Annotated in this window: 65 protein-coding genes, 1 tRNA gene and 1 CRISPR repeat array (1 of these 67 running past the window's edge); of the genes, 41 read left to right on the forward strand and 25 right to left on the reverse strand. The window is 47.6% G+C overall.

The features are described 5' to 3' along the window. Positions 1-3,583: the 5' portion of an Ig-like domain-containing protein gene (locus ABD843_RS03500; RefSeq protein ID WP_345078578.1), read on the reverse strand. The gene continues 1,901 nt to the left of window position 1, outside the view; the window shows 3,583 of its 5,484 coding nt (coding positions 1-3,583); its start codon is at positions 3,581-3,583; its stop codon lies off the left edge, out of view. Positions 3,584-3,848: 265 nt separating this feature from the next. Here ABD843_RS03500 and ABD843_RS03505 point away from each other — a divergent pair, with 265 nt between their 5' ends. Then, positions 3,849-5,804 carry a tetratricopeptide repeat-containing sensor histidine kinase gene (locus ABD843_RS03505; RefSeq protein WP_345078581.1) on the forward strand — a complete coding sequence of 652 codons (1,956 nt, stop codon included), beginning with the start codon at positions 3,849-3,851 and terminating at the stop codon, positions 5,802-5,804. A gap of 30 nt (positions 5,805-5,834) precedes the next feature. Beyond that, positions 5,835-6,470: a response regulator gene (locus tag ABD843_RS03510; protein WP_345078584.1), complete on the forward strand. Its 636-nt coding sequence runs from the start codon at positions 5,835-5,837 to the stop codon at positions 6,468-6,470. Positions 6,471-6,641: 171 nt separating this feature from the next. Here the strand turns inward: ABD843_RS03510 and ABD843_RS03515 are convergent, their stop codons facing one another. The 4 genes from ABD843_RS03515 to ABD843_RS03530 are packed head-to-tail and all read right to left on the reverse strand — an operon-like array spanning position 6,642 to position 8,608. Further along, a complete protein-coding gene (locus ABD843_RS03515) occupies positions 6,642-7,295 on the reverse strand; it encodes an MIP/aquaporin family protein (protein ID WP_345078586.1) in 654 nt (217 codons plus the stop codon). A 3-nt stretch (positions 7,296-7,298) separates the two neighbouring features. Further along, positions 7,299-7,769 (reverse strand): DUF6428 family protein, encoded by a 471-nt coding sequence (locus tag ABD843_RS03520; protein WP_345078588.1) that lies wholly within the window; start codon positions 7,767-7,769, stop codon positions 7,299-7,301. Between the two features lie 16 nt (positions 7,770-7,785). After that, entirely contained in the window at positions 7,786-8,226 is a 441-nt protein-coding gene (locus ABD843_RS03525) for an arsenate reductase ArsC (RefSeq protein WP_345078590.1), read from the reverse strand. Positions 8,227-8,278: 52 nt separating this feature from the next. Beyond that, positions 8,279-8,608 carry an ArsR/SmtB family transcription factor gene (locus ABD843_RS03530; RefSeq protein ID WP_345078592.1) on the reverse strand — a complete coding sequence of 110 codons (330 nt, stop codon included), beginning with the start codon at positions 8,606-8,608 and terminating at the stop codon, positions 8,279-8,281. A gap of 266 nt (positions 8,609-8,874) precedes the next feature. Between ABD843_RS03530 and ABD843_RS03535 the strand changes: the two genes are divergently transcribed. From ABD843_RS03535 to ABD843_RS03595, 13 genes are all read left to right on the forward strand, one after another. Continuing rightward, a complete protein-coding gene (locus tag ABD843_RS03535) occupies positions 8,875-11,079 on the forward strand; it encodes a M43 family zinc metalloprotease (RefSeq protein WP_345078594.1) in 2,205 nt (734 codons plus the stop codon). A 91-nt stretch (positions 11,080-11,170) separates the two neighbouring features. After that, a complete protein-coding gene (locus ABD843_RS03540) occupies positions 11,171-11,998 on the forward strand; it encodes an SDR family oxidoreductase (protein ID WP_345078596.1) in 828 nt (275 codons plus the stop codon). 153 nt (positions 11,999-12,151) lie between these two features. Beyond that, entirely contained in the window at positions 12,152-14,428 is a 2,277-nt protein-coding gene (locus ABD843_RS03545) for a T9SS type A sorting domain-containing protein (RefSeq protein WP_345078598.1), read from the forward strand. 91 nt (positions 14,429-14,519) lie between these two features. After that, entirely contained in the window at positions 14,520-15,047 is a 528-nt protein-coding gene (locus ABD843_RS03550; RefSeq protein ID WP_345078601.1) for a DUF1573 domain-containing protein, read from the forward strand. Between the two features lie 4 nt (positions 15,048-15,051). Beyond that, complete coding sequence (locus ABD843_RS03555; RefSeq protein ID WP_345078604.1) at positions 15,052-15,948, forward strand: UbiA-like polyprenyltransferase; 897 nt, start codon at positions 15,052-15,054, stop codon at positions 15,946-15,948. Positions 15,949-16,025: 77 nt separating this feature from the next. Further along, positions 16,026-18,320 (forward strand): type IX secretion system anionic LPS delivery protein PorZ, encoded by a 2,295-nt coding sequence (porZ, locus tag ABD843_RS03560; RefSeq protein ID WP_345078607.1) that lies wholly within the window; start codon positions 16,026-16,028, stop codon positions 18,318-18,320. Between the two features lie 5 nt (positions 18,321-18,325). Beyond that, complete coding sequence (gene recO / locus ABD843_RS03565) at positions 18,326-19,060, forward strand: DNA repair protein RecO (RefSeq protein WP_345078610.1); 735 nt, start codon at positions 18,326-18,328, stop codon at positions 19,058-19,060. Between the two features lie 63 nt (positions 19,061-19,123). Next, on the forward strand, positions 19,124-19,651 hold the full coding sequence (locus ABD843_RS03570; protein ID WP_345078613.1) for a shikimate kinase: 528 nt from the start codon (positions 19,124-19,126) through the stop codon (positions 19,649-19,651). Then, complete coding sequence (locus ABD843_RS03575; protein ID WP_345078616.1) at positions 19,644-20,030, forward strand: DUF423 domain-containing protein; 387 nt, start codon at positions 19,644-19,646, stop codon at positions 20,028-20,030. Before ABD843_RS03570 ends, ABD843_RS03575 begins: the two co-directional genes overlap by 8 nt. A 59-nt stretch (positions 20,031-20,089) precedes the next feature. Next, entirely contained in the window at positions 20,090-20,971 is an 882-nt protein-coding gene (locus ABD843_RS03580) for a lysophospholipid acyltransferase family protein (RefSeq protein WP_345078619.1), read from the forward strand. A 23-nt stretch (positions 20,972-20,994) separates the two neighbouring features. Next, the gene (locus tag ABD843_RS03585) at positions 20,995-21,684 is read left to right on the forward strand and encodes a Dph6-related ATP pyrophosphatase (RefSeq protein ID WP_345078622.1); all 690 of its coding nucleotides are present in this window, start codon (positions 20,995-20,997) and stop codon (positions 21,682-21,684) included. A gap of 22 nt (positions 21,685-21,706) precedes the next feature. Beyond that, on the forward strand, positions 21,707-22,729 hold the full coding sequence (locus tag ABD843_RS03590; protein WP_345078625.1) for a WD40/YVTN/BNR-like repeat-containing protein: 1,023 nt from the start codon (positions 21,707-21,709) through the stop codon (positions 22,727-22,729). Between the two features lie 210 nt (positions 22,730-22,939). Then, the gene (locus ABD843_RS03595; protein ID WP_345078628.1) at positions 22,940-23,464 is read left to right on the forward strand and encodes a DUF4402 domain-containing protein; all 525 of its coding nucleotides are present in this window, start codon (positions 22,940-22,942) and stop codon (positions 23,462-23,464) included. Positions 23,465-23,610: 146 nt separating this feature from the next. Here ABD843_RS03595 and lipA read toward each other — a convergent pair whose 3' ends face one another. Then, positions 23,611-24,546 carry a lipoyl synthase gene (gene lipA / locus ABD843_RS03600; protein ID WP_345078631.1) on the reverse strand — a complete coding sequence of 312 codons (936 nt, stop codon included), beginning with the start codon at positions 24,544-24,546 and terminating at the stop codon, positions 23,611-23,613. A 21-nt stretch (positions 24,547-24,567) separates the two neighbouring features. Next, positions 24,568-25,371 carry a hypothetical protein gene (locus tag ABD843_RS03605; protein ID WP_345078634.1) on the reverse strand — a complete coding sequence of 268 codons (804 nt, stop codon included), beginning with the start codon at positions 25,369-25,371 and terminating at the stop codon, positions 24,568-24,570. 93 nt (positions 25,372-25,464) lie between these two features. Here ABD843_RS03605 and ABD843_RS03610 point away from each other — a divergent pair, with 93 nt between their 5' ends. Next, the gene (locus ABD843_RS03610) at positions 25,465-25,875 is read left to right on the forward strand and encodes an OsmC family protein (protein WP_345078637.1); all 411 of its coding nucleotides are present in this window, start codon (positions 25,465-25,467) and stop codon (positions 25,873-25,875) included. Between the two features lie 88 nt (positions 25,876-25,963). On the opposite strand, the gene ABD843_RS03615 is transcribed toward ABD843_RS03610, so the two are convergent. From ABD843_RS03615 to coaBC, 3 genes are read right to left on the reverse strand one after another with little or no spacing between them, the layout of a single operon-like run. After that, entirely contained in the window at positions 25,964-26,329 is a 366-nt protein-coding gene (locus ABD843_RS03615) for a DUF4296 domain-containing protein (RefSeq protein WP_345078640.1), read from the reverse strand. Between the two features lie 26 nt (positions 26,330-26,355). Next, positions 26,356-27,297, reverse strand: coding sequence for a type IX secretion system protein PorD (porD, locus tag ABD843_RS03620; protein ID WP_345078643.1), 942 nt, complete (start codon positions 27,295-27,297; stop codon positions 26,356-26,358). After that, a complete protein-coding gene (gene coaBC / locus ABD843_RS03625) occupies positions 27,278-28,489 on the reverse strand; it encodes a bifunctional phosphopantothenoylcysteine decarboxylase/phosphopantothenate--cysteine ligase CoaBC (protein WP_345078646.1) in 1,212 nt (403 codons plus the stop codon). Before coaBC ends, porD begins: the two co-directional genes overlap by 20 nt. A gap of 164 nt (positions 28,490-28,653) precedes the next feature. On the opposite strand from coaBC, the gene ABD843_RS03630 reads away from it, so the two are divergent. The 7 genes from ABD843_RS03630 (at position 28,654) to ABD843_RS03660 (ending at position 40,298) form a co-directional block, all read left to right on the forward strand. Further along, complete coding sequence (locus ABD843_RS03630; RefSeq protein ID WP_345078649.1) at positions 28,654-30,534, forward strand: M1 family metallopeptidase; 1,881 nt, start codon at positions 28,654-28,656, stop codon at positions 30,532-30,534. 169 nt (positions 30,535-30,703) lie between these two features. Continuing rightward, a tRNA-Ser gene (locus ABD843_RS03635) sits at positions 30,704-30,788 on the forward strand. 250 nt (positions 30,789-31,038) lie between these two features. Beyond that, a complete protein-coding gene (locus tag ABD843_RS03640) occupies positions 31,039-32,277 on the forward strand; it encodes a site-specific integrase (RefSeq protein ID WP_345078651.1) in 1,239 nt (412 codons plus the stop codon). A 182-nt stretch (positions 32,278-32,459) separates the two neighbouring features. After that, the gene (locus ABD843_RS03645; protein WP_345078654.1) at positions 32,460-33,782 is read left to right on the forward strand and encodes an NACHT domain-containing protein; all 1,323 of its coding nucleotides are present in this window, start codon (positions 32,460-32,462) and stop codon (positions 33,780-33,782) included. Beyond that, positions 33,761-36,658 carry a hypothetical protein gene (locus ABD843_RS03650; RefSeq protein WP_345078657.1) on the forward strand — a complete coding sequence of 966 codons (2,898 nt, stop codon included), beginning with the start codon at positions 33,761-33,763 and terminating at the stop codon, positions 36,656-36,658. Before ABD843_RS03645 ends, ABD843_RS03650 begins: the two co-directional genes overlap by 22 nt. Before the next feature lie 402 nt (positions 36,659-37,060). Then, a complete protein-coding gene (locus ABD843_RS03655; RefSeq protein WP_345078659.1) occupies positions 37,061-38,911 on the forward strand; it encodes an SIR2 family NAD-dependent protein deacylase in 1,851 nt (616 codons plus the stop codon). 502 nt (positions 38,912-39,413) lie between these two features. Continuing rightward, entirely contained in the window at positions 39,414-40,298 is an 885-nt protein-coding gene (locus tag ABD843_RS03660; protein ID WP_345078662.1) for a ParB N-terminal domain-containing protein, read from the forward strand. 42 nt (positions 40,299-40,340) lie between these two features. Here the strand turns inward: ABD843_RS03660 and ABD843_RS03665 are convergent, their stop codons facing one another. The 11 genes from ABD843_RS03665 to ABD843_RS03715 form a co-directional block, all read right to left on the reverse strand. Continuing rightward, a complete protein-coding gene (locus tag ABD843_RS03665; RefSeq protein WP_345078665.1) occupies positions 40,341-41,516 on the reverse strand; it encodes a type IV secretory system conjugative DNA transfer family protein in 1,176 nt (391 codons plus the stop codon). Between the two features lie 301 nt (positions 41,517-41,817). After that, positions 41,818-43,245, reverse strand: a complete 1,428-nt coding sequence (locus ABD843_RS03670; RefSeq protein WP_345078668.1) for a UvrD-helicase domain-containing protein — start codon at positions 43,243-43,245, stop codon at positions 41,818-41,820. After that, positions 43,235-44,959: an ATP-dependent nuclease gene (locus ABD843_RS03675; RefSeq protein WP_345078671.1), complete on the reverse strand. Its 1,725-nt coding sequence runs from the start codon at positions 44,957-44,959 to the stop codon at positions 43,235-43,237. The genes ABD843_RS03670 and ABD843_RS03675 overlap by 11 nt, the downstream gene beginning before the upstream one ends. Positions 44,960-45,014: 55 nt before the next feature. Then, a complete protein-coding gene (locus ABD843_RS03680; RefSeq protein ID WP_345078674.1) occupies positions 45,015-45,233 on the reverse strand; it encodes a hypothetical protein in 219 nt (72 codons plus the stop codon). Between the two features lie 27 nt (positions 45,234-45,260). Then, positions 45,261-45,482, reverse strand: coding sequence for a helix-turn-helix transcriptional regulator (locus tag ABD843_RS03685; RefSeq protein ID WP_345078678.1), 222 nt, complete (start codon positions 45,480-45,482; stop codon positions 45,261-45,263). 324 nt (positions 45,483-45,806) lie between these two features. Next, positions 45,807-46,397 carry a hypothetical protein gene (locus tag ABD843_RS03690; protein WP_345078681.1) on the reverse strand — a complete coding sequence of 197 codons (591 nt, stop codon included), beginning with the start codon at positions 46,395-46,397 and terminating at the stop codon, positions 45,807-45,809. A gap of 55 nt (positions 46,398-46,452) precedes the next feature. Beyond that, positions 46,453-46,692: a hypothetical protein gene (locus tag ABD843_RS03695; RefSeq protein ID WP_345078684.1), complete on the reverse strand. Its 240-nt coding sequence runs from the start codon at positions 46,690-46,692 to the stop codon at positions 46,453-46,455. 363 nt (positions 46,693-47,055) lie between these two features. Further along, entirely contained in the window at positions 47,056-47,259 is a 204-nt protein-coding gene (locus tag ABD843_RS03700; protein WP_345078688.1) for a hypothetical protein, read from the reverse strand. Positions 47,260-47,302: 43 nt separating this feature from the next. Next, positions 47,303-47,527: a helix-turn-helix transcriptional regulator gene (locus ABD843_RS03705; protein WP_345078690.1), complete on the reverse strand. Its 225-nt coding sequence runs from the start codon at positions 47,525-47,527 to the stop codon at positions 47,303-47,305. Between the two features lie 76 nt (positions 47,528-47,603). Then, positions 47,604-49,334 carry a recombinase family protein gene (locus tag ABD843_RS03710; RefSeq protein WP_345078693.1) on the reverse strand — a complete coding sequence of 577 codons (1,731 nt, stop codon included), beginning with the start codon at positions 49,332-49,334 and terminating at the stop codon, positions 47,604-47,606. Positions 49,335-49,722: 388 nt separating this feature from the next. Further along, positions 49,723-49,950 carry a hypothetical protein gene (locus ABD843_RS03715; protein WP_345078696.1) on the reverse strand — a complete coding sequence of 76 codons (228 nt, stop codon included), beginning with the start codon at positions 49,948-49,950 and terminating at the stop codon, positions 49,723-49,725. Between the two features lie 206 nt (positions 49,951-50,156). Here ABD843_RS03715 and ABD843_RS03720 point away from each other — a divergent pair, with 206 nt between their 5' ends. From ABD843_RS03720 to ABD843_RS03740, 5 genes are all read left to right on the forward strand, one after another. Further along, positions 50,157-50,444, forward strand: a complete 288-nt coding sequence (locus ABD843_RS03720) for a helix-turn-helix transcriptional regulator (RefSeq protein WP_345078699.1) — start codon at positions 50,157-50,159, stop codon at positions 50,442-50,444. 205 nt (positions 50,445-50,649) lie between these two features. Continuing rightward, entirely contained in the window at positions 50,650-50,880 is a 231-nt protein-coding gene (locus ABD843_RS03725) for a hypothetical protein (protein ID WP_345078703.1), read from the forward strand. Further along, positions 50,852-51,328, forward strand: a complete 477-nt coding sequence (locus ABD843_RS03730) for a hypothetical protein (RefSeq protein WP_345078706.1) — start codon at positions 50,852-50,854, stop codon at positions 51,326-51,328. The genes ABD843_RS03725 and ABD843_RS03730 overlap by 29 nt, the downstream gene beginning before the upstream one ends. Then, the gene (locus ABD843_RS03735; protein WP_345078709.1) at positions 51,325-52,227 is read left to right on the forward strand and encodes a DNA cytosine methyltransferase; all 903 of its coding nucleotides are present in this window, start codon (positions 51,325-51,327) and stop codon (positions 52,225-52,227) included. The genes ABD843_RS03730 and ABD843_RS03735 overlap by 4 nt, the downstream gene beginning before the upstream one ends. Positions 52,228-52,370: 143 nt before the next feature. Continuing rightward, positions 52,371-53,267 carry an ArdC family protein gene (locus ABD843_RS03740; protein WP_345078712.1) on the forward strand — a complete coding sequence of 299 codons (897 nt, stop codon included), beginning with the start codon at positions 52,371-52,373 and terminating at the stop codon, positions 53,265-53,267. A 70-nt stretch (positions 53,268-53,337) separates the two neighbouring features. Here the strand turns inward: ABD843_RS03740 and ABD843_RS03745 are convergent, their stop codons facing one another. Further along, positions 53,338-53,733, reverse strand: a complete 396-nt coding sequence (locus tag ABD843_RS03745; protein ID WP_345078715.1) for a helix-turn-helix domain-containing protein — start codon at positions 53,731-53,733, stop codon at positions 53,338-53,340. A 112-nt stretch (positions 53,734-53,845) separates the two neighbouring features. Between ABD843_RS03745 and ABD843_RS03750 the strand changes: the two genes are divergently transcribed. From ABD843_RS03750 to ABD843_RS03760, 3 genes are all read left to right on the forward strand, one after another. Next, positions 53,846-54,265, forward strand: a complete 420-nt coding sequence (locus ABD843_RS03750; RefSeq protein WP_345078717.1) for a hypothetical protein — start codon at positions 53,846-53,848, stop codon at positions 54,263-54,265. 12 nt (positions 54,266-54,277) lie between these two features. Continuing rightward, positions 54,278-54,829 (forward strand): hypothetical protein, encoded by a 552-nt coding sequence (locus tag ABD843_RS03755; RefSeq protein ID WP_345078720.1) that lies wholly within the window; start codon positions 54,278-54,280, stop codon positions 54,827-54,829. A gap of 126 nt (positions 54,830-54,955) precedes the next feature. Then, positions 54,956-55,597 (forward strand): response regulator, encoded by a 642-nt coding sequence (locus ABD843_RS03760; protein WP_345078723.1) that lies wholly within the window; start codon positions 54,956-54,958, stop codon positions 55,595-55,597. Between the two features lie 3,075 nt (positions 55,598-58,672). On the opposite strand, the gene ABD843_RS03765 is transcribed toward ABD843_RS03760, so the two are convergent. Together ABD843_RS03765 and ABD843_RS03770 are read right to left on the reverse strand one after the other, a co-directional pair. Further along, on the reverse strand, positions 58,673-59,206 hold the full coding sequence (locus ABD843_RS03765; RefSeq protein ID WP_345078726.1) for a hypothetical protein: 534 nt from the start codon (positions 59,204-59,206) through the stop codon (positions 58,673-58,675). A 1,014-nt stretch (positions 59,207-60,220) separates the two neighbouring features. Next, complete coding sequence (locus ABD843_RS03770; protein ID WP_345078729.1) at positions 60,221-60,628, reverse strand: hypothetical protein; 408 nt, start codon at positions 60,626-60,628, stop codon at positions 60,221-60,223. A 169-nt stretch (positions 60,629-60,797) separates the two neighbouring features. On the opposite strand from ABD843_RS03770, the gene ABD843_RS03775 reads away from it, so the two are divergent. The 10 genes from ABD843_RS03775 to ABD843_RS03820 all read left to right on the forward strand — a co-directional run bounded on the left by ABD843_RS03775 (position 60,798) and on the right by ABD843_RS03820 (position 87,871). Beyond that, complete coding sequence (locus ABD843_RS03775; protein WP_345078732.1) at positions 60,798-67,481, forward strand: PKD domain-containing protein; 6,684 nt, start codon at positions 60,798-60,800, stop codon at positions 67,479-67,481. Positions 67,482-68,679: 1,198 nt separating this feature from the next. Then, positions 68,680-69,723: a PKD domain-containing protein gene (locus ABD843_RS03780; RefSeq protein ID WP_345078735.1), complete on the forward strand. Its 1,044-nt coding sequence runs from the start codon at positions 68,680-68,682 to the stop codon at positions 69,721-69,723. Then, entirely contained in the window at positions 69,723-70,250 is a 528-nt protein-coding gene (locus ABD843_RS03785; RefSeq protein WP_345078738.1) for a T9SS type A sorting domain-containing protein, read from the forward strand. The genes ABD843_RS03780 and ABD843_RS03785 overlap by 1 nt, the downstream gene beginning before the upstream one ends. 1,224 nt (positions 70,251-71,474) lie before the next feature. Continuing rightward, positions 71,475-72,500 carry a PKD domain-containing protein gene (locus ABD843_RS03790; RefSeq protein WP_345078741.1) on the forward strand — a complete coding sequence of 342 codons (1,026 nt, stop codon included), beginning with the start codon at positions 71,475-71,477 and terminating at the stop codon, positions 72,498-72,500. Between the two features lie 57 nt (positions 72,501-72,557). Then, complete coding sequence (locus tag ABD843_RS03795) at positions 72,558-73,043, forward strand: hypothetical protein (protein ID WP_345078744.1); 486 nt, start codon at positions 72,558-72,560, stop codon at positions 73,041-73,043. Between the two features lies 1 nt (position 73,044). After that, entirely contained in the window at positions 73,045-75,960 is a 2,916-nt protein-coding gene (locus tag ABD843_RS03800; protein WP_345078746.1) for a DEAD/DEAH box helicase family protein, read from the forward strand. 395 nt (positions 75,961-76,355) lie between these two features. Then, complete coding sequence (cas9, locus tag ABD843_RS03805; protein WP_345078749.1) at positions 76,356-80,603, forward strand: type II CRISPR RNA-guided endonuclease Cas9; 4,248 nt, start codon at positions 76,356-76,358, stop codon at positions 80,601-80,603. 7 nt (positions 80,604-80,610) lie between these two features. Then, entirely contained in the window at positions 80,611-81,597 is a 987-nt protein-coding gene (cas1, locus tag ABD843_RS03810) for a type II CRISPR-associated endonuclease Cas1 (protein WP_345078751.1), read from the forward strand. Between the two features lie 54 nt (positions 81,598-81,651). Continuing rightward, the gene (gene cas2 / locus ABD843_RS03815) at positions 81,652-81,987 is read left to right on the forward strand and encodes a CRISPR-associated endonuclease Cas2 (protein ID WP_345078754.1); all 336 of its coding nucleotides are present in this window, start codon (positions 81,652-81,654) and stop codon (positions 81,985-81,987) included. An 89-nt stretch (positions 81,988-82,076) separates the two neighbouring features. Beyond that, positions 82,077-87,117: a CRISPR direct-repeat array (repeat unit 47 nt; unit sequence GGTATCTATGACCCCCAAGCTACGAAATAATGAAAGCAAATCACAAC). A gap of 166 nt (positions 87,118-87,283) precedes the next feature. Beyond that, positions 87,284-87,871 (forward strand): Crp/Fnr family transcriptional regulator, encoded by a 588-nt coding sequence (locus ABD843_RS03820; RefSeq protein WP_345078757.1) that lies wholly within the window; start codon positions 87,284-87,286, stop codon positions 87,869-87,871. On the opposite strand, the gene ABD843_RS03825 is transcribed toward ABD843_RS03820, so the two are convergent. Beyond that, positions 87,872-88,828, reverse strand: a complete 957-nt coding sequence (locus tag ABD843_RS03825) for a quinone oxidoreductase family protein (protein ID WP_345078760.1) — start codon at positions 88,826-88,828, stop codon at positions 87,872-87,874. Positions 88,829-89,300 lie beyond the last annotated feature (472 nt).

Genomic DNA, 89,300 nt, shown 5'->3' on the forward strand with positions numbered 1-89,300 from the left:
TATACGAGTACATACCCCTTATGGCGTAGAGGTCCTGTGCTTTTACACCGATCACACAATCCCAGAATTCATTGCGATAGCCCGATGCATTGCCATATACGTCAAGGCCTATCTTTAGGTTGGCCAATGCCCCGGCATTGTCTCTATAGGAATAGATACCCGATCCGGTACCTGTGCCCGATACCGATGCCAGCGTGCCCTTCATATGCATATATGCACTGTTGCGCGATGCCAGGTTACTGTTCTTGGCTAAGATACCGATCCTCATATTGTCGAAGATGTTTCGCATAGCCACCCCGGGTGTGCCGGAAGGACTGCCTATCACTACGCCTGAATAGGTGCCTATGCCGGCCCCTGTAGTGGTGCCCACATCATGCAATTCGATACCCGTGGTGGGTATGCCTCCCATATTGCAGGATACCTGTGTATAGGCCTCAAGGTAATAAGGTGGCCTGTACAGGTTTGTTGGAGGTGCAGGATATGGCGCCTTGAGCGCACCTACAAGTATACTGCCATCATTTCTGGGCCATGCATACGGCCATCCGGTGAAAACAGACAGGTCCCTGCTGGTGAATACCGCATTCTGCACTACGAACGGATAGCTGGGGTGCAGCGTGGTGGGAGGCCCGGATATGGGAAGCCCAGGCATGGCCGCATCTGTTATCCTGATACCGCGATTGTTCCTGTTGAAGGTGACACCGCTGGCATACAGCGTCAGGTCATTGGTAGCCGCACCTGCCGTGGTATAGCCGGGCATGGGTTGAGGGGAAGGTATATCCACGGCTACTCGGGCATCCTCTACCAGTGTGCTGCCTGTTTTGTCGTTGGTAAGAATAAGCTGCCCTGTAGACCCTGAGCCTCCGCCGGACAGATCTGTGCTTAGTACTATGCCCTGCCACATATTGGGCCTGCAGCAGAACAGGTGGCTGTGTACTACTTCCATTATTGCCCTGCTGTTCACGGTTATCTTAACACCGGGAGACATAACCACTACACAGCCGGTAAGGTTGACGGCCGTACCTGTATGAATGGTAATATCGTGGTTCAGGTAATAGTTGCCTGATGGGATGATACCCGATATGGTGCCGGTATGCAGTGGGTCCAGTTCATTGAAGATAGCTCCCGCAGGTACATAGTCCGAACACACACATGCCGGTGCACCTATCAATACACTTACTACCGCTGTCTTGAAGCATCGCCATGGTGGTACTTCGTAAGTGATAGTGGCAGTACCGCTCGAATGGCCTGTTACCACACCGGTCACAGGGTCTATAGATGCCACACTGGGGTCGCTGCTGGTCCAGGTGCCACCGGGTTCGCCATTGGTGAGTGTTGTTGTAGCGCCGGAATCGCAAATGACCAGGCTACCTGATATAGGAGTAGGTGCGGGATGTACATTTACTACCGTATAGCCCACAGCCGTACAGCCGGCCGTTCCAAGCGGTAGTGTGTATGTGAAAACGGTAGAGCCTACACCCACACCGGTCACTACGCCGCCGGGGGTAACAGTTGCTACCAGCGGGTCTCCGCCGGTCCATGTGCCGCCTGCCGGGCCTGCTGAAAGAGTGGTCACATCGTCCTTACACATATCTATCGATCGCGCTGTCTTTATCCTTGGCTTGGGCATTATCTCGAACTTGAGTGTTGTAGTTCTGGAACCACAGGCATTGGTCAGTTTATAACGTACCACTATCACACCCGGTGCGCCTGCTGTGAATGATACGGTAGAGGATAGTGCGGTATTTACCGGCACACCCAGGGCGCTACCCGTGGTAGTTGTCGGTAATGTCCAGCTTACGGTCGTTCCGGGGCTTACCAGGCCGGGTATCCCTGTCAATGTATAAGTACATCCTTCGTATATCGATGTCACAGGCAGTATAACGACGGCCGGTGGCAGTATATCTACTATAACAGTGGCAGATGTCGAACATGCGCCACCTGGTGCAGTATATATTATTGTAGCTGTGCCGGGCAGCAGTCCTGTTACAGCGCCGGTAGAGGCGTTCACAAATACCCTTGGAGGTATTGCGGGAGGAGTGCTCCATGTACCGCCTGTAACGGCATTGCTCAGCACAGTAGTGCTTCCTACACATACGCTCATGATGCCGGTGATAACGCCCGGCAATGCATATACGGTAACTACTTTGGTCGTATAGCATCCGCCGGCCAGCATGTATGTTATAACGCTTGTTCCCGGCATTATGCCGGTCACTACACCTGTTGGGCTTACCACGGCTACCGGTGCATTGCTGCTGCTCCATGTTCCGCCTGTTGGGCTACTGCTCAGTGTTGTAGACTGGGTGACGCATACTTTTGCTGTTCCTGTTATAGGTGTAGGAGAAGGATTTACGGTAACTGTGGTAACAGCATAGCAGGGTGTCATGTGGTATGTTATCGTTGCAGTACCACCTGCCACGCCGGTCACTATACCGGTAGGGCCAACACTTGCTATACCGGGAGCGCTGCTGCTCCATGTTCCACCACCGGTGGCATAGCTCAGGGTTATTGTAGAACCCTGGCAGAAAGGCACAGATCCCGTGATGCCGATAGCGGGTGCATTTACCGTTACCTCTGTTAGGATAGGGCATCCCCGGCCGGCAGGCAGGGTATATTCGATAATGGCGATCCCCGGAGAAACACCACCCACCTGGCCTGTCACGGGATTTACCGATGCTACACCGGGCGCGTGACTGGTCCATCCACCCCCGGCTGCCGCCGGTGGCGGCGCAGGCAGTATACTTGTTTCACCTGTACATAATATAGGTCCTGGCAAAGGACAGTTCTCACCAACACAAATCCCCATATTCTCAGGCACAATGGATGGCGATGGCGTTGTAATGAAACCCTGTATGGCAACACCGATATTGTTAGGGACCGCCTGGTCGTTCATCATTTCGAAGACTATATCATGAGTGCCGGCAGGCAGGTCTTCGGTGAATACCATCATGGGGTCGAATGTCCCGGGGTCACCGCCGAACATATTGATACCGGTACTGCCACAGCAAAGTCCGCCGCAGCAATAAGCTGTCAATGGTATAGGCATTGGCACGCCATTCAATGTGCCGCCTATGATCCAGTTATCAGCCGATGCATTCACGAAATTGAATGTTACGCGCGCAGCACAGCTCAACGTAAATCTTCTGCGAATACGCCAGCGATAGTTGGCATCGGTAGTGGACTGGTCGTAAGTAGGGCCATTTAGGCAACCTATCCAGTTACCGGGGCCTCCCGCTCCGCCGGGATAGACCGCCCAGCCTACAGACGGCCCATCTATCACGCTGGCAGCACCTACAGGTACAACTGCGATAGCCCCGGGGGTTGCTGCTATATCGGCGCTAAGCCCCGGGCTCATAGCTATCACTTCCCAATGGGGGTCAGGATTTGGCGCATTAGGTACCACTGTTCCGGCTATAGCGGCTCCGGCTCCCCCTGCCGCCATGGGGTCAAAGCCGGTATTGATGATCAGCCTGTTCACAAGGCAACATTGTGCTGCTGAATCGATGTGCATGCTCATGCACATCAGGATAACGACCAGCGATCTTATTGCGGCCATTATCGGGTATTTCGAGTTCTGTTTTCTCATAAAAGTTATTTTTTAAAGAAAAAATATAATATATGATTAATGAGATGATGTTCGCGCCGGGAGCGCGGATGGATATGCATTCAAGAGAATGGTCATGTAATTTGTGTGTCATAGTGAGATATTGGGGAAGATGATAAAAGTAGACCTCATCACATCCGGAACGATCGGTACCTGCACCGATCCTGCGCCTTGGTAGCAGTACCTATAAAGTTTAGTACAAGTACTAAGGTGTACTACCGGTTTTTAACTAAATTACATATGCATAATGAACATGTTGTCCATTCCTTATCGTGTACTGGAGCGCCTCATATGGCCGGGCGTAGTGCTGCTTTTGCTGTTGCATACGCACGGCTATGCCCAAGGTGATGCTCTGCAGAAAGAAGCCCATAGCACAGCCGCTATGGACAGCCTATATGTAAAAGCATGCAGCCAATTGGACCCCGACAGCTCTATACGATGTTTCGAACAATTGCTATCGCTTTCCATTGCCGGGAAAAATGATTCGCTCACGAATGGCACACTTCTGAAACTGGGAGAACTATATGTTGTTAAAGGCGACCTGGCCAAAGGTCTTACCTATACAAAGCAGGCGCTGTCATATACATCATCATTGTCTCTGCTGGACCAGGCCAATGTATACGGGCATTTAGGTTCTATATACTTCAGTATAGGAGATTATGTAAGCGCTACCGAGAATTTTTACCTGGGGCTCAGCTACATAAAAAGGAGCGATAACATGACCAGCGGTCTGGATGCCTGCATATATCGCTACCTGGGTATGATCAACATAAGGCTGCACCAGAATGAAAAGGCGCTGCATTATTTAGATCTCGGCGAAGCCTCTGCCCGAAGGAATGGCAGCAAGAACCTGGTGGCGATATTGCTGCTTTGCAAGGGCGAGTATTATACCGGCATACATAGGATAGACAGCGCGCGCAAATGCTTCGATGCAGCAGTTGTTATCGCAGATAAGATAGCGCGTACCGACCTGAAGGTAGAGGCCTACGAAGGCATAGGGAAGGCATTGATAGAAGCTGCCAATTACAAAGAGGCCGTTCATTTTCTGCAACTGGCCATAGATGTAGGCGATAGTATAGAGAAATCTACTGCCATAGATGCCTCCTACTATTTAGGCGAGGCCCTGTACCGGCTAAGGCGATACAACGATGCCGAGAGGGTTCTTGTGAATGCCTTGGAACAAGCCTCTGCAGCCCAGCTAAAGGACAATAAGATAAAAGGATATACCATACTTACAGAAGTGTATAAGGCTACAGGCCAGTACCCGAAGGCCATGGAGTGCATGGATAGTTTCATAGTGCTGAAGGAGTCGCTGGAGAATGCCGAAAAGACCCGGGCCATCAACCTGATGGATATAAAGTACCAGACAGCGCAGAAGGATAAGCGAATTGCGAAGAGTGAATTACTGATAGCAAGGCAGAACAGTAAGATAGCAAGAAAGAACATGTGGATGCTCATTATAGGTGGTAGTGTATTGTTATTGCTGGTGGTGTCGGGGGGCATCTATTCGCATTCGCTGAACAGGCAAAGGTCGCTGGAGAAGGAGAATAAGATAGGTATACTGCAGGCGGCCGTACGCGGAGGCGACAATGAACGGAGACGCATAGCGCGCGAGCTGCACGACGGTATAGGGGGTATGCTCAGCGCAGCTATCATGCGCTTTAGTTCCATGCATCATGAATATCCCGCTATTACCGGTACCCGGGGATATTCTGAAGCTATGGACATACTGCGCGAGATGGGCGATGAAATAAGAAAAACAGCCCATAACCTAATGCCCGAAGTATTGCTGAAGCAAAGCCTGCCCGATGCGATACGCGCCTATTGCAACAATGTGCACAAAAGCGATGCATTGCATATAGACCTTCAGCGCTACGGCTCCTTCGACGATGTAACACAGGATCAGAAACTGAACCTGTACCGCATCGTGCAGGAACTGATAAAGAACATCATAGAGCATGCAGGCGCTAGTCATGCCATGGTGCAGCTGTTCCGTAATGAGCAGGCGTTGATCGTTATTGTAGAAGATGATGGTTGCGGGTTCGACAAGACCTTTGTGAAAATGGGACAGGGACTTCATAACATACAAACAAGAGTACATAGCCTGGATGGAAAACTAACTCTGGAATCGACACCCGGAAGAGGAACTTCTATTTTTATCGAGATAGAGACCGAAAGGTCAAATAGCGATAAGGCCGCCTGATATGGACCATTCATTTAAAACCCGACCTATATGAAAATCAAAATTGCCATAGCCGACGATCACCCGCTGATCATAAAAGGCCTGCAGTACATTTTGGCCAATAAGAGCAATATGCAGCTCACAGGTTGTTACACCAATGGCAGTGAGCTGTTCAGGGGGCTTGCCTCAGCGCCTGTTGATGTATTGATACTGGATATACATATGCCGGGCCAGAGCGGCGATGAGCTGGCCGAAATATTAAGTGGTATGTACCCGGATATGAAAATGCTGGCGCTTACCAATGAGGATAGTGTGTACCACATCAAGAACATGTTCAGGAAAGGTGTACATGGGTATATACTAAAGACCACCAAAGAGGAGATATTGCTGGATGCGATAAGCACTGTATACAGTGGCGAACAGTACCTGGAAACGGCACTGAAAGAAAGGGTGATACAGGATACACTATCGGCCCAGAAGCAGACCTCTGCAGATTCTTTGCTTTCCAGCAGGGAGAAAGAAGTGCTGCGCCTCATAGGTATGGACCTCACCAGCCAGCAGATAGCAGACAAGATATTTGTAAGCAAGCGAACGGTAGATTATTACCGCCTATGCCTGCTTACAAAACTAGGTGTGAAAAATGTAGGTGCGCTTGTAAAGAAAGGCATTCAATTGGGCTATATCTGATGACATAGAACGAGGGGAGGCAATATCGCTTCCCCTCGTTCTTAGATATATACCGGCCTCTACTTTTTCTTCAGGCAGCCGCAGTTCACACTTCGCTGGCCGCCTACACCATCCAGATATACCTCCTTTTGGAAATTTGTGCCATCATGGGTTCAAACACCAGTAAAGATATCAGGTGCTTTCTTTTCCTCCTTTCAGGTATTTCCAGGTAGGTACTGCAAGGGTGGCACCTGCCACCGGCGCTAGTATATACAGCCAAAGGTGCTCTGTATGCTGCGACACCAGGGCCGGTGCCAGCGAACGTGCCGGGTTCATAGATGCTCCGCAAATGGGTCCGGCGAACATAGCCTCAAGCGTCACTACGGCGCCTATGGCCAGCCCTGCGAACATGCCTTGTTCCTTGCTGTCGGAGGCTACATTCAGAATGACCAGCATAAGGAAAAAGGTGAGAATGACCTCCAGTACGAACGACCGCATCGCCGGGCCAACAGGTATTGTAGTGCCCAGCAGCTCGTTGCCGGGGAAGAGACATCTCAATGTCGTACTTGCCAGCAGGGCGCCTGCCACCTGTGCTATTATATAGCCGGGTAGCTTCTTCGGAGAAAAAAGCCCTGCTATACTGAACGCTATGCTTACGGCGGGGTTCAGGTGCGCGCCCGATATATTGCCCAGTGCATATATCATGCTCATCACTATCAGGCCGAAAGTGATGGCGATACCCGCATGTGTAACGGTGCCACCCGTTTGCTGATCGATGACGATCGCCCCCGTTCCGCAAAGAACGAGGGCGAATGTCCCTATCATTTCTGTTATATAGTTTCTCATAGTTTAGCAGCAGCCACCTCCCGGTGTACAGCAAGTATTGTCCACCATTGTCAGCTCGGCCAGTGATACTTTTTTCTTCTCCGGCACACCACATTTGTCCGATGCCAGGCAAGCAGTATGTTTCGCCAGCAGCTGGAAGTTCGTTCCATTATATCCCAGCGCATATTTGCCTATCGTGCCGGTCTGGTATTCTACCTCTATCTCCAGGTCTTCCATACCCAGTACCTTTTCCGACAGGGCTATTATCTTCAGCAGCTTATCTGCTTTCAGCCTGTGGTCGTGGTCGCTGGCGCTCCATAGCTGAAAGTTGGCTACCTTTTCATTGCGCACTGTGCCGCCGCAGTCTATGAAGTGTTTGCTTATCACACCCACCTCGGTCACATGAAAATGTTCGGGTACCAATGTCCCGTTCTCCAATTGAAAATTTACGCTTTGCCGGCCATTCAGCAGGGCTTTTATCTCTGATAGTTTCATGTTGTTCGTTTTTTGTTTATTTCCAGTAATTGTTCTCCTTTGCTTCTTTTATCAGGTCTTCCACGCTTTCCCTTATCTCATCTCTCACTATCCTTACCTGGGCCAGCATTTCCTCTTCCGAGCCCATGAACTGCGATGGGTCGGCAAAATACCATGCGAACTTTTTTACATTGCCGGGGAACGTGGGGCAGCGTTCTGCGCTTACGGCATCGCATACCGTTATCACGGCATCATAGGTTCTGCCTTCCCCCAGGTATTGCGCTACTTCATTTGTTTCATTGTCGCTTATATCTATACCTACCTCCCACATGGCTCTTACCACGGTGGGGTTCAGTCTGCCTTTTTCTATCCCTGCACTCTCGGCATAGAATATCCCTTCACTCATGGCTTTCAGGAAGGCCTCGGCCATCTGGCTCCTTGCCGAATTGTGGATGCAAACGAATAATACTCTGTACATTTTGTTTTTTCTTTTTATCGCAATATTGCGATGGTCTATGATAAAATTTTTTTTAGCAGCAGGTGGTCTTTATCTGAATGTCGGCGAAGAAGGCCGACAGCAACTGCCTGTATTCTGCCCATACTTTTGGGTTTATGCAATAGCACACACTCGTTCCTTCTACTGTCCCTTGTATCAGCCCGGCATTCTTTAGTTCTTTCAGGTGTTGCGATATCGTTGGCTGGGCCAATCCCAGTTCTTCCACCAGGCTGCCGCATACGCAGGCATTGGTCTTTAGCAGGTATTGTAGTATAGCTATCCTTGCAGGATGGGCTATCGCCTTGGCCATATTTGCCAGGTCGTTCTGCTTTTTCGTAAAAAGGTCTGTCTTGGTAGCGCCCATTCTTTTATCTTGATATTGCAATATTACGATTGATTGATCATATCGCGCTAACCTGGCACGATATATTTTCGTTATAGGGTCATTGTATTATTCTCCGGTCACTTCGGTGTACCTACATTCAATGTCATTATGTTGTAATATTTTGTGGGTCAGATGTTTATTAGAGGTTTATAGCACAGGTTTTGCTACACATATTATCTGCGTATATGGTTAAACATCCTTATCTTCACGTTTTGCTAAGATCATTTTTTAATCAATTTACTGTAATGTTCAAGAGAATATCACTTATGGTGCTTGCTGCTGCATGTACGGCAGGCACAGTATTTGCTCAAAAACCCTGTGGTACTGACGAGCACTACCACCAGCTGCTGAAGGAACATCCCGAGCTGGTAGAATTGGAACAACAGTTCAATGAGCAGGTGGGCAGAGGGCTCGCTGCGAAGGGAACTGCCGGCGGACCCGATACCGCCTATTACGATCTGCCACTGGTCATACATGTCGTACACGACTATGGCTTCAGCACAGAGTTCCTCAGCGATAACGCCATATACGAGGCCGTGCAGAACTGGGCGCTGGCCTTTGTAAAGAAGAATGCCGATACCTCATTGGTGATACCTCCGTTCATACCATATATAGGTAATGCGCGCATACGCCTGCACCTGGCCACAAAAGACCCCAATGGCAATCCTACAAAGGGTGTTATACGTCACTATTCCTACCTTACCAATAACGGTAGCGATCAGTCGAAATTCACTCCCTGGCCCAATAATAAATACATGAACATATGGTTCACCAAAACACTGGGTACATCGGGCGCGGCAGCATATGCGTATTATCCTTCCTCTGCAGCAGGTATGCCACACTATGATGGCGTGATAGGCCTTGCCGAATACCTGAACTACTCCAAGACCATACCGCACGAGATAGGCCACTGCCTGAACCTGCAGCACGTTTGGGGCAATACCAACAACCCTGCCGTGGCCTGTGGCAACGACCAGGTAGATGATACCCCGCCTACCAAGGGGCACAATCCCGGCTGTGTGGCATCTGCCATATATGACACAGCCTGCGCCACCGGCTATGCCAAGACCTATGTGTCTATGAGCGGTATGATGGACTCTGTAGTGAACTACCCCGATACGGTGAATGCGCAGAACATCATGGACTACACCTATTGCGCCAACATGTTCTCAATGGGCCAGTGTGTGCGTATGCGCAATGCCCTTACCAGCACTGTTGCAGGCCGCAATAACCTCATCACCCCTTCTAACCTCGTAGCTACGGGCGCGCTGGAGCCAATGCCCGATCTTCCCCCTGTTGCAGAGTTCTGCGTGAACAAGGGTACAGGCGGTACTACTTCCGATCCCCGTTCTTACTTCCTCACTACAGATAACGTTATCGATTTCTCGTTCCGCAACATGTCCTGGAACGATACTATCTCTTCTGTGAAGTGGGATTTCTCTAACGGTGCTGCTACACCTACCTCTACAGCTACCGGCAATGTTACCAATAGCTTCACTGTACCGGGCTGGGTCACTGTTACCCTTACCGCTACATCTAATGCAGGTAGCAATACCCTGGTAAAGGAAAAAGCAGTATACGCTGCCGATCCTAACCCTGTAGGCGGCCTCGGTTATTCGCAGTCTTTCGGCAGCGAAAGCGCGATATCTAACTGGCCTATGATAAACGTGTATGAGAACAACTTCAAATGGGAGTTCTACAATGGTGCAGGCAAGGACGATAACTCATGCGTTAGGTTCCGCTCGTACGATGGCTCTGACAGGCGCACAGGTACCGCTACCGGCGACTATGACGACTTCGTTACTCCTGCGTTCGACCTCGCAGGCCTCTCCGGCGACCTGTATTTCAACTTCTTCACTACAGGCGCATCTACCAGTCCCGGCGGCTGGGTAACAAAGGTGTATGACTCTCTGCAGATAGATGTCAGCACATCGGGCGGCGCACGCTGGCAGAAGATAGGCGCCTACCGCACTACCGATCTCGCCAACAACGGTTCAATAGGTGGCGAATTCATACCCGGCTCTTCTTCTACATGGGTGCCAAGGTCTGTGACCATACCGGCTACATACCGTACCAGCCAGACCTTCTTCCGTTTCCGTCTTCGTGCAGGCAATGGCGGCAACAACGTATACCTCGATAACGTAGGTATAGGTCTCTTCCCTGCCGAGGTGCAGGAAGCTGCTGCTACCAGCAACAATTCACTGTATATCTATCCCAATCCTTCGTCCAATGGCTGCAACCTCGTGTTCAAGGCCGGTGATGACAACCGCATGAAATACTGCGTAAGGGATGTAACAGGCAAAGTGATACTGGAAGCCGAAAGGGCAGTTACCCCCAATAGCCTGAACACCGAGTTCATATCGCGCAGTGCAGTAGGTACTCCCGGTATGTACATCGTTACAGTTACATCGGGTAGCAGCATCAGCACACAGAAGATGGTGGTGTATTAATAGTACAGCATCGTAAAATAATATGCACAGGGCCGGCCATACAGCCGGCCCTGTTCTTTTATCCCTGCCATTACGCTGCTAAAAGGTATATTTGCGCCACATTGCTATGGGGTATTACAACAATAAGATAGTCATCATCACAGGTGCCTCGTCGGGCATAGGCAAGGCGCTGGCAGAAGCTGCGCTGGCAGGAGGCGCAAAGGTGGCCGTATGTGCGCGCAATAGCGCAAAGCTGCGGGAAATGCTCCCTGCGTCCGATAGCCTGCTTTGTTTCCAGGCCGATGTGAGCCGCGAGGCCGACTGTACCGCATTCATAACGGCAGTGACCGAGAAGTGGGGTGGGGCAGATGTGCTCATCAATAATGCAGGTATCAGCATGAGGGCCCTCTTCGATGAGGCCGACCCATCGGTGATACGCGAGCTGATGGATGTGAACTTCTGGGGAACGGTATACTGTACCAAGGCCGCCCTGCCGCACATCATGCGCAGCAAGGGAGTGGTAGTAGGTGTGTCGTCCATAGCCGGTTATAGGGGACTGCCCGCGCGTACCGGTTATTCGGCTTCCAAGTTCGCCATGCAAGGTTTCCTGGAAGCCCTGCGTACCGAGCTGCTGCATACAGGTACTCACATCATGTGGGTGTCGCCGGGTTTCACGGCTTCCAATATCCGCAATGTGGCCCGTACCGCCGATGGCTCTGCACAGGCCGAAACACCGCTGGATGAGAAAAAACTGATGAGCGCCGAAGAATGTGCGCGTATCATACTCGATGCCATAGAAAAAAGGAAACGCAGCGTGATAATGACATCGCAGGGAAAACTGACGGTATGGCTCAATAAGTTACTGCCTTCCCTGGCCGATAAACTGGTGTACAAACACTTCCTTAACGAGCCCGATTCGCCCCTGAAGAAATACAACTGAGTACAAAATATCTCCCATAGTTAATAATGTGGTCTCGGCTATCATATTATTCCTTGTTTTTGTATGCATAGCTAGAAGCATTTGATATTTTACCTAACTTTATTAGTTAAGTGCCTCTTTTATATGCGATCGATACTGAAAGCTTGTCTTCCCTTGTCGTTCCTGTTAATGTCCGGTGCAGCCTATGCACAGGAATATTACCAGTACGATACTACTGTGAAAGTGTATGCATACGATAAAAAGCTGAATATACCCTGGTGTGGTGGGTTCAACGCCCCCGAGTTCGCCAATGCCGACCTGAACCACGATGGCGTGCAGGATATGGTGGTGTACGAACGCGGCCAGGGTATATATACATTCATCAATACAGGCTATGTGAGTGGCCTTCCTGTATACCGTTTCGATCCGAAGTATGCGCTTACGTTCCCTGCTGTACGCGGCTATCTGTATATGCTCGACTATAATTGCGACGGTATAGCCGACCTTTTTCACCGCGGCGATGATGGTATAGCTGTGTACAAGGGCTTCTACAATGCCAGCGACCAGCTGTGCTTCACCTTCTACCAGTCGCTTTTTTATACCAACGATGCTACCGCCGGGGGACCATCCAATGCATATGTGAACCCCGGCGATATACCGGGTATAGCCGATGTGGATGGCGACGGCGATATAGATTTCGTATCGTACTACATAACCGGCGGCTATATGTACTACCACCGCAATATGCGGGTAGAGGATGGCCTGCCATGCGACAGCATACGCATAAAACTGGTAGACCGCTGCTGGGGAAAGGTGGCTCAGAACTTCGACCGGGCGCACCAGTTGCAGTACTCATGCAGCAATGCCGGGCTGCTGCGCGCAGCCGGCAGCGGCACATCGCGCAAGAAGACGCATCCGGGCAATACGACCTGCCTGCTGGACTGGGATATGGATGGCGATATAGATTACCTGGATGGTAATGCCTCGTTCAATGAGCTTACCTTCCTGCAGAACGGGAAGTTAGATCATAGCTACGCCATAGACAGCTTTGTAAAGCAGGATACCCTGTGGCCTACAGGTGGCAAGAGGGTAGACATAAGGACCTGGCCCGCACCGTTCAACGTATTGGTAGATGATGATAACAAAAAAGACCTGCTGGTATCTCCCAACTCGGGTACCGGCAGCGAGAATTATAAATGTATCTGGTACTACAAGAACAATACCGTATTCGGCGCACCCGATTGGCAATTCAAGTCCGACACCTTCCTTGTAGACCAAACGATAGACCTCGGCTCGGGCACATACCCCATGCTGTTCGACTATGATATGGATGGCAAGCTGGACCTCCTGGTCGGTTCCGATGGCTACCGCCAGCCCTCGGGCCTGCTGCGTTCATCCCTTTCTTACTACAAGAACACCAGCACACCGGGCAATGCATCCTTCACCCTGCAGACAAAGGACCTGGCAGGTATGTATGCGCACAATTTTCAGGGTATAGCGCCCACGGCCGGCGATATGGACAATGATGGCAAGGCCGACCTGATAGTGGGCCACACCAATGGCAAGCTGTCGTTCTTCAGGAATATGGCCTCAAATGCTAGTGTAGCGCCCGACTGGCAGTTGCAGCAACTGGAAATGACCGATGAGGATGGCAATATCATAAACCTGGATGGCAATGCGGCACCCTTTATTTACGATGTGGACAAGGATGGCAAAAAAGACCTGGTGATAGGCAGTATATATGGCTACCTGCAGTACTACCAGAACAAGACCCTCATACCCGGCACCCTGAAACTGAAACTGGTGAACAAACGCCTGGGCGGTGCCAAGGCCGACCCTACGCAGACCTTTGGTATATACTCTACCCCTTTCATAGGCAAGATAGACCCCACTGGGGAGGAATACCTGCTCATGGGCAGCAACTCGGGCAGTATCTATCGTTTTTCGGGTATAGCCAGTGGCGATACCACACTGGCCTACACCCAGCTAGATGCTGAATATGCCTTTATAGATAGTACATACAATCTGTACCAGCGCCCCATGTATAGCATGTATACCGACAGGCGTACATCCCTCACCGTGGGCGATATAGACGGCAGCGGCAGCTATGTGCTTATAAAAGGCAACATCAGGGGCGGACTGGAGATATACAAACGCAAGGTATACACTGCCGAGCCACCCGTATATACCGACAAGGTGAAGGTAAATGTATACCCCAACCCCGCCGATAATGCCCTGAACATAACCTGGGACGGTATAAACGATACAGAGGTGCGTACCCTGCACGCCAGTATCATAGACATCACCGGCAGGCTGTGTATGGAAAGAACAGCACCTACCGCATACGGGCTCACCCAGTTCTCCATTACCCACCTGCCGCAGGGCGTTTATGTATGTATAGTGAGGGCGGGCAATAGCCGCTACTACAGCAAGTTCACTATTGTAAGATAATGAATGTTCTTTTTGCTAATGCTTTGTGAACGGTCTCTGCGCAGGATATTTTAATACTTATCTTTGCCTGTAGTAATAGCTATTTAGAAAGATGGAAAAGAATTACCGGGCGATATTGCTTACCGTGCTTACACTTTCTGTGTTCACCTTGGTCATCATAGAACTTACGGGTGTCAGCCGCAATGCGCTCTTCAGAAGGTTCAGGGGTGGGGGAGAAGGTATCTTCTACAGCAAGGATGGTGAGGTGTACCGTGGCGAGATATATCCCGAGCAGACCATGACGCGCAGCCAGCGTGTGGCCGAAATGCCAAAGACCACGCTTCAGTTCTACGAAACAAAGTACAACTTTGGCAAGCAGCCTGAAGGCAAGGTGCTGAAGCACAATTTCAAGTTCAAGAACACGGGCTTCCACCCGCTTATGATAGCCAAGACCGACGTTACCTGCGGATGCACCGTGCCCAACTTCCCCGAAGAGCCCATAGCTCCCGGCGGAGACGGGGAGATAACCGTTGTGTTCAATACCTCGGGCAAATCGGGTTTTCAGCAGAAGAACATCATTGTACACGCCAATTCGCTGCCGGAGGCCGTATCCATAGGCATAGAGGCAGATATAAACTAACAAGATGCAGACCGCAGTATCGCATCCGGGCAAGGTACGCAGGTACCTTTCGCTTATCAAGTTCAGCCACACCATTTTCGCGCTGCCGTTCGCGTTCATAGGGTTCACTATCGGCACGCTAGAGCTCGTTCGCCAGGGTACAGGCCAGGTGTTCCAGTGGCCATTGCTGGTAAAGATGCTGCTGTGTATGGTATTTGCCCGCAGCGCTGCCATGGCCTTCAATCGCTACCTCGATCGCCGCTTCGATGCCCTCAACCCCCGTACCGCCATGCGCGAGATACCCGCCGGGGCCATATCGCCGCGCAGCGCGCTTGTTTTCACTATCATCAATTGTTTGCTGTTCATTGCCACTACCTATACCATCAATACGGCCTGTTTCAGCCTTTCGTTCGTGGCCCTGTTCGTGGTGCTGTTCTATAGCTATACCAAGCGCTTCACGGCATTGTGCCACCTGGTGCTGGGTGTGGGGCTTTCTCTTTCGCCCATTGGCGCCTACCTGGCAGTTACGGGGCATTTTGCATTGTTCCCCCTGCTTTTCTCTTTCGCGGTACTTACCTGGGTGGCCGGGTTCGATATCATTTATGCCCTGCAGGATGAAGAGTTCGATCGCAGCCAGAAGCTGCATTCCATACCGGCCGCACTGGGTGTGCGCAACGCGCTCTATGTGTCCTCTCTGTTGCACGTTCTTTCGGCCGCTTTTGTCATATGGGCTGGTATAGAGGGAAGTATGCATCTTATTTATTGGACAGGTGCTGCCTTCTATGCGGCGCTGCTGGTATACCAGCACATGCTTGTGAAGCCTAATGACCTGAGCAAAGTGGGCATGGCCTTTGCCAATACAAATGGCATAGCCAGTGTGGTGTTCGCTGTATTTACCATTGCGGCCCTGCTGCTGGCCTGACCCTTACCTACACCTGAGAACAATATCCGCATCGCTTATTGCGTTATTTTTACACTCTTGTCAATACTTTCGTCCGAATGAATCTATCCAGGTCTATAGTTGCGTTTGCGGTCCTTTGTTTCTTCTCAGTTACTGATGCTTTTGCCCAGAACCAGCCCATCGGCTCGTGGCGTTCCTTCATGTCCTACAGTTCGGCCTTTGGTGTGGCCACCAGTGGCAATGTGCTCTATACCATAACCGACAAGGCTTTTTATACCGTAGATGCACACAATGGCCAGGTAGATGCCTACAGCAAGGTAGAGGGTATGTCTGACATAGGTATGCAGTGTATAGGTTACGATCATGCCACCTCTACCGCCGTGCTGGTATACTCTAATGGCAACGTAGACCTTTTCAAGGATAATACCTTCTATAATGTGCCCGATCTGAAGATAAAGACCATAGCAGGCTCCAAGGAAGTATATGCCATATATATTCTCAATGGCAATGCCTACCTCAGCACATCTATAGGTGTAGTGGTGATAGACCTTGCCAAACAAAGCATAAAAGAGACCTATGAGTTCAACGTGAACAACCAGGTGATGGCCGTGAAGGGTATCTGGTCGCAGGGCGACTCGTTATACGCCATTACCGTCAATGGTATGTACAGCGCCAATAAGAACAGCAACGAGCTACAGAACTTCCTGGCATGGAAACGGGTGGACACAGGCAAAAATTACATCTGCATAGCCGGGTACGACAATGAGCTCTACCTGTCTACCGATAAAAAGCTGTACAAGGCCACCAATGGCATAGTATCAGAAATATACAGTTCGCGCATGGGCATCATGCATATAGATGCCGGTATGGGCAGGCTGCTGGTAAGTGAATACGATACGGGCTCCTTTAGCGGATACATAAAGCTATATAACAGCGCACAGGGCATGTACGACTCGGTGCGCCTTCCAGGCAATAAGGCCGCGCAGGCGATCCAGACACTCGATGGTACCCTTTTCATTGCCGATGAGTTCGGTGGGCTGCTGAAAAGGCACAGCAATGGCGACCTGGGCTACATTACCCCCGAGGGGCCTATCAATGTCAATTCGTTCGACCTGTATGCATACGGCCGCGATCTGTGGATAGCGCATGGCGGTTTCAACGAAAAGTTCCTGCCGGCAAAGAATTACGCCAGCATCAGCAATTTCAGGGACGAGAAATGGAAATATTATGCCCGTGGCTTATACAGGGCGTTCGATACCATAACAGATATCAGCGTACTGCTTAAAGACGAAAAGACCGGCACCCTATACGCAGGCTCTTTCCTGAATGGCCTTTTTGTAAAGAACAGCGATGAGAGTACCCAGGCCTATACGGCGCCCTCTGTATTCGATAACAGCATATCGCAGGGCGAGGGCCGTGCGCAGGTAGCGGGCCTGGGGCTCGATAGCTATGGCAACCTCTGGGTATCTACCATGTTCTCGCCAAGCCACCAGCTATATGTAAAGACACCGGAGAACGAGTGGACGAAATTCAGTGTGCCGGGTGCGCAATTCGGCGGCCCCCTTGTAGTGGATGATAATGACCAGGTATGGTTCGCAGGCTACAATGGTAGCGGTGTATCGGTATACAACTTCAATGGTACCCCTGCCGACAGGACGGACGATGCCAGCTACCACCTGGTGTCGGGCAAGGGATATGGCAACCTGCCATCTAATACTGTTAACTGCCTGGCCAAGGACAACAACAACAATATCTGGATAGGTACCGCCAATGGTATAGGCATAGTCAGCAATTGTTCCTTCCCCCTCTCACAGACGCCTCCCTGCGATGCGGAGATACCCATAGTACAGTACGACCAGTATGCAGGTTACCTCTTTGCAGGTAACAATGTGCGCACCATAGCCGTAGATGGCGCCAACCGCAAGTGGGTAGGTACCGACGATGGTGTATGGCTGCTATCGCCCGATGCCGGCAAGATAGTATACCGTTTCACTACCGATAACAGCCCCCTGCCGTCGGACCATATACAGAAGATAGCGGTAGATAAGCTTACCGGTGATGTGTACATAGGTACAGAGCAGGGCCTGGTAAGCTACCGCAGTACAGCTACCGAAGGTGGTACCAAGAACGAGAACATTATCTCCTTCCCCAATCCTGTGCCATCGGGTTATACGGGTACAGTGGCTATAAAAGGTCTTGTGGCCAATGCCGATGTGCGCATCACCGACATCAACGGCCAACTGGTGTACCGTACCAAGGCCCTTGGCGGCCAGGCCATCTGGAACGGCCTGGACCATACAGGCCGCAGGCCGCAGAGCGGTGTATATCTTATCTTCGCATCAGACAGCAATGGCGAGGAGACCTATACCGGCAAGCTGGTATTGCTGAAGTAACACCTATGCTACACAAAACACAAGGTATAGTACTGCGCCCGGTAAAATATGGCGACACCAGCCTTGTGGTCACTATATTCACAGAGCAGTTCGGTATACAGGCATATATGGTAAAGGGTGTGCGCGTGACCGGTGCAACCCGCAACAGGGCCAGTTATTTTCAGCCCGGCACCCTGCTGGATATGGTAGTATACATGCAGCATGGCAAGAACATGCAACTGATACGCGAGTACCATGCGGCCTATATCTACACATCGGTACACGAGAGCGTTACCAAGAACAGCATTCTTATGTTCTCTGCAGAGCTCATGCTGCGCCTCCTTCCAGAGCATGCCCCTTTGCCCGACCTCTTCACCGCTGCCAGTAAATACCTCATATCGCTCGATACCGCCGATCCCCGCCATGTGGCCAATTATCCCTTATGGTTCCTTGCGCTGTGCAGCAGGTTGCTGGGGTACGATCCCCGCGGCAGCTATGGTCCCGCTACTCCCTACCTGGACCGCGAGTATGGTGGTTTCTCGGCGCATCCGCCAGCATACCCGCCCTATACCACCACCGAAGATGCCTTTGCACTGCACCAGGTGTTGCTTGCCAACGACCATGATGCCATACAGGGCATTGCCATAAACAGCGAAATGCGCAGCAGGCTTATAGACTGGTACATAGCCTTTCTGCAGCAGTATACACAGCATCTGGGCAACATCAGGTCGCTACCTGTGCTGCGGTCTGTGCTGCATTAGGGGCATGTGTTGCCATAGGTTATCTTTTTCTCTGTCTTTTGTCTATTTTGCAGTGGATATATCATGAGTCAGAACACCTCTGCTTCGTATCGCATTTTTCTGGCAGGTATGCCGGGCGCAGGAAAGACCTACTGGGGCCGGCGCATAGCTGCACACTACGGTCTGCCCTTCATCGATCTGGATGAGTATATCAGCAGCAACGAGGGCAAAAGCGTTGCGCAGCTCATACAAGAGGTTAGTGAAGAGACCTTCCGCGACCTGGAGAACAAATACCTCATCAGGCTCATAGGCAGCACCGACAATAGGGTGGTGATAGCATGCGGTGGCGGTACACCCTGCTTCTCGGGCAATATGCGCACCATGAAGATGGCAGGCATAGTGGTATACCTGGAGGCAGACCTTGAGTATCTCTACAGCAATGTGCAGCGCGATGGCGATATTCGTCCCCTGCTGGGCAAGACCACATCGGTACGCTACCAGATGGAACGCCTGCTGCAACTGCGAAGACCATACTACGAGCAGGCCCACTATATTTTACAGGCCAAAGACATTTCCCTCACTACCTTTGACGAAATTCTTGGCAATGTATAAGCAGGCTATAACCATAGGGGCCATACTGGCCGCACTGGCAGTGATACTTGGCGCTTTCGGCGCACATGGTCTCAAGTCGCTGGTAACGCCCGAAAGGCTGCAGGTGTTCGAGACCGGGGTACGCTACCACTTCTATCACAGTATAGCCCTCATCATCGCAGGTATACTATATGCCCAGTACCCTGTACGGCAAATGAAGCTGGCCACACTGCTCTTCATCATAGGTATAGCGCTGTTCAGCGGTTCTTTATATGCCATAGTATTTTCGGGTATCTATGGTGGCAGCATCGGGCCATTGGGTGTGCTTACGCCTATAGGTGGTGTGTTCTTCATTATAGCGTGGGTGCTCATGGCCATAGGCGTGATGCGTAAGGCATGACCGGTGCCCACTCATGTATTCCCCGGAAAGACTAATTTTGCACAAAATGTCTTGAGACCTTGCAGGCGCTAACCTATTACATCGCTCTACCGTTCATTTACCTGCTGTCGCTGCTGCCCTTTCCGCTGCTTTATCTCTTTTCCGACCTTGTGTTCTTCCTGCTGTACCGTGTGGCAGGCTATCGCAAAGATGTGGTGCGGCAGAACCTGCGCAATGCCTTTCCCCATAAAAGCGAACAGGAGATAAATACCCTCTGCAAGGCATATTACCACCACCTGTGCGATATGTTCCTGGAGACCTTCAAGACCCTTACCATAAGCCCGCAGACAATGTTGCAGCGCTGCTCGCTCTCCCCCGGATCGAAAGCCTTATTTGATAGGTTGAATAACGAAAATAAAAGTGTGATACTGGTAATGGGTCACCTGGGCAACTGGGAGTGGGGGGGCAATACCTTCAGCCTGTCGTGTACACAGCAGTTGTATGTCATATACCACCCGCTACGCAATAAATACTTCGATGGGCTTATGTACCACATGCGCACCCGTTTCGGTACAAAGCTCATAGCCATGAAGAACACCTTCAGGGAAATGCTGGGCAACCGCAAGGGGGCGAATGCCACCGCCTTCATAGCCGACCAGACCCCCCAGCCCGACAATGCCTACTGGACCACCTTCCTGAACCAGGATACACCCGTTTTCAAGGGCACCGAGATAATAGCATCGAAGCTGGGCAGCCCCATAGTGTATGTGCATATAAAGAAGATAAAGAGAGGCTACTACGAGATGCATGCCGAAATGCTGCTGGAAGATCCTGCCAGCAAGCCGGATGGCTATATATCGGAACTGCATACACGCCGCCTGGAAAAAGACATCATTGCCCATCCTGTAACATGGCTGTGGTCGCACCGCAGGTGGAAGCATAAGCGACCTGCAGGTATGTGATACGCTAGCTACAAAGACACACCATGCCACTAAAGACCTATTTCAACTGGAGCACCGGCAAAGACTCGGCCATGGCGCTGAATGCCCTGCTGCGCGATGACCGCTATAGTGTGGCGCACCTGCTCACATCTGTGAATGCACATCACGACAGGGTAAGTATGCATGGCGTACGCACGGCATTGTTGCAGCGGCAGGTAGATGCCATAGGCATTTCTGCCCTCCGTATCGAATTGCCGGAACAACCTACTAACGAGGAGTATGAACGGCTGGCAGGTGGTAAAGTAGCACAGCTAAAGGCCATGGGGTGCGAAGTGGCCGCATTCGGTGATATCTTTCTCGAAGACCTGCGCCGGTACCGCGAAGACCAGTTGGCGACAGTGGGTATGAAGACCGTCTTTCCACTATGGAAGAGAGATACACGCGAGCTGATGGCGGAGTTCATAACATCGGGCTTCAGGGCCATTACGGTATGCGTGAATGCCTCCCTGCTCGATAGGTCTTTCGTAGGGCGCGAGCTGGATAGGAGTTTCCTGGATGACCTGCCCGTCAACGTAGACCCTTGTGGTGAGAACGGCGAGTTCCACACATTCTGCTACTATGCGCCATTTTTCAAAGAGCCTGTGCCATTTTCCATAGGCGAGACCGTATACCGCGAGTACGACAATGCGGGAAGCAAGAGCGGCTTCTGGTTCTGCGATCTTCTGCCAGCATAGTCTATCTTTATCATCGCATCATATGTATCGTTGTCTTCTGTTCTTACTGGTGTTATCCTATACCTCGCATGCCCAGCATGTGGGTTGGCGGTCAGTTGATACAAAGGTACAGGCATCGTTCCGCGGGCTGTCTGTGGTAGACGATAGTGTGGCATGGATAAGTGGCAGCAAAGGCTGGGTAGGCAAAAGTACCGATGGTGGCAATACCTGGAAGTTCGCCCGGCCCGTGGGCTACGAGCAGTGCGACTTCCGCAGTATATATGCCATAGATGCCAATACTGCTATAATAGCCAATGCCGGTGCACCAGCCTATATACTGCGCACTACCGATGGTGGCAGTACATGGCAAAAGCTGTACGAGAACCACGATACCTCCGCCTTTATAGATGGGATAGATATGCAAGGCAAAAAAGGTATTGTCTATGGCGACCCCATAGCTGGCCATATGCTAATGCTCCATACCACCGATGGTGGTGTTACATGGAAAGAATACCCCTATGCCGACCGACCGCTATTGTGCAGCGGCGAGGCTTCCTTTGCGGCCAGTGGCACATGCATCAGGTATTTCGGCCGCAGGCGTGTGCTTATAGCCACAGGCGGCAAAGTATCGCGCCTGTTCCTGTCGCGTAATGGCGGTAAGAGCTGGCGCAGCATCGGTACACCCATACTACAGGGCATGAGTGGCACAGGCATCTTTTCGGTACTGCCGCTTGGCCGCAAACACTGGGTGATAGCAGGCGGCAATTACATGCAGGATACCCTTCGCACTGCCAACCTCTTTTATACATACGATGCCGGAGGGCACTGGCGTACGCCCCGCATCACCACCCGCGGCTACAGGGAATGCCTTGCGGCCATATCGTCTCGTTCCATATTGGCCGTAGGCCCTGCCGGTATAGATATATCTCACGATGATGGCGATACCTGGACGCCGTTCTCCGACGAAAAACAGCTACATGTGGCCCGCCGCGCGCGTAAAGGAGCGCTTACCATACTGGCCGGCGGCAATGGCAAGATATATATCCTGCCTGTACTGGATAATTGACCTTTTATTCCTTCCATTTTTGTTTTATTGTCCGTTTTTTGGAATTTCTATCCTATGTGTAGACAATTGGCACACTGTGCCAAAATTCAATCATTTGATTTTCAACATTTTATATTTCTGGCACAGCGTTGGTTATATACCTGTCAAACCTACCTGCGGCAGGCAGGCAAACAAACAAAAACACTAACAAACAAACAAAAACGAACTACAATGAAAAACATCTTCAAGTCTCTCGCTCTCGCTACTGTTGCACTGGTTTCTTTCTCTAGCAGCTCTTTCGCACAGGCAACCGCAACTGCTTCTGCATCTGCCAACATCATCACTCCGATATCTATCGTTAAGACAGTAGACATGAACTTCGGTAATGTGGCCGTGTCTGCAACTATAGCCGGTACTGCCGTTCTGGCCCCTGCAGGTACCCGTACCACAGGCGGTGCAGGTGGTGTTACCCTTCCTGCTACTACAGGTACCGTTTCTGCTGCCAGCTTCACGGTTTCTGGTCAGGGTGGTTATACTTACGCAATAACTCTTCCTACTTCTTGCACAATAACTGACGGTGCTACACACAACATGACCGTTGATAACTTCACAAGCTCACCTTCTGCCACAGGTACCCTGAGCGCAGGTGGTACTGAGACCCTGAACGTAGGTGCTACCCTGAACGTAGCTGCCGGTCAGGCATCTGGTCTGTACACCAACGCTACCGGTGTACCCGTAACGGTGAACTACAACTAATAGTAAAGAATATAGTGAGATAGGTTTGGTGCAGCGCCTTCGGAAACGGAGGCGTTTTTTTGTTGTCAGAGGCCGGTTCTTAGGCACAATAAAATAGGCCATACTTTATATGAGTATGGCCTACTGAATGAATATCGATAAAGCAATTATTGCTCCATCTCTTTAGAACGCAACCAGGCGGCACGACCCTCACCTGCGAACACATGGCGCTCGCTATGGTAGGACGAGCGTACCAGTGGCCCGCTTTCCACATAGTCTATACCCATCTTATAACCCTCTTCGCGGTAGAAAGCAAATTCGTCAGGATGCACGAAGCGCACCACGGGCAGGTGCTTTTGCGTAGGCTGCAGGTATTGGCCCATGGTCACTACATCACAGCCATTATCGGCCAGATCGCGCAGGGTCTGCAGTACTTCTTCCTTTTCCTCGCCCAGGCCCAGCATTATACCGCTTTTGGTACGCATACCGCCATCCTTCAGGGTGCGTATCACTTCCATGCTGCGGTGGTATTTGGCCTGTATGCGCACTTTTCGGGTCAGGCGCTCTACGGTCTCTATATTGTGCGACACCACTTCCGGCGCCACATCTATCAGGCGTTGTATATTGTCTTTCTCCCCTTTGAAGTCGGGTATCAGGGTCTCCAGTGTGGTCTCGGGGTTCAGGGCGCGTACAGCCTTTATGGTATTGGCCCATATTATCGATCCGCCATCTTTCAGCTCGTCCCTGTCTACCGATGTGATAACGGCATGCTTCACCTTCATCAGGTATATGGCCTCTGCCACACGCTGGGGTTCGTCCCAATCCACAGGATCGGGACGGCCGGTGGCCACAGCGCAAAATCCGCAAGAACGGGTGCAGATATTGCCCAGTATCATAAAGGTGGCTGTACCCTCGCCCCAGCACTCGCCCATATTGGGGCAGTTGCCGCTCTCGCAAATGGTATGAAGCTTGTGCGTATCTACAAGGTTGCGTACATGGCGGTAATTCTCGCCAATAGGTAGTTTCACACGCAGCCAGTTAGGCTTTTTCACGCGCGTTTCCTCTGTCGCTAGTACTGAACTGATCACCGGCAATTCCTGCATAATGGGTGCAAGTTACGACCATCACCAGCGTTTGCCAAATTGGAACGCTACGAACAGGTTCACAAAATATGGGCTGGAAGGTTGGTTGAACATCAATGGTATCGCTTCGGCATAATATTCTACCGATGCACCTGTTTCTATGGCCGTAACGGTCTTGCGGTTGGCCGCAAAATCGAAGTGCAGCAGCGTCTTCAGGTGCCCGCCGGGAATGGCCTTTACTTCGCTCAGCCCCATACTGAAGCCTCCGCTGCCGGTAATATTGCGCGTATCCAGGAAGGCATCTTGCGTTTGCTCAGAGAATTTTATGCCCCCTGCATTGGCATCGGTCACTATATAGTATGGTTTCAGCAATCCCAGCGCAGGGCCTATTATAGTGGTCCAGTGAATGGAAACGCAGCCCGGGTCCGGTTTGCCTGCCAGCATTCTGCGCATACCTATACCAGCCTTTACACCATAGAAGTTATTGATCTTGCCATAAACGTAGTTGGACGAGTTGCCCGATCCGTTATCCGGTGCCGCTATCTTTTGCTGTTTGGGATGCTTCTTTTCAGAGAATTCCAATTGCAGCAGCCGCACATCATGGAACATATCAGACATTTTCGCCTGCCGCGATCGTATCTTGCCATAATCCATGTACAGGCTCCAGCCATCACTACCCAGCCGGTAGCCAAAACTGATCTCTGCCTTGATAGGTTTTATTGTGGGTGGCACCACTTTTACGAGGGTCTTACCTACATCGGGTGGGGTAGAGCTACCCTGCCCATAGGTATGCACTGCTGAACTGCACAGCAGCACCAATGAGGCCACTTTTAGTATTCGGGGCATAGTTGTTTTAAAATTACGAATGAACACCCATATGAAAAAATAAACTTTTCGTAGGCGGATAGTAGTATGTAAATTTAACAAAAAAACACGCTGATGACAGCTCACATAGTATACAACGGCGACCTGCGCACTACTGCTACCCATGTACGTTCGGGCACGTCTATAGAGACCGATGCGCCGGTAGATAACAAGGGAAAGGGCGAACGTTTCTCACCTACCGACCTTGTGGCCGTAGCGCTTGCCACCTGCATGGTCACCACTATGGGTATAGCTGCTCCCATACACGACCTGGACCTGGATGGCTCCGAATGCGAGGTGACCAAGATAATGGCCTCCGACCCGCGCCGTATAGCCGAGATAGTGGTGGTGATGAGCTTTCCTAAAAGCAAGCCATTCACCGACAAGCAGAGGTTCAAGATAGAGCAGATAGCCCATACCTGCCCTGTCTTCATCAGCCTGCATCCCGATATGAAGAAGAGCATCAGCTTCGTGTGGCCTGAATAGGGTCGTCAAAGAAACATGGTAAGAGTGGCTTGAACAGTACTTGCTCAATAGCTTTGTGCTTTCCACTTTCTACTTTATACTTCCTCTTCTACTTCTTTGCTGCAGAGTCGCGCCAGCGGGTCGCTGTTGGTATTATAGATGTCAGCAGCGAGTCGAACTCCGTAGGGTGCTGCTTGTACCATGCCAGGCTGCTGTCGAAGGTTCCCTTGGTCATGTGGTGCTTGTCGAAGATGATCTTGTAATATGCCGCCAGCGAATCGGGGCTTTTCACACCGGGCTTGCGTGTGGTATCTTTTACTATAGCACTGTAGCTTTCGGCAATGCTCAGGTCCAGCAGTATGCTGCGCATTTTTTCGCGGGGCAAATGGTTATCCTTGCTTTTATCGAAATATGTGCACGATGCCATACCTGCTATGCCGCATAACAGCAGAAAGGCCATTACACGGTTAAGCATAGTATACGATAGTACAGGGTAGAGGGTCATTTCAGGGCGTTGTATTTGTTGGAGTTGGGTACATCTATCACAGCCAGCATAGATATGTACTGCTGCCTTTCCGAGCGGGGCGTAGCCTCCAGCATACGCAGAAATTCCTCGCCTTTGGAGCTTAGCAGGAATTGTATAGCTACAGAGTTAGGGTTCTCCCTGTTCACCTGGTACAGCTTTTTCACATTCGTCATTATGCGCGCGCGTGCATCTGTAGGTTTCATAGACATACTGTCCAGCCCCTCGCGGTGCATGATGTACCAGAAGTTGCGCGCCTCCTGGAAACGCTGGTTCAGCAACTGGTCTACCAGCCAGTAGCGGTTGCGGTTGTTCTCCTTGGCTTGCCAGCCGTTTATTCCCTTTATGTTGTCCGGCGCACTATTCACTATGTTCTGCGCCTTTTTCAGGTAGTTGGTGCCCCCCAGTGGCGAAAAGCTGTCATAGTCCATTGCCAGAACCAGGTATACATAATAGCCTACCACTGCAGTAAGGTTCGAGCTCAACGGATCGGATCCGAAAGCGCGGTTATCGTCAAAGTTCAGCGGGTTGAACTGTGAATACTTGAAGGTGAGGTCCCTGTCCACATAGTTCACTATGGTGCTGGTGTAAGAAGAGTTGTATACGGGCCTCGCCGCCTGTATGCTGAAGGTGCCTGAGAAAGTATTGGGGTCGCCGCCAATATTGTTGCCGGTGATGGTTATGAAAATGTTGCAGTCTATTTTTTCGGTAGTAGCATAGTCATCGGTCGTCCACCGGCGCGAATTCACCAGCTCGGTCACGGCACGCTGCATATTAGTGAACAGCTCGGGGTCTACACCGGTTATGGCCCTGTCGCGACTGTCTATCCGCTTCACGGTAACCTTGCAGTTCAGCTCCTGTGCCTGTGCCGCCACACACCATACCAGCAATATACCTATACTAAACAGTTTCCTCAGCATGTCTTATCTGTATCATATGGTCTATAATGGCTTTTGCAGTATCGCGCTTGCTTTGCAATGGCAGGGTCACTGGTTCCTGCCCTGCGGTCAGCAGTGTCACTTTATTGGTCTCATGCCCGAAACCGGCGCCTGCATCGCGCAGCGAGTTCAGCACTATCATGTCGGCATTCTTGCCATTTAGTTTCTTTGCGGCGTTCTCCAGCTCGTTATCTGTTTCCAGCGCAAAACCTACTAACGTCTGCCATGGTTGTTTTATTTTGCCCAGCGAGGCCAGTATATCGTCTGTCTTCGTCAGGGTGAGGGTAAGGCCCGTATCGCTTTTTTTTATCTTACCGGTCGCCATGGTCTCCGGCCGGTAGTCGGCTACGGCTGCGGCCAGCACCATTATGTGCGCATCTGCAGCATGGGCCATTACGGCCTCGTACATATCGTGTGCGCTTTCCACTGCGGTCATTGTTATGCCTTTGCCATGTGGCGCCTGCACTCCGGGCCCTGCTACAAGGTTCACTTCGGCGCCTGCCTCGGTAAGTGCCTCTGCCAGTGCCACACCCATTTTGCCTGTAGAGAAATTCCCTATGAAGCGTACCGGGTCTATACGTTCGTAAGTAGGTCCTGCGGTCACGATGGCTTTTTTGCCCTTTAGCGGCCTGTCGGTAGTAAAGAATTTGGCGAGCATCTGCAGCATATGCTCCGGCTCGGCCATGCGGCCCATACCTACGAGCCCGCTGGCAAGCTCACCATATTCCGATGGCAGTATGTGGTTGCCATATGCCTGTACCCGGCCCATATTAGCCTGGGTAGAAGGGTGGTGCCACATATCCTCGTCCATGGCCGGCGCTATGAACACAGGGCACCTGGCCGAAAGATAAACGGCACATACTATATTGTCGCACAGGCCATTGGCCAGCTTACCTAATGTATTGGTGCTGCATGGGGCTATCACCATGGCATCGGCCCACAGGCCCAGGGCCACATGGTTGTTCCAGGTAGCGCCGTCAGCCACATCGGCCAGTACGGGCCTTCCCGATACTGTGGACAGCGCCAGCGGGCTCACAAAACCTGCTGCCGATGCCGTAAGCAATACCTGCACCTCGGCGCCTGCTTTTACCAGCAGCCTCACGAAATGGGGTATCTTATATGCGGCTATACTTCCCGTGGCCGCCACTATTATCTTTTTGCCTTTTAACGACATGATACGAAGAACATGCAAGTTACGCACATTTGTGCGAAATGGGATGTTAGGCCCTGCCTCGCAACACGATATTATCAATGCTTTATGTAAATTTGCACATCATTAAAGTTCGGGGTGGCCAATAGGTCTTTTTATGCCCTGCACAACTCGCCTGACCACTACATATGCTTAAGAACCTCTTTTTTGCCACTGGTGTCGTTCTCTTATTCGCAGGTTGTTTCAGCAAGCCCGAGCAAGTGGCTTCCACATTGAAGGTGGTAGACCCTAAAGAGTGGGTAGATGAACATACCCTCTCCAATGCCGACAGCGTTGCGGTACGCCACCTGCACCTGGACATAGCCGTGGACATGGTGAACAGGCAGATATCGGGTAACGCTCTCTGGACCATAAACAACAACCATCATCAGAAAGAGCTGATACTGGACACCTACGACCTTACCATAGATAGCGTAATGGTAGATGGCCATTTGGCAGGCTACCAGTTGGATAGCCCTATCAAGTTCCTGGGTAGCGCACTGCACATACCTATCAACGAGAATACCAAGTTCGTGATGGTGCATTACAAGACCGGCCCCAGGGCGCGTGCACTGCAGTGGCTCGATCCGCAGCAGACCCACGACAAGAGGGCTCCCTTCCTGTATACGCAATCCGAGTCCATATACGCCCGCTCGTGGATACCCTGCCCTGATGGGCCGGGTATACGGTTCACCTATACTGCCCGTGTCACGGTGCCTCAGGGGCTTATGGCGCTGATGAGCGCCGAGAACAGCGATGTGGTGAACGATACGGGTGTTTACAACTTTCGCATGCCCATACCCATACCAGCCTACCTGATGGCGCTGGCCGTGGGCGATCTTGCCTTCAAGGGTATAGACGACCGCACAGGCGTATACGCCGAAAAGGGCATGATAGACAAGGCCCGCTGGGAATTCGAGAACGTGGGCCGTATGGTAGGCAGTGCCGAACAACTTTATGGCGCCTATCGCTGGGGCAGATATGATGTAGTGGTACTGCCGCCCGGCTTCCCTATAGGAGGCATGGAGAATCCCAAACTCACCTTCCTTACGCCTACCATCATAGCGGGAGACCGCTCGCTGGTGAGCCTGGTAGCGCACGAGCTGGCCCATAGCTGGAGTGGCAACCTCGTTACCAATGCCACATGGAACGATTTCTGGCTCAATGAGGGATTTACCAACTATTTTGAAAGGCGCATCATGGAGCAGATGATGGGCGAAAGCTATTCTGACATGCTTTGGGAACTGGGTTACCAGGACCTGCAGAACGAGGTGATGGCCCTAGGAGCTGATAGCCGCGATACATGGCTGAAGCTGGACCTCAAAGGCCGCGATCCCGATGATGGCCTCAACAGTATACCTTACGAAAAAGGCTGCCACTTCCTGAAAATGATAGAAAAAGCCGCCAGCCGCGACCGTTTCGATAAATTTCTCGTAAAGTACTTCGATGCCAACGCATTCCGCACCATCACTACCGAGACCTTCCTGAATTATATGGATACCGTGCTCATAAAGAAAGATACGGTATTGCGCAAAGCGCTGAACATAGATGAATGGGTATACGGACCGGGTATACCTGCCAACTGTCCCCGTGCCAGGCAGGAGCTGTTCAGCAAGGTAGATGCCGAACGCACCAAATTCCTGTCCGGTATGCCGGCCGAACAAATAGCTTTTGTGAACTGGAGCGCGCATGAGTGGCTGCACTTTCTGCGCGGCATGCCCGATACGCTCCGTGCCGACAAGATGGTGCTGCTCGACCGCGCTTTCAACTTCTCTACTACAGGCAATAGCGAGCTGGCCGATGAATGGTACCTCATAGCCATAAGGGCCAATTACCGCCCTGCCTATCCGGCCATGGAGCGTTTCCTGAGCACAGTAGGCAGGCGCAAATTCCTGGAGCCGCTGTACATACAAATGATGAAGACCCCCGAAGGGCAGGAGATGGCCCGGAAACTATATACCAGGTACAAAGAGAACTACCACCCACTAGCACAGGAAAGCCTCGATAGGATAGTGTTGAAATTACCCTGATATCATCGGTACACAACTCCATACATCATACTTCACAAAGTGTACAGGCAAGGCTAAAACCCTTGCCTGTACTGCGTTTGGACCCTCCTGCAGACTTTCTGTTTTAAAATATGTGGCTTATTGTTGAAAATATTTTTGAAAATCGGCCTGCTTATATAATTTTGTCCCTGGAGAGATGGCAGAGTGGTCGAACGCGGCGGTCTTGAAAACCGTTAACTGTAACAGGTTCGGGGGTTCGAATCCCTCTCTCTCCGCTGATATCGATATCAGATCGAAACAAAAGCCTTGAAATCTATGATTTCAGGGCTTTTGTGTTTTAGCCCCCATATCAAAACGTTCGAATTCGCGCAATACTCAGGTGAACACGGAGGTGAGCAAAAAGAAAAATCAAAAAATGCTCACCTGGAAATTTGTAATCTGTTGATTATGAACATGTTTACTGGCTAAATGTCTTGTCTGCTAATGGCTACACTGAGAACTTTGTAACCAATTAAAACAGACCATATGATCAGCAAGAGTTTCGCGATTCTTTTCTATCTGAAAAAGCGTACCGGTGTGGAGCAGCAGACGCTACCGGTTTACCTCCGCATTACCGTTGACGGCGAACGCAAGGATATCCATACTAAGCAGTTTTGGGAGCAAGAACGATGGAATAAGCAGGCGCAGCGCGCAAAGGGCACCAATGAGTCATCAAGGACCTTAAACGCCTATTTAGATGCACTTGAGAGAGACGTTCAAAATGCTCGTCTTAGGCTTACCGAAGCAGGGCTGCAAGTGACGGTATCTGAAATCGAGAAAATACTTACAGGACAGGAAGAGAAGCAGCGCACCCTGCTACAGGTATTTAAGGAACACAACGACAAGATAGCGGCATTGGTAGATATGGACTACGCAGAAGGGACCATTGAGCGGTATAAGACTACCTTAGACCATACGCGGAGGTTCATCGAATGGAAATACGGGAAGGAGGATATTGAACTAAAAAGTCTGACGTTTGAGTTCGTAAGCGATATGGAATTTTGGTTGAAGAGCGCGCGGAAATGCGGGCATAACAGTGCCATAAAGTACATTGCCAATCTCAGAAAGATTATCAACATCTGCTTGAAAAACGGCTGGCTCCCTAAAGACCCATTTTATGGATTCAAAATGACCAAGCGTGATGTGGTTCGCGAATATCTCAGCGAAGAGGAATTGCAAAGACTGGCAAACAAGAAATTTGCAGTTGACCGCATAAGCCAAGTGCGTGATATCTTCCTTTTCAGCTGCTATACTGGTTTGGCATTCATAGATGTTTTCAACCTAACTAGGGAACGCATATCGAAGGGGGTTGACGGCAATCAATGGATATTTACCTTCCGGCAAAAGACCGATACATCTACCCGCATTCCCCTATTGCCGCAGGCGCAAGTTATTTTAGAACGTTACAGAAGTCATTCTAAGTGTGCAGCCAATAACAAAGCCTTCCCAGTGCTGAGTAATCAGAAAATGAACTCTTATTTGAAGGAAATAGCCGATCTATGTGGGATAGCAAAAACACTTACATACCACATAGCAAGACATACTTTTGCTACTACGGTGACTCTAAATAATGACGTTCCTATCGAGAGTGTCAGCAAAATGCTTGGGCATAAGAGCATCAAGATCACTCAGCATTATGCGAAAATTATTGATAAAAAAGTGAGCAATGATATGCAGTTATTAGCTGAGAAAATGGAATTGAAAGCGATAGAGGGATTACAATAGTCCGACTAAGATTCGAATTGCCATGGTATACGATTGAATTTCAGTCTCCGAAATTTGTTTTTTTGATTTTTTGTCGATTAAAACAAGAACTTCATTCTTCAAGCAATTAACTTTATATAGGGTTACTTATCAATGCAAATATAAGTATCCCCACCTGATTTATTACTACAAAAGAACTGAAGATGAATGCCCGAAATATCCCATGGCATGTTATTGATTGCAAAAAATTTGAGAATCTAATTCGCTGGATTGCCAAAACTGAGACACCGAAAATAAACTGGGACCTCTATCTTAAAAGTGGCAACAAACAACATGGGATAGATATCAAAGGTTTCGATTACGATACGGGGAAAGATATTTGTATTCAGTGCAAATTTACTCCTGAGTTATCCTTAGCGAATTTAAAGGACTTACTACGAGAATTCGAGGAAGGAACCCTACGGGCGACAACGAGGAAATTTATACTCGCAACTACGTCTGATTTACAGAAGAGAACGGTAAAAGAGTATTTTGACGCACAGGTAGGTCTTTTCAAAGACAAATACCAAATTGAGCTAGAATCTTGGGACATTGAGAACATTGAAGTGCGACTGAAGAAGTGCTATGGATTAGTCCATAAATACTTTGGTAAAGGTGCTGCGGATAATCACTGTTTCCTGTCCAATAAAAACCCGGTAATCGTATACAATCCCGTACAGAATTTTATTGAAAGAAGTGTTCTGAAAGTGAACGAGCCAAATGCGGACAATGAACATAGATTTTATTTTGGCGAACGCACTATTCTTGAATTAAAGAGCTTATTTTATTCCGATGACCTCCTTACTCAAAAAATATGCCTAATCGCTGACGCGTATCAAGGTAAATCTACTTTATTGGAGCATCTAGCTTACGAATTGCAAGAAAGTAGTTTGTATGTTCCCGTAATTCTGAAAATTAAGTCTCTAAATGTTCGCTCCATAGAGTCAATTATTGAGGAATCCTACAGTTATATAAAACAATTTCCTGGCGGAGAGCTTGTTCTAATATTCGATGGTTTAGATGAGGTCACACAGAACAAGTTCAATGATTATAAAAATATGATTATCGAATATTCGAACGCTAATCCCGCGGTTAATATCATATTTTCCTGTAGAAAGCTATTTTATTCTCATTATCGTTTATCAGAGCTAAAGAAAGACTTTGACTTTTATGAATTGATGCCGATAGCAGACCCAGACATCAATACTTTTACAAGCACATTAGGCAACAAAAAAAAGAACTTCACCAATTACATAGCCAAATGCAATTTGGGTAGCCTCTTATATCATCCATTCTACCTAGTTAACCTTGTCAGGCTTTTTCAAAAAGAACGTGGCATAAGCAGCATTCCAAAGACAAGGAAAGAAATCGTCTATTATTTAGTTGAAGAATCATTTAAGCCTTCAGACAGCAGGCCATTGGTCCATGGAAATGAACTTCTCCATGAAAAGGTAGAGTATACGGCTTGTATAAAAAACTTGCATTAATTACGCAGTTAAATGGCGAGAATGCAGTAGACGATGAGCTTATGCAGCGACTATTTACCCGAGAACAACGAGAATTACTCATTCATAGCTCATTTCTTTCGAAAATAGGCACTAAATGGTCATTCGATATTGCATTCTTTCAAGAAAATATCGCTGCGCTTGCATTGTTACAAATGCCTTTGGGTAGCGTTTATGACATGGTGACGGTAGGAGTAGCAAGGCGAAGGATAAAAACTAAATGGATTCAGACCATTGCTTCTTATATATCTTTGCTTGAGGAAGGAGATAGTCGAAAAGAATCAGTACTTGAGCTCGTTCGGAACGATAATATCGAATTGATAACATTTTGCGATGCCTCTAAATTGTCCTTTGATTTTCGATTGCAAACGGTCAAGGAGGTATTCCAAAAATGTATCAGACTCAGTTCCTTTCCGAGGGTTACTAGGGTGGATGTTATCGCTGCCTTTATAAAAAATGAAGCTGAGGGAATAAAGTATTTGCTTTCGATTGTTCAAAGTTCCAATACGTCTCAAGTAAAAGCACTCTCTTGGAGAGTTATTGAGCATTTTGACGATTTAGGTTCATTGCGGAATGACGTAAAGCAAGAAATCCTAAACACTATTAAAAACATAGAAGATGGTGGCTTTGCACGCATACTAGTAGATATTCTCACCAAGTTCAACCTCGTGTTGGACGAAGATATTTGCTGTTTACTGCGCCCCAGCAAATTGCTGCAAGAACCAGAATATCTAAACGGACTGTTTGATTTGCTAATATCGAAAAACTTAGTAGACAAGTATTACTATGTTGGTCTAGAAGCAGTAGACGTATTTGAAAATCATGACAAAGTCCAAAGGCAATATAAGGCACAGGCAAAGCTGGAGTATTTTTTAATGCTTCCTAATGACCCCAACAATGTTATTGCTTTTCTCAAGCTCGTTCACAGTAAAAAGTGGGGGCCGATTTATCGAGATACTTATTTAAATGACGATAAGCAAGTGTTGTTGAAAGAAATGTGTGAATTGGCAATTAGAATACACCCTCAAAATGCACTTGTATTTTTTCCTGTTGCCGATATATTAAGATATCAAATAAGTAGACCGCACAACAAAGAGTATATACACCTATATGAGTTTTTTAGAAAAACTGACACCGTTCCACTTTTCTTTAAGTTGTCTCTGAAAATTGTTGATAAAATTGACTTGCCATATTTGGCGTTGTTAGTTACGAAAGAGTGTTGCGATTTTATTTTCGACAATTTGGAGATAGAGGATGAAGAGAATGTAGTTGAGGATAAAAGGTTGTTGCCACAAAGCCAAATAGTGCAAATGTATTCATGGATTAGGTATTGGAAGGAAGATGATAACCTAGCAAATTTGTTTCATGAACGGTTGCTGCATACTACCGGCATCGATTACAACAAATTACAAGAAGAAAGGAATGGAGAGCATTTTTTGCTGGAAGCGAAGAAACATGAAAACGACTTAAAACACATACTTTCTCCTGATGCATTTATAGCGGGATTAACAGCATTTTTTCAGGCTTATGGAAGCAATTCAATCCCATCTGACAAAGTGTTTGTAGGCGTGTCTCCTAACATTGTCCGGAGATTGGCTGATTCGACCTTTATTTCCAATTTCTTACTTCGTTTTGAATACGACAAGAAAGAAATATCTCTGTCTGATTGTTTAAATGTCGTTGAAAAAGATGGGTGGTTTGAATGTTTCAGAGCAAAACAAATATATCGGTACCACTTTCCAACTGAAGAGTCAATAGCAATATTGTCCCCTTTCCTTAAGAATTACTATTCACAAGAAATACAAGTGACAAATTTTGTAAATGCAATTAGGCAAAATGGCAATACTTATAGTATGGATAAAAAAGCCAATTTTCTTAAGGAGATTTTTGTGAAATTTAAATATGAAACGGCGCAAGAAAATTTGCTCAAAATGCTATGGGTAATTTGGGATGGATTCCACCATCTAAAAAGAAATAATTATGGAACGAATCAAAACACAACATTGAGCGAGCTAATCATCGAAAATGTTGTTTCTAAAGAACAGTTGATTGAGACAATTATTTCGAATTTAAAAAGCGATATCCAAGCAGATAGAGTAATCGCCAGTCATTTGGAATTATGTCGGCATTTAGAAATTAATGAAGTAACTGAGTTTATATTGGACGAACGCATTTTTAGCAGATTTGCAGATTATGAGCAGACACATATAGTCGAAATTTTCACACAGCTTGGAGGTGATGAGCAGAAGCTGCTCGAGTTGTTTAGAAAGCTAGGAACTGTAGGGGAAAAAAACGTTGTCCTTTACCTTGATTTGTCAAAAAGGTTGCTACAAAAGAACAAAATTGAAATCGTAAATTCATTGCTAGGTACATTGTCAAATCTCGCATTAGATGATAGCCGGAGGCTAGAGGTATCGATTAGGCTCATATCTGCTGGGCAAGAGGTAGGTTTCGCTTTCTTTGTAGACGGTATTGTTCAAGGGAAGATATGGTTGGAACATTTTCATCGTTCTTTATCCTTGCTGAATATACCTGCCAAACTTGTATTGAAGGAAATGCAAAGGATAATCCACCATATTCTTGATAAAAGCGAGCCAATAGAATCGCGGGATTATTCTATCAAAGACTTTATATGGGATTGTCTATTTAAGGTTTCAAAAAGAAATGAAGAAGATTTGTTGGACGTAGAAAGTTTCTTATACACTGCTTATGATGGGTTAAAAGATTCTCACTCGAATGCCCATGAAATATTATTCTGCATTGATAGGGTTCTTGAAAACTATAGGGACTTGGATGGTAACGTTTATCAACCTACCGATATCAGTCGAATTTTAGCAACTGTAGATTGGGCAAATTAAATGTTATAAAACGTCCTAGAGAATGATTCCGACTGCATTGTATAGGGCTAGACCTGGCCAGCAAAACTACCAAGGCGCAATTGCGAAGCACAATTGGACAAGGAATGGCTTGTACTTCCGGCTGTGCCAATTCTCTTAAATAATTCTAGAATGAATCTTCTGGGATTCTTGATGGCGATGTTTTGGAAAAGTGACTAAGTACACAAAAGCAAGTCCTGAGTTTGCTTTCTTTAGTTTAATTGAAGGGGCTTTAAGTGAACATCAATAAGTCAATATCCGATAGCATTTCGTCATGGTGAAAGATAGTAATCTTCCTTCCGTGGAAATGTAATTTTGCGGAATCTTCCCCTTACCTTATGAAGTGTATTGTAATGATCGTACATTTAGAACTAGATTAATAATATGGGGATACCCAAAGAAGAATTGTTCCAACTTATCCGTTCGGAAAAGGTAATTCTCTGGTCTGGTGCTGGGCTATCGATATATGCTGGGTACCCTAGCGGAAAGAATCTTGGCAAAAAGATTGTCAAGTCATTACCCGCATGGCAAAGAACCGATATTTCTTCTGCGCAGGCGTTGGACGATTTATGTGAACAGTTTATACGAATCAGCGGAAACAACAGGAAGCCATTGCTTGATATTTTGACAAGAGTATTTTCTAAACAACCTAAGTCCATAGATCTCCATAAGAAGTTGTCGAAAGTTCCACATTTTAAAACATTGATTACCACGAATTACGATTCTCTATTTGAATTGGGGTACGAAAACAACATACAGGTTGTTGTCACACCGGCTGAACTGCCGGACATGACAAAGAAGCAACCACACTTATTCAAGATTCATGGTGACCTCAATCACAAAGAGAGCATTATTATTGCAAAGTCTGATTATGCCAGTTACTTCAACACATCTGTAGGCAACGTGTATTGGACAACCGTTACTGAGCGAATTGTAAACAATAATATCTTATTCATCGGATACGCTTTAGGAGACATAAATATCGACGCAATCATCAGTTCAGTATCCAAACAGCTTGGCGATAAGCAAAAGAAACACTTTTTGGTTGCTCCAGGGTTCAAGGATTACGAAATCGAAAGTTTGCTACTTAAGAACATTCATTACATCGATTCAACTGCGGAGAGATTTATTGAAGAACTCATTGCTAACCTCAAGCAAAATGTAGTAGGAGATTATCGCGCCGGTATCATTGAGCTCGATACGTTTAACAAGTTCCTTTCCCATCACGATTTGACGGTAGACTTTGCTGCCTCATTGTCGGGGCATACTATAAGCCGAATAGGGACCATTATCGGCAAAGCCGTACCGGGTATCTTGTCTATTTCTTCGGACGCAATCTCAGCAAAAGTTATAGAGAATCTAGCCATTGGCATGAATTTCGGGGCGCTTGAGTTGAATGATTCCAACGCACAGTTCGAAGTGTCATTCGCTGGGGTAAAGTTCTTTGATCAGAATGATTTGGCTTCGTTGATGCTTATCCCCCGGCCAAAAATTGAAACAACTTTCGATATAGACTTTGATAACGGTTTTGAGTTGCGGACGATTCCGGTGAAGCTATTTCATTCGCGGCATAGGATTTCTGTGGTCGCGCAATTTAGAAATAAGCAGATTAGAATCAATATGGGCGATGACCCGAATGAATTTCAATTCAGCGTGGAATATCCCAAGCCGTATGGAAACCCAAAGGACGAATTGGAGGCATTCAAATTGATGTTGCATCTAGCAGAAGGGGTCGCATTCACCGTATTTTTAAACGGGCGAGGACATCGGCTCAAGTTGCCTGCGAACGAAAAGATGTCCAGCACACTGAGGAAATATGTATCATATTTCGAGGCGCTTTTGGAAATAGAGAAAACGTATCAGCGAAAGTTCGATGCAGTAGATGAGATAACAGAGAACAAATTTCACATAATGTGCGTATTGCTTGAAAGCACAAAGAACGAGGAAATACACTTTGAAGCGAACGATAGTTTGGAAATAACTATGAGTGAATTCAATCCGAGCGCGTTTTTTGATTCCAATATGCCTGCTCCTGGTGAGATAAGTATTGTCTATACCGATTTTGTCGTAACCCTTTATGGACAAACCTTCAAGTTTAAAGAACGTACTTGGCGTTTATACGATCCGGAATTGGTAAGCTTGGAAATTTTAGACGACGGCTCACGCAAAGCAAAATTTAGAAGTCGATCCAACAAAGGTTCGGACAAGTATATTTTAGAGGGGGGACTTTGCTAGGATGTGGGGACGCTTTATTCAACGGATAATACACTAAATGATGTGCTGGCAGTGTCGTCATCATCAGCTTTAGATAAATTGAAAACCGTGGCAGATGAACAAAGTCATCCGGATTGAATACAGAGTAAAATCCTTAGTCAGTTCCTTAAAATACCGTATTCGCTTGCATCAAATTTCCTTTTTGAGTGCCGGAATGTTAGAAGATGTGCCTGTGCTACGTCACAGTAGAATCAATTACAACTACATAACTGAGTAACGGATTTTTGGAATAAGTGACGTAATTGCATAGAACATTGAGATGATAAATTTCAAAGTTCAGATTACGTTGCCCTTTGCAAGATTGCAAATCGCATGGCGATAGATGGTAATCTTCTCCATTTTGCGATTTGCAATCTTGCGGGGAGGCTTCCCCGTACCCCCTCATGCCTCTTATTTAGTTTAGAAATCGTTTAATTCATTGTGCTAGCGTGAGCGAAAATCGTTCACTAAAAAAGACACAAGAATGGAACTGGAAAACCAAGGATCACCCATTGCGGTTCATGCTGTTCGGCAATTGACGGCTACCATGCTCTCTTCAGAGGTGATCGTAGGCGTCAAGCTTAAGACATTTCTGGATAAAAATTGCACTTGCATATCGCCCCGACGGCATGCGCTCTATCGGACCAAAACTGAGGTAGAATTCCAACTGCTGAAGGAAAACAGGGACATCAACGAGGCGCATGTCCAGGCGCTCATGAACTCATTCGAACGGGACGGCTACCTGTTTACGGTCATCTACCTGAACGAAAGGCTGGAGATCATCGACGGGCAGCACCGCTACGAGGCGGCCCGCAGAAAGGGGCTGCCGCTCCATTTCATGATAATGCCGGGATGGGGAATGCGAGAGGTCACCATACTGAACGTGAATTCCCGCGACTGGACGATCACGGACTTCATGGAGACCCATGCCAAGGCAGGCAATCCGAACTACGTCCGCTTCAGGGAATTCTACCTCGCGCACGACTTCGACGTGACCACATGCCAATTGCTCGTCACGGGCCGCAGGAGCGGAAGGCATGCGTCCACCGACGAGTTCCGGAAAGGGCTCATGCAGGTGGATGAGCAACAAGTGACCGAGGCATACTTAAAGGCTAAGAAAATGGCAAGCATGCAGCCCTACCATCCGAACGGGTGGAAGTCGCGCAATTTCGTCGAGGCGATGCTGATATTGCTAGGCACCAAGGGATATGACCATGAGCACTTGGTCCTGAAATTCAAGACCTATCCTGACATCCTTCTCGCCGGCGCGAAATCGCTTAGGATAGAGGAATACCTGAGGATATTCATGGACAAGTACAATTTCAGAAGAATGAAAGACAAGCTGGAGTTACCACGAAAACATCTTTAATTGCATTGCCCGCTGAATGAAGCGGGCAATTGTCTTTTATGCTTATTGATCCTGTTTGAGTGTGTCGGCACTGAACGGCTGTGATGTCGCTCCATCGATCGCCAGCTTAAGGTACATCGAAAAACGAGGCAGGTGCACGAGGTCCACCTGGTCGAATATTGGGAAGAATTCCCTTGCAAGTTCTTCCGCGTCCTTGCTCCCGACACGGAAACTGATGAGCGTACCCACGTTTCCAAGTATGGCGGATCGGATCTTGTCGTTCAGCTGGTCCAAAAACTGGTTCGCCATGAATATACCCAGACCATATTTTCGGGCTTCCGAAAGCAAGTCTGCAAAGCTCTGCGTGACGAAGGACTGCGATTCGTCGATATACAGGAAGAACGGAATCCTTCGGGACTCGGCGATTCTGGCGCGATACATGGCAGACATTTGCAAGAATGTGACCACCATGCTGCCAATGATCATGCTGGCCTCTTCCCCGAGCATTCCCTTGCTGAAATTGCATATCAGGACTTTGCTCCCGTCCATGACCTGCTGCATGCTCAATCCCCTTTCCTTTCGTCCCACGGTGAGCATGAGCGGACGGCTTGTGCGGAATACGCTCGTCTTGTTGAGGATGGGAGAGATGGCTTCGGCCCGCTGGGAAGGCGTAAGCTTTTCGAACTCATCGCGCCAGAAAGCTTGGGTAAATTCGTTTTTCACTTTCAGCAACACCTCATGTCGGAAATTGGGCTTGGTAAGCAATGGTTGAATGTCGAGTAGGGTGGCATCAGGATATTCAAGCAAGGCGAGAAATACGAATCTTAGAATGTTTTCCATGCGCGGGCCCCAGGAAATTTCTCCCCAGACCTTCTTGAACACCGATACCAGACCGGAAGCCACCAAATGGTGGTGTTGAGGGCTCACGCCATGCAATGGATTGAACGCTGTCGGGTTCGAGGTATTGGCAGGCGCGAAATATATCAGATCCTTTTTTCGATGCAATGGGATCTTGCCTAGCAGTGTTTGAGCTGCATCGCCATGAGGATCCAATACGGCCAGCCCCTTGCCCTTGCAAATATCGGACATGGCCATATTCACGAGCAGGGTGCTTTTGCCCACTCCGGTTTTACCGATACAGAAGATATGTGCCAGTCGGTCTTGATCCTTGATCCCAAACTTCAGATTTGTATTGCGGTAGTTGGTTGTGCCGATAAGTGTAAGGTCCCATGCTTCCATAAATGAAGCATAGTATTTTGAGGTAATGGATGAAGACCCTAGAAATATACTTTAACGTACACGCTTTCTATTATAGGGTGGTATATTGATCTCTAACTCAAATGGGATGCGGACGTCACATTGTCGTGTTGTGTCTTGACCGTTCCGATACTAAGTGACATTGTTATTTATAACAAATTTGATTGGTAATAAAGAGGTTTTGGGTGCCATGTTTCGTGCGGGCATTAGCCAACCTGCTTTTTATACCACATAAGGGGCTAGTTGCTCCAATGAGGGCGTCGACGGTTCGGGTTAACAGGAATTATCCTTTCAGTTTATACGGCGAAATTATAGGCGTGCTCGAGAATATTATGAGCCTTTTCTTCGCGCGGCTGATAGCAACGTATAAGTTCTTGGGGCAGGTAAATTTTTGCGCGTTCAAAATAACCACGGTATCAAATTCCAAACCCTTGGTAAGAAGAGTGGTGCCGAAGCTTCTCCCTTCGGCCTTTCTGCCGATCCGCCGCATCTTGTTCCTCCACGCCACCATGGACTCATACGCTGACAACGAGCCGTGATGGGCGTTCTCAAGAGCACCGACCAAAGAATGGAAGAGCTCGTACCTGTAGCAAACCACCTTAGGCAAACGGCGCAGCATCCTCAGAACCGTTGCCAAATCGAGAAAGCTCATGCTTCTAGCGAAACGCTCTGCCGCCGCCCGAACTGGAGCTATCGCTTTCTGTTCGGCCTCTTGGGATTTGCGTATGAATCCCCTTTCATTTAGCCAAGTCTTCAGCGCCGTCGAATTGAACAGCGCATATGCTAACCTGCTGACGCATTTCAAGGCATCCTCGGGCTTGCATGCGTCGACCTCTCTCGCAAGAGCGTAGAAATCGGGATCGTCGACTGACTCAAGAAGCCGAAAAGCGTTATTGAAAAGGCTTGTGATTTTTTTGCGCGGAGCCAGCCCGAAATTGTCAGGATGGATCAGCAGGACGCCGTTCAAATTTCGCATCGCCCCCAACTTTTTGTAGTAGTCGGACCGCATGTCATACACCTCGATTTCCTTATGCACATGCAATTCAATGCTCTCGTGTTTCGAGAAGTCTATCTGCTCTCCTCTCTCGAGGCTTCCGCGTACCGCCTTGATGTCTTCGCCGAGCTTCGCGTTTGAGGCTTCCCACCTCTTCGGCTGATCCAAGGTATACCGGTTCTCCAAGAAGCCTCCCAGATGCGAAGGATCCGTCAAGTCGACGAGGTCGTCATTGAAGTCGAAAATGCCCTGCATGTGGTCGCCAAGAATGCGGGTCGGCAAGATCCCGCACAGTTGGGTGACCAACTCATGCTGGGACAAGGTGCAATCTTGGTATTCGTCGACGAAAAGGCCAGCATAAGTGCTTTTCAATATTCCCCGGATCGGCTGCATCGCAAACAGCTCGATGGCTTTCCTGATGATGAAGGGATGGTATGCCTTCGCGTCGTCCTGGCTCGGGATCTCGTCAGCCCGGCAGAAAGCAAGCACGTATTTTTGCGTGAAGCCACTTATGGTCTCGATGGAAAACTTCGACGCCGGGACCTTTTCCTTCCTTATCTTTTCGTTTATCGACGCGATGCCGGCATGAGTATGGGTCAACACCAATTGCCTGCCATCGGACACTCTCAGGCACTCGATTATGGTATGCGTTTTCCCGTAGCCCGCAGGGGCTATCAGCATGCTCTTGTCCTTCGATATGAATTCCCTATAATCCATTGCCATCGATGAATACGGACAGCGCATTTAGCTGCGAGAATAGCTTGCTGGCCTTTGCCGTCGCTATATGCTTGAGGACAATGTCGCCCAATATCTGGCCTCCTGCCACCGACTTGAACCAGCTTCCAGCACTTGCCGCCTTCCCTATGGGTTCCCTAAGATCCTGGTACTCCTTAGTTTTGAAATCCGAAGGGATTTCTTTCGCGTACTTTTGGCGCACGGCCTCAAGCAGGCGGGGTTCGGCTTCGGCCTCGCTTATGCCTTTCTGCCCGGCCTTGAGTCGGACTGCGCTTCCGAAGAGCTCAATTATGCCGAGCCAAGGCAATTCCTTTGCGATTGCAACTTCCAGACAATCGCCCACCTCCCAATCGACAATTTGCACTCCGCCGCTCGCAAGCTCTTCTTTTTTCTTAGCGGGAATTGGATTAGTCTTTTCCAAGTCGGAATCGCAGAATAGCAAGGTGTAGAATCCTGCCTTGCTCAAGCCAGAAGAATACTGAAAAGCGCTGTCCCCGGCTCCGTCAGCCAGCCTGACTCCGCAGACGGCTGCGCTTTTCTGGCCAATCGATTGCTTGTGCCTGTTCAAGACCCTGCAAAAGCCGACCTCCGTAGCGCCTTCGCAGACGATGACTTTCTTCGCGAAAAACGCTTCGGGATTCTTGCGCAGCAATCCTTGCACAGACGCGGTCAGCGCCGTCGTGCTTTGCTTGCTCGGCGCGACAACGTGCAAATCCTTAGCGTCAAGCTCCACTACCACGTCCCGAGAATGCGTGGTGAGGAAAACCTGCCCGCCCGCAAGAGACTTCAACACAGCGGCCAGATGCTGAACCCTGTCCGGCTCCAGCCCTTGCTCGATCTCGTCGATGAGTATTATTCCTCCGGTATTCACCAACGCAAGCTGGATTGCGATTGATATGAGCCGCTTCGATCCTTTACCCTTGAGTCGGAACGGCACCTTGTCGGCATGCAGAGACAGACGGCCTTCCCGCATCATCATGTCCTTGAAATCAATCGTATTTACTGCGTTGTCTATGTCAATGCCGATCTGTGCGGCCGATTCCTTCACCTTCTTTACGACCTCCGCGAGTTCAGGGAAAGGATGCTTGTCTATTATCCGCTTCGCGCCTCTCAACGCGCCAATCACGACATCCTCGTCCGAATCGTCCTGAGCCCCGTCAGCCTCCTGCTTGAGTAGTGAGTACAATGGGTTCCCTCTATTCCAGGAAAAATGCTTGTCGGTGTGATCGGAAACCAGAAAGCAATTCAACAGCGACCTGTCGTTGCCGGAAATGGTCCTCGGCTCTTGGCGTCCGTTGACCACGCACCAAGACGGCTCCAGGTCCTTTTTGACTGTCAGCCTAATCGTAAGCACCGATTCATGTGAATCCTCCAGCTGGTCGCTGATCGTAAAATCGGCAATGCTTAGACCCCTGATATATAGACCGAATTTGTCCTCCTGCAGCAGACGGCTGGGAAGATCCATCAGGGTGACCTCTATTTCAATCGCTTGATCCGTATCGCAATTCGTGAAATCGCTGTCGTGGAAGGTCATGTTCCACTGCGGCGACAGCACGCAATGGATCGCTTCAAGTATGGTCGACTTGCCCGAATCGCCCCTGCCGATCAGGCAGACGAGCGGCTTCCCGGAAAACACCTCCTCGAAATTGCGTATCCCCCTGTAGTTCCTTATCGAAAGGCTATGAATCTTAGCCATGGCTTTGATTTATCTAAACAATGTACAATTTCGGCTTAAAGTTTTTATAAACCAACTATTCCGGATTTCCATCGCTCTCCTTCGTCGCGTCCAGCGCCTCCTGCCCGTAGAGCCTCGAAATGACTTCGCCAGTCTTCAAATCAATATGCAAGTAGAAAGGGACCGACTCGCCGTCGGCCTTTATCTTCTCCAGATCTTTGGGCAGCCAGCGTAGGAATTCTTCGGCAGCCGCCTTCATCCGCTCGCCCGAGGGCGCACGCCTCTTCCTTGCCATGCCCCGATTATACCCAGCGGGCAGCGATCAGTCTGCCTCCTCCTCGGGGATATCGGGATACAGATCTTCAACTGGGGTTCCGAGCAACTTGGCCAGCCTCAGCGCGTTCGGCAGGCTGGGATAGGTCTTTCCCGCTTCCCAGCGGGAAATGCGGTCTGAGCTGCGGAAGCCGAGATGCGCAGCCACGTCTATCTGGGCCAAGTACTTTTTCTTGCGGCAATCGCGCAGCTTATTGGGTATGGTCTTCATGGGTTGAGTGTATGGTTTAGGAATTGCGGTGATAAGACAGGAACTATATCCTTTTGCGGATACGCGAAGAGCCCTGGCGTTAGGGTTCGCCATTGTTGATGATCACGCATTTCTTTTGGCGGTCGCGGAAGCCTCGGCCTTTCCTTTTGCTTCTCGGGGGAGGCGGGAGAGGAACCCTCAGCTCGAACGGGATGCTGCCGTCGCTCCTGACAAAATCTTGTCCGGTTGAGCGCCGACTGTCCCGATACTAAGTGACATTGTTATTTATGATAAAATAATTGCTAATAAAGGATATTTTAAAACTGAAAATCATGCGGGCACTTTTTATACCACAAAAGATGGTCGGGGGATAATTAAAGCTTTTGTCGCGGTATCTCCGTGCGCAACCAAATTCTGCATATTCCAGAGCAGAAAACGAATGTACTGCTTCTCGTCGGGAGAAACCTCACTTGTCAGAAGCTTCCGCACGTTTTGGTAAAAATATTTTCTCGCGTCGCTACACGCTTCCCGCACGGTATGTCCTTTCGCGAGAGACAGTACCACGTGATTGGCAGGTCCAAGGAACATCTCAGCGGTTTTGTCTTCCTCGGGATGCCTAATTTTCTCTTTCGAAATGAAAAAGATGAATTCATTCTCATAACCAATATAAGCCCTAGTACCACGCTCCACCGCTTTCGGCCCGAGTGTTTTGCCGGAAGAGCACGAAAGAGCGTATGTTATTGAATTCGCCAGCAACTGCTCGTTATCATTGGCTTTGATCAAAATTTCCTGGTTGTGCCCCGTCACGCAATCGCTATTGCCGTGGCCATTCAAGAAAACCAGTTCGGGCGAATGCTTTTTAAGCATGCTTTCCGTCTCTTTTCTGTTTGCCCGCTCGTTGAAAAGAGGAAAAACATGAAAGCCCTTTGCCTTCATTCTTTCGATTGTCATCTCGGCCCAAGCGGAAATAAATCTTGTCGTAGGATCAGAACTAGGACAAGTCACCAATACTTTTTGGTTCGGCATAGAAGACGCCCTCTTTCATCAACCTTAAATAATTCATCTCGACTTCGATCATCTTCTTTCCGATCTCATCAGCGTCTCGGACATGCTGAATGATGTCGTCCTTCGTAAACTCGCCGTATGCACCAATCGAAATGTCCTTGTCCTCAGGCAGATACTGCAAGCGGGCAATGACAAGATCAATGATGTCCCTATCTATGGTTTCCATGGCTTAGATAATTTTAAGGTCGGAAAGCTTGCCCACTATCTGGTTTCCCAGCTCTGTCTCATGACTGATTTCCAAATATGCTACGTTCCAAGTCACAGGCCCTCTGTCGGGAAGTACGAGAACAATTTCGTCGCGGAGATTAATGGGCAAGTTTGCGTATACTTTGAAGAACTTGTCTTTAGGTATCTTGTCCATGAGGTAGTTACGGATGAATTATACCAGCATTCGGGGCCACAATTAATACGAACGCTGGTGGGGAAAACGTGTGACGCACTTTACCATATTTAGGCAAAATAATCAAGCCTTGCCGCATCTACAGCATGCCCTATTTTGGTTTACATTGATGGACTATGTCTAACCATCTTAGGCCTCCTTCATTGCATCCAATGCCTCCTGTCCGAACAGCAGAGATGTCAATTCCCCGGTCTTCGCATCGATGTGCATGTAAAAAGGAATCGATTCCCCTTCTGCCCGCGCTTGCGCCAAGCCCTTCGGCAGCCATCGGAAAAATTCCTCGACGGTAGCTTTCATCCGCTCGTCAGAAATCGCGTTTTGTTTGTTTCTCATACCCCAATTTTGCCGCCCATAGGTCATGGCCGCAAGCGTGCATCTAGTCCGGACGCTCGTCTGCCGGAACGTCCGGGTACAACTCCTCAATTGGGGCTCCGAGCAGGTTGGCCAGCCTCAGGGCGTTCGGGAGGCTGGGATACGTCTTCCCCGCTTCCCAGCGGGATATGCGGTCGGAGCTGCGGAAACCGAGACGGGCCGCGATGTCTATCTGTGCCAGATACTTCTTCTGGCGGTGCTCTCGCAGGGTGTTGGGTATGGTCTTCATGGGTTGAGTGTATGGGTTAGCGCACGGCATGGTAAGCAGGGGGAAATATCCCTCGGGGAATACGCGAAAAACCGAATCACGGATCGCGATTCTTGGTGAGCCCGTTTTTCTTTTCGGGCGCGGAAGGGCCCGTTCTTCCTGCAGGTGGAAGGGCTATTGTTAGCTCGAACGGAAAGCCGCCGCTGCTCCTGACAAAATCTTGCCTGGTTGCGCTTTGACCACTCCCATTGCTAGTGAACAACTCGACATTTTGTGATATTGGTATAAATCCTTTAAGCTTAAGTTCGTTTCGTGTGCCAATTACCTTCTCGATAACGTTCAAAACTATATCACGTTTCGCTTCAAAATCAATATTTAATAGGGTTTGACGGGCGGCTTCTGCAAAGTTCTCTATCTCTATGGCGTTTGCTGGAAGGGATTTTTCTACTTCCGAGACTTGTTCATGCAAGGCCGTAAGTTGCAAGTGAATTGTGTCGGTTTTGGTCTTAATTGACTGCACATGCTGTTTCAGGCTTTCTATCGGGAACAACCCCTCTGCATATGCGGCGTAGATCCTCGCTTCCTGAGACTTCAGCTTTGCAAGCTCCTTTTCGTACAATTGCAGATCGTTTGAGGCGTGTGTATCTGCATGCTTTGTTTTCGTGATCCAACGCTTCACATGTTGAGAAATGAGAACTGGCGATGTCATCAACTTGACTATTTGCCCCCATACAATTGTATCGGCTACTTCTACGCTTATTCCGGCCTCGGAACACATAGGTGGTAAAGGGTAACAAGCAACCCTGTCTTCGCAGCGGTAATATTTGTATTTCCCATTTTTTACGCCCTCACCGCATCTTCTTTTGCCGCAGATACACCAGATCTTATTGATCAACAGGTACTTGTTTTTCCTATTCCTTCTGGCGAGGGCAAAATTGGCTTTAATAGTGTCTTGAGCCTTGTCAAACAGTTCTCTTTCAACGATAGCGGGTACGGAAATAGTAAGCCACTCGTTCTTTGGGCGGATCTTGCGACTTGTCTTTTTCATCCTTCGATATTTCTCGACTTTGAGTGGATTTTCCGGGACAACTGCGTATGACTTGCCATAATGCGCTTCGCCAACGTAAGCGGTATGCTTCAGTAGCGTACTTAGGGTGCTAGTACTCCAAACTCCTCTCGTACTTTTTCTCGGAGGTATGTTCAGATCTTTCAGACGCTTAGCCACCTTCCTGAGCGTGAACTTCTCCTCAGCTACCCATTGGAATATCCCCCTTACTATGTCCGCCTCGTATTCGTTTATCACATAATAACCGTGTTTCCCGTTCTCCTTTGGTATGTAGTTGTATCCATACTTAGGCACGGTGACAAGAATATTGCCGTCTCTTACCTTACGCAATTTGCCGATCCTGAACCTCTCGGAAATTTTAGCACGCTCATATTCCGCGAATAAGCCCCTGACTCCGTGGAGGATCTTCTCTTCGCTGTTCTTCGGCGCTGAGACTGTCACGAACAGAACCTCGATGCCCGTTTCCCGCAATTCGTCTAGCACCAGTTCTTGGTATGAATATCTACGAGCCAAGCGGTCCGGATCATAGATCAATACAGCCTGCCAAGGCTTCTTTTTCGCGTCCTGCCGTAATTGGTCGAGTGCCGGTCGAGCAAGCATATCTCCGCTCCATCCGTCATCTAAATACTCTGCAATGATGGATATTCCCTTTTCAGTCGCAAAGCCTTTTAGTGACAGTGTCTGGTTCTGAATTGTTTGCTCATCCTCTTGTTTTATTGTTGATACTCGCGCATATATCGCTGCGGTCTTGATCGTTTCCATGTGATACTTCTCCTCGTCGTTTTTTTATGACCTCTTGAAATAGTATGTCGAAACCTCTGTCTAATCTTGTTGTTCCTTCCAATGGCTCATAGACCAAAAAAGGAGAGCGGTTACCGGCATTGTTGCAACACAAGTGCCTCCGCTCCCCTTTATTGGTTTCAAGACCTCTATCGCCGGTATTTGAATGGCACTTGTGTTGCCCCTCCATTCTATCATTCTCTCAAGCGAATGTTAAGGCGGAAATGGAGGCGAAACATGCGCAATGATATATACACAAGGCTTTTTCGGCTTTTTGCCCTTCTTTGGTAGCTAACCAATTGTTCGCCTTACCGCCCGGACATTTAGCTGATCTCTAAGAGGCGGTCACGAATGCAAAGGGAATGTCCTATTACTCGTTCGCATATAGAAGATCAAGTTCCTTCAACGCTTGCAATAAGAAAAAATGATTCTGTTTTTTGAGTTCCCGCGCTACCTGCTTGGACACCATTTGGGTAACATTTTTCTTGACTTCATCTTTGTATTCGTTCCAGCAGCGTTCAAGCTGGAAGCCGTATTCGGCACCCAATTTTTCCCATAGATAGTTGTCAAACGCAACCAGTTCGTCAAGAGTTCTCATGCGACCGAGTATACCCATTGGATATTTTCATTTCAATACGCAGTTTCAAAAAACGTTCATGTTCTTCTTAGGGTTTCGTTATCACCTTATGGTAGCGAAAGGATAGCTGCCTCAGGAATTGAGCCTGTCTCCTTTATCTCCGCGTATGCTAGGACGGATATTTTTCCTGTCCTGTTTTTCGCCGTCAGTTCTTCTACAGTCAAAGCATGGGAACCCCAATAGTGGCATACCGCCTGAAAAAGCTGAGAAAGATGCACCGCTTGAAGCAGCGGGACGCGGCAAAGCTGCTGGGGGTGAGTCCGGTTCAGCTCATGCTTTGGGAGCAAGGCAAGCGCATGCCGATCGGGAAAAACCTGTACAAGCTCGGCGCATTGTATCACGCCCTGAACGAGGACATCTATTTCGAACTCCGGCAAGAAGCCGTGGCCGAGGTAGCGGAGAACATGAGCAAATACGGCGAGGGTATCGGGGGCATACATATTCGGTCACCGTAACCAACAGTCCGTTTTCGTATTCAGTTCCAGCAAGCTGCTTTTTCATGATGAGTGCAAAAAGCGCCTGTTCTCTGTTCCCTTTTTCTGTATCGCTCGCCATACCGCTCATCGATTTATTTATGAATAAATAACGCTCAACGATCGAGCAGGAAAAGTGGAAAACTCCAGTCGGTTATTATCAAAAATATCCATTCACGCATACGCTATGCAAACCAAAGAAGAACGCCTGGCCCTCGAGCTGGCAGACGCACTCAATGACATGGAAGCCTTGCCCCTGTACACGGCCTTCGCGCAGAAGTATTCCGAAGCGCATCTTCGCAAGCTGTTGCAGCGCGTCCTTTCCATCCCGGAATCGCAGATACGCAAGACGCGCGGCGCATTATTCACCTATCTCGTCGGTCAGAACTATGGCAACAGGAACGGTTCTCGGGATTAGCCCCGGCACGCGGGCTCTGGGCCTTTCCGTCATCCGGCAGGGAGAACTCGTCGATTGGAGAGTAAGGTCGTTCAATGGCGCGTGGTCACAGCAAAAGCACGACAGGATACTTTCGGCCATAACCAGATTCCAAAAGGAATACTCGGCCGACGTGGTCGCGATAAAGCAGATAGACCTGCTTCGAAGCTCGCCTGAGTTGCGCTCGCTAGCCATGTCGATCGCCCGGCAAGCTAAACGCAGGTCGTGCAAGGTGGTTATCCGTTCCCTCGATGATCTGGACTACGAAAGGCGGACGGCGAAAAGGAAGTCCCTGACCAAGGAGGTGGCCCGCAAGTATCCCGAGATGTACGAGGAATACCGGCGGGAGCAGGCGAACAGGACGGAATATTACACGCGCATGTTCGAGGCCGTGGCCATCGCCGACTACGGCGACGATGAGCCGTCATGAGGCATGCAAGCCTGTTTTCAGGAGGCGGAGGGTTCGATCTCGCGGCCGAACTGATGGGGTGGGAGACCGTTCTCCAGTCCGAGATAGACCCGTTCTGCAACAAGGTGCTCGCTCATTACTGGCCTCATGCCGAGAACGTCGGCGACATAAGACTATTTGATGCGAAACGCTACCAAGGAAAGATCGACGTGCTCACGGGCGGCTTTCCCTGCCAGCCGTTCAGCCTCGCGGGAAAGCGCAAGGGCACGGCAGATCCTCGCCATCTCTGGCCGGAGATGCTCCGAGTTGTTGGAGAGATCAGGCCGCGCTGGGTCGTTGGCGAGAACGTTTACGGCATCCTTAATTGGAATGGGGGGATGGTATTCGAGCAGGTGCACGCTGACCTGGAAGCCCTTGGATACGAAGTGCGGGCGTTCGTGCTTCCAGCTTGCGGCGTCGGCGCTCCGCACCGAAGGTACAGGGTCTGGTTCGTCGCACGGAACAGAAACGCGGCTCATTCCGACGCCTACCGCAATGGACTGCACAGGGGCTACGGCGAAGATGAAAAGCTCGCAGGTGAAGCCGGGAAGCATGCACAGCGTCACCCTCAGCAGGTGGGCCGCCATGTTCCCGACCGTCACAGCGAGGGACTGGAAAGGCGCGCGCAAGCCGGAAACGCTGGCTCGGAATGGGCGAAGCTCATCGAACAGTTTGCCAGACGCTGCCAGAGAGGCTACTGGCGAGACTGGCCTTCTCGATCCCCGGTTCGTAGAGGAGATGATGGGCTTCCCGGAAGGCTGGACGGAATTACCCTTCCGAAGTGGCGCAGGGAAGCCATACGGATGTACGGGAACGCCGTAGTTCCGCAACTCGCATTGCAGATCTTCAAGGCCATAGAAGCAGCAGAAAATAGCGGATAAGGTCGACGGTGAGGTCCCGCACAGGGATCTTTACCGTATTCTGTGGATATGCGGCAACGGATAGTTTCCCTCCCTTATTGCCCGGCGCCATGCCATGTACACTTCCAGTGACATAGATTCCTTAACAACAAAAAAACAAGCAAATGGAGACAGCAACAGCAAACGAAGCGAAGACCCGCCCCGACGTGTATGCGCTCGTAACAGACAAGATCATCGAGCGGCTCAATGCCGGCACAGTTCCGTGGCGAAAGCCATGGAAGGACGCTGGAATGCCGAGGAACCTCATCTCGGGAAAGCCTTATCGGGGCATAAATTCCCTGCTCCTGGGCATGGAGGGGTACGAGCACAACCTGTTCCTCTCGTTCGACCAGGTCAAAAAGATAGGAGGCAAGGTAAGGCGGGGTTCCAAGGGCCACTCGATAGTGTATTGGAATGTCCCCCCCGAGAAGCAGGAGGACGAACGGACAGAGGCCACGGAGGAAGGAAAGAAAAGCCACCCATCCTTGTGGTACTATACCGTCTTCAACGTGTCGCAATGCGACAACCTGCCCGAACGCTATTTGCCAGCTGGGCGGCAGCCTGATCGCATTCCCGCGGCGGATGCCATTATCCGGAATATGCCGAAGTGCCCACGCGTCCGGCATAAGGAGCAGCGTGCTTACTACCATGTCATCGAGGACTACGTCAACATGCCCAAGCGCCGCTCGTTCAGGACGGAAGCTGGGTATTATAGCACTCTGTTCCACGAGCTCGTCCATTCCACGGGCCACGACAGCCGCCTGGCAAGGGATGGGGTGGTGGAGATGAGCGAGTTCGGCGACGAGATGTACTCGAAGGAAGAGCTGGTAGCCGAGATAGGCACCTGTTACCTGCTCGCGCTGGCGAACATAGAGGGGGAATTTGCGAACAGCGCGGCGTACATACAAGGGTGGCTCGGCAAGCTGCGGAACGACAAGCGCCTCATCGTCAAAGCCGCGGGACAGGCTCAGAAAGCGGTCGACTACATCCTCAATGCACGGTCAGAAAAGGACGAGGCATAGGCGCTCGTCGCGGGATCGATCATAAAGCTGCCAAAACCATTGGCAGCTTTTCCCATACCGGGCGCTTATGCTATCCGCCCAGCTCCCTGATCCTTTCTTCGAGCTTCCTCACCTTTTCCCGCTCGTTCTCGAGCAACCGCTCGTACAGCTCGGTGATCCTGTCAACCGGGCTAAGCTGGTAGTATATGACGGCGTTCACGGAACTGTCATGATTGTTATGGATGTTGTTCATGTGGTTGATGACAGCATCCTCGTTGAAGTTCCTTATTGCCTCCACCGTCACTTCGAGAGCCGAAGCGATCTCGGCCAACCTCGCGTCGTCGATCTCCTCGCTTTGCTCGATGCGCGACACGGTCTGCTGGCTTACGCCCAGCTTCAATGCCAATGTGTCCTGCTTCATGCCGCGAAGCTCGCGGATGCGCACGATCTTTCTGCCAATGTGTTGCTTGATTTCCGGATGCGACATATGAGAAAAGCTGTATGGGTAAAATACTCGGTAAAACGGGTAAAGTACAACGTCAAAAACTTTCAGCGCATAAAACTAATGAATTATTTCGCCCCTCACAAAATCGTCCCTAATGAGAAACAAAGCACTTTATGCGCAACTGGTGGTAATGTTGTGCTTTCTCCTGTCCCCTGTTTACGCCCGAGGCGGCTTTTGGGTAAAGCGGCAGCAAACGCAGCATGTCGCGTCTTCCACCGAAACATATCCTGCTATCCGGCCGCCTTTCACAATGAGGGCATATCCGGAAAAGAAGGAAAGCGGCTTTTACGCCTATTTCTCGGCTGCCTGCGGCACGGTGGGATTGCTATTCCTTTCCCCTCAGTTCACCCTTGCCTTGCTGGTCCTAGGCATCGCGGCAGAGATATCCGGCAAAATGGGGCTGAAGCGCTACCGGCACAAGGCCGGCCTGCGGGCGCTCTGTTACGCGGGCATCGCTCTGGGGTTCGTCCTGTTGCTGTTCGCCATTGTTCCTATCGCATTTCTGGCCTTTTAAAACGTCCGCGCTATGAAACTAGAATTCGCCTTTACAGTGGCGCTCATCGCATCCATGGATGTAGCCAACGCGCAGTGCAAGCTCCATACAAAGACCGATGACTTCGACGGCTCGGTCACATCGTGGACCGACCAAGTAAGGATAGCCAGCGACGGAATGCCTGGGATCCTCAAGGGGCCGGGATATGTTGAGTGCTCGTTCAAGATATTTGTCAATCTCGTATCTGCCAAGGGCAAGGTCGTGCTTGCCATTACGGAGCGGTCGAAGCTCTGTGACTGTGCCACAACGGCCTTGCTTTTGAAGTTCGCGGACGGAAAGGTATTGACGAAGGAGAGCCCCCGCTCGGGACAGAGCAAGACCATATCCGCGTGGGAGACGGAGCAATACAGCTATTTCGTTCTCACTAAAGACGAACTGGCCTTGCTGGCCTCTCAAAAAATTGTGAAGTTCAGGCTGAAGGCCTCCGGCTGCAGCGAACATCCTGTCATAGAGGACGAGATGAGTAAGCGGGACGCCGAAAAGATACAGGAGAGTGCCAACTGCATTTTGCAGCTTAAAAATTAACAGAGAGACGATATTTCAATGCGGGTTAGTATCGATCATGCGGTTACGATTTACGGGGACATTCTTTTGGATTAAATTTCTATTTTTAGATAGAAAATTAAATGACAAGTATAAACCCTACTAAATATGATGAACTACGTTGTTAAGGTCGCGATAGCCGACGACCATCCCCTTATCAGGAAAGGGATTGCCGATCTTATTACAGAGCATTCCCCTAGGTTCAAGGTTGTTGCTCAAGCCGGTAACGGTAAAGAACTGATGGACCAATTGCAGGAATCGGAAGTGCCGGACATATGCATCCTTGACATTCAGATGCCCGTGCTGAATGGGTACGATACTATTTCCGCCCTGAAAGGTTTATATCCCCAAATGAAATATCTCATTCTTACGTTCTCAGAACAAGAATTCAGCATGATAAGGATGATAAGGAATGGAGCGAATGGTTACTTGTTGAAAAGTTGTGATCCAGAGGAAATATTGACAGCTGTATCCGCTATTCATCAACATGGCTACTATTATTCAGAAATGGTTGGTGAAAATGTATTCTACAAGGCACTTCATTTCAAGAAAAAAGAAGATCTCACATCAAAAGAAGTTGATATTCTGTCATTGCTTTGCTACGACCTTACATACGAACAAATAGCAGGTAAATTGTTTATAAGCCTACATACTTTACATGACCATGTTAAAGCGATAAGCAAAAAACTGAAGATAAAAAACAGAGCCGGGCTGGTGCTATTTGCATCTCAAACGGGTTTAATTATGTAGTCCTATCACCTTCCCCATCCATATGCTCCGCTTATCAGTTTCAAAATACACTAGTATTAGGGATTGACTGTCTTTTCATGGATAAATAGTTTTGTTATTGACATAGTAGCCCCGTCAAAAATTGATGGGTGCCTTTACTGACCTCCATATTCTTATGGATGTACGCTTTTATTCCTTTTTGTTTCAAAAAAATACAATGAAAAGAACTGTTATCCCTTGTTACCAACGGTGGGTGTTTGTTTCTCTGCTTGCGCTTCTATTTGCAAGTTGCAATGAGAGCTTATTTGCACAAGACACGACATTTAGCTCTGATCCGATACGTCACATTACTCCCGGGGGAATACTTGACACGGTCATAGACAGAATAGGTACAAAATATCATTTGAAAACTCTGGCGGTCAACGATACGTTAAGGGGGGAAGATGACACTTTAGTGGTAAATAGCGTGGCGAGCTGCAGTTCCGGATACTTTCATATATATATGGAACCAGGGTGCGGTATGGAAGATGATGGGAACGGCGTACACTTAGCAAGGCGGAACGTGCTTTGTCGTGTATTAAATGACCTCTCATATTTCATTCATTCCCCCCTTTCTGGGAATGGTATGAAAATAAATATTTGGGTTCGCAACCCCGCCAACGTGCCTGCCGTTTCCGGAAAGCAGGCATTTGCAACTTCCTTTTACCTATTTCCCTCAACGGTACATGGAGGCGGTCTAATCGACAACACAATTTACAACACAATTAAGAACGGAAATGACGCATATCAAAACACATTACTATCGCCTTACTCAAGCTATTCTTTTTTCCATGGAATAATAGCGTTCGATTTTAGTGCATATTCTTGGAACACTAACATGGGCAGTACCCCAATGCCTGATGAATATGACGAATATTCTATAGCACTAAGGGAGATGATGCATGGGCTCGGCATTGTCAGTGAAATAGACGTCGACGGTTCTTCTATTCTGGGTAGGAATTATTATTCACGGTATGACAAGTTTTTAAGGACCCACACCGGAGTTCCACTTATAACTAATTCTGGTTCGTGCGATTTGTATAACTATTCCTTTAATCCGGCATTGTCAGCGACCAGTGTGCTCGAGCCATATTCTTCAACTTGCGTGAGTGATAGCTCAATTTGTGACACGGCCCTCCAATACTTGGGTAGCGTTACAATTCCTGTATATACGCCGAATTGTTTCGAAAAAGGGTACAGCCTGAGCAACTTCGAGGACCAATGCATCGGCATCCCTGACCCGGCAAATAATAACCTGTATTTCGTAACAAGCAATACGACCAATATAGGAAATATGAAACGATATCCTCAACAGGAGGAACGTTCTGTTCTTTCAGATCTAGGATACATCGTTGATACTGTCTATGGGGACACATCAATACTCAATCACCATACTTATAGCGGAACTATTGCCACCAATACTGATGTCGTTGGGGTGATGGATGGGTTATTTGGAGGGTACTTTGTGTACGCTTCAGCCACAAATTCCACCATCCAGATAAACGGAGCCAGCTTGGCCTCGGGCATACCCGGACTACTTGACAACGATATCAATGCGGACAGTTTTCAGTGTCTGGAAGTACTTAGTGGTAATGGAACTTTCAATGTAAATTCAGGAACTTTCAATACGGATGTGTTCTATACTCAAGACTCATCCGATGTGGGATTGGTTTTAATACGGTACGTTCCGGTGAACTCTACATCAGGCAAAGAAGGAGGACCGACTTTGGCATATCTTATTATCACTCATAATCCTGCTTGTCCCTCGACAAATTGTGAATTGGTAGAGAACGGCAGTTTTATAGGCACCAATTGTGGAAGTATTTCTGCAGCGGTTGTTGCATATGTTACACCCTTTGGTAGTCCACAACCTCCTTCGGCAACAATTTGTAACTGGAGCCAATGGGCAAATACACCTGATGCTTATGCTGCTGGTGGAACATACAGTTTTACCAATACATGGCAGGCATCTGTTCCTTTTACACAAAATGGTGCTGGTGGAACAATTCCTGCATCGCCTAATGGAGGAAGATTTGTTGGCTTATGGGGAGGCCGCATTAATTGTGCCGGTATCGGTTATGCCGGAGAAGGATTGTATACACAATTGGCCGCCCCATTGATAAGAGGCGGTAGGTATAGACTAAGTTATTGGGCACTCGTTGGTAATGACCCAGGAAATTATTCACCGCCACCGTTCTGGGATAATAGCCCGATACCTGTGCAGTTTTATGTAAGTGCTAATACATTTTTCCCCTCTGCCGGACTTACAGGGGGAGGTTGTCAAGGCTCACGTGGCTATTCGCAAGCAAATTTTCTGGCTGCACTACCACCTGGTACAACAACTCTTACAGGCGGGTCTGGCGACCCGGCCTTTACGGCGAGCCAACTTGTAACGGCCAATAGCAATATTTGGCAGAATATTTCTGTAGATTTCACCTATACAGGCCCTGCAGCCATAAGTGCAGCTCAGCCTCAAAGCTTGGCATTGATCAATGCAAGTTTTATTCCTACTGCTTCGCGACCGGCGGCAGCGCCTTGGGGGCATGCTACTTTTTTCAATAACTACTTATTTATTGATGGAGTGAGTATAACCCCAATTTTGGAGGACCATGATACAACTGTGTGTTTAGGTGGAAATGTTCCTCTTTTCGCCAACAAACTCGTAATGGCAACAGGGTTCACTCCTCCGACTCAGAACTTCACATGGAGTCCTTCAACGGGCCTGTCGGCAACCACTGGGCCCGTCGTCATATTTACGCCTGGTTCCACAGGAACTGCCAATTATTACGTTACAGAAGATTTTTATAATTGCACGACCAATATTTCCGTCGATGTTCTTTCCCTTTCCACACCCATAACTGGATCCCTTTTTGCATGCATTGGGGTGGCAAGCGTCCTGAACAATGCGACGACCGGAGGGACATGGACCAGCAGCAACCCGTCTGTTGCGACAATAAGCAGTGGTAGCGGCGTGGTAATAGGTGTAGCAGAAGGAACTGCTGTTATCACCTATTCCCTTGCATCTAATTGCTATGTCACAGCTATCGTCACTGTCAATCAAGTCCCAGGGCCTATCACAGGCACAATGTCCTTTTGCGAGGGAAGCACAAGCTCCCTTTCCTGTACACCTTCGGGAGGCACATGGAGTAGTAGTAACACCGGTGTAGCTACTATCAATGCGTCTACTGGCGTTGCTACAGGAGTAGGAGCCGGAACTGCCAGGATCACATATAGTAGGTTTGGCTGCATCAGTACTGCTATAGTTACAGTAATTGCAGCTCCTGCGACAATAACTGGCACTCTATCGGTATGTATAGGGGCGACCACAACGTTGTCTTCTGCTACTACAGGAGGTACATGGACCAGTAGTGCCACGTCTATCGCAACGGTTGGGTCAAGTACCGGCATTGTCACTGCCGTTTCTGTAGGAACAAGTCTGATCTCGTATACACAAACATCAACAGGGTGCTCAAGAGTAACAACAGTGACAGTACATCCTTTGCCTGATATTTCCAGTACACTTATTTGTGTGGGAACAACGACCACTCTGACCGCAATTCCAACCGGAGGAACATGGGTCAGTAGCAACACATCGGTCGTTTCTATAGGAAGCGCCAGCGGAATTGCGAACGGAGTTTCCGCAGGCACCTCAACAATTACCTATACGACAAGTGCCGGTTGTGTAAGTACTATCACATTCACCGTTAATCCCTTACCTGCGCCTATAGGTGCGGAAGTCCTTTTTTCTACACCACCGGTCTCACTTCCTGTACCGATCGTTATGTGTACAGGTTCAGGGGTATTAGTGACGAATGATAGTGCCGGAGGAACATGGAGTGGGACCGAGGGCATATTTGTTACTCCTGACCCACCTGGTGCTCAGATAGGCGGCTGGCCGGGTACCGCAACGGTAACGTACACACTTCCAACAGGTTGTTATCGTACAGTTGGAGTGACAATTCTTCCTATTCCGTCTGGCATAGTTGGGGATAGTATATTTTGTGTTGGCACAACCGACACAATGACCGTAACGGGAGTATCTTCCAGTTTAGGAATGTGGAGTAGTAGTAATGTGGGCGTAGCATCTATTGGTTCCTCAACAGGAATTCTTACCGCAGTATCTTCCGGAACTGCCCGAATCACATTTACACTAACAACTCCTGGATGTAATGCCTCCGTTACAAAGGTCGTTACTGTTCATGCTATGCCGGCAACGATAACAGGGCCGTCTCAGGTTTGCCTGGGCGAGAGCATAACTTTGAGCAATAGCGTGCCTGGCGGTGTTTGGACAAGTGCAATACCTTCTATAGCTACAGTCGGCTCAACCGGAGTGGTAACTGGGATCGCTGGGGGCATATCTTTCATTCAGTACACGATCGGTAATCTCTGTTATGTATATCACACTGTTACGGTGAACCTGCCACCATCAGGCATTTCTGGTCCAGTAATATGTACAGGAGCATGCACAGTGTTATCGGGGACACCATCTGGAGGAACATGGTCGAGCAGCTCCCCATCTATAGGGACGATAGCATCAGCAACCGGAGTTATATGTGGCATATCTTCAGGAACGATGTCTATAACGTACACACTAAGTACTGGTTGTCATTTGAGTAGTGTTGTAACGGTAAATGAATCACCCGATGAAATTACAGGACCATTAAGCATATGTATTGGCGCAACGACTGCATTGAGCAACGCTACAGCAGGTGGAACGTGGAGCAGCAGTACACCTGCTGTCGGAACTATAAGCGTTGATGGAGTTGTTTCAGGCATATCGGCAGGTACTACTTCGATCACATATACTTCAGGCAATGGTTGCATCGCGCTCGCTATCGTCACTGTACATCCGATCCCCATAATATCAGGTGACCTGACCCTATGTACTGGGTATTCTAATTTATTAAGTACTTCGGTATCTGGAGGGACTTGGTCGAGCAGTGATCCAGCTGTCGCGTCAGTTGCTACATCAATAGGGTTCACTTCTGGACATACGACCGGTACCGCTACCATTACTTACACATCTCCTGCCGGATGCGTAACCAGTACTGTTGTGACCGTTTATGCATCGCCGTCTCCTATTGTAGGTGACCTTAGTATTTGCCGATATGAGAGCACAAGTTTATCAAGCTCGTCGGGAGGGACATGGAGCAGTAGCACACTTACTGTCGGTACGATCGATTTGAGTGGCGTTGTAACAGCCATAAACGCAGGTACAACAGTGATCAGCTACACGATGCCTGGCGATTGTATCGCCACCGCTGTTATTACCGTGAATCCCGTAGCTGTATTGACCGGCGATACGGTGATATGTACAGGAGACACTGTGCTATTCAGTACAGATGTTCCTGGCGGCATATGGACTAGCAGTTCACCCTCTGTTGCAACGGTCGGCTCATCTTCAGGCGTAGCAATAGGCATTGCTGAAGGTACTACGACGATCACTTATGTGACCGACAGTGGGTGCACTACTACTATTAATGTGACCATTAACGAGACCCCTGCTTCGATAGGCGGGGCTTTGGAGGTTTGCGAGGGAAATTCGACATGGCTTACCGAGAGCACCAGTGGCGGCACATGGGTCAGCAGCACTCCTAGCGTGGGCACAATAAGTGCTGAGGGAGAAGTGACAGGTATCTCTGCAGGCACGACTATCATTTCATATGTGGTCGCGTCCGGTTGCTATGCGTCAGCAGTGTTTACTGTACATCCGCTTCCGGTACCCATAGATGGCGTGGCAGAAGTGTGCGTGTCGGATTCGACCCTGTTAGTAAGTCTTACGGTTCCGGCCGTGGGGACATGGTCAAGCTCGGACGTCTCCATAGCAACAGTAGGCTCGTCAAGTGGAATGGTAATTGGAGTATCGCCGGGCACTGCCGTCATAAGTTACGTTTTGCCTACGGGATGCCTTGATACCATTTGGGTAACGGTCAAGCCGACGCCATCGCCTATTTTCGGCAGCTACAATGCCTGCGCCGACCTAGGCACCATCTTATACGATACAACGGCCGGTGGTGTATGGAGCGGTGGAGCGGTAGGCGTTGCCGTACTTTCTGAGGTCACCCCCGGCGTCATATTAACAGGCTGGTCTTATGGTACCGCTACCTTTACATACACCATGCCTTCTACCGGCTGTTATGTCACCGCTACCGTCACAGTAAATCCTTTGCCTGACATTACGGGGGAAACGCTTATTTGTGTTGGTTCTACTGATACGTTGTTCGGGTCTCAGGATGGCGTGCCTATCGCTGGTACCTGGACAAGCGCAGACCCATCGGTCGTCACTATAGACCCGGTCACAGGGGTTATTTACGGAGCAAGTGCAGGGTCTGCTCAGATCACGTTCACATCAGCCGCCACAAATTGCTATCAGCTTACTACTGTGCAAGTGTTCACGGTTCCGGGACCTATAACCGGTACGGCACAGGTCTGCATTGGAGATACGACCAGGCTGTACTGTACGCCTCCGGGTGTATGGGTGACAACCATAACAAGCCCAATGGTTGCTATTTGCAATGATTCCGGGGTCGTTAGAGGCTTGTCGGGAGGTACAACGACCATTTATTACATGAATGAGGTCTGCTACAGCACCATAGTAGTAACGGTTGGACCTGTTGTAGGCGCCATCACCGCCGTTGCCGATACCATTTGTGCCGGAGACTCGACCCTGATGACCCATCTTACCCCTGATGGGGTATGGTCGAGCAGCGACGAAAGTATCGCCATGATAACGGTGTTGTCAAGCACTAGTATCACCGTTCATGGAGTGTCCCCCGGTACCGCAATTATAAGCTATACGGTCACAGATACATGTGGCATAACTACGGTAGTTCATCCTATTGTCATACTTGGTGTGCCCGAGGTGGAAACCATAGCCGGTAGTTTAGGCGTCTGCAGCGGATATACCACCACGCTTATCGGTTCCCCTCCGGGAGGCACATGGACAAGCAGCAGCCCGGCCATAGCGTCAGTAGATCCTTTCTCGGGGGCAGTGACCGGTATCGCCTCCGGGTCTGTGACCATTTACTATACCGATACCAATGCCTGCGGGTCTACCACGGTCACCACTAATGTAGTGGTGAATATGGAGCCATATATTACTACCAATTTCGTCGCGGCATGCCAAACGCTGACCCCAGACGGAGATTCTCCATCGCCTCATATCCCTTTGGGTGGTTGCTTCAAGGTATGTGAGAACACAATGGTCCGGTACTATGCGAACGGTGTTGCCGGGAGCGCATATACATGGCAAGTGTATGGCGGTACTATCTCGGCGGACTATCACGACAGTATAGATGTATATTGGCCCACCGCAGGGGTAACGGGTACAGTAGTACTCCACGACTCTTTTCACCATTGCATCGATTCCGCTACCTTATGCGTGCAGGTCATAAAGAAGCCATCTGCATCCTTTTTATATTTGTCGAACGAGCTTTGTAGGGGCGGTACAGCTGTTCTTACGGACAATTCTATGGCCGACCCGTCGTCACCTATCGTCTACTGGCACTGGAATTTTGGAGATGGTGGCGGAGCGTCCACCACAGCGCCAGGGGCGTCCGTAGAACATACATATACTGCAACAGGTACTTATACCATCACCCTCACGGTCAAGAACCAGTGCAACTGCATAGACTCGATACGAGACGTCTTCACGGTCACCGAAGGTGAGTCCCCTGAAATTAAGTGTCCTTCCTTTGTTTGCGATAGTGAATACGCTACATATACTACCAGTTCCGCATGCGCCAATAATATTTGGCTGGTAAATGGAGGAACCCTGTTTTTCGATACTTCATTGGCCATTGATTACAATACGATACCTGATCTGGGCTCATTCGTTATCGGGGCGTTGTCGTCCATAAAAGTACGATGGGACAACGCGGCACCTAGTGGAGAGGGTACGGTGACACTAGTGGCCGATTGTGGAGGATGTGGTTCGCCCACTACCGTAAAAGTGCCCGTAATACTACAGGATGCGCCCATAGCAGGACCTGACACCATTTGTGCCGGCACCCAGACCTATTATTCTCTGCCATTGTGGCCAGCGACAAGCTATGAATGGGGCGTACTAGGTGCGCCTGGCGCAATATCATCCCTAACATGCAGGGAAGATCATAAAGTGGTGGTCAACTTCTCAACCCCAGGAACATACACGATACACGGCAGATACCAGAACAAAATAAAGCTATGCGGAGGCAATGTATTTAAGACCATAGTCGTCCTGCCTCCTTCGGCTATAGTAGGCCCTGGCAGAGGATGCACCGGGGTGATAGATACATATCGAATTTCCGGAGGTTATTCGGGTGACTGGAGCTTGATCGGTCTGTCCAATTCTGTGGTAGCGACCGTTACTGGTAGTTCCACATTTGCCTATAACTTCCTAATACCTGGCACATACCTGCTTAAAGCAAAAGGCGACTTTTGTGCTGATCCGTTGACAATAATTGTGCGGGAGGCCCCGGTTGCGGTGGATAGCGTGGTTGGACCAGATACCATATGCCTCGGAAGGTCTTACACATACACTGCCGGAGGGAACTTGCCCGGCTATATTTTCAGTTGGGAGGCCGTAGGGGGCATGCTGACGCCGCCTACGGGATCTGCAGAGGTCACTGTCGAATGGCATAGTACAGGCCCTAAGCAGCTCAAGGTGCGCCGGGTAAGTACCGACCCTGAGTTCTGCCCCGGCCCCGAAACCGTGATAGATATAACGCATGAGACGATGCCGGTGGATATTACCGGCGATACAGGCCCATGCCCCAATAGCTATCGGGACTATTCTTGTGGCTATTACAGGGGAGAGGTATACGACTGGGCCGTATATCCAAATACCGTCGGCAGTGTGGCGGCGGGCATGCACGGACCCGTTGCCCATATATTGTGGAACAACGTAGCACCTACCACTACGGCATCCGTGGTGGTGACAGTACGCAAGTGCGATAGTGTGCGTACCGACACCCTGGCCATCACGATAGCGGGTGGACTGCCCATAGCATACACTTCTGTAGTTAGCGATACGATATGTTCGGGAGATACCGTGCATTTTACTGCCACATCGGGAGGTGCTGTTTATAGATTCGAATTCGGCGATAACTCTCATGTGGTCACCTCGTCCAATACAGCATCCCACTTGTACCCCGAGAACCATACGTCTTCTATAGACTGGTTCGTTGCAACGGTAAAATCCAGCGGCGGTTGCGCGCCTACCGGTTTCGATACTGTGAATATATTTATCTTGCCGGTGCCCGATGTTCACCTAGATAGTATCGAGTCATTCCGTGTCTGTGCGCCATATTATCATGAAGATGTGTCTGCGATAGTTACCCACAATTTGCCCATCACTTCTTATACATGGATAACGACATATGGCAATGGATACGCTTTGAACGATTCTACCTACCGTGTCACGAACCCCGACACGATACAGTTAATGGTGACCGCAAGTAATGGGTGCTCGGGATATTCCGAACGCATACCTTTCGGCAACCTTTGTGGCGGTGGTGGTGAGTACATCGAACCATGTAATGTGAGTGCCACATATACCGTTTCCTGCAGCCAGGTAACGCTTTCAGCTACCAGTTCCGGCGGCGTTTGGCGTGCCTATGAGCACCCGTTCGAGCCTACAGGAGGCACCACCGCTGTTGCCACCGTTACCAGGGCGGGAATATACAGGTTCTCCTACGATGAAGCAGGCACCGATTGCGGTGCATTCAAAGAAGTGAAGGTACATGTGGTACCCAACTTCGACTGGGGTATGCGGTGCGAGCCCGCTGGTAACGTAAGGGTCTTCCTCCGCAACCGTACCTCCATGTTGCCGGGCTATAGCCTTAGCGGCTACCAGTGGTATGCAGGTACGCCGGGTACGCTTATTTCTACGGCCGTAGAGACCTTCACGGTAGTACCGGCTGGTACAACGTTCAATGTCAGGCTGGTGGTCACAGGCTCCATATCTGGTGGTACCCCCTTCAGTTGCGATGTCACATACACCATTGAAGTGCCTGTCCTTCCCGACCCGGCCTTTACCATCACATCTACACCTATGTGCGAGAAGCTCCCCATATCCTTTACGCCTGCCATATCTGGCTCGGGTACATCACATTATTGGGATTTTGACGATGGAGCTACATTGTTACTCGCTGATGCCAAGAGGGAATTTACTTGGGCAAGTCCCTCCAATCCAAACATACGAGCAGTAAAGCACATAATAACTGATGCCATTGGTTGTAAAGACAGCGCTACATATACTGTAGATGTACACCAAAATGTGATGAGTGGCAATTTGGGTCAAGATACAACTATATGTTCGGGAACTGCACCATATACATTGGTATATGCACCAGCCATAGGAACCCCAATACCTATATCATATCTATGGTCCACAGGAGAGACCACAGCTACTAAGGATGTCTACTCATCAGGAGCTTATTGGGTCACAGTAACGGGGGTGTATCAATGTTCTGCTACTATGCCAAAGGATAGTGCTGCAAATGTACGCGTGATACAAACACCCGCTGCCGTTATACGCGGCCCTCGCCACTACTGCGCCGGGCAGGAGATAGTGCTGAATGGCTATGCAGGCAAGGCCCAGGAATACCAATGGTATATAGACGGGACACCTGTAAGCCCGGATCCCGTATTGCATTGGACATCCGGTGTCGATACGCTAGCCGTGCAGCTGGTGATACGCACATACGATTCCGTTACCGGCCGCTATTGCACCGATGCCTCGCCTATAGATACCATACGCATATACTCCTTGCCCGATTCCCCGGCCATTACCGGCCCCACGGTGCTCGACTGTGATCTTTATCATTTACAGTTGGGCGCCGCAGCTCCCGTATCCGGCCTGTACAACTGGGTAGGCCATCCCGCAGGGCCTGTAGTAGATATATACCAGGGCGGCCCTTACCGTGTATGGTTCACCGACCTTCGTGGCTGCACCAGTACCGGGCGCAAATATGTGCCGCTCGACCCTGCCACATACCAGCCCTACTTCCCCGATGGCTGCTACGAGATATGCCGCGATCAGACACCGCTGACGCTGTATGGCCCGCCTTGCGTATCATTCGACGCCTGGAGGTGGGGGACTTCCACCTCTTCGGTCAGTGGTGGCCCCGGCGAAATGGATCCGCTGGATATCTCCACAAGCGAGAACTATTATTGGAGACTGAACAATGGCCTGTGTAGAAAGATCATTGGGTATATGGACCTAAGCATTAGCGACTGCAAGAACTGCCCTGATGCCGAGCTTACTGCCTCGCTGATATGCGAGCCCGACAGCCCGGCCAGCTATTCGGTAAGCGTTGGTTTCACTACCTCTGCCCCCGGCATGACATATGTATTAGGTACCGATATCGGCCCTATCACTCCGTTCACGGGTACTATTGCCGGCACCGGCCCTCAATCCCCAGCCACACTTACGTTCACCACTATGGAGAGCGCACCATTGCCCGATAGTGTCACCATACAGCTTATACTATCTTCGGCCGATGGGGAAAGATGTTACTATGCCATCACTATTCCACTAGATACCTGTAGCTGGATAGCAGAGCGGCATGGTGGTGGTATGGTACGCCACACCTCCCTCCCCTCGGGGAAGGGTCGGGGAGGGGCTTCTTCTGCACTCCTTGTATTTCCCAACCCGGCCTCGGGCGATGTGGCCATACAGTACGATTATGGCACTACAATGGGTGGATATAAGATGCTAACTGTGTTCGACATGCTGGGCCGCAAGATGGGCCAGACCGTACCTGAAGGCCAACAGGGCAAATGGACCCTCGATGCCACCGGCTGGGTACCGGGCATGTATGTGGTGCGTATGGAAGGCGATGGCCGAACGCTGCATACCCAAAGGCTAACGATAACACACTAGAAACTTTGTTTTATGCCAATACCGCAGATATATTAGCGGTATTGGCATATTTTTTGCTGAATTTATATAAATTGCAACTATGAGACGTTATTTAACACTACCTATCCTGTTCTTTTTTCTCTTCTGTACTTCATTGACTTTTGCTCAAACATATAAATGGGTAAAGGGTGGGGGGACAAATCAAAGTTTGACTCCTCCTTCACAATCTGAGGCTACTTATTTCATGTGTACAGATCCTAATGGTAATATATATTCTTTAAATGTGGTGGGAATAAATGCAGTGGTCGCTGACACATTTCACTGGCCAGGTGGTATAGGAAGCTCTCAAAATATATTGTTCACCAGTCATGATTGCAATGGACAAATGCGTTTCGCTAAGTTGATAACAGGTACAGGTAATACACCTCATGGGGTCGTAGCAGATAATGCAGGGCATGTGTATATAGCGTTCGAATCTTCTCACAGCAGTACGAACCCTCTTAGGATACGATACGATACGACCATACCATTGAATTGGTACAACCAGGAAGCTCTAGCTCAATATGATACAAGTGGTGATCTGAAATGGATCAGGTTTATTGGAGCAGATGCGTATTCGACGTATGTAGGTACAGGCGGGCGACTTAATTATCTTGCATTGGATGCATCGCAGAACCCACATTTAATTGCTGCCACAAGGTATGGAGTTATTTTGAGCCCAACGGTTACAAGCCATACAGGATTTTATGATCATTTTTTCGATGTATGGGGGGGGCTGGTCAGTGTGAAGAGATTAGATATTGATTCTTCCCTTTTTGTGCATGGGCTTACCATAGACCAGCAAAGCAATAAGATGTATGCTTATGGATTGCGCGATTTTTATGGTTTTCCAGATAGTTCGCGATATGATTTTATAGTAGGTTTGGATACTAACAGGAACAGAATATGGATAGATACTCTTACTAACCCTGTGATACCAATTTCAAAAGCATTTGGAGCGATAATTACTGATGGGCATGGACACATATATACTACGGTCGTAGCGTCAGGTAAGGTAGTATATCGAGGAGACACGGCTTACAATACTCTATCAACAACATCCTATATATCAGTAGTAATGAAAATGGATACTGCTGGCAATCCTTTATGGATGCGCACATATAGTGGTTCATTAAGTGTGAACAATCAAATAGGGTTGATACTTTGGGGTAATAATAAATTGGCCGCTTGTGGTGTAATGGCCGGAACGGTAGCAAGTGGAAGCAATACTATAAGTATCTATTCCGGCGAAGGACAGAATGCATATTTTACTATCCTTGATACTGCAGGTTATGTGCATGAACTGCAACAAATACATGGGATCGGCTTTTACGATTTTGCAAATAAGATAGCAGCAGGCAAGAACGGCAACCTCTACATAGGCGGCAAGGTAGAGAACAACATATGGGGCGGCAGCGTTGCGCCTTATACCTCGGTTGGCGGCGACAGCGATTACTTCATCATGAAGTATGGCGTAGATTGCGGCTGTACGGTCATGCCCGTGGCCAACTACACCCATGCCGGAACGGACCTCGTGAAGAACTTCACCTATACCGGCACTTCCGGCGTGGACAGCGTCCGCTGGTCCTTCGGAGACGGCGGCACCAGCACCAGCCTCGCTCCCTCGCACACTTACAGCATGGCGGGCACCTACACCGTGTGCGTTCGGGTCTACAGCCCTTGCGGCAACGACATGCGCTGCTACGAAGTACCGGTGAGCTGTACCGTATCGCCCGATGCCCACTACATAGATACCGGCAACGCGGTACACGGCTTCATCTACACCGGCACTACGGGCACTTATTACGACAGCGTCCGCTGGGACTTCGGCGACGGCGCCCACGACACAGGCATCCATGTCATACACACCTACCCTGTAGTAACAGATACCTTCCATGTATGCGTGAAGGTCTACACCCGCTGCGGCACGGACACCTTCTGCAAGGATGTGATAGTTACCGCGCCATCGGTATCGAGCCTTGTGCAGGAGCCTATCAACATAAAGATCTTCCCTAATCCTGCCACGAACAGCCTCTACATCTCGGGGCACACGGGCAGGACCGACTATCGCCTGCTGAATGTAGTGGGTGTTGCAGTGCAGCAGGGTACGCTTTCCGCAGGCACGGCCGTTGTGCAACTATCAGACCTGCCACCCGGCCATTACCTGCTGGAACTGAATGGTGACAACGGGACAAGGAAGGTGGTGAGGGTGATACGGGAGTGATGGCATCTTATATAGGTCCCATCACGCCCTTCACCGGTACTGTGCCTGTTGCCGGGCCCGTTACCTTGTCGCTCGCATTCACCACTATGGAAAGCGACCCGCTGCCCGACAGCGTGACTGTGCAGTTGATAGGGTCTACCGCTGATGGGGCCAGGTGTTACTATGCCCTACGCATACCGCTGGATACCTGTAGCTGGATAGCAGAACGGCATGGTGGTGGTATGGTACGCCACACCGCCCTCCCCTCGGGCGAGGGTCGTGGAGGGGCTTCTTCTGCGCTGCTTGTATTCCCCAACCCGGCATCGGGAGACGTGACCATACAGTACGATTATGGCACTGCAACAGGTGGGTATAAGATGCTAACTGTGTTCGACATGCTGGGCCGAAAAATGGGCCAGACCGTACCTGAAGGCCAACAGGGCAAATGGAGCCTTGATGCCACCGGTTGGGTGCCGGGCATGTATGTGGTGCGTATGGAAGGCGGTGGCCGAACGCTGCATACCCAAAGGCTAACAATAACACACTAGAACTCCTGTTTATGCCAATACCGCAGATATATTAGCGGTATTGGCATATTTTTTGCTGAATTTATATAAATTGCAACTATGAGACGTTATTTAACACTACCTATCTTATTTTTTGTCACTGTTTTATTTACCTACCCGGCATTCTCACAAACATATAAGTGGGTGCGCGGTGGAGCTACAAACCAAAGTTTTGCATCATACAACTTCCAAGAAGAGTTACTTTCCATGTGTACCGACCCTAACGGGAACGTGTATGCACTAAGCATAATTGGTAACAGTGCGATAATTGCAGATACATTCAACCGCCCTACTGGTGCGTTTGGCAATCCTAGAAATATTCTTTTCACTAGCCATGACTGTAACGGGCAAATGCGATTTGCGAAGCTGATAACCGGTACCGGCAATATACCTCATGGGGTCGTAGCAGATAATGCAGGGCATGTATATATAGCATTTGATGGATCGCATAGTAGCACTAGTCCATTACGTTTAGGATATGACACAACCATAGCCGGTTTTTCAAATAATAGAGAAACAATAGTTCAGTATGATACTACTGGAAATTTGAACTGGTTGAGGTTTATAGGTGCTGATCTTCCATCAACACGCACTGGCACTGGCGGCTCTCTTAACTACCTTGCCTTGGATGCATCGCAGAACCCGCATTTTATAGCAGCGACTGATCACGGTGTTGTATTGACCCCTTCTTTGACAAGTCATACTGGTTTCTATGATCATCATTTTGATGTTGTAGGTGGGCTAGTTAGCGTGAAAAAACTAGACGTTGATTCTTCCCTCTTCGTGCATGGACTTACGATAGATCAGCAAAGCAATAAGCTATATGCATATGGAGAAAGAGATTTTTACGGGTTCCCAGATAGTTCTCGTTATACGTTCATTGCTGGATTAGATGTCGACAGGAATAGAATATGGATAGATACTATTGGCAACCCCGTAATACTTACTGCCAAAGGATTTGGAGCAATTGCAACAGATGGATATGGTCACATTTATACGACAGTAGTTGCTTCGGGTAAAGTGATATATCGGGGGGATACCGCTTACAATTCCTTATCAACAATTCCATACAATATTTCGGTGGTGATGAAAATGGATACCGCAGGAGATCCTTTGTGGATGCGTACCTATAGCGGGTCGTTGAGTATAAATAACCAGATCGGGTTGACGCTTTTGGGTAGTAATAAATTAGCCGCATGCGGCGTTATGACAGGTGTCGTTGATTGTGGCTCTGAAGCGATAAGCATTTATCCAGGAGAGGGACAAAGTGCCTATTTCACTATTTTAGATACTGCGGGTTATGTTCACGAGCTACAGCAGATACATGGGGTCGGCTTTTACGACAGGGCAAATAAGATAGTAGCAGGCAAGAACAGCAACCTTTACATAGGCGGCAAGATAGAGAACAACATATGGGGCGGCAGCCTCTCGCCTTATACCTCCGTTGGTGGCGACAGCGATTACTTCATCATGAAGTACGGCGTCGATTGCGGCTGCACGGCCATGCCGGTCGCAAACTATTCCTTTGCCGGAACAGACCTCATAAAGAACTTCACCTATACCGGCACTTCCGGCGTGGACAGCGTCCGTTGGTCCTTCGGCGACGGCGGCACCAGCACCAGCCTGGCTCCCTCGCACACCTACAGCATGGCTGGCACCTACACCGTATGCGTTCGGGTCTACAGCCCGTGCGGCAACGACATGCGCTGCTACGAGGTGCCGGTAAGCTGCTCCGTATCGCCCGATGCCCACTACATAGATACCGGCAACGCGGTGCACGGCTTCATCTATACCGGCACTATGGGCGTGTATTACGACAGTGTCCGCTGGGATTTCGGCGACGGCGCCTATGACACAGGCACCCATGTCATACACACATACCCTGTAGTAACGGACACCTTCCATGTATGCGTAAAGGTCTACACCCGCTGCGGCACGGACACCTTCTGCAAGGATGTGATAGTTACCGCGCCATCGGTATCCAGCCTTTTGCAGGAGCCTATCAACATAAAGGTATTCCCAAACCCCACCACGAACAGCCTCTACATATCGGGGCACACGGGCAGGACCGACTATCGCCTGCTGAATGTAGTGGGTATCGCGGTACAGCAGGGTACGCTTTCCGCAGGCACGGCCGTTGTGCAACTGTCAGACCTGCCACCCGGCCATTACCTGCTGGAACTGAATGGTGACAACGGGACAAGGAAGGTGGTGAGGGTGATACGGGAGTGATGGCATCGGAATTTCGCTTATGATATTTCCGAAGCAATTCTGCAATATCAGGGAGACGTGGATGTTTTGGTCATTCCGCCTGACCTGCTAGATAAGCTTACCCACAAAAAAGGATGGGAGAAAATGATAAAGGACGGCAGCATTCGCTTTTCGTCCCTTCAGCATTTAACTATTAAGAAAGTTGCCGTATCAAAAGGATTACAAGCAGGAGAAGAAGCCATTACAGTCACGCTTGACAATTACATATTACTTAGTCCAGATAACATCCCGCTTGACAGTAAAGACAAGGACAGACTAAAAGAGATCATTGCAAAAGATCCACTTGCTTTGATAGAATACTGGAGTGTTGACCCTGATTATGATGGTGAGATATTCCGCAGTACATGGCAAGATTACCGTGAGAATACAGCAAATGACAGTGACCCCTACCACTGTGTACGCACCGCTACATTAAACTTACCTGTAAAAAAAGGAAGAGTAGTATGTGTAAAAGCTGTTGACGTATTTGGATTTGAAAGTGTAGTTATCGAAAAACTCAATTAACATGAACGCAGTAAATATAGGCACCAGAGATATACCATTAAAGTTAGCACAGGCTATAACAAAACTCGCCCAACATTCATTCGAAAATGGTGAAATGTTATCGAAAGTAACACCTGTTACCGCCGACTTATTAAAGTTTTGGTTCTTGCCCCCTTATACAGATAATAGGCATATCAACTTTCATGAAGGGCAACGGCAAAGCATCATAAATACGATTTACCTCCACGAGATTGTAGGCATTAGAACTGTTAAAGATGTGTATCTGCATTCATCACCGGATCTACTTGCCGAAATGCATGCTACTGAGTTAGCAAAAGAAAAGTATAATATACCCAAGTATGCAATGAAAATGGCTACCGGTACCGGTAAGACATGGGTAATGCATAGCCTCCTGATATGGCAACTATTAAATGCCCGGTACGAGTCGGAGAGGACGGGCAAATTCACGAGCAATTTTCTTTTAGTTGCACCCGGTTTGATTGTTTATGAACGCCTACTTGATGCCTACTTAGGTAAAGAGAATGAAGCCAAGGAGCGGATATTCGAGGATAGTGACTTCTATAAATATCAGTCGCTATTTATTCCGCCCGCCTATAAAGAAGATGTGTTTGGTTTTATACAGACGAACGTTGCTAAAAAAGAGGAAATAGGCAGTAAAGTAACAGGAGGTGGACTGATAGCGATCACCAACTGGCACTTATTTATGGGCGATGATGTAGAAGACGAGAGTAGCACTTTAGACGATACAGAAAGCGTAGTAAAAGACCTTTTACCTATAAGACCAGGAACATCCGGAGGTAACGATCTGGGCACATTAGATAATAAGTATTTGCGCGGTGCTGAACTTGATTACTTAGCTAGTTTAGAGAGTATTATGGTGGTAAATGATGAAGCTCACCATATACATGAGAATAAGAGTTACGGAGAAGCAGAAGAAGTAGAATGGCAAAAAGGGCTGAACAAAGTTGCAGAAAAGAAAGGCTCTAGCTTTATTCAAGTTGATTTCTCCGCCACACCATATGATGTGACTGGCAGTGGACAAACACGAACCAAGCACTACTTCCCTCACATAATTTCCGATTTCGACCTTGCAACAGCTATCAGGAAAGGGCTGGTAAAGACGATTGCTATAGATAAGCGTAAAGAAATTGCAGATCTGGGCGAGCTGGATTATTCAGCTATTCGTGATGAAAACAAAAAGGTACTAGGCTTAAGCGAAGGACAAAAACTAATGCTTCGGGCAGGGATGCGAAAACTCAATATTCTTGAAGAACATTTTACAAGCTTTACAAAAGATAGCGCGGGTAACAGCAATAAATATCCCAAAATGCTTGTAGTATGTGAGGATACGAACGTTAGTCCATTCGTTGAAGAATTTTTAGTTTCGGAGGGTCTATCAAATGATGATATAACAAGAGTTGATAGCAACAGGTCTGGAGAAATACCTAAAGCAGAATGGCAGATTGTCAAGCAAAAATTATTCAACATCGATAAATATGCACAGCCTAGAGTAATTGTGTCTGTTCTCATGTTGAGAGAAGGTTTTGATGTGTCAAACATATGTGTAATAGTGCCGTTACGAGCAAGCAACGCGCCAATATTACTAGAGCAAACAATCGGTCGTGGTCTGCGGCTTATGTGGCGTGAAGAAGTATTTAAGGATATTAAAGCCGAGAGCCGGAAAAATCTATTAGAACTTAAGCGTGAGCCAACCACGTATCTCGACCTGCTAACCATTATAGAGCATCCGGCCTTTGTTCAGTTCTACGATGACTTACTTGCGGAAGGGTTGGTTGGTGAAGTGGATAATGATCCTGATAATAGCCAAGGTGTAATGGGCGACCTGATAACAGTAGGATTAAAGGCATCTTATCAAGATTATGACTTGTTCTGGCCTGTCATCGTCCATGAAGCGGAAGAAATACTTGATGGTCGGATGGTAAATTCTAGCGAGCTACAACCGTTTACAGCTTTTGACATAAGTGACTTGCAGAAATTTCTTGCAGTAGAAGGTGAGCAGTTTTACAGTGAAGAAATGACAGTCAAGACGCGTTTTGGTGACTACATGGTCAACGCTGCACTTTTCACCTCAGAGAGTTATAACGAACATTTGCAAAAGCTACTGCATACTATAACCAATCGTTATGCGCGTGTAGGAAAACGAACCGTAAAATTACCAATGCTGCAGGTGGGCGAAAGACAGATAATTGCATTAGCTGACGAGTACATAAAGACTAACTTGTTTGGTCAGCCTTTTGATCCATTTGCGGGTGCTAACTGGAAAATCCTACTGGCTAAAAACGGATTAGTTACCAATCATCTTGTGCAACAACTGGCAAAATGCATTTACGAAATGCAAAGCGTTTCTTCAGTAGACGAGCCCCTTGTTGAAAAATATTGGCTTTCGTCAGTGCCTGAATTAAAAATGAGAGAACGTTATGCATTGGACATAACTAAGACGATCTATGAACGGCTGGCTTATCCATCTAATAAAGGGCTGTTTGAAAAAGCTTTTATGCTATTTACTGATCGCGATAGTGAAGTAGAGAGCTTTATAAAAATAAATGAGCATCTACATTCATTTGCGGCGATAGCTTATATACGTAATGATGGGCTGCTGTCAGTTTATCACCCGGACTTTATTGTAAAAACAGCTAAAAAGATTTACATCATAGAAACAAAAGGTAATGATAAGATCAATGATGACAACGTGCGCCAGAAACAGCTATCGACTGTAGAATGGTGTACTAAGACAAATCGGCTGCCCTTAATGGACCGAATGGACAGACAATGGGAATATGTCCTTTTGAGTGAAAACCATTTTTACGGTTATTCAGAAAATGGTGCGTCACTAATTGAAATATGTGAATTGGCAAAAGTGTCTGAAACAGCTATAAAAGGGCAGCTTTTTGCCTAGCGCATGAAGTTAAGCTATACAACATTAATTTCATTTAAAAAACGGGAAAAACACCGTGGTATATGTTAAACGAATAAAGTATCTTGTTCAAAATGAAAAAGCCCCCGTTAATAGTCGAGGGCAACTAAATGTTTTCACAACGGAATAATCCTTACTGTGATTTGCTTTCATCGTAAAGATAGTGAAAGTAAATCACAACCTACCAATCAGGCTAGCCATAAAATTGACAATATGTAAAAAAATAATAGACAGAGCATGGGAATTGCACCACATATTAATAGAGTGAAAATCTATTTTCCTACTGTTAGAAGAACTCTGCACAACAAACTTAAATAAAAAATAGATTGGTAGCAATTATTTGAAGATAATATTTTAATTTTACGAAAAACATTAACATGAAACGTATTTTAGGTTTAGATCTAGGTACTACTTCTATCGGATATGCATCAGTTACAGAGGCTGAAGTTGAAAGTGAACAATCTACGGTGGATAAAATCGGAGTACGGATAATTTCGCTAACAACTGACGAACAAATAAATTTTGAAAAGGGTAAGCCTATAAATGTAAACGCAGAACGCACGCTTAAACGTGGTATGCGCCGGAACCTCGACCGTTATCAACTCCGCCGTAATAATTTGATTGAAGTGTTGAAAAACCGTGGACTAATAGATGATAATACCATTTTGGCCGAAGATGGAAAAAGCTCGACTCATGCTACATGGCAGTATAGGGCGTTGGCTGCGTCCCGCCAAATTCCACTGGACGCATTTGTTAGAGTATTACTGGCAATTAACAAGAAACGCGGTTATAAGAGTAGTCGTAAGGCTAAAAATGTAGATGAAGGCCAAATAATTGATGGTATGGCTATAGCGAGAAGACTCTATGAGGAGCAACTTACTCCCGGCCAATTGGGCTATCAGTTATTAAAAGAAGGCAAAAAGCACCTGCCGGATTTTTACCGATCAGACCTTAATGCAGAGTTAGATAAAGTATGGAAATTTCAACAAAAAATTCACCCCAACATCTTAACTGATGAGTTCAGGAAATATATTGAAGGGAAAGGCCAGCGAGCAACGTCTGCTTCCTTTTGGAGTAAGTACAATTTCAACACCGCAGAAAACAAAGGCACGCGTGATGAAAAAAGATTGCAAGCATATACTTGGCGAAGCAAAGCTCCTAAAGAACAATTGAGCCGTGAGGAGACAGCATATGTTATTATGGAGATCAATAATGATCTCAACAAGTCGAGCGGTTATCTTGGAGCTATTAGCGACCGTAGTAAAGAACTGTTTTTTAACCAGGAAACCGTTGGTCAGTATTTATATAGGCAACTCGAAAAAAGTCCTCACACCCGTCTTAAAGGGCAAGTATTCTACCGTCAGGACTATATGGATGAGTTTGAGCGCATATGGCAAACACAGGCGCAATATTATCCGCAACTTACCGATGAACTGAAAACAGAGATTCGCGACATTATCATTTTTTACCAACGAAAATTGAAGTCTCAGAAAGAACTGATCAGCTTCTGTGAATTTGAAAGTAAAGAGATAGAACAGGAAAAGGATGGGAAAAGGAAAATGGTGCGGACTGGTCTGCGGGTTGCGCCAAAGTCGTCACCACTGTTCCAAGAATTAAAAATATGGCAGTTATTAAATAATCTTCAACTTAAAAATAAGAAGACAAAGGAAATCTTTATCCTAGATCTCGATGCGAAAATGCGATTGTTTGCCGAATTAAATGTAAAGGGCAATTTAAGTGCAACCGCTGCAATGAAAATGTTAGTGGATAAACCGGGGAACTGGGAGGCTAACTATAATACTCTCGAGGGTAATAGAACCGGTAGGGCCTTGTATAACGCATACCTAAAAATATTGTCACTTGAAGGATATGATGAAGATCTTTTTAAAATAGCGGATAGCGACGATATTGATGTTACTACAATTGAAAAACAAGTGTCGGTAATTACCGATATGGTGAGATCCATTTTTGAAACAATAGGCATTGATGTGCGTATCCTTGATTTCGATGCGGAATTAGAAGGCAAAGTATTTGAACAGCAAGCATCGTACCAGTTATGGCATCTGTTGTATTCGTACGAAGGCGATAATTCTCCAAGTGGTAATGAAAAATTGTATGATCTGCTGCAAACAAAGTTTGGATTTAAAAAGGAGCATGGACAAATATTGGCAGATATTGTGCTTAGTGATGACTATAGCAACCTTAGTAGTAAGGCTATGCGTAAAATCTATCCGTTTATTAAAGAGTTAACATACGATAAAGCCTGCTCTGCGGCAGGCTACAGGCATTCTGCATCATCATTGACAAAAGAGGAGATCGCTACACGCCAGTTAAAACCGCGCCTATGTTTACTGAAAAAGAATGAACTGAGAAGCCCGGTGGTGGAAAAAATCCTTAACCAGATGGTGAATGTTGTGAACACGTTAATAGACGATGAAAATGCACAGCGCCAATTGCAGGGATTACCAGAGAACTTTCATTTTGATGAGATTCGTATAGAACTTGCACGCGACTTAAAAAAGAATGCGACAGAGCGCGCTGAAATGTTGGCCAATATTAATGCAGATAAACAGCGACATGAAAAAATTGAAAAAATATTGCAAACAGAATTCGGCATCACCAATCCAAGTCGTAACGACATTATTCGCTATAAGCTGTATGAAGAATTAAAGAACAACGGCTACAAAGATCTTTACACAAATACTTATATTCCACGAGACATACTATTTACCCCTAATATAGATGTAGATCATATTATACCACAAATGAGTCTGTTCGACGATAGCTTTTCAAACAAAACGGTAGTCTTCAGGACCAATAATCAAGAAAAAGGCAATAACACAGCCTACGACTACATTGCGAACAAATTTGGCGAAAAGGGAACTGAAGAGTTTATAAGCCGTATAATGTCTCTATTCGAACTGGGAAAGAAGGGTAAAGAAGAAGGTATTAGTAAGGCCAAATTCCAGAAGTTGCAAAAACGCATGAGTGAGATTGGGGATGGATTTATAGAACGAGACTTGCGGGAAAGCCAATACATTGCCAGAAAAGCAAAAAATATGCTGTTGAACGTATGTAGAAGCGTTGTCAGCACCTCTGGCTCCATTACTGCAAAGCTGCGCGAAGATTGGGGACTGGTTAATGTTATGCAGGAAATAAACCTACCTAAGTTCCGTGTATTAGGACTTACTGAGTTTGTGACAAAAAAAGATGGTAACGGAAAAGAGCGCATAAAGGACTGGAGCAAACGTAACGATCACCGTCATCATGCAATGGACGCGTTAACGGTGGCTTTTACCAAACATGCACACATCCAGTACCTCAACTATTTAAGTGCTCGTAAAAATGAGAATCATAAATTGCACAGCGTCATCCTTAATATAGAAACAAAAGAAACCGACAAGGTTTATGATGATAACGGTAATTGGAAACGAAAGTTTAAGGCACCCATGCCTAATTTTCGTGAAATAGCGAAGGAACAACTTGAAAATATTTTTGTCTCCCATAAAGCAAAAAATAAGATCGTTACCAAAAACAAGAATAAGATCAAAACCCAAACAGGTGAGAAAATAAAAAATGAACTCACGCCTAGAGGCCAGTTACATAAGGAAAGTATCTACGGTAAGTACTACTACTATGATAGCAAGGAGGAAAAGGTGAGCATTAAATTTGATAAGGATACTATAAATATGGTGACAAATCCGGTGTACAAACGGCTATTGCAAGAAAGATTATCTGCTAATGATGCAGATCCGAAGAAAGCGTTCGGCGGTAAAAATAGTCTGAGCATTAACCCGATATATCTGGATGATAAAAAGCAGAAAGTAATGCCGGAAAAGGTAACGCTTAGATGGCTGGTAGATGACTTTTCGATTCGCAAAGATGTCACTCCTGAAAATTTTAAAGATGTAAAATCTATAGAAAAAGTGCTTGATACAGGAGTGAAAAGAATATTGCTGAAACGGCTGGAGGAATATAAAAATGATCCTAAAAAAGCTTTTAGTGATCTTGACAAAAATCCTATCTGGCTTAATGAGGCAAAAGGCATCGCTATTAAGCGTGTCACCATTAGCGGCATAAGCAATGCGCAGCCGCTGCATTACAAAAAAGATCATTTTGGAAAAATACTAACAGATTTAAATGGGAAGAAAATACCAAGTTCTTTTGTGAGCACAGGCAATAATCATCATGTAGCAATATATCAGGATGCAAACGGTAATCTGCAGGAAAGAGTGGTGTCGTTATTTGATGCTGTTCAACTCGTGAATGCTGGTGAATCCGTAATTGACAAATCGTATAATCAGGGAATCGGCTGGCAATTCTTGTTTACGATGAAGCAAAATGAATACTTTGTATTTCCCAATGACGCTACTGGCTTTAACCCCGCAGAGATAGATCTATTAGCAGCCAAAAATAGGAAAATAATTAGCCCTAATTTATTCAGAGTTCAGAAAATAGCATCAAAGAATTATTTTTTTAGGCATCACCTGGAAACGACCGTTGATGAGAAAAAAGAATTGAAAAATGTAGCGTATAAGCCGCAGTTAGGGCTTAATGGAATAAAAGGCATGATTAAAGTTCGTCTTGACCATTTAGGAAAAATAGTTTCAATAGGAGAAGATTAATCTAGTCATGATCAAACGTACACTCTACTTCGGCAATCCTGCATATCTCCGAACTGCCAACGAACAATTGGTAGTAGAGTTTCCTGTGCCAGCAGGAACCGAAGATATAGTGAAGCCTAAGCCCCATTTAGCTCCAATAGAAGATATTGGGCTTTTAATCCTAGACCATCAGCAGATAACCATTTCTCAAGCCCTGGTTACAAAGCTACTTGCGAACAATACCGCAATAATAACTTGTGACAATACGCATCACCCAACAGGCATGATGCTAAATCTTGACGGACATACCTTACAGAGCAGAATATTTGCAGCTCAGATCGACGCTTCTGAACCATTAAAAAAGCAATTGTGGCAGCAAACTATCGTAGCCAAAATACAAAACCAGGCTGCCGTACTTAGCTTAGTTAAGAATTCTGGCAGCTTATTCGGAGAACCGGATCGATACTTATTGAATCTTGCCAGAGATGTAAAAAGTGGCGATAGTGAAAATATGGAGGCTCAAGCTGCAAATTATTATTGGAAGCGAATATTTGCCTTTGCTCCTCAATTCACAAGGGATCGATATGGAGACCCGCCCAACGATCTATTGAATTATGGATACGCCATTTTGCGTGCAGTTGTTGCTCGGTGCCTCACAGGAAGTGGACTACTTCCCACTTTAGGCATACATCATCGTAATCAATATAACGCTTATTGTCTTGCTGATGATATTATGGAACCTTATCGGCCATACGTTGATAAGGTTGTGTTTGAAATTGCAGAAAAACATTGCCAGTTCTCCGGCACCTGCGAGACGCTGGAATTAACCAAAGAAATTAAAGGACAGTTATTGGCCATTCCTGCTATGGACGTAAGGATCGCACGGTCGGTAACTGCAAAAGATACAGAGCGAAGCCCGTTAATGGTCGCCGTTGAGAAAACAACCGCAAGTCTTGCAAGATGCTACGAAGGAAATGCCAGAAAACTATTATATCCGGTAATGGCTACTGAATAGATCAAACAAGTCTGTCTAAGCACCAACAAACGGAAAGCTCGTTAGTGATAACCAATGTTCGACCGTTTAAATGCATATCGTATTATGTGGGTGCTTGTTTTCTTTGATCTTCCGACCGAAACAAAGCAAGACAGGAAACATTATGCTACTTTCCGTAAAAAAATGCTTGCAGATGGGTTCCAAATGTTCCAATTTAGCATTTATATGCGCCATTGCAGCAGCAGGGAGAATGCAGAAGTTCATATAAAACGCACAAAAAGTCATCTTCCTCCCAAAGGAAATGTCGGCATTATGTGCATTACAGACAAGCAATTCGGCATGATGGAGATATTCCAGGGACATGATCCTACTCCCTTGGTTGCCCCACCTCAGCAATTAGAATTATTTTAGAATAGGAATAAAAAAATGAGCAAAAACTCATTTTTTTATTCCTAAAATTGGGCTGAAAACCGCTCTGGTAGCCCATCGTAGCTATCCGTGGTATCTATGACCCCCAAGCTACGAAATAATGAAAGCAAATCACAACCGAAATGCCCGACAATCTTTTCGGCAGAAAGGTATCTATGACCCCCAAGCTACGAAATAATGAAAGCAAATCACAACCATATGGCTGCACGGCCACCACATCCCGCGGGTATCTATGACCCCCAAGCTACGAAATAATGAAAGCAAATCACAACCCACGCCTCTGACGTTGCCCAGCTTCATGGGTATCTATGACCCCCAAGCTACGAAATAATGAAAGCAAATCACAACCCGCAAAGACCCCGTAACGTTCCCGCACGTGGTATCTATGACCCCCAAGCTACGAAATAATGAAAGCAAATCACAACATACTCCTCTCGTATTTAAAAACCAAACGAGGTATCTATGACCCCCAAGCTACGAAATAATGAAAGCAAATCACAACTTTCAATATTGAACGCCCTTTATTCCTCTCGGTATCTATGACCCCCAAGCTACGAAATAATGAAAGCAAATCACAACGGTAATCACCTGCTTTGCATCAATCCCTAAGGTATCTATGACCCCCAAGCTACGAAATAATGAAAGCAAATCACAACTGCGTTGTGGCAGGTGCCCCGCTCCGGTAAGGTATCTATGACCCCCAAGCTACGAAATAATGAAAGCAAATCACAACTGGATGGCAAGCAGTATAATTGCAGGTACAGGTATCTATGACCCCCAAGCTACGAAATAATGAAAGCAAATCACAACCGTCAACATTTCTTTCCCATTTGAGGCGGGGTATCTATGACCCCCAAGCTACGAAATAATGAAAGCAAATCACAACTATTGCTGTTTGCGTTGCGTCTGAATATAAGGTATCTATGACCCCCAAGCTACGAAATAATGAAAGCAAATCACAACAGTATCTTTTGAAGAGTACACGCAAGATGTGGTATCTATGACCCCCAAGCTACGAAATAATGAAAGCAAATCACAACTATTATATCGACGTATCAGGATGTGCGTCTGGTATCTATGACCCCCAAGCTACGAAATAATGAAAGCAAATCACAACTATGGCTATACCCGTTGCTGCTCTTGCTATGGTATCTATGACCCCCAAGCTACGAAATAATGAAAGCAAATCACAACTATTGCCATGACGGTAGTTTATTTTTTGTGGGTATCTATGACCCCCAAGCTACGAAATAATGAAAGCAAATCACAACTGCTCCCAAGCACGATAACGAAGACGTGTAGGTATCTATGACCCCCAAGCTACGAAATAATGAAAGCAAATCACAACGAAAAGGCAGCAGCACAAAAGCTGCATGGGGGTATCTATGACCCCCAAGCTACGAAATAATGAAAGCAAATCACAACGGTAGCCTGGGCGCTCCCATCGATGCTACGGGTATCTATGACCCCCAAGCTACGAAATAATGAAAGCAAATCACAACAAAAACACTATAGTATGCCAAGACACACAAGGTATCTATGACCCCCAAGCTACGAAATAATGAAAGCAAATCACAACACCACCGCCAAGCGCAGCAGAATACTGAGGGTATCTATGACCCCCAAGCTACGAAATAATGAAAGCAAATCACAACGAACAACATTTGGGCCAGCGGCCTCTACCGGGTATCTATGACCCCCAAGCTACGAAATAATGAAAGCAAATCACAACTCTATCATGTTGAACCTATCAGAGAGAAGGGTATCTATGACCCCCAAGCTACGAAATAATGAAAGCAAATCACAACACAAAGAGACGGAGATTGGGAAATATCTTGGGTATCTATGACCCCCAAGCTACGAAATAATGAAAGCAAATCACAACTATTACATAGGCGCGGAAGATAGGGAAACGGGTATCTATGACCCCCAAGCTACGAAATAATGAAAGCAAATCACAACCCCTCCCTGAAAGGTTACGAACTACATAATGGTATCTATGACCCCCAAGCTACGAAATAATGAAAGCAAATCACAACACCATGATATTTTAGCAGATGCACGCATTGGGTATCTATGACCCCCAAGCTACGAAATAATGAAAGCAAATCACAACAGTATGAGGTACGCTACTCCAAAGTAGTGAGGTATCTATGACCCCCAAGCTACGAAATAATGAAAGCAAATCACAACTTGTTACCTGGGCCAACTAGGCCGTCTTGTGGTATCTATGACCCCCAAGCTACGAAATAATGAAAGCAAATCACAACCAAATAGCAAGATCATGCAAAACGGCAATGGTATCTATGACCCCCAAGCTACGAAATAATGAAAGCAAATCACAACGAAAACGGAGATACGGCCAGCGATACTGGCGGTATCTATGACCCCCAAGCTACGAAATAATGAAAGCAAATCACAACAAAAAGGACTTCGCGGAGTTCAAAGTCACAGGTATCTATGACCCCCAAGCTACGAAATAATGAAAGCAAATCACAACGGAACAACGAGGGGAATAAAGCCGTTAGGGGGTATCTATGACCCCCAAGCTACGAAATAATGAAAGCAAATCACAACGACGGGCGTATTTGGCGCGCTCAAACCAAGGTATCTATGACCCCCAAGCTACGAAATAATGAAAGCAAATCACAACAGACGGGGTTTATGACGCAACCATTGTTTCGGTATCTATGACCCCCAAGCTACGAAATAATGAAAGCAAATCACAACCGCGGACTTGTACGACCCCGTTATTTTGTGGTATCTATGACCCCCAAGCTACGAAATAATGAAAGCAAATCACAACGCTTATCCGTGTGTTCACGTTCCATGATGGGGTATCTATGACCCCCAAGCTACGAAATAATGAAAGCAAATCACAACGCAAATGCGTGCCGCTATTGCCATAGATGAGGTATCTATGACCCCCAAGCTACGAAATAATGAAAGCAAATCACAACTGGCAGGCACTTGAATAATATAGTTCTCGGGGTATCTATGACCCCCAAGCTACGAAATAATGAAAGCAAATCACAACGGTTGGCTAACAATGCCGCCGTCCACCCTTGGTATCTATGACCCCCAAGCTACGAAATAATGAAAGCAAATCACAACGCATAGTTCCTGCGAGATGGGTGTATGAGGGGTATCTATGACCCCCAAGCTACGAAATAATGAAAGCAAATCACAACGTACATCACCATGGGATTAAGGATGCAGTCGGTATCTATGACCCCCAAGCTACGAAATAATGAAAGCAAATCACAACGGACAAGACACAGCCCCGCCTGCAAAAGCAGGTATCTATGACCCCCAAGCTACGAAATAATGAAAGCAAATCACAACTAGTTCGTACCGCTTCACCGTGCCGATGGGGTATCTATGACCCCCAAGCTACGAAATAATGAAAGCAAATCACAACGAAACGGCAAAAGCCCATCACACGGGGCTAGGTATCTATGACCCCCAAGCTACGAAATAATGAAAGCAAATCACAACACCAGCGCAGCCCATGTCTATACCAATAGGGTATCTATGACCCCCAAGCTACGAAATAATGAAAGCAAATCACAACTACATAAATGGTGTGATGAAGATGGATAAAGGTATCTATGACCCCCAAGCTACGAAATAATGAAAGCAAATCACAACGGGTGTATGTATGGTTTCATTTCTTACGCTGGTATCTATGACCCCCAAGCTACGAAATAATGAAAGCAAATCACAACCGAAATGTGGTACACCTGTGCGAGCTGCGGGGGTATCTATGACCCCCAAGCTACGAAATAATGAAAGCAAATCACAACTACTCGCATATGACCCCGATACTGTTTTTTGGTATCTATGACCCCCAAGCTACGAAATAATGAAAGCAAATCACAACACCTACGTTGCTATCACGGCAATGCCTGACGGTATCTATGACCCCCAAGCTACGAAATAATGAAAGCAAATCACAACTGTTTTTTTATACAGGCCCAGCCTCGGGCTGGTATCTATGACCCCCAAGCTACGAAATAATGAAAGCAAATCACAACTAAAAACCGCGTCGTATATAAGCGCAAGCGGGTATCTATGACCCCCAAGCTACGAAATAATGAAAGCAAATCACAACTAATAGAGTCATCACGCCGCTGTTGCATAGGGTATCTATGACCCCCAAGCTACGAAATAATGAAAGCAAATCACAACTTGTTTCATTCATAAAAGATAGTTGAGAGGGTATCTATGACCCCCAAGCTACGAAATAATGAAAGCAAATCACAACTGCAAAGGTAAAGTGGTAATTGCTACATTAGGTATCTATGACCCCCAAGCTACGAAATAATGAAAGCAAATCACAACATATCCTCTCCAAAGTTCTTTTCGGGGAACGGTATCTATGACCCCCAAGCTACGAAATAATGAAAGCAAATCACAACTAAATAGTGCATGGCAAAGTATAATGATAGGTATCTATGACCCCCAAGCTACGAAATAATGAAAGCAAATCACAACTCTGCTCTACTCGTTGGTCTTGAGGTACAGGGTATCTATGACCCCCAAGCTACGAAATAATGAAAGCAAATCACAACCATTATGCAATTTCTATACTTCTTTCCTGAGGTATCTATGACCCCCAAGCTACGAAATAATGAAAGCAAATCACAACTAATGATACTATGAAACAGGATGCATATATGGTATCTATGACCCCCAAGCTACGAAATAATGAAAGCAAATCACAACAGACCTTGGCACATAGCCATCCTCACCATTGGTATCTATGACCCCCAAGCTACGAAATAATGAAAGCAAATCACAACTCGCGAGGCGATGCAAAGGGCGGGCGTACCGGTATCTATGACCCCCAAGCTACGAAATAATGAAAGCAAATCACAACATCCGTTGGCGCTTTACCAACACCAGTATGGTATCTATGACCCCCAAGCTACGAAATAATGAAAGCAAATCACAACAACGAGGCTTTCGGCAGGCACATCTGCCATGGTATCTATGACCCCCAAGCTACGAAATAATGAAAGCAAATCACAACAGTAATTTAATTTAGAACTGATATTTTCTAGGTATCTATGACCCCCAAGCTACGAAATAATGAAAGCAAATCACAACATAGATAGAGTAGTAAATGACGATAGTGATTAAAGTTTAACGATGATGAAACCAATAATTATGAGTGATAGCATTGTGGTTGACAGCAATATTGTATTGTAATTATCTTTTTTTAGTATTTTTGATCTCAAGTTGACAGCTCACAAGAAATGAAAGCAGAAACAAAATGTTCAGCAAATTCTTTGAAGAATTAAAGGCAAGAGGACCCCTTGATAAGGACAAGTGGGATGAGTATGTAAGCCATTATAATCGTATAGAGGTTCCAGCAAAAGCAGTGTTGCTGAAAGAGGGTGAGATATCAAAAAGAGCATATATAGTTGAGCAAGGGTGTATGAGAGTATGGTTCAACAATAACGGAAAGGATATTACTTACCATTTTGTTTTTGAGAACGAAGTAGTTACATCAGCCGAGAGTTTTATTAAAAATGTACCAAGCCTGTTCACTATCGAGACAATTGAACCTTGCGTAGTACACTGGATACACAAGCACGACCTGGATAGGATACTAGGCGAAATGCACGAAATACCTGAAGTCAGAAAAGCATATTTAGATGCCATTATCGAGCGGCAGTTCCATTACATGAAACAATTCCTGTCATTCATAAAGGACACACCAACTCAGCGCTACCTGAACCTTATCGAAGAAAACCCACAAATAATAAAACGAGTGCCGCAACATTATATTGCTTCTTATCTCGGCATCACACCGGTCTCACTAAGCCGGATAAGAAGTAAAGTAAAGCTATATCAATAGTTAAGGCACAATTACAATTCTTTTTCCGGCAGTATCGGTTTGCTGCCATGCTGATGCAATCTCTGATAAAGGCACCCGCTCAATATCCATATAAAATTTGTCGGTCCTTATCAGGTTATACACGTTTTCTACTTCTTCAAATAAAGTTTCCATTGGTACCTTACCCACTCCCATCATTTGTAACCCAGATGTGCGCAATGCAGAGCCAGGCAATGAAATGTGAGAACCCGCCATCTCGCCTATTTGTATATATCTGATGTTGCGTTTAGCAAAGCCTGCCTCATTAGGAATAAATGTATTGATCAATATTTCTGCCGGATGTCCCCATAAGAAGTCAATAACAACGTCAATGTTACGGCTTTCCCGCTCAAAAACTTTTTGCAACCGATCCTCCGGCTGCTTCAGGTCAATTATTATATCTGCTCCAAGTTGTGTTAATAGCCCTAACGACTGTTCATTTCTTCCGGTGCCTATTACCTTACCTGCTCCCAGCATTTTTGCCACTTGTATGGCAATCCTGCCTGAAACGCCGATAGCGCCATTTATCAGTACAGTTTCGCCATGCAAAAGTTTGGCGGAATATTTGAGCGGTAAAAGAGAGGCGAGAACAGATGGCGGAATAGCAGCAACCTTCGCCGGGTCAATATCAACCGGCGCAGGTACAATATATCCTGCCGCAGCTTTCTCGGCAAAAGCGCCATAAGGAGGTTTCATATTGCCAAAACCAACTGTTCTGCCGTCTTCGGTAACACCAATACCATCTGTACCAACGATAGCGGGAAATTGCGGGAAAAGCTTCTTGCTGGAATAATGCGTTCCCTTTGCCGTGCCTTTGTCAAAATTCTCCAGCACGCTTGCTCTTACATGCACTAATGTTTCACCTTCATTGACAACAGGATCGGGAAAGTCTTTGTATTGCGGCAATTCGCCAAAATCATTAATAATAGCTGCTTTCATAATTGTTTTTATGCAAAAATGAATTTTGCAAAAAACATAGGCAATATCTTTTGTTAAGAAATTCGTTTGGTGGTAAAATATTTCACTTGCGGTTTTTGAAATTATTATGGCACAAGAAGCCTATATCTATGAAATAGGGACACGTAAATTCATTTTTATAATGTTTAATATTGATAGAATTTAGAGGTGCTGGCTTTTTGTTAGTTACTTTTGCAAAAACTATTTAGCTTTTTTGCTCATTTTCTTATATCAATTAGTTTTTTAAAAGGATAGACTGCATAGGCAAATTCTCAAAATAGGTTCGATATTTTATCAGAAAGGACTACCCGCAAAGCAACGAAAGATATGCTCAGCGCGGCTTTCGACGTTCGAAAAGTCCCGTTCTCTTAAAATGCCGGCATCGCCAGAATTTTAAAGATCAACGTTGGTGATATTACATTTTCCTTAACCTTCATTTGATTAACTTTACTAT

This window comes from Nemorincola caseinilytica, from assembly GCF_039540515.1.
Taxonomy (GTDB): Bacteria; Bacteroidota; Bacteroidia; order Chitinophagales; family Chitinophagaceae; genus Nemorincola; species Nemorincola caseinilytica.

What these genes read in the sequence shown, in the direction of transcription:
- ABD843_RS03725 (WP_345078703.1), top strand. Translation starts at nt 50,650, where the DNA reads ATGCAAACCAAAGAAGAACGCCTGGCCCTCGAGCTGGCAGACGCACTC.
- ABD843_RS03630 (WP_345078649.1), top strand. Translation starts at nt 28,654, where the DNA reads ATGCTTAAGAACCTCTTTTTTGCCACTGGTGTCGTTCTCTTATTCGCA.
- ABD843_RS03670 (WP_345078668.1), bottom strand. Translation starts at nt 43,245, where the DNA reads ATGGATTATAGGGAATTCATATCGAAGGACAAGAGCATGCTGATAGCC.
- ABD843_RS03655 (WP_345078659.1), top strand. Translation starts at nt 37,061, where the DNA reads ATGGGGATACCCAAAGAAGAATTGTTCCAACTTATCCGTTCGGAAAAG.
- ABD843_RS03705 (WP_345078690.1), bottom strand. Translation starts at nt 47,527, where the DNA reads ATGAAGACCATACCCAACACCCTGCGAGAGCACCGCCAGAAGAAGTAT.
- ABD843_RS03645 (WP_345078654.1), top strand. Translation starts at nt 32,460, where the DNA reads ATGAATGCCCGAAATATCCCATGGCATGTTATTGATTGCAAAAAATTT.
- cas1 (WP_345078751.1), top strand. Translation starts at nt 80,611, where the DNA reads ATGATCAAACGTACACTCTACTTCGGCAATCCTGCATATCTCCGAACT.
- ABD843_RS03570 (WP_345078613.1), top strand. Translation starts at nt 19,124, where the DNA reads ATGAGTCAGAACACCTCTGCTTCGTATCGCATTTTTCTGGCAGGTATG.
- ABD843_RS03715 (WP_345078696.1), bottom strand. Translation starts at nt 49,950, where the DNA reads ATGAGAACTCTTGACGAACTGGTTGCGTTTGACAACTATCTATGGGAA.
- ABD843_RS03555 (WP_345078604.1), top strand. Translation starts at nt 15,052, where the DNA reads ATGCAGACCGCAGTATCGCATCCGGGCAAGGTACGCAGGTACCTTTCG.
- cas9 (WP_345078749.1), top strand. Translation starts at nt 76,356, where the DNA reads ATGAAACGTATTTTAGGTTTAGATCTAGGTACTACTTCTATCGGATAT.
- ABD843_RS03790 (WP_345078741.1), top strand. Translation starts at nt 71,475, where the DNA reads ATGACAGGTGTCGTTGATTGTGGCTCTGAAGCGATAAGCATTTATCCA.
- ABD843_RS03550 (WP_345078601.1), top strand. Translation starts at nt 14,520, where the DNA reads ATGGAAAAGAATTACCGGGCGATATTGCTTACCGTGCTTACACTTTCT.
- ABD843_RS03720 (WP_345078699.1), top strand. Translation starts at nt 50,157, where the DNA reads ATGGGAACCCCAATAGTGGCATACCGCCTGAAAAAGCTGAGAAAGATG.
- ABD843_RS03825 (WP_345078760.1), bottom strand. Translation starts at nt 88,828, where the DNA reads ATGAAAGCAGCTATTATTAATGATTTTGGCGAATTGCCGCAATACAAA.
- ABD843_RS03800 (WP_345078746.1), top strand. Translation starts at nt 73,045, where the DNA reads ATGAACGCAGTAAATATAGGCACCAGAGATATACCATTAAAGTTAGCA.
- ABD843_RS03745 (WP_345078715.1), bottom strand. Translation starts at nt 53,733, where the DNA reads ATGTCGCATCCGGAAATCAAGCAACACATTGGCAGAAAGATCGTGCGC.
- porD (WP_345078643.1), bottom strand. Translation starts at nt 27,297, where the DNA reads ATGCTGAGGAAACTGTTTAGTATAGGTATATTGCTGGTATGGTGTGTG.
- ABD843_RS03755 (WP_345078720.1), top strand. Translation starts at nt 54,278, where the DNA reads ATGAAACTAGAATTCGCCTTTACAGTGGCGCTCATCGCATCCATGGAT.
- ABD843_RS03770 (WP_345078729.1), bottom strand. Translation starts at nt 60,628, where the DNA reads ATGGTAGCGGTACCGGTCGTATGTCCAGAAGTGAACCCTATTGATGTA.
- ABD843_RS03710 (WP_345078693.1), bottom strand. Translation starts at nt 49,334, where the DNA reads ATGGAAACGATCAAGACCGCAGCGATATATGCGCGAGTATCAACAATA.
- recO (WP_345078610.1), top strand. Translation starts at nt 18,326, where the DNA reads ATGCTACACAAAACACAAGGTATAGTACTGCGCCCGGTAAAATATGGC.
- ABD843_RS03695 (WP_345078684.1), bottom strand. Translation starts at nt 46,692, where the DNA reads ATGGAAACCATAGATAGGGACATCATTGATCTTGTCATTGCCCGCTTG.
- ABD843_RS03575 (WP_345078616.1), top strand. Translation starts at nt 19,644, where the DNA reads ATGTATAAGCAGGCTATAACCATAGGGGCCATACTGGCCGCACTGGCA.
- cas2 (WP_345078754.1), top strand. Translation starts at nt 81,652, where the DNA reads ATGTTCGACCGTTTAAATGCATATCGTATTATGTGGGTGCTTGTTTTC.
- ABD843_RS03760 (WP_345078723.1), top strand. Translation starts at nt 54,956, where the DNA reads ATGATGAACTACGTTGTTAAGGTCGCGATAGCCGACGACCATCCCCTT.
- ABD843_RS03505 (WP_345078581.1), top strand. Translation starts at nt 3,849, where the DNA reads ATGAACATGTTGTCCATTCCTTATCGTGTACTGGAGCGCCTCATATGG.
- porZ (WP_345078607.1), top strand. Translation starts at nt 16,026, where the DNA reads ATGAATCTATCCAGGTCTATAGTTGCGTTTGCGGTCCTTTGTTTCTTC.
- ABD843_RS03605 (WP_345078634.1), bottom strand. Translation starts at nt 25,371, where the DNA reads ATGCCCCGAATACTAAAAGTGGCCTCATTGGTGCTGCTGTGCAGTTCA.
- ABD843_RS03665 (WP_345078665.1), bottom strand. Translation starts at nt 41,516, where the DNA reads ATGGAAGCATGGGACCTTACACTTATCGGCACAACCAACTACCGCAAT.
- ABD843_RS03675 (WP_345078671.1), bottom strand. Translation starts at nt 44,959, where the DNA reads ATGGCTAAGATTCATAGCCTTTCGATAAGGAACTACAGGGGGATACGC.
- ABD843_RS03680 (WP_345078674.1), bottom strand. Translation starts at nt 45,233, where the DNA reads ATGGCAAGGAAGAGGCGTGCGCCCTCGGGCGAGCGGATGAAGGCGGCT.
- coaBC (WP_345078646.1), bottom strand. Translation starts at nt 28,489, where the DNA reads ATGTCGTTAAAAGGCAAAAAGATAATAGTGGCGGCCACGGGAAGTATA.
- ABD843_RS03535 (WP_345078594.1), top strand. Translation starts at nt 8,875, where the DNA reads ATGTTCAAGAGAATATCACTTATGGTGCTTGCTGCTGCATGTACGGCA.
- ABD843_RS03515 (WP_345078586.1), bottom strand. Translation starts at nt 7,295, where the DNA reads ATGAGAAACTATATAACAGAAATGATAGGGACATTCGCCCTCGTTCTT.
- ABD843_RS03590 (WP_345078625.1), top strand. Translation starts at nt 21,707, where the DNA reads ATGTATCGTTGTCTTCTGTTCTTACTGGTGTTATCCTATACCTCGCAT.
- ABD843_RS03530 (WP_345078592.1), bottom strand. Translation starts at nt 8,608, where the DNA reads ATGGGCGCTACCAAGACAGACCTTTTTACGAAAAAGCAGAACGACCTG.
- ABD843_RS03640 (WP_345078651.1), top strand. Translation starts at nt 31,039, where the DNA reads ATGATCAGCAAGAGTTTCGCGATTCTTTTCTATCTGAAAAAGCGTACC.
- ABD843_RS03520 (WP_345078588.1), bottom strand. Translation starts at nt 7,769, where the DNA reads ATGAAACTATCAGAGATAAAAGCCCTGCTGAATGGCCGGCAAAGCGTA.
- ABD843_RS03750 (WP_345078717.1), top strand. Translation starts at nt 53,846, where the DNA reads ATGAGAAACAAAGCACTTTATGCGCAACTGGTGGTAATGTTGTGCTTT.
- ABD843_RS03700 (WP_345078688.1), bottom strand. Translation starts at nt 47,259, where the DNA reads ATGAGAAACAAACAAAACGCGATTTCTGACGAGCGGATGAAAGCTACC.
- ABD843_RS03660 (WP_345078662.1), top strand. Translation starts at nt 39,414, where the DNA reads ATGGAACTGGAAAACCAAGGATCACCCATTGCGGTTCATGCTGTTCGG.
- ABD843_RS03740 (WP_345078712.1), top strand. Translation starts at nt 52,371, where the DNA reads ATGGAGACAGCAACAGCAAACGAAGCGAAGACCCGCCCCGACGTGTAT.
- ABD843_RS03615 (WP_345078640.1), bottom strand. Translation starts at nt 26,329, where the DNA reads ATGCTTAACCGTGTAATGGCCTTTCTGCTGTTATGCGGCATAGCAGGT.
- ABD843_RS03685 (WP_345078678.1), bottom strand. Translation starts at nt 45,482, where the DNA reads ATGAAGACCATACCCAATAAGCTGCGCGATTGCCGCAAGAAAAAGTAC.
- ABD843_RS03785 (WP_345078738.1), top strand. Translation starts at nt 69,723, where the DNA reads ATGGCATCTTATATAGGTCCCATCACGCCCTTCACCGGTACTGTGCCT.
- ABD843_RS03510 (WP_345078584.1), top strand. Translation starts at nt 5,835, where the DNA reads ATGAAAATCAAAATTGCCATAGCCGACGATCACCCGCTGATCATAAAA.
- ABD843_RS03690 (WP_345078681.1), bottom strand. Translation starts at nt 46,397, where the DNA reads ATGAAGGCAAAGGGCTTTCATGTTTTTCCTCTTTTCAACGAGCGGGCA.
- ABD843_RS03595 (WP_345078628.1), top strand. Translation starts at nt 22,940, where the DNA reads ATGAAAAACATCTTCAAGTCTCTCGCTCTCGCTACTGTTGCACTGGTT.
- ABD843_RS03585 (WP_345078622.1), top strand. Translation starts at nt 20,995, where the DNA reads ATGCCACTAAAGACCTATTTCAACTGGAGCACCGGCAAAGACTCGGCC.
- ABD843_RS03735 (WP_345078709.1), top strand. Translation starts at nt 51,325, where the DNA reads ATGAGGCATGCAAGCCTGTTTTCAGGAGGCGGAGGGTTCGATCTCGCG.
- ABD843_RS03820 (WP_345078757.1), top strand. Translation starts at nt 87,284, where the DNA reads ATGTTCAGCAAATTCTTTGAAGAATTAAAGGCAAGAGGACCCCTTGAT.
- lipA (WP_345078631.1), bottom strand. Translation starts at nt 24,546, where the DNA reads ATGCAGGAATTGCCGGTGATCAGTTCAGTACTAGCGACAGAGGAAACG.
- ABD843_RS03525 (WP_345078590.1), bottom strand. Translation starts at nt 8,226, where the DNA reads ATGTACAGAGTATTATTCGTTTGCATCCACAATTCGGCAAGGAGCCAG.
- ABD843_RS03730 (WP_345078706.1), top strand. Translation starts at nt 50,852, where the DNA reads ATGGCAACAGGAACGGTTCTCGGGATTAGCCCCGGCACGCGGGCTCTG.
- ABD843_RS03610 (WP_345078637.1), top strand. Translation starts at nt 25,465, where the DNA reads ATGACAGCTCACATAGTATACAACGGCGACCTGCGCACTACTGCTACC.